Here is a 92,627-nt window from a genome sequence, read left to right as displayed (position 1 = left end):
TTTTATCTCATTAATATTGTGTTGCATAGCATAATTCAGGTAGACAGATGTACTATTGACGAATAATTTCTTCAATAAATCTATATTATAACGTAAAAAGAATGTAAATTTAAAAATAAAACGAAATAAATATTATGATCACTGTAGAAAAAATATCACAATCTTTAAAAAACTCCAAAAACCAAACTCAATTTACAAATAAAGCCGCAGTACTAGTGCCAATTATCGAGATTGAAAACCAATTACACTTACTTTTTCAGGTACGTTCAAAAAAACTAAAATGGCAACCCAATGATACCTGTTTTCCAGGAGGGCGAATTGAATTATCTGATATAAGTCCCGAATATACTGCAAAACGTGAAACTTTCGAAGAATTAGGAATTGCGCTAGATCAAATAATCATATTGGGACAATTACCTAAATTTATTGCATCATTTGGTATGATAATTTATCCCTTTGTCGCAAAAATTAATCATTTAGATAAATTGAATGATTTGATAATTAACTATGATGAAGTTGAATCTGTTTTTACTGTACCAATTAAATGGTTTATTACGCATCCACCCAAACTATCAACTATGTTTGTAGGATTTAAACCCGACGATAATTTTCCATTTGATTTAATACCAAATCGTACTTCCAATTGGCAGAAAAAATCACAACATGATGTCTATTTTTATCAATATAATGATTTTGTTATTTGGGGATTGACTGCACAAATTATTAATAGTTTCATTAGCAGAATTAATATTAATGACGAATTCTAGTATAAATATTTGTTAAAAAATTATTTTTATAATTTCTCAAGTTTTAGCATAAAATGCTTAAAAATATTTTTTTTATAAAAAAGTTTTTCAGTATCTTCACAAATATTTTGATTAATATATACTACGAATGGTTCGTTTTTGTTTTTCAAAATTTTTACAGTATGTCATCTCACTATTTAAATGAGTTATTAAAAAAATAAACTTCACAAGTGTTTCACTTAGTCCATACTTTCTGCTATACCCACATAGATATAAGTTAGATTTTTTAATTTTATAACATAAAATATGAAGGACATTATTATGAAACGTTTTAATAAATCATCTATTGCGTTAGCTTTACTATTATCTCTACCTGTTGCCAATATTTATGCTGCATTACCATTAACAGCTGAGGAAAGTAAAAATTTAATTCCTTTCAAAGAAATCTCAGTAACTGGTAGTTATTTACAAGCACAAAATGCAGCGGATGATATATCCAAAGCTGCGGACGAAGCTGGTGCTAAATATTATCATATAACTGGTATTGAACAACCCTCTACAGGTACCTCAACAGATCGTACTATTGTTTATGCTGATGTTTATAAATCAAATGCACCTATTGCTGTAAACAAAGAAAATGTTACTCATAACGGTGTAGTACTTTATCCACGCTCAAAAGCACTCTATTATTTACCATTTGAGGTAGTTAAATTTAAAGGTGAGTACAATAACACTTCTGAAGTTTTAGATGCAGCAAGTAAAATCGCTAATGAAAAAAATGCTTATGCGTTTTATGTTTATTCAATTATTGCTGATGATATAAAAAATCGTGAGCAAGATATTGAAGTTGCTTTATTCAAAAAAGATGCGCCTGTTCGTGACTTTATCATCTCTAAAGCAATTGAAGGGCAAGATGCTTATGAAATCACTAGCGAAGCATTCAAAATCATGAAACCTTATAAAACTATCGTTTTCCACGGTACATTTAACAATACTAGCGAAATTAGTGCTGCAGCACAAAAATATGCTATTGCTAACGAAGCTCATTTCTACTATGTCAAAGAAGTATCAACAAACCGTCCTGAAACTGCTCAAACTGTTTATGTAAATTTGTATAGATAATCATTTATTTTATAGCTATCCATGCGTAAAAAATTATACTTTTTCGCATGGATAATTATTTTATTTAATTAGGCTTTTAAGTTTAGTATTAAATTAATTTATGTCATTATAGCGACATGAATTGTTTACATAAATTCTAATGGCTGGGGTACAAGGATTCGAACCTTGGAATGGTGGAATCAGAATCCACTGCCTTACCGCTTGGCTATACCCCAACTTATATTGAAATGAGATATCTAGTACGGGTAGTGAGATTTGAACTCGCACACCTTTCGGAACTAGAATCTGAATCTAGCGCGTCTACCAATTCCGCCATACCCGTATAACATTGATTATAAAGATAAAATGAAAAAATAAAAATAGACAAATAATCAGATATCAAAAAGACAGATTGGAATGGCTGGGGTACCAGGATTCGAACCTGGGCGTGGCGGGATCAAAACCCGCTGCCTTACCGCTTGGCTATACCCCAATAAAGGATAGACATTAAGATTAAAATGGTGCGGGTGGAGAGACTTGAACTCACACACCTTGCGGCGCCAGAACCTAAATCTGGTGCGTCTACCAATTTCGCCACACCCGCACTGTATACTTTCGGTAAAAGTACAAACTAATCTTAATGGTGGCTACGACGGGATTCGAACCTGTGACCCCATCATTATGAGTGATGTGCTCTAACCAACTGAGCTACGTAGCCATTTCATTCGCAACGTCATAACCAACACTGCGAGGCGCATTATGCTTGTGTTACGGCAAATCGTCAACCCTTTTTTTTAGATATTTTAAAAAAAAGTGACGATTGATTAAGATGCAATCAAATACCGTTTAATATCACTTCAATTCGCCTTTTTTGTAACTCATTATGAATTAACTTTCCAGTATAACCTTCGGCAATAATATTTTGAACATCGACTGCTTGAGCTAATTTATATGCTTGTTCAAGGTATTGAGCTTGAGGAAATAATTCCGTTTTAGCATAAGATTGGCTAGCAATTATCAATTGATTAAGATGGGCTGGATTGCGCCATACATCTATTTTATTGAACAATTCGATAATTTGTTCTGCAGTTAACTGTGTCACATTAGCAACACTATTGTGAAATTGCTGCACCATAATTGCTAATTTTGTATATTGATTGGGGGCTTTAATTTTTAAACAAAGTTTTTTTAGCTCAGTTTTGGATGCAAACTCACCACATAAGACTGCAAAACGCACGGTCAGATCATCAGTCAATAAAGTCGATTTTTTTAATGCATCAGTAATAGTGCAGGAAAGTTTAAGAGATGGAAATAATAACGCTAAAGCACCACATTGTTCCAGTACTTGAAAATAAACTTGAGGATCCTCAGTCGCTAGCGCCTTTTCAGTCTCTTTCCATACTCTTTCTGCTGTAAGGGTATTTATTTCACCAGCAAAGACCATTTCTTTCATTAAATTATTCGTTTCAGCAACAATTCTGAAACCTAAATGGTGATAACGGGCAGCAAAACGTGCCACACGCAAAATTCGTAGTGGATCTTCTCTGAATGCAGGTGAAACATGGCGTAATAATTTAAGCTTAATATCATTAACACCCTGATAAGGATCGACTATATTGCCTTCTTGATCCATGGCAATCGCATTTATAGTAAGATCTCGTCGAATAAGATCTTGCTCTAAAGTAATATCTTTACTAAAGTCACATATAAAGCCTGTATAGCCTTTACCTGATTTCCGCTCTGTTCGAGCTAGAGCATACTCTTCTTTAGTTTTGGGATGTAGAAAAACAGGAAAATCTTTACCAACCTGTTGATAACCTAATGCTAAAAGTTCATCTGGGGTTGCACCAACCACAACCCAGTCTCGATCAACAACAGGGAGATGTAACAATCTATCTCTAACTGAACCGCCAACAAGATAGATTTTACTCATTTAACGCATCCAACGATCTTTTTTACGACGGCCAGGCATAATAGCCGGCAAAATAAGACCTAGAAGGAAACCACCACCAGCAACTAATCCACCATAAGTAAACCAAGTTACAATCAGATCTCGGCGCTTATCATCAACTTGATTCAACATAGACTCAAGCTTAATCTCTTGCTGTTTATTAAGTTGTTCTAACTCATTATTCTTAGCTTGTAGGTTTTCAATCGATTGTTCGGCTTTTTGTAGTCTTTCGGCATAATCTTGGATGGCATTTTGTTGATTTTTTTCTGCGTTATCAACTTTATCTTTATACTCAGCGAGTTGTGCTTCTAATGTTGGAACAAGTTCTTTAAAACTAGGTTGATCTTTTAATTTATTAGACTCAATCCAAGCTGAACTGCCAGTAGGAAGTTGTATTCGAGTATATTTCCCATCAACACTTTTCTCAAGTTCTATAACCTTTTCCCCCGATTTAACGGCACCCGTATAGGCATATTGAGAACTAGGACCACGACGAAGATAAACATCAACATTTTCAGTTACATATTTATCTACAGCTTCAACACTAAAAACCAATGTGACTAAAGAAAATAAAGTAATAATATTCTGTTTTTTCATAAAAATTTTCAAACTTTACCAATGGTTAGAAACATAATAACACAAAATATTGCCTTTTCGCACAACCATTTATAATAAAAATAGCTTAATTAAATATTTAAAATGAAATGGAATCAATTATATTTGTTCAGATCTTAATCACAAAATTAAACATTAATCATATTAATTAACAAAAATTATTATGATTTTATATCTGGAAAGTGATAAATTTTTGGAAAAATATGAACTGCAATCTTATAACCTGCTATATAGATATCACCTTACGCACTCAACCATATGCTAAACTCTGTTATTTTGGTAAACGATTACAGTATCTAAACACTGATGAGGTTGATATGTTTATATCGGCTGAACCAAATTCACGTATTGATGTTGACGTCCCTGTTACTCTTTGTCCATAAGAAGGCGATGTGAACTTTAGTACACTTAAACATGAAGGTCATTCAACTATAGTTGGGTACATGGGTTTCAAACTCGATCTGGCTAAAAAATCTGTTGAAGAGCAATGAAATCATTTCTAAAATCTATGATAACAGATACTATACCTTCAGGAGATTGGTTAATGAAAGTGACTACAAAATAGCTCAATCAGGTTGAATTTCAAACAATTTAAAGGGCGGTTTAAGCAATCGTTCATTTTCCTTAATTAATAAATTATAACTGAAACGATTCAGGTGTTAATGGTTTATTGGGAAACTATTTTTTTGCTTTATTATCCATTAACTCATAAATTGAGAAGATTATGTGATCTTTAGCAAATGTTTAAATTAAAAAAGAATATAGTAAGCATTAGCTGATATTCCAAGGGTGAACTATTTTTGATTTAATTGTTATTAATTCTCTCAATTATATATATACAAAAAAGAAAAAGTTTAAGAAGTATCAATAATAATTTAAAAGGTTTTTCTATGGTGATTATAAAAGATGTTTCACAATTAGCTAAAGTTTCTGTTGCAATAGTAGAGTTATCAACAATACCGCAAACGTCACTGATAACACGCGTGAAACCGTAAAAAAACAAGGAAAAATTAAATTATTACCCTGATGCTAATGTGCGTGCATTATCACAACAAAATGCTAATACCATTGGCATTGTGGTGGCAGACCTATCCGATCCATTTTATGGCGCGATGATTAGTACTGTTGAAAAAGTTGCAGCGAAAAACGGCCATTTTTTGCTGATTGGTAATGGTTACCACAATAAAAAACAAGAATATAATGCTATAACTAATCTTATAGAACATCGTTGTTCTTCTTTAGTTGTGCATGCAAAAATGCTAGAGGATGATCAATTAATAAAGCTAATGCAACAAATTCCTGGTATGGTTCTAATTAATCGAATATTGGAAGGTTTTGAAAAACGCTGTATTGCTCTTAATAGTCGTTATGGTTCGTACCTAGCCGTTAAACATTTAATTTAGCATGGTCATACTAATATTGGATATTTATGTTCCAATCACAGCATCTCTGACTCAGCAGATAGATTACAAGGCTATAAAGATGCATTAATCGAGCATCACATTGATATTAATGATAATTTTATTGCCTTCGGTTCTCCTAATGAAGAAGGAGGAGAACAAGCAATGATGTCTCTTTTAGAACGAAATCGACAAATTACGGCGATTGCCTGTTACAATGATTCAATGGCTGCTGGTGCTATGTCAGTATTATACGATAATGATATAAAAATTCCGGATGATATTTCGATCATTGGCTTTGATGATCTTTTAATTGCTCGATATTTACATCCAAAGCTAACAACTATTCGTTATCCATTACACACAATGGCCGAACAAGCAGCTGAACTTGCATTACAATTAACAAAAGGAGAACCTCATCCAGCTAACTTAATCAATGTATTTATTCCAACGTTAACTAAACGATACTCAGTTAATAATATTCGCTAATTAATATTAAACTTAAAACGAACAAGGCCCTAAGAAATGTCGAAAACTTTATAATAACAGTTTTCGACATTGACTTATTTACCCAAATAAGACTAGCTAAAACCAAACTTCAGTTTGCACACCAAAACTAATTTGATTTTCTTTGCCATTAAAGTCAAATTTACTGATTTCATTTTGCATTGATTCTATATACGAAACATAAAAACGAATATCAGGTCTTGAAGCTAAAATGCTCTCACCCACTTTAAACGAGTGGAAGAGTGTTGTTTTAAAGCCTTCCTCAGTATAACTTTTGCCTTTAACTTTATTTTTTTGTTTAAAGTAACCTAACTCCACACCACTTTGATTGTAAGTATCCCAAATATAAGCAGGTCTAATTGCCGATTTAAAACTAGTAAAATCAGTATGAGCTAAATTCAAGTCATACGAAAAGACATCTTTACCGCTTGTCAGTGCTAGAGCATGAGCGACTATGACTTTATCAGCTAAATAAGCCTCTCCTTCTGATACCAAACGATAAGCTTTACCATCAGTATGGGTACCAATATAATCGTTATCAGAATTAGCTGCAAACTCAGGGTTATTAGTGTTAATATTGGCTAATTGAGAAGCCACTGAATTAGTTGCAGTTTGTAACGTTAATTGATTAAATCCACCAAAGAAATTATTTTGTCTTAGAACAAAGCTACCTAACCAAGCATTTTTGACACTAATGCTATCTTGGATTTTCGATTTATTTGGTGCCGAGTAACGACCATTAATCGCCAAGGTTGCATCTTGCCATAAAGCAATATCTCGATAGCGAAACTCTACTTCATTTAGATCAACTTCTTCACGCTTAGTAACTTCTTTTCTTTTAACTTTACCGTTCTCAACAACCTCGACTTCTTTAGTTTGTTTGACATTAACATCAGCTCTAACTAAAGCTAAATCAAGTTTACCAACGCCAGCATCTAAACCTTCAATACCGATTCCGCCACCGGCTGGGGTTTTTTGAGTTTTCCAATCCAACATTTGAATTTCATTATATGGAAGTGAATGTTTACCTACCCATAAATTTGCATCAGGAAAACCAGGAATAAATCCTTTAGTCGATAAATAAATATCAGAAAACTGCATAATATTATCATCTTGGGTATTAAACAAACCAGCAGCCTTATTCGTGGCCACATTACCATCAATCATAACAATAGCATCAACCCTATGACCATCTTCATCATACACTTTCTGTTTGAATACCAGGTCATACCAACCACCATACTCGTTACCAAATCTACCTAGGGCCCCTTCAGCATAATTTTTTGGTTTACCATTTTTTGAAGTAGACCAACCACCACGGAAATAACCATTAAATGAAAAACCAATTTCATCTTTGATGAAATCTTTAAACTCAGAAAGGGTATAGGAATTTTTAATTGTTTTAGTTGCTGTTGACTCGTCTTTACTACCATTTGTTTTGGAGTCATTAACTAACACAATTTGATTATCGAATGTCGGCTGCTGTTGCACAACAGTTTTAGAATCAACATTATTTTGGACATTTGCTACAGCAACATTTTGTTTTTTCAATGCTCTCTGCTGATTATTAATTACAACCTGTTGCTGTTGAATATTTTTATTTAGCTGTGCAAGTTGTTTATTCGATTCAATCACTTGTTTTTTTAAATCTATAGATTCTTGAGACAGTGCTAATAATTTTTGCTCTAACATAGATATTCTAGCTTCTAACTCATCTTGATTAGTAGCAAAAGAGTTTGGTATATAGCACAAGCCAAGCAAAGTAATTAAAACAATTCGTTTAGGTTTTACTTTCAATACTGCCTTAGTTAAATATTTCATTTTTTTCTACTCATTATTTAATAGAGATAAAAGAAGTCCCGAACTTAAGACAAAAAAAAACCTAAAGCGTAGATTTATAATCTATGCTTTAGGTTTTGCCCGTTATACTGCTACGGTAGCAATCCAATGCTTATTAAATAAGCTTATTTACTATAACCAATAAATTTGATCATTTAACAAATAAATCTCTGGAATGTGACACGTGTCACATTAGTATTTTACGCCAGCCAAAGTTCATTGTTTTTTATAACATTTTTAAAAAAAATTTAATGTAATCGATTACAAGAATTGGTAAAACTCTTTTGTAGTAAACGATTATTTATGCTTAGCAAGTAAAATCATAATATTAATTAACAATTGTTAAACTACGAACTATTGAAAAGAGAATCTAATAATTTGATTATTGCTGAAATGGTCAACAGACAAAATAAAGATTATTTATCCGTATTTCCATCAAATAATTTATCGAGTTTCTCTATAAACTGTTGCTTTGGTAGATGATAAAAGATCCCTTGTTTAGGAAGTCCCCGTAAAAATAAATAATAAACACCACCAAAATGCGTTTCATATCGATAATCAGCTAAACGGCTGCGTAAAAATCGATGCAGGGCTAAGCAATAAATTTGATACTGCAGCTCATAACGATGCTCACACATAACTTGATTTAATGCTGACTCGGTATAAGCCTCTACCCCATCACCTAACCAATTTGATTTATAATCTACAATATAATATTTACCCTGGTACTCAAAGACTAAATCGATAAATCCTTTTAACATGCCTTGTACAGTTTCAAAATCTAAAGGAGGACATTGTTTGGATAAATCATCATACTCTTTACATAAACTATCTAATTGCTTACTGGTCACAGCACTGCGAATGGGAAAATAAAATTGTAATTCATTAATACATTGGCTATTTAAAACATCGGCTAATAACGGCCCATCTTGATCTTGTCTTTTATTTAGTTTCGTTGCTAAAACCTGTTGTAACCAATCACTTAGCACTGTTAACCAATGCGGTGGTAAACTCAATTTTTTAATCGTACTAGCGCACAAATCCTCGACATTAGTTGACGTTAAATTTTCCATAATGGAATGCAACAATGTACCAACATAAGCACCTTTTGGAAAATGATGGATATCATATTGCGTTTCAAGTGATAAAGAATCTTCAGACGGTGCACTATTCTCACGCCAATCACTAATCATAGCTGAATTAATACCCACTACATTATGGTGTTTTTGTAATTCGGTATAACTAGTCACTCGCCAACTATTAGATAATTTACGTTTAAACACATTAGCGGTAAGTGAAAGATTGGCGGCTACTGCCATATTATACTGATCACCTAAAATCGGTAATTGCAGTTCAACTAAATCAGCAAATTTAGCAATTGAACGTAAGTTACCTTTTAATAAATAATCAATCGCAGACTGACTGTTTTTTAATGATGCTAAACCAACGCTACAATGAAAGATTGAACGGGTCATAGCGACATAAAGTAAACGCAAATCTTCTGCTAAACGTTCATCTTCAATCTGTTGTTTGATTTCATCGGTTAATAGCCAAGCATAGGTAGGTTGATAATCATTATTTTTATCATGATAAAACTGACTATCAGCATTACGAAATTGCGCAGCAAAAGGTAACCAAACAATAGGAAACTCTAAACCTTTCGATTTATGAATCGTAATAATTTTTACTAAATTTTCATCACTTTCTAAGCGTTGCTCATGATTTTCTAAATTAGAGTCAGGACTGACAATTTGTCTTGATAACCAACGAACTAAAGCATGTGGACTATCTAGCTCATCCGCCGCTTCTTGCAGTAGTTCGCCTAAATGCATCAAATTGGTTAACGTCCGCTCACCATTTGGGGTTGCTAAGATATTTTCTGCCAACTGGCGTTTTTTCATCATCCGTCGCAACATGACTAACACACCGTAATATTGCCAGATAATCTGATACTGTTTGAACTCTTCTATCAAGCCTTCCCATTTATCCTGATCATCAGTAATTTGCTCTAAATCGCTCATGGTTTGCCCTAGTAGGCTCGTCATTAACGCTAAACGCAAAGCTGATTCATTTTCAGGCATAAGTACAGCTTGTAATAAACAGAGCACCTCTTGTGCTTCTTTAGCTAAAAATACACTATTACGATTAGATAAATAGACGCTTTTAACGCCAACCGCGGCCAATTTTTGTTGGATAATTTCAGCTTCATGCCCGGTACGAACCAAAATCGCAATATCAGCAGTAGTAATTGGTCGCTGACCATCTTTATCTTGGATTAAAATTGTCGGATCGGTCAACCAAGTCACAATCTGCTTAGCACAACAGTTAGCAATATGCTCTTGATAATCTGTTTTTGTGCTAATCTCATCAGGCAATAAATAGGCCGCTAACGCATTAACTTCTTGTTGATTAACCACTACCCCTTTGTACTGATTACGCTCTGCGCTTTCCATTGGTAAAAAAGGAATATTTTCAAAAACAAAAGGATTTTCATGGTGATTAAATAACGCATTAACCGCATTTACCATTGACGCCGAGGAGCGATGGTTAACCTGCATAGTAAAGTTATTTTCACCGGTTGATAACTTCGCCTTTAGATAAGTAAAAATATCTGCACCACGGAAACTATAAATCGCTTGCTTAGGGTCACCTATGAACAGTAATCCGGTCTCTTTGGGATAATGTCGATAAATACGATCGAAGATCTTATATTGCACCGGGTCGGTATCTTGAAACTCATCGATCAATGCCACGCAATATTTTTGTGCAATACTTTGCGCTAATCTTTTACCATTCGTGGCACGTAAAGCGCGATTTAACTGGCTTAACAAATCATCAAAACTCATTTCGCCACGTTTAATCTTCTGCACATAAATCCGTTTTTGAATGATGCTAACCACATCCATTAAAATTTCGCTACGCAAATCTATAGCGCTATTGCATAACGCATCGATCTGCTGAAACACAGCATGAACAGGTGGCTTTTTATCTTGCTTGGTTTTTTCGATTAAAATTGATTGACTAAATTTAGTTAACTCACTAGGTAATTTAAACGATCGCGTTGGCAACTGAGCCCAAGCCGTAACTTTAGCCAACCAAATTGGTAAATACCGACTACTATAAGATTGTTTATTAATACCAGATTGTGCAATGATGTCTGGAAGATCGCTAGCAACATCTAACCACCGTTTTTTAACCAGATCGATCTGCTCAATATGTTTTTGATGGAAGTGCCGGATTTTTTCAGTGATATCAACACGCTCTTCTGGTTTCTCATCAAATTCGAAATTTAGATAAGGTTTGATATCAGCTAATAATGTTTCTGGATCTTGCCAATAATCGAGAATCAAATAGACTAGCGCTTTATCAAGCGGAACAAAATAATGACGCCAAAAATCTTGGACAACCTGTAACTTGAGCTCTTGCTCATCGGTAATTAACGTTTGCTCAAACAGCACACCAGATTCAAAAGCATGACTCGTTAAAATACGCTGACAAAAACCATGAATCGTATAAATCGCCGCATCATCCATTGATTGTTGCGCTTGGGTTAATCTTTGAATGGCATCATTGCTATCCTCAACTAAGTCGATTAGCTGTTGATAAATTGGATCATCATGGTGACCTTGCAACAGTCCTAAACGCAGCTCTTGAATATTTTGTCTTATCCGCGATCGCAGTTCTTGGGTTGCGGCTTTGGTGAAAGTCACAACTAAAATTTGATTAACATCAAGAGGTTTAGGGTAGTTATTTTCACCAATTCCAAGTAACAACCGCAGATAAATAAAGGCGAGCGAATAGGTTTTACCAGTCCCAGCTGACGCTTCAATAAGCGTTCGACCTGTTAACGGTAAATCAAAAAGATTAAGTTTTTTTATTCCACTATATGAAACCATTCTAGCTTTCCTGCCGCATTGGGTGGTAACTCAACACAAGCAATAGCAGCTGTAGGGAACATTGGAGGTGAAACCTCTGGACACAACTCATTAACTAAATAACCCACTAAAGGAAGATGTGAAACAATAATCACATTTTCAATACCGCGAGCGGGAAGTGTCATTAATAAATCGGCAATATGGGAAGGACTGCCACCTGGCACCAAAAAATTATCAGTTTCAACTTTAGGCACAAGGCAGTATGCAGATAATTCAGATAAAGTCTGCTGTGCCCTTAAATAAGGACTTACTAACCCTAAATCAAATTTATAATCTTGCTGATTGAGCCATAAACCAGCTTGACTTGCTTGTTTTCTGCCAAAATCAGTCAATGATCGACTAGCATCTGATGAAGCAGAAAAACCTGCCTCACCATGTCTTATAATACAAACTTTCATGAAATAAAATTAACGTAATTTTAATTGGAAAATCATGCATTCAGCACCGCAACAAAAAGTGAATTTAGCCATTAATTTAAAACCATTTTCAACTTTATCGATGCTACTATTGATTTCGCAAGGTTCCGTTTCAACATCCTTTGCTGCTTGAGTCAATGATGCTAATTTTTCTTTTGCTTCTGATTCAGTTGCAAAAACATTTTCATATTCTGCACTACAATCTTCATTGTCAATAATAGTGCCAACATCCACACAACAACAAGCAGGGGTTTCGTTAGCTTTACATTTGTTTAAAGAATCTGTCATCCTGTACCTCTCTATTTTACCTATTGAACTGCTATTAGTATACTCTCAATCACCACTAAGGGCAAAATGTTAAAAAGCTTTACCACAACGCAAATTTTTGGCGTATATTAAAAACTTTAATTTTAGATTTATATATTAATTAGACAATATCATGCAACAATATAATCACGTTCGAAAAATGGCGATTTTAGTTGCCGCAACGTTCTTTATGGAGAACTTCGACGCGACGGTGATCACCACCGCCATTCCGGCAATGGCAGAATCATTTCTTACAAGCCCTCAAGATTTATCCATCGGAATTAGTGCTTATATGTTAGCACTTACCATTGGTTTACCCGCAAGTGGTTGGATCGCCAATAGTTTCACCGCTTATCGAGTCTTCTCAATTTCAATTATATTATTTATGTTAGCGTCGATATTGTGTGCCTTATCGACCAATTTAACCATGTTTACTATCGCAAGATTAATTCAAGGTTTAGGCGGATCATTGATGGTTCCCGTAGGCAGAACGGTAGTTTTAAGTCGAACAGAAAAACAGCATCTGGTTAGTACAATTTCAATTCTAGTGTGGCCAGGTTTAATTGCGCCATTAATGGGGCCGCTTATTGGTGGATTCTGCGCACAATATCTCAGTTGGCATTGGATATTCATTCTCAATATTCCTTTAGGTTTTATTGCCCTATTTTTTGCTTATCGACTGTTACCCAAAGAGCTACCAGAAAAGCAATTATTTGATAGTATTGGATTTATCGCTTGCGGTTTAGGACTATTAATGTTCGTTTATGGACTAGAAATGGTCTCGCACTCAAATCACAGCCTATGGTTAGGTCTGGCTGTTTCTTTTGCAGGAATTCTCGTATTAATTTTTGCTTATTATCATCTCACCCATACTAAGCATCCACTAATAAGCTTATACGCGTTTTCTAAACGTACTTTTAGAATGAGCTTCTTGGGTGGTTCATTAATACGAATTGGTTTAAATAGTGCACCATTTATCTTACCACTTATGTTTCAAGTTGGTTTTGGTTGGTCCCCTATAACCGCGGGTTCGCTACTGCTTTCACTATTCGCCGGCAATATCCTACTCAAAACGGTTAATACGTCATTAATTCACAAGTTTGGCTTTCGCAATATACTCATTGTCAATGGTCTATTGTTATCATTGAGTTTCGTCTTATGTGCGCTCTTCACGCCAGACACATCAATCATCTGGATTATATTAGTGCTATTTTTTGCCGGTGGCGCGCGTTCAATTCAATTTACTACTATTACCACCCTCAGTTTTGCAGAAATAGATAAAACGGAAATACAAAGCGCCAATATTTTATCAACCATTTTTCAACAACTAAATAACGTACTAGGTATTGTATTAAGTGCTTTATTTTTATTTATTGCCTCCAGTTATCATGGTCATAAACAATTAATGGTTGCAGACTTTCGCTTAGCACTATTTATGGTGGCTGGAATGACTTTATTGGCGATGATTGACTTTATCACTTTGCCGAAAAATGCAGGAAACAATCTAAATAAAAAATAATAAAAAAACCTCTGTTTTATAACAGAGGTTTGAAAAGTCAAAACTTAAAAGTATTAAAACTTAGGTGCGGCTGGGCGACCACGTTTTTTCGCAAAACCTTTATCATCAGATTCAGGCTGACTACTTTTACGTCCGCGCTTAGCTTCAGATGATTTACCTGCGACTAGGCTCATTTTCATCGGTTTATTAAGTACTCTAACACGCTCAAAATGCTTAAGGATATCTTTAGGCATACCTTTTGGTAATTCTACGGTTGAATAAGTCTCATAAAGTTTGATATTACCAATATAGCGACTACTAATATCAGCTTCATTGGCAATTGCACCGACAATATGGCGCACTTCAACACCGTTTTCTTTACCAATTTCGATACGATACATATCCATCTCACCAACATCTCGACGTTCGCGACGTTTTGGTGATTCACGATTATCACCACGTAAGCGACGCTCACCATTACGACCATCACGATCACGATATTCTCTTGCCGGTTTAAAGACTGGATCAGGTGGAAGAATTAACGGACGATCACGCTGTGCTAAACGTAGCAACGCTGTGGCAATCGTTTCAAGATCTGTGCCACTCTCAGCCTGAATTTGTTCGAGTAATGTTTGATATTGTTCTAAATCGGTACTCTCAAGTTGTTGCTGAACTTGCTGAGTAAATTTAGCTAAACGACGTTTTTCAAGCAACTCTTTAGAAGGTAATGCCACTTCTGGAATTGGTTTCTTGATAGTTTGCTCAATATTTTTAAGCAAACGACGTTCACGGCTATCAACAAATAAAATAGCACGTCCTGCTCGACCAGCACGACCAGTTCGCCCAATACGGTGAACATAAGATTCTGAATCTAGCGTAATATCATAATTAATCACTAAACTGATACGTTCAACATCTAAACCGCGCGCTGCCACATCTGTTGCAATCAAAATATCTAAGCGACCATTACGTAAACGATCAAGTGTTTGCTCACGAAGCTGTTGCGTCATATCACCATTTAAGGCTGCGCAACTATAACCATGTTTTTCTAACACTTCAGCGACTTCTAAGGTAGCGGTTTTGGTGCGCACAAAAATAATTGCCGCATCAAAGTCTTCTGCTTCAAGGAAACGTACAATCGCTTCATTCTTACGCATGCCGCGAACGAGCCAATAACTCTGATCGATATCTGGTGCAGTTTGCTTAGTCCCTTTGATTTGCACTTCTTTTGGATTATGCATAAAACGTTTAGTAATTCGACGAATTGGCGCCGGCATCGTCGCTGAAAATAGCGCAGTTTGATGCTCTTCAGGAATTGTCGCCATAATGCTTTCAACATCATCAATAAAGCCCATTCGTAGCATCTCATCGGCTTCATCTAAAACTAACCCTTTGAGATTAGAAAGATCTAACGTTTTACGATTTAAATGATCTAATAAACGACCAGGCGTTCCTACCACGATTTGTGGACCTTGTTTTAATGCACGCAATTGCACATCATAACGTTGACCACCATAAAGCGCTAATACTTTTACCCCTTTCACATATTTAGAATACTCAGCACACGCATCAGCAACTTGAATAGCTAGTTCACGTGTTGGCGCTAATACTAATAATTGTGGTGCTTTTAAATTAACATCAATATTCATTAAAAAAGGGATTGAAAAAGCGGCAGTTTTGCCACTACCGGTTTGCGCCATACCCAGCACATCATTACCCTCTAAAAGTAAAGGAATACATTCGGCTTGGATTGGTGATGGTTTAGTAAAACCAAGATCATTTAATGCGTTAAGGATTTCCTCAGATAAACCAAGGTCAATAAAAGATATTTCTTTTGTCATGTAAACTCGCTTGTAAATTTAACTATATATGCTCAATATTTGGTTAGCAACCTCAGTTGATCGCTATTAAGTAAAATAATTCATGAGGATTACTGCAGGTATCACAAATTATTACGGTACCAAAATAAAACAGCCTATATACATTTATGCCAGCTCACTAAATTGAAAATTTACAACTCACCCCAATAACTAACTGCCAATACTTACTCAATTAGATAACTTTAATGCAATTAATATTTAAACAATACAATTGATAAAAAGTATGCAAAGAATCGAGAATATTTTACGGGCAAATCAGAACTACGCTATAACAATATTTTCACTTTTAAACTGGCATGACCCTCGTTACTTTTCGTCAAGTAACTTAATTTCGTAGAGTGCCTGTTGATGTTCAACAAAGTTATAAATATTATTAGCTAAAGCATATTTAAATAACATTTTGGCACGCTCATTATTACCTTTACTTTGGTAATATTTACCTAAATAAAAGTAAGCTTCACAAAGGCGCTCAGCTAATTGCCGATCATTTTCTACACCTTGTTGAAGGTTTTGCATTAATTTGGATTCATTCATTTTACCCAAATAAAATGCAATAATATCACTGCTATAACTCGATTTGTCGTTAAGTTTATCATAACGATTTTGTAATTGAGTTAGTGCAGCTTGTTTATCTATTTCTTTTTCAATCAAATAAAGCCACAGAATTCGAATTGGTTCATTGACATCATATTGGTAAAATTTTTGTGCATCAAGCTGTGCTGCTTGATAATGTCCTGTACGATATAATGCTATCGCACGATTTAAATAGGCATAAGCATAAGATGGATCTAGCTCTAAAGTAGTATTAAACGCCATGATCGCATTATCAAAATCACCATCTCTTAGCGCATATGTACCAAGAAAATTATAAACATCTGGGATCTCTGGGTTAAAGCTTAAAAGGTGATTAAAATCACTTTGTGCAAATGCTTTAAAACCTAATGAATCGTAAACAATTCCTCGTTCGAAAATCAGTTGCATTCTAGAAACAGTATCAAGATCTCGTCTTGATAATCGTTGACTAATTTCAGCAATTTTCAATTCATCATCATACGAAACTTGCTCAGGAACAGCAAGTAAAGGTAAAGAATTAGAACAACCTGACAAAATAATGACTGCAAACATACAGCACAGCATTCTCAGGTTGTATAATCTCATAGTAGGCTCCTAATTAATTTTATTTTATTCAGTTACTGGTGTAACTTGAGAGTCTAACTCAACTGCATCTTTCATACTTAAACGAATTCGCCCCTGACGATCAATTTCTAACACTTTAACATTCACTTCTTGACCTACTTTCAAGTAGTCTGCAACTTTTTCCACTCGATGATCAGCGATTTGAGAAACGTGAACAAGTCCCTCTTTTCCGCCAATAATAGAAACAAATGCCCCAAAATCAACAATACGCGTTACTTTACCGGTATAGATTTTACCAATTTCCACATCAGCAACTAAGTTGTTGATACGTGCAATTGCATCTTGCGCTTTATTACCATCAGATGCCGCAATTTTCACTGTACCATCATCAGTAATTTCAATGGTAGTTCCGGTTTCTTCAGTTAATGCACGAATAGTTGCACCACCTTTACCGATGATATCGCGGATTTTATCTGGATTAACATTCATCGTATATATACGAGGTGCAAATTCAGATATCTCTTGACGAGGTTTATTAATCGCTTGTTCCATTACCCCTAAAATATGCAAACGAGCGCCTTTAGCTTGGTTTAAGGCAACTTGCATAATTTCTTTGGTGATACCTTCAATTTTGATATCCATTTGTAGTGCACTTACACCTTCACGGGTACCAGCTACTTTAAAGTCCATATCACCAAGATGGTCTTCATCACCTAAAATATCAGATAATACTACAAAGTTATCACCTTCTTTAACAAGGCCCATTGCAATACCGGCAACAGAAGACTTAATTGGTACACCAGCATCCATTAATGCTAATGATGCGCCACAAACTGAAGCCATTGAAGAAGAACCATTAGATTCAGTAATTTCAGAAACTACACGTACAGTATATGGAAATTCTTCTTTGCTTGGCATTACCGCAGCAACACCACGTTTAGCTAAACGACCATGACCAATTTCACGACGTTTTGGTGAACCAACCATACCTGTTTCACCAACTGAATATGGAGGGAAGTTATAATGTAAAAGGAAACGTTCGGTATATTCACCAGTTAACTCATCAATGATCTGCGCATCACGTTCAGTACCTAAAGTAGCGGTAACTAATGCTTGCGTTTCACCACGAGTAAATAATGCGCTACCATGAGTTCTAGGTAATACATTGGTACGAATATCCAGAGCACGAATCATATCTTTTTCACGACCATCGATACGTGGCTCACCAGCAATAACACGTTGACGAACGATTTGGCTTTCTAAATCAACAATAATGTTGATAACTTCGTTTTCGTCAAGCTCTTCATCTTTTTCTTTAAGTGCTGCTAACACTTCTTCTTTAATTAAATCAATTTGCGCATAACGAGCTTGTTTTTCAGTAATACGATAAGCTTCACCTAAACGATCTTTAGCTAACTCAGAAACCGCATTAAATAGCTCTTCATTTTTAGCGGGTGCAACCCAATCCCATTTTTCACAATTCGCTTTAGCAACAAATTCATTGATATTATCAATTACAACTTGTTGTTGATCATGCCCAAATACCACTGCCGCTAACATTTGGTCTTCAGTTAACAGATCAGCTTCTGATTCAACCATTAATACCGCACTTTTGGTACCGGCAACAACCAAATCTAAACGGCTTGATGCTAATTCTTTTACTGATGGATTTAACACAAATTCATCATTGATAAAACCTACACGAGCAGCACCAATTGGGCCATGGAAAGGCACGCCAGATAAACAAAGTGCAGCTGATGCACCAATCATAGCAACTAAATCAGGGCTCACTTCAGGATTTACTGATACCACTGTTGCAATGATTTGAATTTCATTAACAAAACCTTCAGGAAATAATGGACGAAGTGGACGGTCGATTAAACGGGCAATTAATGTTTCGCCTTCACTTGGGCGACCTTCACGTTTGAAAAAGCCACCAGGAATACGACCTGCAGCATAAGTACGTTCTTGATAGTTAACGGTTAAAGGGAAAAAGTCTTGTCCTTCTTTAACTTTTTTATTAGCAACTACAGTGACAAATACCGCAGTATCGTCCATGTTAACCATAACTGCAGCAGTTGCTTGACGCGCCATAATACCAGTTTCTAAAGTAACAGTATGGCGACCATATTGGAATTTTTGATATGTCGGATTAAACAAAATAATGTCCTCTTGTAATAAATCACGTTGAAGTTTGATATTTCGACAGGAAGCAGCATGACGCTGGAACATATTGATACACACTTCAACTATGTGTGGGATACTAAACAAAAGATTATTTCACTGTCACGACTAATGACAAATCTATAAATTATAGAGCTCTCATTAGTCGCGCGAAACATGAGATACAATCTTTTATTTTATTAATTTCTATCTTCAAAGCATTTATTTAGCTTTTCGGACTCTGCATTATATCAAAGCCTTGAATTTTCACAACGAAAAAAGAGGCCTAAGCCTCTTTTCAAGTAGATAAATAATTAGCGACGTAAACCTAGTCTTTGAATTAATTGGCTATAACGTTCAAAGTCTTTACGACGTAAATAATCTAATAATTTACGACGGCTAGACACCATGCGTAATAAACCACGGCGGCTATGGTGATCTTTTTTATGCTCAGAAAAATGACCTTGTAAGCCATTAATGCGTGCAGTTAAAAGAGCAACTTGAACTTCAGTTGAACCAGTGTCGTTAGTACCACGACCATATTCAGCAACGATTTTCGCTTTAGCTTCTACAGTTAGAGACATAATAAACCTCTTAAATAAATATAAAAAATGGAATGACCGATCTCTAATTCAGACATCCCTCGGCATTCATATAATAAATATATGAATCGTGCGCAATTATACTGGAATTTACTGAAATAGCAATTTGATTTATTAATCGCAAACGTTTATTTGAGCTTAAAACCATACTCTTCTTGAATAAGCTTTTTCAACGCTTCAATATAATTTTGTGCCGATAAACTTAGCTGTGCTTTTTGTGATGTTATCCAGCCAATTAATATCTTTTCTTCGACATCTAAAGGGATAGATAGAATGTCTGACCCATTTAAATCAGTACTGAGCACACCGGTACTAATTGTATAGCCATTTAATCCATGCAATAAATTAAATAAAGTTGCCCTATCACTGACATGAATACTTTTTTTATGATACACAGTACTTAAAATCTCTTCGGAAAAATAAAAAGAGTTATATTCGCCTTGTTCAAATGAAAGATAAGGAAAATCCTCTAAATCATCTAATGTTAAAGACTTCATGGCCGCCAAAGGATGATGGGTACTGATAAATACATGTGGATCAGCCTCAAATAGTGGATTAAAAGTTAAACGATGTTCTTTAAGCAAACGTAAAATAACTTTTTGGTTAAAATCAGTTAGATACAAAATACCTACTTCACTACGTAAATTAGCCACATCAGTTATAATATCGTAAGTACGAGTTTCACGTAGGGTAAACTCATATTCATCAGTATGATTCTTTTTGATTAAATTAACAAAAGCGTTTACCGCAAATGCATAATGTTGGGTAGATATGCTACACAGTTGTTTGGAGGGTACTTTTTTAGCATAGTGCTGTTCTAGCAACTGAGCTTGATCTAAAACCTGTTTTGCATAACCTAAAAATTCAACTCCATCAGTCGATAATGAAACTCCTTTAGATGTCCGTACAAAAATTTCAATACCAAATTCAGCTTCCAACTCCTTGACTGCGGTTGATAAACTTGGTTGAGTAATATACAAATTTTTAGCAGCCTCATTGATTGAGCCTGAACGGGCAATTTCTAAAATGTAACGTAACTGTTGAAGCTTCATAATATCGCTAGTAATCAAAACCAATATTAATTCAGAATATGAACTACTATAAACATTGTCTGGGAGATTGTACAGCAAAAGGCAATTAACCGTTTTTACGCTACCTATATATTGTAAAATTTTTATTTTATAAGATGTTGGGCTTTAAAAAGTAAGCTCCTCAAAATTTTTCAGGCTTATACAGCCTTGAAGATTTGATCGGGTATTAAGTCCGAGTGCTAGAGTTTCTAAACGGCTTATACAGCCTTGAAGCAATAGCTACAAATGAACGCCCTTTTTTTATCTTTCTAAACGGCCTATACGGCGTTAAACTAGAAACCGATATAATATAATCATTGTTCAGATAAAGGTAAATAACAATTTTGACGTAAAAACCCTTTTTCTGCGGTTAATTTCAACTATTTGATTTTTATGAAATTAATTTTTAAGTAAAAAAAAGGGTTTTTTATTGATTTAAAATATAGACTTTGGGAAATGCAAAAAAACCCGTTCCTCAAAAATTTTGAGGAACGGTTTTTTTATAGTTAATTAAAAATGTTTTTTTTATTCTTTAAAAGAAGTTTTCATAGATTAGTTTAACACTCATAATGGTTGAAACGGTGATTAACATTGGTCTTATTAATTTTCGTCCTTTAGCTATAACCATTTTTGCCCCTAATCTTGCGCCGATAAATTGGCCAACTAACATAACTAAACCAATTGACCATACCACTTCTCCACCAGCAATAAAGAAGATTAATCCTGCTAGATTAGAGGTAAAGTTAAGTACTTTGGTATGGGCGGTTGCTTTAGTTAAATTAAATCCAGCCAGAGTAATATATGCGAGCGCATAGAATGATCCGGCACCGGGGCCAAAAAATCCATCATAAAAACCGATAACCAGCGCAGGAATCAAAGCAAACTGTAAAACCGAAAGCCGACTATTACGATCACTATCTCCGATTGTTGGTGATAGTAGAAAATAAAGTCCGACGCTGATGGTTAATATTGGTAATAATAATTTTAAGAAATCCGCTTGTATATGCATGACTGATAATGTGCCAAGAGCGGAACCAATGAATGCACAAACAATCGCCCATTTTTGCTGTTTTAAATCAACCATACGTTGGCGAATAAAATAGAAACTAGCAGAAAAAGAACCGCCACAACTTTGTAATTTATTAGTAGCTAACGCACTCGCTGGTGGTAATCCTACAGCTAGTAGTGCCGGTACCGTTAATAGTCCACCGCCACCAGCAATTGAATCAATAAAGCCTGCTAACGTCGCAATTAAAAAAAGTAAAGCCAGTAATTCGTAACTCATGATTATTTTACATCACTACATTGAGCCCGATAGCGAAGATAATGATCCATTAATACGATAGCGACCATTGCTTCAGCAATAGGTACTGCTCGGATACCGACACAAGGATCATGTCTGCCATGGGTTGAAACTTCGACACTTTCACCATTAATATTAATTGATTGTCCGGCAATTTCAATACTTGGGGTTGGTTTTAATGCTATGCTGCTAATAATAGTTTGTCCCGAACTAATTCCCCCCAAAATACCACCAGCATGATTTGATAAAAATCCTTGCGGGGTTATTTCGTCACGATTTTCACTGCCACGTTTATTAACTACAGCAAAACCATCACCAATTTCAACCCCTTTTACTGCATTAATGCTCATTAATGCATGGGCAAGATCAGCATCTAATTTATCAAAGACTGGCTCACCTAAACCTACCGGAACATTTTCAGCAACAATACAGACTTTAGCGCCAACTGAATCGCCCTCTTTTTTGAGTTGTCTTAATAGTTGATCAAGAGCCTCTAGTTTACTTTCATCTGGACAGAAAAAAGGATTTTGATCAACTTGTTGCCAATCATTTAATTGGCACTGGATATCACCCATTTGTGCCAAATAACCACGAATGGTAATACCTAACTTTTCATGTAAATATTTTTTAGCAATAGCACCTGCCGCAACACGCATGGCTGTTTCGCGTGCCGATGAGCGACCACCACCGCGATAATCCCGAATACCATATTTTTTTTGGTAGGTATAATCGGCGTGACTCGGTCTAAAAATATCTTTTATTTTGCTGTAATCTTGTGAACGTTGGTCGGTGTTTTCAATTAATAATCCGATACTGGTACCGGTAGTCACACCTTCAAATACGCCTGAGAGGATTTTTACTTGATCAGCTTCTCGACGTTGCGTAGTGTAACGAGATGAACCAGGACGACGGCGATCAAGATCGTGTTGCATATCGGATTCGGTTAAATTCATTCCTGGTGGCACACCATCAACAATACAACCTAGTGCAGTACCATGTGATTCACCAAAGGTAGTGACTTTAAATAATTTACCAATCGAATTTCCTGCCATAGTTCTTATTCCAATTTTTTTATTTTATAGTTAATTTATTTAAAATAGTGCTGATAAGTCTTCAAGTCAGCTTGCGTAATTGCAAATACGCCAAATCCACCATGCTCAAAACTGATCCAGTTAAAGGGTACATCTGGATATTGTTCTTGTAAAGACACCCAGCTATTACCAACTTCGCAGACTAATACACCATCAGGTGTTAAATAATCACAAGCATCGTGTAGAATTCTTTTTGCTAAGTCTAATCCATCAAATCCCGCTTCGAGTGCTAGTTTTGGTTCATATAAAAATTCGTCGGGTAGATCATTCATATCTTCATCATCGACATATGGAGGATTAGTCACAATTAGGTCGTATTTTTTGTTCTCTAATTGATTAAATAGATCGGATAAAATTGGCGTAACTTGATATTGCATATCATGCAGTTCAATATTAGTTTGGGCGACATCTAATGCTTCTAATGAAATATCGGTAATATCAACTTGAGCATCAGGAAATGCATAAGCACAAGCAATACCAATACACCCACTACCAGTACAGAGATCTAAAATATTTTTTGGTTCACTACTGATTATATCTTTAAACTGATTATTGATCAGTTCACCAATAGGAGAACGTGGGATTAAGACTCGTTCATCAACGTAAAAACTATGACCACAAAACCAGGCTTGATTAGTTAGATAAGGTGTAGGTAAGCGATCATTAATACGTTTGTTAATGATCTCATTTAATTGTTGTTTTTCATCATTAGTCAGATTTGCAACATAAAACTCAGGAGGAATAAATAGTGATAAGCCTAGGGTAGCTAAGATAAGTTGTTTAGCTTCATCGATAGGATTATCCGTGCCATGGCCTAAAAAGATATCCGATTGACTAAGTTGTGAAGTGGTCCAGCGTATATAATCCTGAACAGTGCGTAAGTTTTCCATAGTAACTCCGAAAGATCGTGGAGAGGAAGAGATTAATCGTCACGTCAGGTCATTAAAGCTGAGGTAAATGCCAAGACCATATTAATAGATTCTATTGGCAATGCTAAAGAATCTAATGGCTCTTTCCTTCGATGACTAAATAAATATTTATGGCGGTGAGGAAGGGATTCGAACCCTTGATACGTTGCCGTATACACACTTTCCAGGCGTGCTCCTTCAACCACTCGGACACCTCACCTTAATTTAGCCCTGCTTTTTGAAAGCAGGGTGCATACTATAATTATCAGCAAATAATTAATCAAGTGTTAATTCATACAAACGATAGCGCCAAACGTTACAAATACACATACAGTTAAGGCTGTTCCAATTAAAGCATATTTTAAGTTAGTACACATAGTCTTTACTCCTTACTATTATTTTTAACTATTCAATTGGGTTATCTAAAGAAAGAAAACTTGTTTTAACTTTACCAGTTTTGATAGTTGGATAAATAGGTATTAAATCAAATAAAATTTCAACAGACTCATCCAAAAACGCATCAGGTAGTTTATAATCTTTAGGTAAATCTTTCAATTTATTGATAGATTTTAAACCTTTTCTATTTAGTCGTTCATTAATTCTTTTTAAATCTAAATCTTCATTAGCTTTCTGTTCGGCTTCTCGTTCATTTTTATTTAAAGAGATAATATATTGATCATCTTTTTTATCATTTAATCGTTTAATATCCTCTTCAATATAATTAAATTCAGGATTATTAGCTATACGAGCTTGATGCTGTGCCTCTAAAGTAGATATCAACGGTTTAATGTTAGCAATAGTCAAATAATCAGCAGAAGGTATTTTATCCCAAGGCATGGCATTATCAAGAAAACGCTCTCCTGTTTCATCGACATATTGATTTTTGGTCATTACGATATCTGGTGTTACACCTTTTAGTTGTGTGCTTCCACCATTAATGCGATAAAATTTTTGTACCGTGTATTGTGCACCACCAAGTTCTGGCCATTTAGGATGCAAACGTGCATCAACAGGATATGAAATATTTCGAGAGGTTTGTACTGTTCCTTTACCATAGGTAGTTTCGCCAACAATAACAGCACGACCATAATCTTGCATAGCTGCTGAAAAAATTTCAGATGCTGAGGCACTGTATCGATTGATCATCACAACAATTGGACCAGTATATTCAATACCCTTATTTTTATCATCATAAATTGTTATTTTTTGTAAATTATCACGTACTTGAACAACAGGACCACTATCTATAAATAGTCCCGTTAACTCAATTACCTCAGCTAATGAACCTCCACCATTATCACGTAAATCAATAATGATTCCTTGCAATTCCTCGCTATTTGCTTCAATAAGCAAAGATTCAACTTTTTTAGTTAATCCAATGTAAAAACTTGGTATTTCAATAATACCAATTTTACCACGGCTATTATTAATAACTTTTAATTTTGCTTCACGGTCTTCAAAATGAATTTTATCACGGATAAGTTCAATAACTTTAGGTTTACTATTATTGTCAGCAGGTAAAATTTCTAATTTTACTGCAGTATTTTTGGGTCCTCGTATTTTGTCAACAATATCATCTAAACGCCAACCGATGACATCTTCAATTGGTGAATTACTTTGCCCTACGCCGATGATTTTGTCACCAACTGATAATAATTTACTTTTTTCAGCAGGACCACCAGTGACAAAAGACATAATCACAGTATAATCATCTTGTTGACTAAGTGTAGCTCCAATTCCTTCAAAAGATAAACTCATTTCTGAATCAAAATCACGTTTTTTGCGTGGTGCTAAATAACTAGTATGAGGATCGATTTCTCTTGCAAACGCATTCATAAATACTTGGAAACAATCTTCGTTATTAGATTGTATGATGGTTTTTAAGACGCGGTTATAACGTTTGGTTAATGTTTCACGAATTTCATTTTCGTTTTTTCCGGTTAACGCTAAATTTAGTTCATCATATTTAACACGTTTATCCCAATAATCATCAAGCTCTTGTTCAGATGTCGGCCATGCCATATCTTCACGTTTAAAATTTATTTGCTCTTTAGTATTAAAGTCCATGGGATGTTGTAGAACTTTAAGTGCATATTGATAACGATTATAGCGTTTTTGTAAAAATAGGTTATAAATATCGTATGCTGTTTTTAAATCGCCATCTGTGAGTTCTTGCCCTAATTGTTCTTGGCGATTACGAAATTTATTTACATCATCTTGAAGGAAAATGGTTTTGTTAGCATCTAATAATTTGAAATAACGATCAAAAATTTTGGCAGAAAAAGCCCCATCTAACGAAAAATCACGATAATGTGACTGTGTAAAAAAGTTTGTGACACGTTTTGCAACCGCTTGATGTACTTCGTCTTGCTTTAAAATTGGAATCTGTTCAGTTGCCGAAGTTTTAGCATGAGCTGTAGTACTAACAATACATAAAACCAGACCGAATTTAATAAAACTCTTCAGTAGCTTCTTCATATAAATTCTCTATTTATTGATAATATGTTCAGGTTTGACCGTTAATTCCATTCCTGCCCCTACTTTAACTTTGATATGTTCTTTTTCAATTGCGGTAATTTGCCCTTTTATTGGTTTTTTCCCGATATTAACTTTAACAAAATCACCAATTTTCAATGATCGAGGTTTTCGAGATGTTTTTGAAACCAATTTTCTTTTTTGCTTCGATCGTTCTTTAGCTTGTTCTTTACTTTCTTTTAATTGCTGTTGCGCATGTTCCATTTGTTCTTTGGTAATCACTTCAGTTGAGTTACCATCTAAATCGATTCGATGTGCACCTTCTTTTATACTATATAAATAGCGCCAACCCATGGTATAAGTTCTAAGTGCAACTCTAAGCTTAGTTTTACTCAATAATTTACCATTTTCTAAACGAGAAAGAATATCTTGAAAAATACCTATTTTTAAAGGTTTTGCTTCTCCATCAATTGTAAAACAATTTGGGAATTGTTGAGCTAAATAAATAATAATTTCTTTACTATTTGTTAATTGAAACTGATTTTCCATTGATTATTCCATAGTAACTAAAATTTTCCGACGACAAAGTATATCTCAGCTTGTACAATAACACTAATTATCTTTTTTTTGTTTACTAATAAAAGTAATAAAATCTTTAATACCGTTACGCATTAACCAAGAGCTTACAACTAACTGTTCTTCAGTAGATAACTGCTCAAATGCGGTCATCCAAAGTTGTAGTGGATCAATAGGTGAAACAATATAAGTTGCACTTTCTTCCTCGAGAAATAAAGCTTTTTTAACATCTATTGATAAACTACTTATATGATATTCAAGTGCTTTACCTCGAACACCTGAACGCTTTCGAGAAGTCCACTTTTCAGTTCTTGCTTTACGGTTTATACCTTGAGTTGTTGAAGGCATCCCTGCAATGCTTAATAGTTCTTTTGGTGTGAACCACTCTTTCATTTTAATTATCCTATTTTAAAGAAACAAGAAAAAATTATAGAAATTAAAGAAATTTTGCTACAATAATAAGAAACCAATAATTGTTCATCTTTACTTTATTGTAAAAATAATAAACTTACTAGTTTTAATAACAAGAAAGCATAACATATATATTTGAGGTAATAAACTTAGAAGGAAGAAAAAATGGAAATAAAATCTAATGACTGGCATAAAGCAGATATAATAGCTGCATTAAAAAAGAAAGGTACTAACCTTGCAGAATTGTCTCGCAATTCAGGCTTAAGCTCATCAACATTGAGCAATGCACTTGTGAGACCGTGGACCAAAGGGGAAACTATTATAGCTAAGGCACTTAATTTGAAACCTTCGCAAATTTGGCCAAGTCGTTATATTAATTCCATGACAAAACAACCAATTAAACGTGTTTTAAGAAAAAAAAGAGACGATACCGTATAAAAGAAAATAGAGAGATATAAAAACTCTCTTCATTTTAAAAACAATTGGAAACATAAAGAAACATTATGTGTTTCCATATGTTCATTTTACCCTTTTATTATTAATTGCAGTGATTAATAATTATTGTTGAAATCTATGATTCCATCAATTAGTAAAGCTATGCTATGATTAGCTAACTTTTATTATAGATCATAAATTAATAGGCAATAATCCATGAAAAATCTCAGTGAAATTTTGATCGTTATGTTTTCAATTTTGGCATTATCAGCATGTTCACAAAAAAATTATTTTGAACAAGGTACTCCACTTAATCACCAGAAAGTAGCCAAAATAGTTGAGGGTTCAACCACTGAAGTTCAACTTTTAAATACTTTTGGTGAACCAACAACTAAAACAACTATTAATAATAATGAAACTAAATGGACTTATAAATATATGAAAAAGAGTTCAACTAGTCATGCTTTGTTGGGAGAAACACAATATGATATTATTGAAGGCACATTAGAAGTAATCGTTAATCAAGGAGTTGTAACTTGGTTTAATTATGATGAAAATAATAAGCAGAAGAAATGGTAATTATCAGTTGAATTTTAAGTACATTGGTTAATTCTGCTTTCTTGATTATTTTTTGTGGCTAAACTTAGTTAAACACTGATTTTAATTTTATAATTTATAATTTTTTATCTAGATTCCTCATATATACCCTATTCTGTTCTAGACAAAAATAACGATTAGGTTATACTCTTCGCCGAAATTAACCAGACAATCGCTGCTTTGTTGTAGTCCTTTGCAAAAGGGAGACAAACAGAGGGGAGGAAAGTCCGGGCTCCATAGGGCAGAGTGCCAGGTAACGCCTGGGGGATTTTGGCGAGAGCTAGAATTCACGACTAGTGCAACAGAGAGTATACCGCCGATGGCTTAGTAATAAGATCAGGTAAGGGTGAAAGGGTGCGGTAAGAGCGCACCGCGCAACTGGTAACAGTTGTGGCACGGTAAACTCCACTCGGAGCAAGGTCAAATAGGGATTCATTGGCGCGGCCCGCGTTGAATCCGGGTAGACTGCTTGAGCTAATGCGTGAGTATTAGCCTAGAGGAATGATTGTCCACGACAGAACCCGGCTTATCGGTTAATTTCGCTCTTTTACTTTTCTGTTGTATCTTGTTTCACTTGCTTTTTATTATTCAACCAACGTTTAATTGCTAGCCAAATTGTGAAGAGCAAACCTAATAGCAATAAAATTACCGGTATTAACATAAGTAACGACATGATTTGCTTTTCATAGGTTTTAAAAATCGGCGATAAGCCGAATAGATAACCTAATGTAACAATTAAGAAAATCCATAATGTCGCACTAATCCAGTTATAGATATGAAACTTGCGACTATGTAAACCCGATAATCCCGCCATCATCGGTAATAAAGTACGTACAAATGCAATAAATCGTCCGATAAATAAGGCTTGTAATCCGTATTTATGAAATAAAACTTCTGATTTACGATGATATTTTTCGGGCAAATGTGCCATCCAATTTTGCACAATTTTGGTATTGCCAAGCCAGCGTCCCTGCGCATAACCAAGCCATGTACCAAATGCGGCACCCGCAATTAGAATTAAGTTTATTAAACCAAAATGAAAAACATTTTGACTAATTAATACACCAGTTAGAAACAATAAACTATCACCCGGTAAAAAGGCTGCTGGTAACACACCATTTTCTAATAAAATGATAACAAAAAGCATGCCATATAATATCCATAACACATTTGGATTTGAGAGTGTTGCAAGATCCATATGAACAAATGCTTGATAGAGTGTAATGATTGTATCCATTTAGCTTAATTTCTCATTAATGTATTATTGTTAGTGGTTAATAGTACCACCTACTGTTAAATTATTCACTTTTAAAGTCGGTTGTCCAACACCAACCGGTACACTTTGTCCTGCTTTACCACAAACGCCAACACCTGAATCTAATTCTAGATCATTCCCTACCATTGAAATCTGTTGCATAGTTTCAATACCTGAGCCAATGAGTGTTGCACCTTTAACCGGTGTAGTAATTTTACCTTTTTCAATTAAATAAGCTTCTGAAGTTGAAAAAACAAATTTACCCGAAGTTATATCAACTTGCCCACCAGCAAAGTTAGGGGCATATAAACCATAATCAACACTTTGAATAATATCATCAAAACTCGATGTCCCTGCAAGCATATAGGTATTTGTCATTCTAGGCATCGGTAAGTATGAGTAACCTTCACGACGACCATTACCAGTAGAAGGACAATTCATTAATTTTGCATTGAGCTTATCAAACATATAACCTTTTAAAATGCCATTTTCAATTAATACCGTTTTTTGGCTAGGTGTACCTTCATCATCAATAGAAAGCGAACCACGACGATTAGCAATAGTACCATCATCAACTATCGTACAAAGTTCTGAGGTAACTTGTTGACCAATTTTACCGGAAAATACCGAACTATTTTTACGATTAAAGTCACCTTCTAATCCATGACCTACTGCCTCATGTAGTAATACGCCGGGCCAACCAGCGCCTAACACCACTGGCATTGTGCCTGCAGGTGCTGGCTTAGCTGAAAGTAATACTAAAGCCTGTCGCACCGCTTCGCGAGTATAACTATCGATATGGCTTTCACCAGTTTTAACGTCAGTTGTTAAAAAATAGTCATAACCAAATCGGCCACCACCACCACTGCTACCTCGTTCACGTTTACCATCTTGTTCCACTAGAACAGATACCGATAAACGTACTAATGGACGAACATCAGCACATAAGGTTCCATCAGTAGCTGCGATTAAGATATCTTCATAACTACCAATTAAGCTTGCCGATACTTCAATTACTCTTGAATCGATCGATCGGGCTAATTTATCCACTTGCTGTAATATGGCAATCTTTTGTTCTTGAGCAAAACTGTTTATTGGATTTATAGAAGGGTATAGCGTAATATTTTCCGCAGTTTTAAATGGTGTAACTGCTATAGGTGTTTGCTGTTTAGTAATTGAATTAGCAGCCAATACACTCTGTTCCAAGCGAGCTAATGACAATTGATCAGTATAAGCAAATCCAGTTTTTTCACCAATAATTGCTCGCACACCAACACCTTGATCACGATGGAAAGAAGCATTTTTGATTATACTATCTTCAAGTGACCAACTTTCATAATAACCGGATAGAAAATATAAATCACCAAAATCAATTTTCCTTGAACTTAACATATCAAGTAAATTCGCTATATCTTGTTGATTTAAGTTATTTGGGTGGAGTAACCTTTCACTCACTTGAGTTACTTTCATAAATTCCTTAATCTACTGATTATAAAAATAAAAAAATTTGTTTCTGACTATCACTTATCAATCAGATTTTACTTAGTTTTATTGTTAATACAATTAAACTAATTACATAAGTACAACATCATACTGTTCTTGTATATAAAGTGGTTCAACTTTTACTTCAACTCGTTTACCCACAAAGACTTCTACTTCTGCTAAAGCATGAGACTCATCATTGGTTAATGCATTAGCTACTGCGGCTGATGCATAAACTAAGAAGTACTCCGAGCGATGAGCTTTATAAACACGAACAATCTCACGCAATATTTCATTACATACTGTCTCGACAGATTTAACAATACCACGACCTTTACAAGATGGACATTCTTCACAAAGAATATGGCCAATACTTTCACGCGTACGCTTACGTGTCATTTCAACTAACCCTAAACCGGAGAAAGTATTAACGGATGTTCGTGCTCTATCTTTAGCTAAAAAATCTTGTAATGATTGTAATACCCGTTCACGGTGAATATCTTCTTGCATATCGATAAAATCGATAATAATAATGCCACCTAAATTACGTAATCTTAATTGTCGAGCAATCGCAATCGTTGCTTCAATATTGGTATTGAAAATGGTTTCTTCTAAATTACGATGACCGACAAATGCACCAGTATTAATATCAATGGTAGTCATGGCTTCGGTTTGATCGATAATCAAATAACCACCCGATTTTAATTTAACTTTACGATCTAAGGCTCGTTGAATTTCGTTTTCAATATCATATAGATCGAATATAGGAATATTGCCGCGATAATGTGTTAATTTGTTGGTAACATCAGGCATAAATTCCTGCGTAAATTCAATCAATAAGTCATAAGTGAGTTTGGAGTCAACTAAAATCCTTTCAATTGGGTCACCAACAAAATCACGTAATACACGTTGCGATAAGGCAAGTTCACCATAAACTAAATATTTGCTAATAGGGCGTGCCATTCGTTCTTGAATTTTCGCCCATAAACGTTTTAGAAAATTAGCATCTTGTTCAAGTTCGTGAGCATTTGCTCCTTCAGCGGCTGTTCTCACAATAAAGCCACTTTCATCAGTAACATATTGCTCAACAATCTGTTTAAGTCTTTCACGCTCATCTTCCGATTCAATTCGTTGAGAGGTTGCAACATGAGCAGAATTAGGACCGGGCATTAATACTAAATAACGTGATGGTAATGTTATGTCTGTAGTAAGTCTTGCACCTTTAGTACCTAAAGGATCCTTAACAACTTGCACCATTAAATCTTGGCCTTGACGTACCAATTCAGAAATATCCTTAACCTGAAACTGTTCTTGTTCACTATCCGATACGCACTCAGTATGCGGCATGATATCCGAGGCGTGCAAAAATGCAGCTTTTTCAAGCCCAATGTCAACAAACGCTGCTTGCATACCGGGTAAAATACGAATGACTTTACCTTTATAGATATTACCGACAATACCTCTACGTGATTCCCGATCAACGTGGATTTCTTGTAATATCCCATCTTCAATATATGCAACACGCGTCTCTGAGGGCGTCACATTCATTAATAATTCAACCGACATAATGATTCCTTAATTGATAGCAAAGCTCCGTCTTATTAGTCGTAAGAATAGATAAATCACTATCCATAATATCCCATCAACAATACTAGATACTAAAATTAAAGGTGAAATCGTTATGGTATGATAAATACTAACCTGAAACAAAAATACTAATGAATTATAACAAAGTGAAACAGCAAAAATGATAATCGATTGTTGCCATAATGCTAAATTGCGAATCAACTGGAATTTAAACATTAGCAAATAAGCTATGCATGAAAGTATAAATGCATGAATACCTAATAGCGATCCCGAAAACAAATCTAAAACAATACCTAATAAAAATGCCATGCCCATACCAATTCGGTGTGGTAGTGCAATTAACCAATAAGCCATGATTAACATTAATAAATGTGGTTTAAATATATTATACTCAGTTGACCAAGGTATGATTTGTATGCATAAACCAATTAGCAATGTTAACCAAATAACCACTATGCTGGTTCGATTATTTCCCATCATGTTTTACTCCTTGATCACCCCATAATAACAATAAATAACGTAATCGCTTTAAATCTGCGGTTGGCGTAGCGGAAATAATAGGAGTAGAATCACTAATATCAAGTTTAACCGAACTTACAACAGCTACTGGATAACCTTCTGGGAAGCGGCCATCAAGTCCAGAAGTGACTAAAACATCACCCACTTTGATATCAACATTGTTAGGTAAAAAATCAAGCGTTAAATCGTTACTGCATCCATTACCAACAGCCACCATGGAAATATCATTTCTTAATACCTGAACTGGAATTGCGTGTTGATAATCACAAATTAAAATAGCTCGGCTAGTTGATTGAGCGGTTTGATAAATTTGTCCAACAATACCTTTTTCATCTACAACTGGTTGGCCAACATATACTCCGTCATTTTTGCCTTTATTAATTACAACTTGGTAAACATATGGGTCGGTATCAGCTAATAAAACTTGAGCAGCCATTTTATGTTCATCGTGTCTTAACGGTGAACCTAATAACCCTCTTAAGCGATCGTTTTCATGCTTTAAATGTTCAAGTAATAGTAGATTACTTTTTTGTTGAATTAATGTTTCTTGCAGCCTAGCATTTTCATTAACTAATGCTTCTTGTTTTTTTGACATTTCATATAGAGAATCAAATGATGATTTTGGTGCATTTGAAACATAATAAAGCGGTGAAATTATAGTATCTAAATAATAACGAACCTCTTTAAAAGGACGATAATTAATATCTAGTACTATCAACGTCAAAGAGAGTGCCAGTGATATAAATAATTGAACACTCAGAGGAGAACGTTTAGAAAAAAGTAATTTCATTGCCAAATATTTACCTGTTATATACCTAGAATTTAACTATTTTAAGATATGACTTCGCCGACTACGTCGGCGGGAAAAATGAAATATTTGTTACTTGTTAGTAATATTATACGTAGTTATTCTTCACTGAAGAGATCACCACCATGCATATCAACCATATCAAGTGCTTTACCACCACCACGAGCCACACAAGTAAGTGGGTCTTCAGCAACGACAACGTGAATACCTGTTTCAGCAGATAAAAGTTTATCAATATTACGTAATAACGCACCACCACCGGTTAATACCATACCATGTTCTGAAATATCAGAAGCAAGTTCTGGAGGACATTGTTCAAGTGCAACTTTAACTGCACTAACAATACCGCTTAATGGTTCTTGTAATGCTTCTAAGATTTCATTTGAATTTAGTGTAAAACTACGAGGTACACCTTCAGCTAAATTACGACCACGTACTTCAATTTCAAGAACTTCATCGCCTGGATAAGCACTACCAATAAAATGTTTAATTTTTTCAGCTGTTGCTTCACCAATTAACGCACCATAATTTCGGCGGACATAATTAATAATTGCTTCATCAAAACGGTCACCACCAATACGTGCCGACGCAGAATAAACCACACCATTTAATGAAATAACTGCAACTTCTGTTGTGCCACCACCGATATCAACTACCATTGAGCCAGTTGGTGCAGAAACTGGCAAATCAGCACCAATAGCAGCAGCCATTGGTTCTTCAATTAAATACACTTCACGTGCACCTGCACCTAACGCTGATTCACGAATAGCTCGACGTTCAACTTGTGTAGCACCTACTGGTACACAAACCAATACGCGAGGGCTTGGCCTTAAAAAACTATGGCTATGAACTTGTCGAATAAAGTACTGTAACATTTTTTCAGTTACGGAAAAGTCTGCAATTACTCCATCTTTCATTGGCCTAATCGCCGCAATATTACCAGGTGTTCGTCCTAGCATTTGTTTCGCAGCATGTCCGACTGCCGCTACACTTTTAGGTGTTCCAGAACGATCTTGACGAATTGCAACAACTGAAGGTTCATTAAGTACAATACCTTGCCCTTTAACATAAATAAGCGTATTGGCTGTACCTAAATCAATCGATAAATCATTTGAAAACAAGCCGCGAACTTTTTTGAACATAATAAAAACTCTTCCTAGAATTAATCTTGTTTGAATATATTTGAGTATTAGAAGCAAACTTAGGCGTCTACAAAATATATATTTAAATATTACCCGACAAATAAATAATAGATTATTTAGCAGATAAAAACCACAGCCAGCCTCAATAATAATTAAGGGTTATTATTGTATCGCAATTTAAAAATAATACCTAGAAAATAGTATAACAAGTGTGTGTAAAGGAGATATATAATGACAAATTATGATTTACAGTGTATTCTTCCGCCTTAATAATGTTGAGTTACTATTTTAGTATCAAACTAAAAGCTTGCTTTTAGGATATTAAAAGTACATTAAAATTATTATTTATATCAATTAAACACGGTGTAATTCATGGATATACGCAAAATTAAAAAGTTAATTGAACTAGTAGAAGAATCAGGCATTTCTGAGCTTGAAATTTCAGAAGGTGAAGAATCAGTTCGAATTAGTCGTTCAATACCTGCATCAAACTACTCCGCTCCAGTACAAAATATTCAAATCCCACAACCAGCTCCTGCTGTAGTAGCGGTTGCGCCTACAGTTGAGGCAGAAGTCATCGCAGACACCAATAGTGGTACAACGATTAAATCACCAATGGTGGGGACGTTTTATCGTACACCAAGCCCTGAATCAAAAGCGTTTGTTGAAGTCGGCCAAATTGTAAATGTTGGTGATGTGCTTTGTATTGTTGAAGCGATGAAAATGATGAACCAAATTGAATCAGAAAAAGCAGGGACTATTAAAGCTATTTTAGTTGAAAATGGTCAACCAGTTGAATTCGATCAACCGCTATTCATTATTGAATAATCAGAATTATTTATTAACTTAAACGATTAAGAGATTGAATATGCTTGATAAAATTCTTATTGCTAACCGCGGAGAGATCGCTCTTCGCATTTTAAGAGCATGTAAAGAACTTGGAATAAAAACTGTCGCTGTTCACTCTTCGGCAGATAAAGATTTGAAACATGTGTTACTTGCAGACGAAACCGTTTGTATAGGTCCAGCAGCTTCTGCCAAAAGTTATCTCAATATCCCTGCATTAATCTCTGCCGCCGAAGTAACTGGCACCGCAGCTATTCATCCTGGATATGGATTTTTATCAGAAAATGCAGATTTTGCTGAACAAGTTGAACGTTCCGGCTTTATATTTATTGGACCAAAACCAGATACTATTCGCTTAATGGGTGACAAAGTATCTGCTATTGAAGCGATGAAAAAAGCAGGTGTACCTTGTGTTCCAGGTTCTGATGGTCCACTGGGTAGCAATATGGAGACCAATAAGCAAATTGCGAAAAAAATTGGTTATCCTGTTATTATTAAAGCATCTGGTGGTGGTGGCGGTCGCGGCATGCGAATTGTTCGAGAAGAAAAAGATCTTGAGCAATCAATCAAAATGACTAAGCTTGAAGCCAAAACTGCATTTAATAATGACATGGTTTACATGGAAAAATTCCTTGAAAACCCTCGTCATATCGAAATTCAGGTTTTGTCTGATGGTCAAGGTCATGCTGTTTATTTGGGTGAACGTGATTGTTCAATGCAACGACGTCACCAAAAAGTCCTTGAAGAAGCGCCAGCAGTTGGTATTACGCCAAAAATGCGTAAATTCATTGGTGAACGTTGTGTTAATGCCTGTATCGAAATCGGGTATCGTGGTGCTGGTACTTTTGAATTTTTATTTGAAAATGGCGAATTTTATTTCATCGAAATGAATACCCGTATTCAAGTAGAACATCCAGTTACTGAAATGGTTACCGGTATTGATCTTATTCGTGAGCAAATTTTGATTGCCGCAGGCCAACCTTTATCAATTGATCAAAATGATATTAAAATTAAAGGTCATGCAATAGAGTGTCGAATTAATGCCGAAGATCCAAAAACATTTATGCCTTCGCCGGGGAAAATTAGTCGCTTCCATGCGCCGGGAGGATTTGGTATTCGTTGGGAATCACATATATATGCTGGTTATACTGTGCCACCATATTATGATTCAATGATCGGTAAATTAATCGCCTATGGTGAAACTCGTGAAGTTGCCATTGCTCGCATGAAAAATGCATTAGCAGAACTGGTTATTGATGGTATAAAAACCAATATTGAACTTCATCTAGAAATTTTGAATGATGAAGGTTTCATAAAAGGTGGTACCAACATTCACTATCTAGAGAAGAAACTAGGTATTTATGAGTAAAAATAAGCCCTCTATAGTTTGAGGGCTTATTGCTGTATAGAAGTAAATAAAGTATAGGTAATACATATGAAAAATTGGAAAAAAAGCGCAGAAGATATTCTAACATTGGGTCCAGTAGTACCGGTTATTGTTATCGAGCGTTTAGAAGATGCAGTTCCTTTAGCTAAAGCGTTAATTGCTGGCGGTGTAAAAGTACTTGAAGTCACTTTAAGAACAGCTTGTGCACTTGACGCAATTAAGAAAATTATTAAAGAAGTACCTGAGGCGGTAGTGGGTGCAGGTACAGTAACCAGCGTTGAGCAACTTAAACAAGCCACTGAAGCAGGCGTGGAATTTATCATCACTCCGGGTATTACTGATTCTATTTTAAAAGCAGCAGTTGAAGGTACTGTGCCGGTTATTCCTGGGATTGCAACTATTTCAGAATTATTAACTGCCCAAGAATATGGCTTAACAGCATTGAAATTCTTCCCAGCTGAAATAAATGGCGGGGTTGCTGCGTTAAAAGCGTTCGCTGGTCCTTGTGGTTATATGAAATTCTGCCCAACTGGTGGTGTGAATCCGAAAAACTATCGTGACTATTTAGCACTTGATAATGTCCTTTGTGTAGGTGGAACTTGGTTTATCCCTACTGATGCGATTGCTAAAGGTGATTTTGCTAAAATTACTGAAATGGCAAAAGAAGCCGTTGCCGGTGCAAAATAGGTTTTACTTTACCGCCGACATTGGTCGGCGGTTTAGCTTTATTCAGATTAATCTAACTCCTAAGCCCTCTTCCACTTTCAATAACTCGCCACGCGATAAAATATAAAGTAGCCACAAAAAGTAACAGCATTGAAAAAGTGATCACTAAAGAGACATCACTAGTGCCTAAAAAACCATAACGAAAGCCATTAATCATATAGACAATTGGATTGAGTTTAGAAACCCATTGCCAAAAAGTGGGTAACATAGTGATTGAATAAAAAACTCCACCTAAATAAGTTAACGGTGTTAATACAAAGGTAGGAATAATACTTATATCATCAAATGATTTTGCAAATACGGCATTTAACAAGCCGGCTAAGGAAAATAAAATTGAGGTTAATAATAAGGTAAAAATAACAAATGGCCATGAATAAACTTGGTATCGAACAAAGAATAACGACACAATTGTGACCAATATACCTGTCAATATGCCACGCATGACACCGCCACCTACATATCCCCAAATAATAATATGAGTTGGAACCGGAGCAACAAGTATTTCCTCAATATTACGTTGGAATTTTGCACTAAAAAAAGAAGAGCAGACATTAGTATATGAATTGGTAATAACCGACATCATAATTAGGCCGGGCACAATAAATGCCATATAATTAAAGCCCCCCATGTCACCAACACGTGAGCCGATTAGATTACCAAAAATAATAAAATAGAGTGACATGGTAATAACAGGAGGAATCAATGTTTGCAGCCAAATTCTTAAAAATCGAGTAACTTCTTTACGCCAAATACTTTTTAAGGCAATCCAATATAAATTATTCATCAATAGCTCCTTTAGTATCATTGCGCACCAAATCTACAAATAATTCTTCTAATCGATTAGCTTTATTACGAACACTAATTACTTTTATGTTTTGTTGATTGAGTTGTTCAAACAACTGATTTAATCCATGTTGTTTATCTACACTGACTTCTAACATGCCCGATTCGACCTCGGTATAATGATAACCTTGAAGAGAGATTGGTGTAGCTGTTGGTACAAAATCAATGATGATTGTTTCAGATTGACTTTTTGCTAGCAGATCACGCATTGATGAGTTAGCGATTAATTCTCCATGTTGAATAATACCGATATGACGGCAGAGCATTTCGGCTTCTTCCAAATAGTGAGTGGTTAATATAATAGTAATACCTTGTTGATTAATTTTGCGGAGAAATTCCCACATAGAACGACGTAATTCTATGTCAACCCCGGCGGTAGGCTCATCTAGAATTAATAATTTTGGTTCATGAACCAGCGCTCTGGCGATCATTAGTCGTCTTTTCATTCCGCCTGATAACATATTAGCTCGACTATGTCTTTTATCCCACAAATCTAAAATACGTAGATACTTTTCAGCTCGTTGTAAGGCTAATTTGCGAGGCAAACCATAATAACCACCTTGATTGGTAACGATCTGGAGTACTTCTTCAAATTGGTTAAAATTAAACTCCTGAGGGACAAGCCCTAATTGCCTTTTGGCATTAACCACATCGGTGTCTAAGTCATATCCAAAGATTTTAACTTCACCTGATGTTTTAGTAACTAATGAACTAATTATACCAATGGTGGTTGATTTTCCTGCACCATTTGGCCCAAGCAAGGCATAAAAATCCCCTGCTTGTACGGTTAAGTTAATTCCTTTTAATGCTTCTACACCATTTTTATATATTTTCTTAAGCTCTATAAGTTCTAGTGCGGGCGTTGATGACATAAAATGAATCCTAATTCCTTAATTTGTTATTTATATAATATGATATCATGTTTAGCCGATCGACAATATTGTTATGATTTTTAGAATAATTCAATTATCAATGCTAACAATATAATTATTAGATAAATATAAGATTAAGGATTAGAGGTTATGATCAAAATTGGTTTGGTTTCAGTATCAGATAGAGCATCACAAGGTATTTATCGAGATGAGGGTATTCCAGCATTGTTATCATGGTTACAAACAGCCTTAAAAACACCATTTATTACTGAACAACGTATTATTCCTGATGAACAACTAATCATTGAAGAAACTTTATGCGAATTGGTAGATAAGTTGCAATGCCACCTTATATTAACCACAGGCGGTACTGGGCCAGCAATTAGAGATGTTACACCAAATGCAACCTTAGCAATTGCTGATCGATTAATGCCAGGTTTTGGTGAACAAATGCGGCAAATTAGTTTGCATTTTGTTCCTACAGCAATTTTATCTAGACAAGTCGGTGTCATTAGAAAAAAATGTTTAATTTTAAACTTACCTGGCAGGCCTAAATCAATTAAAGAAACCCTTGAAGGCGTGAAAGATGATCAAGGAAATACTATTGTTACAGGTATCTTCGCCAGTGTTCCATACTGTATTGATTTATTAGATGGCCCTTATATCGAAACTCATAATCATGTTGTTCAAGCTTTCCGACCGAAAAATGCTAGCAAATCTAATCTTTAATTTTATGCAAACATCATGCATAATTATGTAAATAAATGTTTTAACCGTGCAGGTAAGATTGATAATAGCAATATTACCTTAATGGCCAATAATGACATTATTTAAGATTATAATTAGATAATTTTAGATAACTAGTTAATACGATTAATAAACGCTATTGGCGTAATTGGTCATAAATTTAATTTAAAGGAATAGTATGAAACAAAATGATCTCACTAAAACTTTTAAAGAAATGTTATTACAAGAAAAGTTTAGTTCTCAGATAGGTATCGTACAGGCCTTACAGGAACAAGGATTTGATAATATAAATCAGTCCAAAGTATCCAGAATGTTAACCAAATTTGGGGCAGTAAGAACTCGCAACGCAAAATCTGAAATGGTTTATTGCTTACCAGCCGAAATGAGTGTACCAACCACAAGTAGTCCTTTAAAAAATTTAGTATTGGACATCGATTACAATAGTTCAATGGTGGTTATTCGTACCAGTCCGGGAGCTGCGCAACTGATTGCTAGACTTTTAGATTCAATTGGTAAATCTGAAGGGATTTTAGGATCAATTGCCGGCGATGATACGATTTTTAGCACTCCGACTAAAGATTGTTCGGTTAAGAAACTCTATCAAACTATTATTGAATTATTTGAGCGAAGCTTATAAAAAACAGTTTATTTTAAGCCAGACCAATAATTTTTTTTAATATTTAAACTATTGACACACTTGGTTAAATCGTTAATCCTATATGACACTGATTTTGTAACCAAAATTACAAACAAAAGAAGAGGCGCATTACTCAGGTAGATCATTTTAGGAACTGGAGCCGTAAAGAGATGATTAATGGGGTGTAATGCCGAGGTTTGATTGTCATTCCAGAAAGCAATTGAATCGGCTACAAGGGCTGAATCCCTTGGGTTGTCACCCTAACAGGTGGAGCGCTTCACGGTATGTATTTTTTGCTGTAATAGGACATGCCCGCTCTATCTCTGTTAAAAATAAGAATTTTTAATATGAGGAATCCATGGAAACATCATTTATAATTGCTAAATTCGGTGGTACTAGCGTTGCAGATTACCCAGCAATGGTCAACAGTGCTAATATTGTTCTAGCTAATCCTAATGTCAAAGTAGTCGTATTATCTGCCTCAGCAGGTATAACCAATTTACTGGTAGCATTAGCTGAAGGCCGTGATGCTAATGTCAGAGCAAAACACATCGCCAAAATTCAATCAATTCAATATAATATCTTAGAAAATCTACCTGAAAATCAAGCTTTACGTACTGAAATCGACCAAATTATTGTCAATATTGCTTCATTATCTGAAGCCGCAAGTTTAGCGACTTCACCAGCGTTAACCGATGAATTAGTCAGCCATGGTGAAATAATGTCATCAAAACTGTTTGTTGAAATACTAAAACATCAACAAAAAAATGCCATTTGGTTTGATGTCCGTAAAGTAATGCGAACCGATGATAAATTTGGTAAAGCAGTACCAAAAATTGATGAAATCAAACAACTCTGTTGTGCACATTTAAAATCCCTCAATCCAGAAACTATCGTGGTTACTCAAGGATTTATTGGCAGTGAAAGTTCAGGTAAAACCACAACCTTAGGCCGAGGTGGAAGCGATTATACAGCGGCTTTACTTGGCGAAGCATTAAATGCTACCCAAATTGATATCTGGACCGATGTTGCTGGTATTTATACCACTGATCCTCGGATTACCTCTGGTGCAAAACGTATTGATGAAATATCCTTTGCCGAAGCCGCTGAAATGGCCACTTTTGGAGCTAAAGTTTTACATCCAGCAACACTAGTACCAGCTGTGCGTAGCAATATTCCGGTATTTGTCGGCTCAAGCAAAGCACCACAAGACGGAGGAACTATTGTCTATAATACTCATAGTATTAAGTCATCATTACCTTCGTTCAGAGCATTAGCACTTCGTCGTCAACAGACATTATTAACCTTAACCAGTTTAAATATGCTACATGCTCAAGGCTTTTTAGCGAATGTATTTACTATATTGGCTAAACACAATATCTCGGTCGATTTGGTAACAACCTCTGAAGTCAGCATTGCATTAACCATTGATACCACAGGCACAAATACCAATGGCAATAGCTTATTAACTAAAGCGTTATTTGATGAGTTATCAACGGTTTGTCATGTCGAAGTTGAAGAAGATTTAGCGCTGATTGCTATAATTGGTAATAATCTGACCACAACTAAAGGTATTGCGAAAGAAGTTTTCGGAGCTTTAGATGATTTCATTATTCGTCTATGTTGTTATGGCGCTAGCACGCATAATCTTTGCTTACTAGCAAGAAGTAATGATGCAGAAGATGTGATCAAAGTTTTACACAAAACTATTTTTGAATAACGACTTAACGGGAGCGATTATATTATCGCTCCCAGCAAATGATGATATAAATCTTCACTTAAGCAGTACTAAAAATTTCTAGAATATTTGAAAAAATAATTGTAAACTACACTTAATATGTATGAAAGGTTGTTGGTAATAACTTAGACATACATCTATGGCTACACACAGTTCTAAGTATTAATCATTTTTCTTCTTTCTTTGATAACAATTTTTTTAAAGCTGTAAATTTTACGTTTTATTAATTAGTTATATCTTTCACGACGATTATTTTTATCTTCAATATGTTTTAAGCTATACAAAAAGTAACTTTTAACTTAATTAGACGAAGGAAACTATCATGGGTATTTTAAGCTGGATTATTCTAGGATTAATTGCTGGATGGATTGCTAAGTTTTTTATGCCATTAGGACAAGTTGGTGTGCTTAAAACCATTCTACTTGGTGTGGCGGGTGCATTAGTTGGTGGTTACATTAGTACATTCTTCGGTTGGGGAAGTGTAACTGGTTTTAACTTCCCGAGTTTATTTATTTCTGTTCTTGGCGCTATTTTATTGATTTATATTTATCGATTAATAAAATAAAATTGCTTCATAAAATGACGGGTAGACTTACTCGTCATTTTATATCAAATTAAATCAAATCTTCTCCTGACAATTTTAATCTGCACTGATTAAACCATAAACAATCTTAATACAATCACTATTTGTACTGTTTTTAATCTTTAAGATTAGCAAAAGTCATTCCGCCATACTCTGATTTTTGTTATATTAACAATTAATCATAATCTGACATGAGCAGTAATCAATAATGTTAAAAATCTTTAATACACTAACTCGAGAAAAAGAGATATTTCAGCCTATTACAGCTAATAAAGTTGGACTATATGTCTGTGGCGTTACCATTTATGATCTTTGCCACATTGGCCATGGTCGTACTTTTGTCGCATTTGATGTCGTTACTCGCTATTTACGTTTTTTAGGTTACGATCTGACTTATGTGCGTAATATTACCGATGTCGATGACAAGATCATTAAACGTGCGCTTGAAAATGGCGAAACCTGTGATGAATTAACGGATCGCATGTTAAAAGAGATGTATGCCGATTTTGACGCACTAAATATAAAACGTCCTGATGTAGAGCCTCGTGCTACTCGTCATATGTCACAAATTATCGAGCTTGTAGAAGAGTTAATCAAAAAAGAGCATGCTTATATCGCTGATAATGGTGATGTCATGTTTTCTGTTGATAGTGATCCTAACTACGGTATTTTATCACGTCAAAATTTAGAACAGTTACAAGCAGGCGCTCGAGTTGATGTCGTTGATGTAAAACGTAATCCTATGGATTTTGTGCTTTGGAAAATGTCAAAACCTAACGAACCGAGTTGGGATTCGCCATGGGGTAAAGGCCGTCCAGGTTGGCATATTGAATGCTCGGCCATGAATAGTCATCAATTAGGCAATCATTTTGATATCCATGGTGGCGGTTCTGACTTAATGTTCCCACATCATGAAAATGAAATAGCCCAATCAACCTGTGCTCATAATGGTCAATATGTAAATTACTGGATGCACTCAGGTATGGTGATGATTGACCAAGAGAAGATGTCTAAATCACTTAATAATTTTTTCACCATTCGTGATGTATTAGAGCATTATGATGCCGAGACTGTGCGTTACTTTTTATTATCAGGTCATTATCGTAGCCAACTTAACTATAGTGAGGAAAATTTAAAGCAAGCTAGAACCGCTTTAGAAAGACTTTATACTGCTTTACGAGATACCGATGTTAATTATCCACATAACACACCTGATAGTGATTATTATCGACAATTTTGTCAGGCAATGAATGATGATTTCAATACTCCAGAAGCATATTCAACCTTGTTTGACTTAGCTCGAGAAATAAATAAAGCTAAAGCAGAAAATGATATGCAATTAGCCAATGAACTTGCTGCTGAGTTACGCTATTTATCTTCTGTACTTGGTTTACTTGAACAAGATCCGGTTAAGTTTTTACAAGGTAGTAATCAGGATGATAGTGAAACACAACTAATTGAAGCATTAATTAAACAACGTAATGATGCTCGTGCTACTAAAAATTGGGCTTTAGCTGATGAGGCACGAGATAAACTCAATCAAATGAATATTATTTTAGAAGACGGTGCTAACGGCACAACTTGGCGTAAAAAAAGTTAATGCAATAAACCTAAAATCCCCTAGATTTAATGAAAAATTACTAGGGGATGGACTAACTATTTTTTATCTATTGAGGTTAAAATTCCTCTTAATATATTCAGCTCTTGTTGTTCAATACGGGCACGAGTAAATAATCTTCGTAAACGCCCCATAATTTGCCCCGGATGATTAGGATTAATAAAACCTGTTTGTAATAAGGTCTGCTCTAAATGCTGATAAAATCGTTCAATATCCGCATCGTTAGGATATTGTGTATCATTTATATTTTGATCAGCTAACTGTGACGGGGAGTCCTGGGCAGACAACAACGACATTCTAATTTCGTAACAAAGAACTTGTACTGACATTGCTAAATTTAAAGAGCTATAGTCAGGATTAGCAGGAATACCGACATGGAAGTGGCACTTTTGTAATTCATCGTTAGTTAACCCAACCCGTTCACGACCAAAAACTAAAGCTACTTGAGCATGATGAGATGCTTCAGCAATTATTTTATCACCGCACTCTTTTGGGGTTAAATTTGGCCATTGTAGGCTTCGTGGGCGAGCACTGGTACCAATAACTAAAGAACAATCAGCAACAGCTTCTTCTAAAGAGGAAAAAATTTGTGCCTGTTTGATAATATCACTGGCACCAGCTGCCAGTGAAATAGATTGAGAGTCTGGCTTTATTATCGGATTAACCAAACATAAATTAGTTAATCCCATGGTTTTCATTGCACGAGCTGCAGAGCCCATATTACCTGTATGGGAAGTTTCAACTAAAACAATCTTAACATTATTTAAATAATTCACATATTCCTCATTAAATAACACAACTTATACTTAAAATTAACACAAATAAACCACAGTATATAATAAAAAATAGTTTAAAAGCAGTTTCACAAAGGTTAATCATAACTAGAAATTCACTATTTTAGACAAAGTTCACAAAAAGTTTAATCAAATTGAAATAACCTATTGACGAAATGTAAAAAATTTGTCAATGTAATCAATAGAATAATTATATTAGCTCAATTTGTAAGTAAACATAGTGGAGGTCAATTATGACTTTAAGTATTACCAGTAAACAAATGGATATTACCCCTGCAATTCGTAGCTATCTCGAAGATAAATTTTCGAAATTAGATAAATGGAGAGCACTGTTAATTAACCCTCACTTTATTTTATCTAAAGAACCAGATGGATTTATTATTGATGCAACAATTGCAACCAAAGGTTCACCACTAGTTGCTTCCGCTAAACACTTAGATATGTATGCTGCAATTAATGATTTAGTTGCTAAACTGGAAAAACAACTGAATAAAATCCAACATAAAGGCGAATCTCGTCGCGCATTTGACAGTATTAAAAATACAGTAATCGAAGAAGAATAATAATTTATTGTTATAATTTAATAAAAAGGCACTTTAATAGTGCCTTTATTTTTTAGCTTGCTATAATATTGCCCATCTATTTTTTATTATATTAATGAATATGACTACCAATCCTTTATTGCCTTTACGCGAAAAAATTAACCGACTCGATCAAAAATTAATTGAAATCCTTGCTGAAAGACGTCAAGTTTCAACCGAAGTTATTCAAACAAAAATAGCGGCTAACATACCTTTGCGTGATTTAGCTCGTGAACGCTCACTCATTAAGGCATTAATCGAACAAGGTAAACAATATAATCTTGATGATCTTTTAATTAAACGCCTGTATCAAATCATTATTGAAGATTCAGTGCTATTACAACAGAAACTTTTGCAAGAAAAACTGAATCAAGGGGCTATTTCCTCAGCAAATATTGCTTTTTTAGGACCTAAAGGATCATATTCACATTCGGCAACCCGCCGTTATGCGAGTACTCACTTTGATCAGTTAACAGAATCAAGCTGCAGTACGTTTAAAGATGTATTTGAAAAAGTCGAATCAAAAGTTGTTGATTATGGAATTTTACCGATAGAAAATTCTAGTTCCGGCTCTATCAATGAAGTTTATGATTTGTTACAAAAAACCAATTTACATATTATTGGTGAACTATCATTACCGATTGATCACTGCGTTTTAGCCATTCCTAGCGCTAAACTTGAACAAATAGATACCATTTATAGCCACCCGCAACCTTTTCAACAATGCAGTAACTTCCTAGAAAATTATCCACATTGGAAAATCGTTTATTGTGATAGCACTTCATCGGCCATGGAAACTGTTGCTAAATTAAATCAACCTAATATTGCTGCTATGGGTAACAAAGATGGGGGAGAATTATACGGTTTACAGGTTCTTGAGCACAATTTTGCTAATCAAAAAGAGAATATTACCCGTTTTATTGTTTTAGCGCGTGAGCCAATTGAAGTTTCCGAGCAAATTCCAGCTAAAACCACGATCTTAATGAAAACTGGCCAACAAGCTGGTGCTTTAGTTGATGCCCTATCCGTTTTACGTAATCATAATATTGTTATGACAAAACTTGAATCACGACCTATCCATGGTACACCATGGGAAGAGATGTTTTATATTGATCTACAAGGTAATGTTCATGATTATGAAATGCAAGTCGCGCTTAAAGAATTAGCTGCAATCACTTTATATACCAAAGTACTTGGCTGTTATCCTAGTGATTCAATTACCGCTATTATGTAATAACTAGCATGACAAAAAATTTTGCAAATGCCGTACTTGATTGGTATGAACAGTACGGCAGAAAATCACTACCATGGCAAATTGAAAAAAGCCCCTATCATGTTTGGTTATCCGAAGTCATGTTACAACAGACACAGGTAGCAACGGTTATTCCATACTTTAAGCGTTTTATTGCACAATTCCCTAAAATTACTGATTTAGCTAAAGCGCCAATTGACGACATATTACATCTTTGGACGGGGCTGGGTTATTATGCTAGGGCACGCAATTTACATAAAGCAGCACAGGTTATCGCTAAGAATTTTGATGGTAAATTTCCAACTAAATTTGAAGATGTGATTGCCTTGCCGGGAGTTGGGCGTTCAACCGCTGGGGCCATTTTATCTCTATCACAAAATCAACATTACCCGATACTTGATGGCAATGTAAAGCGAGTTTTAACCCGATCTTTTGCAATTGACGGTTGGCCAGGGAATAAAATTGTTGAGAATCAACTTTGGCAATTAAGTGAACAAGTGACACCTAAACATAACGTTGCAAAATTTAATCAAGCCATGATGGATATTGGCGCGATGGTTTGTACTCGCTTTAAGCCTAAATGTAGGCTATGCCCTTTGCATCAATTATGTATCGCATATAAGACTGATAGTTGGCAACAGTATCCAACCAAAAAACCTAAAAAGACCATTCCTGAAAAAACCGCCTATTTTCTAATGCTTGAACAGGATAATATGATTTGGCTAGAAAAAAGGCCGCCAGCCGGTATTTGGGGTGGATTATATTGCTTACCGCAATTTACCAGCGAGCATGCCTTAACAAACTGGTTAGATAACCATGGTATTAAAACCAGCAAACCTAAACAATTAGTTGCATTTCGACATACCTTTAGCCATTTTCATTTAGATATTGTGCCCATTTACTGTGAGATAACAAACAACACTAAGTGTTTGGATGAGTCAAACGGTTATTGGTATAAGCTCAATTCAGAGAATGCAAAAATCGGCTTAGCTACGCCTGTTTATAATTTATTGAATCAATTAGCTTAAACACTACTATTTAACAGTATCTAATAAACTTTTGATATATAATTAGTCATTATTTATTCTCTTATCTTTTTACTATGAGTAGCAAACAAACCCAAGGACTATCTGCGTGGTTAGTTTTTTTAATGGCTTTTGCCATTGGCATTACAGTTGCCAGTAATTATTATGCACAACCGCTATTACACTCAATAACTGATGATTTACATATTGCAGTTAAACATGCAGGTTTAATCATTATGGCCGCTCAATTTAGTTATGCGGTCGGTTTACTATTTATTACTCCACTCGGTGATAAAATTGAACGTAAACAGCTAATACTCACATTAATGATATTATCAATCTGTGGACTAATAATTAGTGCAATATCAAAGAATTTATGGATGTTGGTATTAGGTACTGCAATGACAGGCCTATTTTCGACTGTTGCCCAAGTACTCATTCCTTTTGCTGCAACGCTATCACGTCCTGAACATCGAGGTAAAATTGTCGGCACACTAATGAGCGGTATGTTGCTAGGCATTCTACTAGGTAGAACATTTGCGGGTTTTGTTTCATCAATAGCCGATTGGCATTATGTTTATTGGATTGCCTCGTCAATTATGACCTTAGTCACTTTCTTACTTTGGTTATCATTACCAACTTATAAAAACAGCATCGACATTAACTATTTCCAACTGTTATTGTCAATTGGTTCATTGTACAAACAAGAAGCAGTTTTACGCATCAGGTCATTGTTAGCGATTATTTCCTTTGCTTTATTTTCATTATTATGGACACCGCTGGCATTTTTATTAACTGATGCACCTTATCATTATTCTGATTTTATTATCGGTTTGTTCGGCTTGGCTGGCGCAGCAGGCGCATTAGGTTCCCCCATCGTTGGTAAATTATCAGATCAAGGAAAAGGCTGGTTAGCCACATCCATTGGTTTGACATTATTACTTGCTGCTTGGCTACCGCTATCTATTGCCGAGTATTCACTCGTGGCCCTAATTTTTGGTGTAATCTTATTAGATTTTGCGGTGCAAGTTACCCATGTATCCAATATGAACGCTATTTATCAAATTCGTCCAGAAGCACGTAGCCGTATGAATACTGGTTACATGGTCAGTTATTTTATCGGTGGTATGTTAGGCTCTATTGCTTCTACTTACTTGTATAGCAATTATGGTTGGATAGCGATAATTATTTCCGGAACCGTTTTAGGATTTTTGGGTATACTCTGTTGGATCTATTATCTTAGAACCGTTCACAATCCTAAACATAAGGCTAAATTAAACTAAAAAATTTGATGAACGGGGTTTTTTAGCGATTATTTCATTTAAATTTCAGATATTAAACACCATATATTATTCATCTGTTAATATAACTTGTTAATATTTGTACCATTATTAAAACAGGAGTTACCTATGGCAAAAATATCTTATCTTAATACTCCATTTAAAGTAAAAAATTTATCACTCAAAAATCGCATCGTTATGCCACCAATGTGTCAATATCAAGCAAAAGATGGTTTAGCTAATGATTGGCACTTTGTTCATTATGTTTCTAGGGCGATTGGTGGTGTCGGCTTAATTATTTTAGAAATGACCAATGTAGCCCCTAATGGGCGAATTACACCTAACTGTTTGGGATTATGGAATGATAAACAACGCGATAAGCTGAAACGTATCGTCGATGCTGTTCATGCACAAAATGGCAAAATTGCTATTCAAATTGCCCATGCTGGTCGTAAAGCTTTAGGTGAGTCTGATGTGGTTTCATGTTCAGCAACCCTATATGATGGCAATGTCGAAGCTAATCCGGAATGGCAATACCAAATGCCAAGAGAATTAACCAAAGATGAAATTATCGATATCATCGAAAAATTTAAACAATCAACAAAACGAGCTGTTGAAGCAGGTTTTGATGCCATTGAATTACATGGTGCTCATGGGTATTTGATTCACCAATTCTGTTCGCCAAAAACGAATTTAAGAACCGATGAATATGGTCAAGATAAATTATTATTTGCTGAACAAGTTATTAAAGCTGCAAAATCAGTTATGCCAAAAGATATGCCACTAATTGTGCGCTTTTCGGCTAAAGAATACGGTACTAACGGTTATGATATTGATTATGGCTGCCAAATTGCCAAACGATTAGCCCAAGCTGGTGCCGATGTTTTAGATGTTAGTGGTGGTGGAGATGGAAAACTAGATCCTAAACATACCCCTGATTTCCATGCTGGTTACCAAGTTTATCTAGCCCGAGCAATTAGACAGGTTACCGATTTACCGATTATCACTGTTGGTATGCTTGAAGATCCTTATGTTGCCGATTATGTGTTAAGCACTGGAGATGCTGATTTAGTTGGAATTGGTCGTGGTTTATTGAAAGATCCTTATTGGCCGTTACGAATTCCATCGTCACCATTTATACCAACGTCTTATCAAATCGCCTTTAAATAAGTTAATTTAATGATTGTCCTGTAGCGAATGCTACAGGATTAAGAAACAGATTAAATCTGCATGGCATATTTGATCAACTGTTTCTTTATTGGAGTAAAGTTATCAATAGCATTCATGCCAACCGTTCTAACCATTTTTTTAAAGGCATTATCACCATTAAACATATCTTGGATCGTTCGCATAGCTGTTAACATAACTAATGCATCTTTACGACGAGTAAATTGGAATGATTTTAAGTTTTCCACTAAACCAATATCTTTTTGCTCATCAATAAGCTTTTTGATAGTAGCCACCAACAATGCAGAATCTTGAAAACCTAAATTAACGCCTTGCCCAGCTAATGGGTGAATAGTATGAGCAGCATCACCAATTAGAGCTAATCGGTGCTTAATAAACTGTTTGGCAAAGCGAGCTTTTAATGGAAAGACCATTCTTGGATTAACCAACTGACATTGCCCTACTTTATCACCTGCTAATTTAAATAGTTCGTGGCAAAAATCAGATTCAGTCAGCGACGTTAAAATTTCCGCTTGGGCAGGTTTAGTCGACCATACCAAACAGCTTTTATTAGCTTGCCAAAGCGGTAAAAACGCAACAATGCCATTCGGATAAAAAATCTGTCTAGCACATGCCTGATGGGGATATTGTGTTTCGACGGTAGTAATCACTGCATGGTGAAGATAATTACGCTCAAATACTGATATTTTCTCATGTCTGCGTAACCATGAATGAGCACCATCAGCACCAATAATCAATTTAGCTTGTAAAGTCGTATTATCCGCTAAAGTCAAAAAAGCATAATCATCAGTATAATTATTATCTATAGCCACCTGATTGAATATAGTAATATTATCTGTGGCTAGAGCAAGTTGATACAAATGGTAAGCGATAAGATTATTTTCAATAATATAGCCAAGATTTTCATAACCATAATCTTTAGCATAAGCCGATAAATGAGCTAAACCATTCTTTTCCCAAACACCAATTTCACTAAAAGAATGAACTCGATTACTAGCACAAAGATTATGCCAAATACCAATTTGAGATAAATATCTCTGACTGGCACCATTTATCGCCGACGCTCTTATGCCTATTTCATCAACGTTAAAATGTTGCCACTCATCAACTTTAGTATCAATAATGGCTACCGTTAAATCGTATCTGCTTAGTGCACAGGCAGTAGCCAAACCAACTAACCCACCACCAACAATGGCGACATCGAATTGCGTTTTCATATCAATATTTTGTTATTACTTATCAAGCTTATTATCATTTTTGGTTTCAACTTCATCATCATTCATTGCTTTTTTGAAACCTTTTAATGCTGAGCCAAGATCAGAACCTAAATTGCGTAATTTTTTGGTTCCAAAAATTAACACAACTACAGCTAGAAAGACCAAAAGATGTGGGATGCTAAATGACATAATTAAAACCTCTTTTAAAGATATATATCTATTTGGACTCTGTTACTCAGCAAATAGATTTTAAATAATGGAATTAATTATACTCTTTTTAAACTAGGATTTCATGACAAGTTAATTTTAAATAAAAAAAGACCTGCATAAAAATTATGCAGGCCAACATGAAATATAAGGAATATAAGGAAAGAAAACAATGAAAAATCCTTACGCTGCTTATTATCCATTTTTTTTCACTCCAGTCAACGTTTTTATTTGGATTTCAGCAAAAATAACTAAATTTACACGAAAAATAAAGAGCATTAATAAAATATTAACATAACAGGTAAAAAATGACAAAAATGTAGTTTAAGCATATTTATTCAGTACTTAACCACTTAAAAAAGCCATTTTTAGTTCATAAACCCAAAAACGACCTCGCAGAAAAACAAAGAAACTCAACAAAAAATCAATGAAATAAATTTATTAAAAAAAATAATAAATGTTGGTTTTTATATGAAAATTCAATAAAATAACAAAATATAAAACGAATTTTAAAGAATATTCATATTTAAAAACTACAATATTGAGAATATTCATTTAATCACTTATATAAAACTCATAAAAAATACAATATAATCAAAAACTGGATGAATAAATAAAAACGAGACAAAAATAAATATGATTAAAAATAAAAATGTCAAAACTTTTAAAGACAGACTCCATACTTCAATGCAAGGTTTATCTGTATCTGCTTTTGCAAAAAAATGTGATATGTCGGAAACTGTTATTCGTGATTATTTGTCAGGAAAAACTTATCCATCATTGACCCGTTTAGAAGTTATTGCCGAGAAATGTAACGTATCATTTAACTGGTTAGCTACAGGTTATAAGCTAGAAATTTTAAATCCGCAAGACGATGATGAAGTCTATAATGAAAATATCTATCGTATTCCGGTTTATAAAAAACAGCTACCAACCAAAAAAGAAGCACAAAATCAACGTTATGTTCGTGAAATACCACCCGTCATGAATTATCCTGTAATTGAGGGCTGGGCATCTCACCGCGGTTTAGATATTAAAAAATTAATTCTTTACTGGGCTAAAGGTGATTTGATGGCACCTGATATCGAAAATAATAATGGTTTAATTATTAACACAGATATAAACGAAATTATTGATGGCGCTATTTATTTAATAGAATATGAAAATTTTACATTATTAAGAAAAATACGCTTAACACTCGGTAACTGGATATTAATCTGTAATAATGACCAATATCCGACAATTGAAGTACCTAAAGCTCATTTTGAAAAATACAATATTGTCGGTCGAGTTGTGCAAGTTATCAAAGATGTCTTTTAACACAACTATTAGTAATCTAAAGTTTTTCAATATATAATTTATTACACGAGGAAAGTATAAAAAACCCCTTTCCTCAAAATGTTACTCTTTTCATAACATCAGTTTAATAGGTATATATTCAAGTGATTTTAGTTTACTAATTTCAGATTTATTTTTGCAACTACAGCAATAAATGTATAGCAAAACAAACCTCACTTTTTTATATCATTGATAAATTATTAATGAATAACCTTTTAACTAATTAGGTCAATTATGTATCGATTTTTTGAAAAATTGGTATCACCTTATCCCAAAGATGAACCACAACCAATGGCTAAAGACTTTTTTAGCTTTATTTGGCAATCCACTAAAGGAACTCGCTGCTTCTTATTACTATTAATAATATTGAGTGCGCTAGCAGGTGCGTTTGAGGCTTTTTTATATGCCGCACTTGGTAAAGTTGTTGATTGGCTCGCTGCTGTATCACCAAATCAATTTTGGCAACAAGAAAAAACAACCTTAATCGTATTTACCATTATTATATTAGCTAGCACGATTATTATTGCCTTACAAACCATCATTAAGCATCAATGCCTAGCTGGAAATTTTCCTATGCGTTTGCGTTGGAATTTGCACAGATTAGTACTAAACCAAAGCATGCGTTTTTTTCAAGATGAATTCGCCGGTAGAATATCAGCAAAAGTCATGCAAACTGCACTTGCTGTAAGAGATACTTGCTTTTTAGTCGCTGATATCTTTATTTATGTTCTGATTTCCTTTATCACCATGGCTACCATCATAGGTCAGTTAGATCTTTGGTTATTAGTTCCATTTATGGTCTGGTGTTTTTTTTATGGTATTGCAATGTATTACTTCATTCCACGATTAAGTAAAGTAGCAAGTATGCAAGCAGATGCCCGTTCAACCATGACTGGTCGTGTAACAGATGCTTATACAAATATCATGACGGTAAAACTGTTTTCTCATGCTGGTAATGAGGCTAAATATGCACAGGAATCGATGGATGAATTTATGGTTACAGTGAACAAGCAAATGCGTTTAGTCAGTAGCTTTGAAATTGTTAATCATTTATTGTCTATTTTCCTAGTATTGGGCACCACCGGCTTGTCATTATGGTTATGGAGCAATGATTTAGTTGGCGTCGGTGCAATTGCAACCACAACCGCAGTAGCGCTAAGGTTAAATGGATTTTCACATTGGATTATGTGGGAAATGGCTTCATTATTTGAAAACATTGGCGTGGTTAAAGATGGTATTAATACATTTTCTGCAGCGAAAACTGTTGTTGATCAACCAAATGCACCAACACTTAAAGTTACTGAAGGTAAAATTGAATTTAAACAGATAGATTTCAGTTACGATGAAAAGTTAAATAATGCCATTATTGATAATTTAAATTTAACCATCAAATCAGGTGAAAAAATTGGTTTAGTTGGCAGATCTGGCGCGGGCAAATCAACGTTAATCAATTTATTATTGCGATTTTATGATTTACAACATGGTGAGATCACTATCGATGGTCAAGATATCACTAAGGTAAATCAAGAAAGTTTACGCGCGCAAATTGGTATGGTGACCCAAGACACATCGCTGTTACATCGTTCAGTAAGAGATAATTTATTATACGGTAACAATCATGCTACTGAACAAGAGATGATAATCGCTGCCAAAAAAGCCCATGCAGACAGTTTTATTGAAGGTTTAGTTGATGCTAATGGTAGAACTGGTTATGATGCTTTTGTTGGTGAACGAGGAATTAAATTATCAGGCGGACAACGTCAACGGATTGCTATTGCTCGTGTTATTTTAAAAAATGCGCCAATATTGTTATTAGACGAAGCGACGAGTGCACTGGATTCTGAAATTGAACAAGCCATCCAAGAAAGTTTATATACCTTAATGGAAGGTAAAACGGTTATTGCTATTGCCCATCGCTTATCAACTATTGCGGCAATGGATCGATTAATCGTGTTAGACCAAGGTAAAATTATTGAACAAGGAACACATCAAGAGTTACTCAGTAAAAATGGTCTTTATGCGCAACTTTGGAAACATCAAAGTGGTGGCTTCTTAGCGGATAATTTCTAACTAAAAATATAAGGGCGATATAACATCGCCCTTATATTAATTCTATATATTAATTAATAAAGTTTCTATAAAATTCAGATTCAAATCGCATAATTGCACCATTTTTAGCCTCACCTTGACTATCGGCTCGATAACCTGATAACAACTGAACAAAGGCGATATAACGACCATCTGATTTTTGAATAAATCCAGCTAAATTATAGCTGCCTTGAATATAGCCAGTTTTAGCCATAACTGCTTCTTTAAATGGAGCTTGATTAAAACTTTTACGATTTTGTAACGTTCCATCCACCCCAGCAATCGGTAATTTTTCAATAAAAGCTAATTGATTATTATGTAAAGAAATATATTGCAAAATCTCCATTAATTTATTCGCACTAACCAAGTTTAGACGTGATAAACCAGAACCATCGGCAATAACTAAATTTTCTAAATCAATTCCGGCTTTCTTGCGTAAAATTTGTTTTACCGCATCACCACCATTACGCCAAGTTCCTGACACATTATAATAATGCGCACCTAAAGTTCTAAAAATAGTATCAGCATATAAATTATTTGATTTTTTGAGCATGACGGTTAATAACTCAGAAAGTGGAGCTGATTGACTTGAAGTCAGTAATGTTAATCCACCTGATGTTTTTTGTTTTCTTTCAACAACTCGACCATTATAAGTAATATTTTGTTGTTTTAGTTCATTTTTTAAGATTGTTGAAAAGTATTCAGTCGGATCCATTACCGCAAACTTTAATGGTGTTTTATCAGCATTCGACGCGATACAACCAGATAAGTGGTAGCGATTTTTATCAGCACTAACATCAAGTTCACAATATTTATCATTTAAATCTTTACTATTGGCAGCAATTGTTCTGACATCACCTGATACCATAACCGGTATATTGGATGATACTGAAATCGAAGCTTTAGAACCAGCTTTACCAGGGGTAATGGTTGCATAAAAGCAGTTATCATCAATTGTTGCAGCCGATGCTGGTGCATTGTAACAAGCAGTTAAATTATTCCATGACCACCCTTCTGCTTTATCATGACTAGCAAAAATAGAAGTATCTAAAATAACATTACCAGAAATCTTTTCTACACCTTTCTGACGTAAGGCAGTAATCATATTCTTTAATCTTGCACGATTAAAAGTTGGATCACCACTCAACTTGATAATAAGATCACCACTAAGCTGTTTATTATTTAGAAAACCATTGGTATACATGCCAGTAATAAACCGAAAATTATCGCCAAGCTCAAGTTGTGCAGCTAATGCCGTTATAACTTTTTGCGTACTAGCAGGTTGTTTAAATTGATCACTTTTATATTTTGCTAAGGTTTTAGGATTACCATCAACAGTTTGCACTAAAATAGATAAATCACTTCCTTTAGGTAAGGATGAGATATATGGTTCTACTGGTTGTGCTGATAATAAACATGAAAAAAAAGTAACAATGAAGAAAAAAGATACCTTTATATTAGTCATGAACGTATGCTCACATGAGTATTGAATAATGCTAGTTAAGTAAAGATGATAAATATATCTTTTTTTGCTTGGCCTATCAATATATACTCAATCACTTTTAAAAATATGCTACAAATATCAATACTCATAATATTTTTCTATTTATTTCAAAAAAATAACTTAATATAGGTAACATAGCTATGATTCAACATTCATTAGGCTTTCCCATTGAAACCGTACTAATGTTTATAGTTTTGGCTTTAGCAGCGATTATAATTGATTTATACGCTCATCATAATGATAAGCCCATTAGCTTAACTAGTGCAGTTATGTGGTCTTTCTTTTGGATTTTCGTGGCTTTAGGATTCGCGCTTTATCTGTATATACATCACGGAAGTGAAATAGCTAGCCTGTTTATCACTGGTTATGTACTTGAAAAAGCACTCTCTGTTGATAATTTATTTGTTATTATGGCACTGTTTTCTTGGTTTGCTATCCCGAACAATTATCGACATCGGTTACTTTATTGGGGAGTGATTGGTGCAATCATCTTCCGAGCTGTTTTTGTCATTATTGGTACTGGTCTATTATCCTTAGGGCCTTGGATGGAGCTGGTTTTCTCTGTCGTGGTTGCCTTAACTGGATTGATGATGCTAAAAAACCAAGGCAAGGATGATGAGATAAAAGATTATTCAGAACATTTTGCTTATCGCATTGCTAAACGTATTTTTCCTTCCTATCCTAAAATAGTCGGGCACCATTTCTTATTAACGCAAAAGCAACTCAATAACGAACTAGCCAAACCAGAGAATAGTGAACTAATCAACAAAATGCCCAAAAGTGCATTATATGCAACACCACTCTTCTTATGTATCGTTGTGATTGAGTTAAGTGATGTTATGTTTGCTTTTGATTCGGTCCCTGCTGTAATTGCTGTTAGCCAAGAGCCATTAATTGTATATAGTGCAATGATATTCGCTATTTTAGGCTTACGAACTATGTATTTTGTTTTAGAGGCAATGCAACAATATCTTGTTCATTTAGGTAAAGCAGTAATTTGCCTATTATTTTTTATTGCCGCAAAACTTGCTTTAAATGCAACTGACCATCTATTTGGTTATGGAATTAGTATTAACGCAACCACCAGTCTTTATGTGGTATTAGGTATATTATTGTTTGGTATTATTGCGAGTGTTATTTGGCCTAACCAAACGAAAAAATAAGATATGAGAAGATAATCGGCAGGCAACCTGCCGATTAATAATTAAAAGTTATACTCGCTTTAATGATCGAATATAGTAACTAATACCTAAAATAACGAACCAAATAGGTGTTGCAATAAGTGCTTGGCAAGTATCTGTTTCAAAAGTTAATAACACAATCACAAAAGCAAAGAAAGCAAGGCAAATAAAACACATTAAAACGCCACCCGGCATCTTAAATTGTGATTCTTGATGTAATTTAGCTTTTTTATGGCGATAGGCAATGTAAGAAATTAAAATCATCGACCAAATAAACATAAATAATATTGCGGAAATAGTTGTTACAATGGTAAATGCATCCATAACATTAGGTACTAAATAAATTAATACTACCCCACCAAACAAGCAAGTACATGAAAATAGCAAGCCATTAGCAGGAACAGAACGTCTTGATAATTTACCAAATGGTTCGGGTGCATCCTGCTTTTTTGCAAGGCCAAATAACATTCGACTGGTTGAATAAATACCACTATTGGCAGAAGAAGCTGCTGATGTAAGTACTACAAAGTTAATAATACTGGCTGCAGCTGGTAAGCCAATTAACGTAAACAACTCAACAAATGGGCTTTTATTTGGTGAAATAAACTGCCAAGGCGTTACGCTCATAATGATAATCAACGCAAAGACATAGAAGAAAATAATACGAGCTGGTACTGAATTGATCGCTCGAGGTAAATTTTTATTCGGATCGAGGGTTTCAGCTGCCGTCGTTCCAACTAACTCAATCCCGACAAAAGCAAAAATTGCGATTTGGAAACCCGCAAAAAAGCCCATAGTACCATGAGGGAAGAAACCACCATATTGCCAAAGATTAGAAAATGCAGCAGTAGTATTGGTTTGTTCTGAATGATAGGCGGTAACAACTAAAACAAGTCCAATAGCAATTAAAGCTAAAATGGCCACAATTTTAATCATCGAGAACCAAAACTCGGTTTCACCAAACATTTTTACCGTCAACAAATTCAAGGTTAATAGAACGATGACAGTAAGCAGCATCGGGATCCATGCTTGTAACTCAGGAAACCAATGCTGTGCATATCCGGCGATAGCCACAACATCAGCAATTCCAGTAATAACCCAACAAAACCAATAAGTCCAACCAGTAAAAAAACCTGCCCACGGACCTAATAAATCGTTAGCAAAATCACTGAAAGATTTATAATTCAAATTGGACAATAAAATTTCGCCCATAGCTCGCATAACAAAAAATAAAACAAACCCAATAATCATGTAGACAAAAATAATAGATGGTCCAGCAAGACTAATCGTCTTTCCTGAGCCCATAAATAAACCCGTACCAATTGCACCACTAATTGCTATTAATTGAATGTGTCGGCTGGAGAGATTTCGCTTAAGATCACTATTTGAAGACGTAACGTTCATCGTTTCGATTACCTGTAGTTTTTAAAATTTTTCGTTTTTTTATAAGGATTACAGGACTATAAAGTCTATGGCCTTAAATCGCAAGCTTAATCACATGAAAACTTTTTATGACAATATAATAATTATTGATAGTTTCTTATAATAGAATTGTGTAGCATAATCGTTCTTGTCACTTAACTAATTACAATAAATTATCAAGATGAAAGAAAACAAACTTCAATTACATATTTATCTATTATTGTTTGCATTTATTCTGTCACTACTTACCGGCTGTCAGAGTAGTTCAAACTCACAAAGTAAACAATTTAAAGATGGCAAATTACCATATAATCTTAATGTCAGTCGACCACATTTAGCTGTACCTGTAAATATTTCTGACTATACTATTCAAGTTGAAAAATTAAAAACTGCATCACCTTCTTTGTATCGTAAAAATGAACATATTTATAAAGCAATTGACGCTTGGATTAATCGCTCATTGGACTCAACTGAATTCGATAAAGTTGGCCTTAAAAGTTATGAAATGTCCGGTAAAGATGGATATGGCAATGTCCATTTAACCGGTTATTTTACCCCAGTCATAAAAGCTAGACGCCAACCAACCGGTGAGTTTAAATACCCAATTTATAAAATGCCGGCTAAATCCAAAGGTCGTCTACCTAGTCGTGAACAAATCTATAATGGAGCATTAGCCGGTAAAGGTCTCGAAATTGCTTACAGTAATTCATTAATGGATAACTTTATAATGGAAGTGCAAGGGAGCGCCTATATTGATTTTGAAGATGGTACACCATTAGTTTTCTTTTGTTATGGTGGTAAAAATGGTCACGGTTACTCAAGTATAGGGCGTTTATTAGTTGAACAAGGTGAAATAGCAAAAGAAGATATGTCCATTCAATCAATTAAAGATTGGGCTAAAAATAAAAGTGAAAAACAACTTAAAGCATTATTGATTCAAAACCGATCATTTGTTTTTTTTAAACCGCAATATAATGCTGAAGTGAAAGGTTCTGCAGCAGTACCTTTAATTGCGAATGCTTCAGTAGCATCGGATAAATTATTAGTTCCAACTGGTTCAGTCATATTAGTAGATGTTCCACTTCTTGATGATGATGATGGTCAATATCGTGGCAGAAGAGAAATACGATTGATGGTAGCACTTGATGTTGGTGGGGCAATTAAAGGCCATCATTTTGATCTTTATCTAGGTATTGGCGACAAAGCAGGTAAACAAGCTGGTTATTACAATCATTTTGGTCGAGCTTGGGTTATAAAACCTTAATCTACCAACATCGACGTCAACAAAAGAAGCTGCTAAAATGAGATAAAAGCAGAATTAAGGAAAAACTTATGAGATTATGTGATCGTGATATAGAAGCATATTTAGATAGTGGTAAATTAAAAATCACGCCACAACCTGAATTAAGTTGTATTAATGGGGCAACTGTTGACGTTCGACTTGGTAATCAATTTCGTACTTTTAAAGAACATACTACTCCCTATATTGATTTGAGTGGTCCCAAAGAAGAAGTTTCTGCTGCTTTAGAACGAGTCATGAGCGAAGAAATGATATTATCTGAAGGTGATGCTTTCTATTTACATCCAGGAGAGCTAGCTTTAGCTGTAACACTAGAATCAGTTACAATTCCTGATGATTTGGTCGGTTGGTTAGATGGACGCTCATCATTAGCTCGCCTAGGACTTATGGTACATGTTACCGCTCATCGTATCGATCCTGGCTGGCACGGACAAATTGTTTTAGAGTTCTACAATTCAGGAAAAATCCCAATAGCACTTAGACCAGGCATGACTATTGGTGCACTGAGTTTTGAAACACTGAGTGGTCCAGCCGCTAGACCGTATAATCGAAGAAAAGATGCAAAGTATAAAGACCAACATGGTGCTGTCGCCAGTCGTATTGATAAAGACTAATACATCTCATAACCTTAATACAGGACTTTAATATGATAAAAAAAATATTGGTTGCTCTATTTATCTTAATTTTGGTCATTGTCATTAGCATTGTTTCACTTATTGTATTTGTTGATCCTAATAATTTTCGCGGCTATATCTCACAAACAATAAAAGAAAAAACGGGGTATGAATTGACTATAGAGGGCGATCTGCGTTGGCATATTTTACCCCAAGTTAGTATATTAACCGATTCAGTTAAATTATATGATCCCGGTGCGACAAAACCTTTATTAACAGCTGACAACATGAGACTTGATGTCGAACTTTTCCCTTTGTTTTCAAAAAGTTTAGCCATTAAAAATGTGTTTATTAAATCAGCAACAATTAATATTACTGATGAAAGCAAGGGTGAAAATGTTAAAAATAATACTTCAACAATAACTAACTTTTCAGAACAAAAATCATCTGAAAACAAAGAAAATTCATCTAATTGGAAATTTAGTTTAAATAAATTCGAAATAGCTGATAGTACCATTGCATTTCAGCATAATCGTGATTTGATAAACTTTAGAAATGTTAATCTGTTATTACAAAAAAATAACGATAAAAATCTTTCTGTTGAATTAAATGGAAATATTGACAAAAACCAACAAGATTTATATTACTCATTAAATGCCAATATAGATTTAATGCATTTTCCTGAAAAAGCGACGATTGATTTAAAAAAATTTAATTATACCTACAACGGCATAGTCAATGCAGAAAAAGAGATAAAAGGTAGTGCAATTGGTGTGTTTAATTACCAAAAAGAACCCATGGAGTTAAATAGCCAAAATTTGGAGTTTTCAATAAACAATAATAATTTTACAAGTAAAATTAATGTCCGCTTTGACAACAAACCTACAATCAATTTGCAATTAAATACGAATCAATTAGATTTAACGCCTTTCCTTCAAAAAGATGAAAAATCAACAAAAAGCACTACTACAAAACAAACTTCGCCGGTTGTTTCTGTTGTTGCAAAAAATGATAATGAATTGAGTATTCTTAATTCATTTGATGGAAAAGCAATAATAAATATAAAAGAAGTGAAAGCCAATAAAATTAAACTTAGTAATCTGAATGTTCGTGTTGATAATCAAGATGGTATTTCGACATTCGAAGATTTAAATTTTAATTTTGCTAATGGACAAATCGCTGCAACAGGTACAGCTAACGGTAAACAAAATATATCTCAAGTTAAGCTAAATACCAAAGTAAGTAATATCAATTTAAATTCATTTTTTACCCAAATGGATATGGCTTATGATCTTGATGGAACATTAAATGCTACTGGGATATTAGAAACCAATACATTATCAATAAATAAATTATTAGAAAGCGTAAAAGGCAATGCGAGTATCAACATTACCAATGCTAAATTAAACAATATTAACATTCTAAGTATTATTGAAAATGCCGCTGCTAAATATGGCAATACTGATACAAGTTCTGAAAAGCATAAAAACTATACTGAATTTCAAAAAATCACAACTAATACTTATTTAAACCTAGGTAATATTCAACTTAACTCACTCAATGCAAATTCTGAAACATTAGATATTATAGATGGTTCAGGTAGAATAGGTATGCTTAACCGTGATTTAGATGTTAATCTAAATGTAAAAATACTGGATGGTTTGAATAGTAAAAATGAAACTATCGCAAAACTACAAAAAGTTATCATTCCATTACGCATATATGGACAATTTTCTAATTTACATTATCAATTAGATATTGCTAAAATTTTCTCTGATGTGTTTGGTGATAAATTACAACAGCGTTTAGATAAACTACGTGATAAATTAGAAAATCACGATTCCAAAGATAAAGATAAACATAAAGCCATTGATATATTAAGTGAATTTCTTAAAAAATAATCTTCAATGAAATAACTAATAAATATTAAAAAGGTGAGTAAAAACTCACCTTTTTATTTAAATAATATATTTGATTATAAAATGAATTTGCTTAAGTCCTCATCTGCAACAAGCTTATCTAGATGATCACTAACATATTTAGCATCAATTGTGATAGTTTGACCACCTAATTCACTGGCCTCGAAAGAGACATCTTCCATTAAACGTTCAAGTACTGTATGCAAACGGCGAGCACCAATATTTTCATTTTGTTCATTAACTTGCCAAGCAGATTCAGCAATTTTACGGATGCCATCTGATGTAAAGTCAATATTAACACCTTCAGTTGCCATTAATGCTTTATATTGGACTGTCAATGATGCATTCGGTTCAGTTAAAATCCGTTCAAAATCCTCGCTAGTTAAAGCTTGTAATTCAACTCGAATTGGTAAACGCCCTTGCAGCTCAGGAATTAAATCTGATGGATTAGCTGTTTGGAACGCACCCGATGCAATAAATAAAATATGATCAGTTTTTACTGAACCATGTTTAGTTGAAACAGTACAACCTTCAACAAGTGGTAGTAAATCGCGTTGTACACCTTCTCTGGAAACATCTGGTCCAGAGGAGTTACCACGTTTACATACCTTGTCTATCTCATCAATAAAAACAATCCCATTTTGCTCTACCGCTTCAATTGCTTCTTGTTTAAGATCATCAGGATTAACTAATTTGGTCGCTTCTTCTTCAATTAACTGCTTGAAAGCATCTTTGATCTTCATTTTACGCGTTTTTGTTTTTTGACCACCTAAATTTTGAAACATCGACTGTAGTTGGTTAGTCATCTCTTCCATACCTGGAGGAGCCATAATTTCAACACCGATATTGACACCAGCAACTTCAATTTCAATTTCTTTATCGTCAAGTGAACCTTCACGTAATTTTTTTCTAAATGCTTGTCTAGCCGTTGAATCATTATTATTTTCAACTTGCCCCCAACCATCTTTAGCTGGTGGAACAAGAACATTTAAAATACGCTCTTCAGCTAATTCTTCAGCTCTATTACGATTTTTTTCAATTGCCTCTTGGCGAATCATCTTAACAGCAGAGTCAGTAAGATCACGAATGATGGAATCAACTTCTTTACCCACATAACCTACTTCGGTAAATTTTGTCGCTTCTACTTTAATAAATGGAGCATGCGCAAGTTTAGCTAATCGTCTTGCAATTTCTGTTTTACCAACCCCGGTTGGTCCGATCATCAAAATATTTTTTGGCGTAACTTCATGACGTAATGTTTCATCAAGCTGCATACGGCGCCAGCGATTACGTAAAGCAATAGCAACAGAACGTTTTGCTTTATCTTGTCCTATAATATGTTGGTCTAATTCGCTTACAATTTCGCGAGGAGTCATTTCAGACATAATAGTATTTCTCTTAAATCAGTTTCAATTAGTAATTTAGCTCTTCAATAGTTTGGAAGTTATTGGTGTAAACACAAATGTCACCAGCTATTGATAGCGATTTTTGTACAATATCATGCGCAGATAATGAAGTATTATCTAATAAAGCTCTTGCTGCAGCCTGAGCATAAGGCCCACCTGAACCAATTGCAATCAAGTCATCTTCGGGTTGAATAACATCACCTGTGCCAGTGATAATCAATGATGCAGTTTCATCAGCAACAGCAAGTAGTGCTTCTAACTTACGAAGCATTCTATCAGTTCGCCAATCTTTGGCTAGCTCAACAGCAGCTTTAGTTAAATGACCTTGATGCATTTCTAATTTTGCTTCAAACAATTCAAACAGAGTAAAAGCATCTGCAGTGCCTCCAGCAAATCCTGCTATCACTTTATTGTTGTATAAACGGCGAACTTTTCGAGCATTACCTTTCATAATAATGCGTTCACCTAATGTAACCTGTCCATCGCCACCTATGACTACTTGACCTTCACGACGGACACTGACAATTGTTGTCATATTCTGCTCCTTCTTTTACTTAAACACTTAATTCGGAATGAATAGATTATATATTGGGATGATTAGTAAATTTTCAACGTTTAATTATAAAGATGAAGAATATTTATTGGTGAATTACATAATAAAATATAAAAATCAAGTGACTTAAATTTTACTTATTTAGGTTGGAATTCAATGCTCATCATTTTTACTTCATTATATAAATTACTAGCTGGTTTTGGGATAACCGCTAATTTAGTAGCTGCAAGTGCTTCCCTACATAAATCAGCATCACCGCCTTTCGAGGTAACATTAAGCAATAATCCATCAGGAGCTATCTGAATTTGTAATTCACAAATTTTTCCTCGATACAAATTAGGTGGATTAATAAATTTATTACTTATTGCGTTTTGTACTAATGATTTATATTTATCTAACTCGCCATCAGAGGCACCTTTACGACTGGCAGCTCCTCCAGAAGCATTTGGAGTCCCAGAAGTAAGTCCACCTAAAAGGTCATTAAGCGCTTTATCTTTTTTTGCTTGTTCAGCTTTTCTCGCAGCAGCTGCCTTTTCCGCTGCTGCTTTCTCTGCAGCTGCCTTTTCCGCTGCTACTTTCTCAGCGGCTGCCTTTTCCGCTGCTGCTTTCTCGGCGGCTGCCTTTTCAACTGCTGCTTTCTCAGCGGCTGCCTTTTCCGCTGCTGCTTTCTCGGCGGCTGCCTTTTCCGCTGCTGCTTTCTCAGCGGCTGCCTTTTCCGCTGCTGCTTTCTCAGCGGCTGCCTTTTCCGCTGCTGCTTTCTCGGCGGCTGCCTTTTCCGCTGCTGCTTTCTCGGCGGCTGCCTTTTCCGCTGCCGCTTTCTCGGCAGCTGCCTTTTCCGCAAGTTCTTCAACTTGTTTATCTAGCTGTTCTTGGCGCTGTTGCTCTACCTTTCTTTGATTAGATTGAACCTGCAATTGTCTTTGATATTGTTCTGTCATAACTGATGGATCAATCATGATAGCATCAATAGAATTGCCATTGATACTTCCGTAGTTTTCACCAGTATCACTCATAAATTTATATCCCAAGGCAATGATTAATATACCATGTAAAATAATGGAAATGATAATTGGTAAATTTAATTTTGAATTTAACTTATTAGACATTGCTGACATTTTTTAATTTAATAATTATTTATTTAAATTGGTTGAGTCATCAATCCAACAGATTTAACTCCTGCTGATTGAAGCAAATTCAAAGCTTTTATAATTTCTTCATAAGGAACTTGTTTCGCACCACCAACTAAAAAAACAGCTTTATCATTGAGTGATATCTGATGTTTGACTTCTGCAACAATTTGTTCTTGGGGTATATTTGATTGCCGATTTTGGTCAATGATAATCGCATAAACACCTATCCCAGAAACTTCAATAATTATTGGTTTATTATCAGAAGGAGAAACAGTTTTCGATTCTGTCGCTTCTGGAAGATCAACTTCAACACTTTGGCTTATTATTGGGGCTGTCGCCATAAAAATCAATACTAATACTAATAATACATCAAGTAACGGTACTATATTGATTTCAGACTTAGTTGAATAACGAGAACGTCTACTCATAATTATTTCCTAACAGCTACTGCTTGGCGTTGTAAAATTGAAGAAAACTCATCAATGAAGTTCAAATAATTTTGCTCCATACGACTTACACTCAATGATAATCGGTTATATGCCAAAACAGCAGGAATCGCAGCAAACAGGCCGATTGCAGTTGCAATTAACGCTTCAGCAATACCTGGTGCGACCATTTGTAAAGTAGCTTGTTTGACTGCTCCAAGTGAAATAAAAGCATGCATAATACCCCAAACAGTGCCAAACAATCCAATATACGGGCTTATTGACCCAACTGTACCTAAAAAAGGAATATGCAATTCTAAATTATCCAATTCGCGATTCATAGCTAAACGCATTGAACGAGATGCACCATCTAAAGCTGCTTCTGGCATATTGGGGTTGATTTGATATAAGCGAGAGAATTCTTTAAAACCCGAATAGAAAATATGTTCTGTACCACAAATCTCCTCTTTATTGAATTTTGCTTTATCAAAGAGTACATTTAAATCATCTGCAGACCAAAAACTATTATCGAATTGCTCGACTTGTTTCTTAGCTTTACTTAAAATTTTACTACGCTGAAAAATAATAGCCCAAGACATTACAGAAAATGCTAGTAACAATAACATAACTCCTTGGACTAAAAATCCTGCATGTAAAAATAGATCAATAATATTCAGATTTTCCACTTAAATAAACTCCAAAACTAATAATTTAGGAAGCGCACACGGCTTCATTTTAGCCATATTGACGCAAGCAATCACCACATCAGCTCTGCTGATAATTTGCTTATTTTGGTTTAAAATTGTCTGTTTAAAAATAATAGACGCCTTACGAATTTGTTCAATTTTAGTGCTTATAGTCAGCATATCATCTAAACGGGCAGGAAAGTCGTAGCTAATATCCATCTTTTTGACAACAAATGCAATACCTTCCTGTAATAACTTTTGTTGACTAATTTCTAGATGCCTTAGCATTTCCGTTCTAGCTCGCTCAAAAAAAGCAAGATACCGAGCATGGTAAACTACCCCGCCAGCATCTGTGTCTTCATAATAGACTCTTGCATTCCAATTGAATTGTTTCATATTTCGTGATCTACAAAAAAATTTTGTGTCATTATATATGATTATGAAATTCGCTGCACTATGATATAAAAATAGTTAAATGAAAACAATTATCATTTATAGATAATTTATCTTATATACGGTTTTATAATTAAAAAGGTGACAATTTGCCACCTTTCAATCTTTTTACGTTGTTATTTTTTAGTTTCTTTTTCGTTACCAAAATTTTCAACCCAAAGTCCAGTAACAACAGCAAGCATACAAGCTGCAATTAATCCGGTTAACCATAAAAAGTAATACATAATTAATTCCTAATAAAGTGAATGTTTATTGTTCTCAATATGATTCTTGTCTAAACGTCCAAACATTTTTATGTAAGACCATATCGTGTAGAAAAGAACGATCGGCAAAAATATTAACACTACACCGAACATTATATTAAGTGTTAGTTGGCTAGAAGTTGCGTCCCAAATTGTTAAACTAGCATTTGGCATAATGCTTGATGGAATAATGAATGGGAAGGTCGCAATACCATACGTAAATAGTACACAGGCAATTGTTAATACTGAAGATAAAAACACTAATCCATTTCTATTTAAACTTGAAAATAAAATAGTTAATAAAGGTAATAACACACCTAAGGCTGGTACAATCCATAATATCGGATAATTCATATAGTTTTTTAACCATGAAACATCAGTCGATACAGTTTTATTTAATGGATTTGAAACGCCATTCGGATCTATACTACTAGTTACTTCATAACCATGAATACCGAATGCAACCCAGACTCCAGCTAATACAAATGCAATTAACATGATTAAACTTGCCACTTGGGTTGCTTTTCTTGCTCTTAGGTAAAGTTCACCAGAAGTTTTCATCTGCAACCAAGCACCACCGTGAGCTACGATTAACATTAAGCTCACAATACCAGCTAATAGAGCAAATGGGTTAAGTAAACCAAAAAATGAACCATCATAAAAAGCACGATAGCCATTATCAAATCTAAATGGAACACCTTCTAACAAATTTCCGAATGCAACACCCAAAACAAGAGCGGGAACAAAACTACCTAAAAAAATTGCAATATCCCACATATTACGCCATTTAGAATTTTCAAGCTTACTACGATAATCAAAGCCAATCGGTCTAAAAAATAGAGCACATAACACTAAAATCATTGCAATATAAAAACCAGAAAAAGATACTGCATAAGCCATTGGCCAAGCAGCGAAAATACCTGCACCACCTGTAATTAACCACACTTGATTACCATCCCAATGTGGCGCTATTGCATTTATCATAATACGACGTTCAGTATCTGTTTTGCCAATAAATGGTAATAAGATACCAACACCCATATCAAAACCATCGGTGATAACAAAGCCGATTAACACAACGCCAATCAGCAACCACCAGATGGCTCGTACAATTTCATAATCAATCATTGTATATACTCCTTATGCCTTATTCTGATATCGATTGTGTTTTTTCATAATGATAGCTGCCAGTACCTAAAGAGCTTGGCCCTAATCGTGCAAATTTAAACATTAGGAACATTTCAGCAACTAAGAACATCGTGTAAAGTCCACAAATAAGAATCATGGTGAATAATACTTCACCTGGAGTTAATGATGAATTAGCTACACCTGTTGGTAATACATCTTGAATCGCCCATGGTTGACGACCATATTCCGCAACAAACCAACCACATTCGCATGCAAGCCAAGGAAATGGTAAAGATAAAAGAAGTAAACGAGATAACCAACGTTTTTCACCAATTTTATTCTTGTATGTTGACCATAATGCAAGTCCAGTACCTAAAATCATTAATAAACCAAGCCCAACCATTCCTCTAAATGCCCAGAATAAAGGCCATACGGTTGGAATTGAATCTTCAGCTGCAGCTTTAATATGTTGTTCAGTAGCTTCAGGAATTGTTAGATTATCTTTATCAGTGAAACGTTTAACCAAATAACCATAGCCTAAATCGACTTTATTATCTTCAAATGCCTTTAATACTGCAGGATCTTTATCACCTTTTTGAATTTTTTCTAAGTTAGAATAAGCTAAAATCCCATTGCGAATTCGAGTCTCATTAGAAACTAAAATATCTTTTAAACCTGTTACCTGAGTATCGAGCGAACGAGTCGTCATAATTCCCATCACATAAGGAATTTCAATTGCAAATAAGTTTTCTTTTTTATCTTGAGAAGGAAATGCAATAACATTAAATGAAGCTGGTGCGGGTTGAGTTTCCCATTCACCTTCAATTGCCGCTAATTTAACGGGTTGCACAGTTGTAATTTCGTGACCAGCTTCATCTCCCATAATAGCGACGACAATTGACATAATAAAACCAAATACTGCAGCTACTGCGAAAGAGCGTTTAGCAAAGGGTAAATCACGTTTTTTGAGTAAATAATATGAACTAATGCTTAACACAAAAATAGAACCAGTAAGATAACCCGCAGCCACAGTGTGAACAAATTTATATTGAGCGACAGTGTTGGTAATTAACTCAAAAAAACTTTGCATTTCCATTCTTGAGTTAATTGGGTTAAAGTCAGAACCGACTGGAAACTGCATCCAACCATTCGCAACTAAAATCCAGAGTGCAGAAAGATTAGAACCAAAAGCCACACACCAAGTAACCATTAAATGCTTACCACGACTTAATCTATCCCATCCAAAAAAGAATAAACCAACCATTGTTGATTCTAAGAAAAAGGCCATTAACCCTTCAATTGCAAGTGGTGCTCCGAAGATATCACCTACATAATGTGAATAATAAGACCAATTGGTACCAAACTGAAATTCCATGGTTAAACCAGTAGCAACGCCAACTGCGAAGTTGATACCAAATAGTTTACCCCAGAATTTAGTCATATCTTTCCAGACTTGCTTACCACTAACAACGTATACAGTTTCCATAATTGCAAGCATAAACGCCATTCCAAGCGTTAATGGTACAAAAATAAAATGATACATAGCTGTGAGTGCAAACTGAAGGCGTGACAGTTCTACAATATCTAACATAAAGCGCTCCCTTATCCCTAAATGCCCACAAATTTTGTAACGTTATTTTTTGTTATTGTACAATATTATTCTAAGAATAAAAATTGATTAATGTCAAAAAAATAAAACTTAAAAATATTTTTTTATTGTTTCACCAATTTCAGCTAAGCTTCTTACCACAGTGATACCTGCGGCTTGTAGTGCTTTGGTTTTTTCTGCAGCAGTGCCTTTGTTCCCAGAAATAATAGCACCTGCATGCCCCATACGTTTACCTGTCGGTGCAGACACACCAGCTATATAAGCTACAACAGGTTTAGTAACATTATCTTTAATATAATTGGCGGCTTCTTCTTCTGCGCTACCACCAATTTCACCAATCATAACAATAGCTTCTGTATTTGGGTCTTGTTGGAATAATTTTAAGATTGAAATAAAATCACTGCCGGGAATAGGGTCACCACCTATTCCAACACAAACGGATTGACCTAATCCAATATCAGTTGTTTGTTTAACTGCTTCATAAGTTAGTGTGCCTGAACGTGAAACAATACCAACTTTACCGGCTAAATGAATATGTCCTGGCATAATTCCAATTTTACACTCATCAGGTACAATAATTCCTGGGCAATTTGGTCCTATCATGACAACATCATGTTGAATTAATTTTTGCTTAACAATAAGCATATCCAAAGTAGGAATGCCTTCTGTAATACAAACGATGAGTTTGATCCCGGCATCAATAGCTTCTAAAATTGAATCTTTACCAAATGCAGCGGGAACATAAATAACAGTTGCCGTTGCACCTGTTGCTTCAACGGCTTCTTTAACAGTATTAAAAACAGGTAAACCTAAATGTGTTGTACCACCTTTACCCGGCGTAACACCACCGACTAATTTTGTACCATAAGCAAGCGCTTGTTCAGAATGGAATGTGCCTTGGCTACCAGTAAAACCCTGACAAATAACTTTTGTATCTTTATTAATCAAAATTGACATAGTAATTATTCTCCATCCACTCTATTATTGTGCAACACTGACGATCTGTTGAGCTGCATCGACCAAACTTTTTGCGGTAATAACATTTAATTTACTTTTAGCCAGAATCTCTCTTGCCAGTTCTGCATTATTACCTTCAAGACGTACAACAACAGGAACAGTCAAACCTATTTCCTTAATTGCATCAATAATACCATTGGCAATAAGATCACAGCGAACAATACCACCAAAAATATTAACTAATATCGCTTTTACATTTTTATCTGAAAGTATCAACTTGAAAGCTTCGGCAACGCGTTCTTTAGTCGTACCACCACCAACATCTAAGAAATTGGCTGGTTCACCACCGTAAAGTTTAATCATATCCATGGTAGCCATAGCAAGGCCTGCACCATTAACCATACAACCAATGTTACCGTCTAAAGAAACATAACTAATACCTTGTTTAGCCGCAATCGATTCGCGTTCATCTTCTTGTGTGGTATCTCTTAATATGACTAAATCAGGATGTCTAAACATAGCATTATCATCTAACACAACTTTAGCATCTAAACAAATTAACTCTTGTGAATCGGTAATAACTAGCGGATTTACTTCTGCTAAAGAAACATCTTTTTCAATAAAAAAATTAGCAAAATTAACAAATAATTTAGCAAATTGATTGATTAATTTACCGCTTAAGCCAAGTTTAAATGCAAGCTCACGACCTTGATAACCGCATGGCCCAGTTAAAGGGTCAAGCGATATTTTATGAATTAAATGTGGTGATTGTTCAGCAACCTTTTCAATTTCAACACCACCTTCTGTTGAAGCCATAACCACAATACGTTTTGTACTACGGTCAACTACTGCCCCCAAATAAAGTTCTTTTTCGATATGGGAAGCTTTTTCAATTAAAATCTTATTAACTGGTTGCCCTTTAGAAGTTGTTTGATAAGTCACTAAATACTGACCTAACCATTTTTCAGCAAACTGTTTTATTTCATTAAAATCTTTAGTACAAATTACACCACCTGATTTACCACGACCTCCGGCATGTACTTGGCACTTTGCTACCCAAGCATTAGTTTGAGAAGAAAGTTCAGCCAATGTATCTTGTATTTCATCGATTGAATTACACACGTAACCTTCAGGCACAGGCAAATTATATTGTTTAAAAAGTTGTTTTGATTGATACTCATGCAGGTTCATAAATAAATTCCGAAACGTCGATTGCCATAAAATAGTGGCTAATTTTAATGCAAGTTAAAAAAATTGTGTAGTAAATAATTACTTATGTTTATAGTAATTGAGAATTATTGCTGATAATCGGTGACAGTGGTATACTCAAAAAATATATTGTAAAAACAGTAAAGGTAAAAATATGGCACAAGTTGGGATTTTTTTTGGTAGTGATACCGGTAATACAGAAAATGTAGCTAAACAAATCCAACAAATTTTAGGTATAGATAAAGCGGATCTCTTCGATATCGCAAAAACCACAAAACAAAATATTGAAAAATATGATTTTTTATTTTTTGGTATTCCAACTTGGTATTATGGTGAATCTCAAGCTGATTGGGATGATTTCTTTCCTAATTTAGAACAAATTAACTTTAATGGCAAAACGGTCGCAATTTTTGGCTGTGGTGACCAAGAAGATTATTCTGAATATTTTTGTGACGCTATGGGAACTATCCGCGATATTATTGAACCAAAAGGTGCTAGAATTGTTGGTTATTGGTCTACAGAAGGTTATAGCTTCGAGGCATCAAAAAGCTTAATTGATGATAGCCATTTTGTAGGTTTAGCTATTGATGAAGATCGTCAGCCAGAATTAACAGAAGAACGCATTAATAATTGGGTTAACCAAGTAAAAAAAGAAATGAATATTTGATCTATCAAAGTGATTTATTTTATTTTCCGTTCATATTTTTATAATATGCTTAATTAATTAACTAATTTGGAATGTAATATGACAAATCATGATAAAGATAATAATGCAGCACTCAAAAGTGCGGGCTTAAAGGTTACCTTACCGCGATTGAAAATTTTAGAATTATTGCGAGACCCTTCATGTCAACACATTACTGTTGAAGATCTTTATAAAAAGTTACTTGATATGGGCGAAGAAATTGGTCTTGCCACTGTATATCGTGTATTAAACCAATTTGATGATGCAGGTATCGTAACGCGTCACAATTTTGAAGGTGGAAGAGCGGTTTTTGAACTTGCATCACAAAAACATCATGATCACCTAATTTGTTTAGATTGCGGTGAAGTTTTTGAATTTCGGGACGAAATCATCAACAAACGACAAAAAGAAATCGCAGAGCAATATGGCGTTACACTAACCTTTCATAGCTTATATCTTTACGGTCATTGTAAATCAGGTAACTGTAAAGTTCACCCAGAACTTCATGCAAAAAAATAAGCCTATATATATGGGCTTTATTTTACTTATCGAGAGCACTTACTTTTATATTTTAGGTTAATAATTAAATGAAGCAGCTTTTAAATTTTATTCCTCTCATTGTTTTTTTTATATTTTTAACAATTTACGATATTTTTATCGGTGTACAAGCCTTAATGGTTTCGGCAACAATTTCTTTTTTAATTATTCTTGTTATGTATAAAAAACTTGATAAAGTTGAGCTCATATCTTATATGATGATAATGATTTTTGGTAGCGTAACACTTTATACCCGAGATCAAAATATAATTAAATGGAAAGTAACCATCATAAACTTCTTATTTGCTGCAGCATTATCTATTAGTCAGTTTGGTTTCCAAAAAAATCTATTACAAAAAATGTTAGGCAAAGAAATACAGCTTGACATAACCGTTTGGAATAAGTTGAATGTGGTATGGATTGTATTTTTTATTGCTTGCGGAACTTTCAGTTTAATAGCAACATATTATGCAGCAGATAATTTTTTTTGGATCTTCAAAGTGTTTATTTTACCGGGAGCATCATTAGTAATGTCTTTGATTTCAGGCATTTATATTTATAGACATATGAATAAAACTGCTAATAACGGATAAAATAATCTAAGAAAGAGTACTTTTAATATGACACAAAAAGAAAACAATCCAAAAGGACAATTAGTTTTACGAACTTTAGCAATGCCAGCAGACACTAACCCTCATGGTCATATTTTTGGTGGATGGATCATGTCACAAATGGATTTAGCGGGCGGAATTTTAGCTAAAGAAATAGCTAAAAGAAGAGTAGTAACTGTTAATGCGAGTAGTATTACTTTCTACAAACCAGCAATGGTTGGGGATGTTGTTTGTTGTTATGCACATTGTATAAAAACAGGTAAAACATCAATTACTATCGGTATTGAAGTCTGGATTAAAAAAATAACTGATGCTGACAATTCCACCCAACGTTTTTGTATTACTGATGCGACATTTACGTATGTATCAGTAGATAAACATAACAACCCGAAACCATTGCCAGAAATATTTCAAAATTTCGACTGTAATAAAGACCCTATTAGTAAATTAAACTTAAGTTATAGCTGATAAATATGCAATTTACATCATTTCATGCTTTAGTAAGTACATTAATATTTCTTATTTATTGGTTATTGATTGTATCAACCACCTTACGTATTGTGTTTAAAAGACGACCAACCACTTACGTCATTGCATGGATGTTAGTCATCTATATATTACCTATAATTGGCGTACTCCTCTATTTTGCGCTAGGCGAAGCGCATCTTGGTCAACAAAGAGCGAAGCGTGCGCAAAAAATGCGTCCTACTATTACCAAATTTATTAATCGACTAAGTGCTTTTCCTGACATATTCACTACTAAAGTAAGTCAAGTTAGCAAACCTATTTTCCAACTCTGCAAGCATCAAACCGGCCTTGACGGAATCAGAGGCAACCACATTGAATTATTAAGTAACACTGATGTTATTTTTGATCGCCTAATTGAAGACATTAATAATGCTCACTCCAATATTGAAATGGTATTTTATATTTGGAATGAAGGCGGTAGAGCAGATGATGTTGAACAAGCACTAATACAAGCCACGCAGAGAGGTGTTACTTGTCGATTAATGATTGACTCGGCCGGTAGTCGACATTTTATTCGTTCAAACGCCTGCCAAAGAATGCGTGATGCAGGTATTGTTATTGTTGAAGCGTTACAAGTGAATCTATTAAGATTTATGTTTAGACGTCTTGATCTTCGACAACATCGTAAAGTCGCTATTATTGATAACTACATTTCATATACAGGTAGTATGAACATTGTCGACCCAAGATTTTTCAAACAGAACAAACATGTTGGTGAATGGGTTGATATTATGATCAGAATGAATGGACCAGTTACCACGTTAATGGGCGCAATATATGCTAGTGATTGGGAACTTGAAACAGGAAAATATTTAGCACTTCCACAAATTACTGATTTTGCTGAACCACCGGAAGAAAAGAAACATATTATGCAACTTATTCCTTCTGGCCCAGGTTATACTGAAAACATGATTCATCAGGTATTGTTAACATCTATCTATTCTGCTCAAGAACAAATTATTTTCACAACACCTTATTTGGTACCTAGTGACGACATTTTACATGCAATATGTACCGCAGCTCAACGAGGGGTTGAAGTTATTATTATCGTGCCTAAAAATAATGATTCGCTAATGGTAAAATGGGCAAGTCGAGCTTTTTTTTCTGAATTATTAAACGGTGGCGTTAAGCTTTATCAATTTAATGATAATTTATTACATACTAAAAGTGTATTAATCGACGATCAACTTAGTTTAGTGGGTACCGTTAACTTAGATATGCGAAGTTTATGGTTAAATTTTGAAATTACGACAGTGATTGATGATGCACAGTTTGCAAAATCATTATCTACATTATTAGGACAATATTTATCAAAATCGGATAAAGTTAATATAGAAAAATGGAAAAAACGACCAATTTGGCAACGGATTGTTGAGCGACTATTTTACTTTTTTGCTCCATTACTATAATTAATTAACACACTAATTAAATAAACAATTTAGATAGATCATTACTTTTGATAAGATTGAATGCTAATAACCTTTTTGTGAAATATCAGGTAGAAATTGATTATCTGCAATACGAAAAACGCTAGTTTCTAACGTTCCATCTTCATTGAGAGAAATTTCTCGCCATCCAGGTGCATCTTCATTAGATAATTGAAAATCATAGCAATTAGGCTTAAATTGAAAACAAGTAGAAGGTGTTGAAAATGCTTGACAGTTATGCCAAACATGATCTTGTTGTTGGTGAATATGTCCCCAACCAAGACCTCTGAAAGTTGAAAACTTTTTAACGATCTTCTCTAGTTCACAGCTATTTTTCAAAATATGCTTATCTAACCAATGACAACCTGAATTAATAGGATGATGATGTAAAAAGACCATTACATTTTTATCAGGATAGGATAACAACGTCTTTTCAAGAAATTGCAGTTCAGATTCAGATAACCAACCATAAGCCTGACCAAAAACTTGACTATTTAAAAGCACAATCAACCAATTATCGCCAAGCATTACTAGCTTATTTTCAGCTAGTTGGTAATTTGAAAACACTTCCTGCATATGACTATAATTATCATGATTACCAGCCAACCAGACACATGGTATTTTAAATTGTTTGATCTGCTCAGCAAAACGCGCATAGGATTTCATCGAACCATCCTGCACAAAATCACCTGTTGCAACAATTAAATCATATTTTTTATTACTATGCTTAATTTCATTAATAACCGATAAAAAACTCGCATTCGATTTAACGCCTAATAAGGCGCCATCCTCACTCTCAAACAGATGTGTATCAGTAATATGCAAAATTTTTGCACAATACTTATTTTGTATTTGAAGCTTCAAAAGTGACTCCAAAATCTACCTCTATCGTTTATTATATGAAATCATGCCAGTAATAGAATTGATATTGTGATCAACATCACAATTTTTATTTTAAATCATGATGTTATATTAAATTGTAAAATAAATTCTATTTTTAGGAAAGTAATAATTGCTTAGTTTAACAAAAAACTGCTTATTTCCACTCATTCTTTAGTTTTAGATGATTAAGTTGTAACCACTGTAGCGCAATAATTGAAGCGGCATTATTTATTACTCCTTCTTCAACCCATTTATACGCTTGCTCACGACTAACTACATGAACCTTGATATCTTCGTTTTCTTCAGCTAAACCATGCACACCTTTTGCTGTAGAAGAATCAACTTGGCCAACCAATATATGTAATTGCTCTGTTAAACCACCTGGTGATGCAAGATAACTGATAATTGGTTTACATTTCCCAATAACAATACCCGCTTCTTCCATCGCTTCTCGTTTTGCAACTTCTTCAGTGGATTCATTTTCATGATCCATCATTCCCGCAATCAACTCTAGCATCCAAGGACTATCTTGAGTATCAATCGCGGCTATCCTAATTTGCTCAATAAGCACCACCTCATCACGTTTATCATCATAAGCTAAAAGCACCACAGCATGACCTCGCTCCAAAATTTCACGAGTCACCATCTCACTAACAGAACCATCGAATTTACGGTATTGAAAACGATATTCTAATAACGAAAAAAAACCTTTATATAAAGTTCGTTTAGTTAAATTAAAAATATCTTTCTTATTAAAAAGCACTGGCGTAGGTTTATATTTCATATTAAGTTCTCGATTTTAGATTAAATTTTAATAAAAAGTGCGAATCAGGAATAAGGATACTTTCTATATGCTAATTATCTGTTAAAATTATGCAATTGGAAATATTATTCTATTTTATTGCTTTTAAAGAGAAAGATTGATGAAAAAAACTTTAACCTTTTTAATTGGCTTAGCATTAAGTCAATCTGTGTTTGCTGAAAACTTAGTTCAAGTTTATGAACAAGCAAAAGAAACCAATCCAGATTTACGCAGTTCATTGGCTGAAAAAGATAAAGCTTATTCAGCAATTTCCGGCTCTCGTGCAAGCCTACTTCCGCAAGTTGGGCTAAGTGCTTCTTATACTATAGATCATGGGCGTCGAGACATCAGTGGTAAGAACTCTAAAAACGCTAACTTATATCAAGTCGCCGTATCACAAAGTATCTTCAATTTTTCTAATTGGAAAGCTTTAGATATCACAAAAAAACAAGCAACTATTGCAGATATTTCTTATCAATATCAAGGCCAAACATTGATTTTGAACACTTCTGTAGCTTACTTTAATGTACTTAAATGTCTTGATGCGTTAAGCTTTATCGATGCACAGAAAAAAGCAATTGGTCGTCAATTAGAACAAACTCGCCAACAACATCAAGTTGGTTTAGTTGCCATTACAGACGTACAAAATGCACAAGCAAATTATGATTTAACAGTAGCCCAACAAGTTAATGCATTAAATGACTTAAATAACGCTATTGAAGCATTACGCCAAGTAAGTGGACGTTTCTATTCTAAACTCGCTAGTGTTGACACTAAAACCTTCAGAACTGAACAACCGACACAAATCAATACATTATTAAAACAATCTGAAACAGCTAATCTCAATTTATTAACAATGAAGTTAAACCAAGAGATTGCTCGTGACCAAATCAAAATGGCGCAATCTGGCTATATGCCTACTGCTAGCTTAGAAGCATCAACGAATTTAAATAAAACAGATAGTTATGGTAACTTCAATTACGAACGTCATACTGCGGGTAAAAATTATTCAGGTGATAACAAAATTGGGGTTAGTGTAAGTTTACCTTTATTTTCTGGAGGCGCGACAGTATCACAAGTGCAACAAGCACAACATAACTTCGTTAGTTTCAGTGAAAAGCTTGAAAGCACTAATCGTAGTGTAATTAATCAAATCCGCTCATCTTATAACAATATTTCGTCATCAATTAGTGCTATCAAAGCTTATCAACAAGCGGTTGTTTCTGCACAAAGTTCCTTAGAAGCCACATCTTCTGGTTATCAAGTGGGAACTCGTACTATTGTTGATGTACTAAATGCCACTACACAACTTTATAGTTCAAAACGAAATCTATCTGATGCTAAATACAATTATTTAACTAGTTTATTACAGTTGAAATATGCTGTTGGTACTTTAACTGCAAATGATTTAGTTTATTTAAACAATATGTTAGGTAAAGAAGTTAGTACCCTAGCAACGATAAAATAATCTACTATAAATAAAGTTAAATTAGACAGAAAAAGCGATTCTTAGATCGCTTTTTCTGTTTTGGATGATTAATTTATCTAATTTAATTCTATTACTAAATGTATTGCAATATTTATCAAGACATAGCATTAACCATAAACTCAATAAAAATATTAAGTTTAGGTAATCTTTGCTTATCTGCTGTATATAAAATATGAGCTTCTCTAGGCGGGGGCAAAAAATCTTGCAGAATAGGAATTAATTTGCTTTGTTTTATCGACTCATTCAGTACTGACTCAGGTAACATCGTGATACCTAATCCTTCAATAGCGGCTGTAGCCAATGCACTGGTATTATTACTTTGAAATGCGCCAGAAATAGCGATATTAGTTAACTTACCATTTATAGTAAATGGCCAAAAATTATCTTTTTTGGTCGGATTGACATATTGATAAATTAAGCATTGATGTTTCTTCAAATCATCTGGTATTGATGGTACGCCATTTTGAGCTAAATAACTTGGTGAAGCAGCAAAAATTAGCTGTAAGTCACTTAGTTTACGAGCAATTAAACTTGAATCATTTAATGAGCCAATTCGAAACACCACATCAAAATCATCTTTAACTAAGTCGACATAACGATCACTTAATTGAATATCAATATTCACTTTCGGATAACATTTCATAAAGCGACTTATCACAGGAATCAAATTAAATTGACCATAACTAATCGGGGCACTAATCCTTAACCTTCCTTTAGGCTCTTGGCTAAATTGTTGTGCTAATGTTTTTGTACTTTTAATTTCATTTAGAATAAACAAACATCGTTCATAATACTGTTTACCAAACTCTGTTAAATTTTGTGATCTTGTCGTTCGATTAAGCAATTTTAGACCTAAATAATTTTCTAAAAAAAGAATATATTTAGCAATCATTTGTGGGGAAGTATTTAATGAAATAGACGTTGCAGCAAAAGAGCCTGTTTTCACGGTTATAACAAATGCTTCCATACATTTAACTAAATCCATATTAGTAATCCTCAGTTGTTAATAAATCAATTTTGATATTATTTATTGTCATTTTATCAATGAATATAATACAGTTCATCAATTAAATACGGAAATTTAGTGAGCATATAATCATCATTAAACAAAGTTTTGCTGATTAAATTTGCATAACTATTTTTATGTCAGCTAATTATCTTGTGATGACAACTCATTAAAATATAGGTATCAATCTAAGTAACAAAAGGATAAAAAATGGAAAATAAAAGATATACTCTTATCACTGGTGCTAGCTCGGGAATAGGTTATGCAACGGCGATCGCATTTGCCAAAAGAAACAAAAATCTGATAGTAATTGCTCGAAGAAAAGAAAATTTAGAATCATTAAAACAACAAATAGCAGAAATAAATCCCAAAGTTGAAGTTATTATAAAAGTTTGTGATTTAACCAATATACAGTCTAATTATAATTTATTTAATGAGTTAGAAAGTTATTTTATAGAAACTTGGGTTAATAATGCCGGTTTTGGTCATTATGGTAGTGTAAACGATCAAGATTTAACAAAGATTGAAGCAATGCTGAATTTAAATATTGAAGCTTTAACCATTCTATCAACGCTTTATGTACGTAAATATAAAGATCAAGCAAATACTCAGTTGATTAATATATCATCTCGAGGTGGCTATACCATTGTACCAAATGCTGTTACCTATTGTGCCACGAAATTTTATGTTAATGCCTTCACTGAAGGGCTTGCCCACGAACTAATACAAGCTAAAGCTCAATTAAGAGCAAAAGTACTTGCTCCGGCGGCAACACAAACGGAATTTGGCAAAAAAGCCAATAATGTTGATAAATATGATTATGATAAAAGTTTTGCCAAATATCATTCTGCTGATCAAGTGGCTGAATTTTTATTAGCCCTTTATGATAGCAACAAAATAATTGGCGAGATAAGCACGAAAGATTTTTCATTCAGTTTAAAAGATAGTATCTTTCCTTATTCTGGTAATCCAGCAGAAAATCAGAAATAAACAATTGAATACAAGTGATTGAAGTGGTTGAAGGGGCAAAGCCTTCTTTTCTCAACTTTTTTTAGTTAAAAATCTAAAGCCCCTTAAATATGCACTGAAAATCACTGCTGTTAGTCAGTGATTTGCCTTAGTATATTATATTATCGATATTTAGATTAAATGTCGAAAAAACTCCATGCGATATCATTTTATCCTCCAACCAACACTTACCAAGTTTTTAATTACTCATCTAACAAAGTACGAATTAATTGCAATTGATTTATTGACGCTTGTTAAGATTTTTTGCAATTCTTGACGTTCGATAACAGAGCAACAGTTAATATTTGATAACATAACAATAGTATCAATTGAAAAAAATAGAGTTAGAACGTTAAAAAATAATTGATTTGAAAAGCCAATGGATCTAAAAAAGTAAGCGATAAAAATTAGTGGTTAGAATAACAATGTTATTACCGATTAACTACAGAAAAACAAAGTTTAATAATCAGTCTGAACCAGTGATAATTTATTCACATTTCGCTAGTATGATAATGTCAATAACACCTAGCTCCTAAACTAGGATTAAGAACGAATAAATAAGCGTTATGGATAGGTACAAATTACGTAGTTAGAAGATCTAAGGTTAGTTACTATACCATTTATTGACGTAACGGTAAACTGGTATTTATCATTCCGCTCACTTGTCCAATAATCACCAGTGCGGAAGTTAGAACCATTGAAATTGTTCATGGAGCCCCACTCGGTAAATAATCCCGCATTAATGTAACGTTGGTAAAAATTATTAGGTGAAGAAGGTGTAGCACCGACAGCACCCTGACAATTACCAGCCCCTCGACAAGTTGCGTTAGTTAAATCTTTTACCTTAGGTAACCTATATCCAATATTAGTACACCAAGATGAAGAACTAGAATAATCAAATTCATTAAGACCACGATTGACGAACCACTGCTTTAACACAAAACCATACTTGACGATGACATCACCTCCGGGACTATCACGACCAACTAACTCAAATACCTGTGGCAAAGATGGACTATCAATATTACCTGGATTATCCATACTCCACTGTGATGGTTTAGCAACGGGACCTGTTAGAGTGACTCGAACACTTGTATTTATTGAATTTGTCATAGTAGCAGTAATACCACCATGAGAAACTGGCGCCCAATATAAAGCTTCATTATTACCACCAATAACCAAATCAAAATACAAATTATTAGCGCCAGTAGTAGGAAAATTTAAATGGTAAGATGAAGGTATAATTGACTGGGGAAGAAATCCACTATTAGAGTCCCAAATAGAAGAAGGACCAGCAAAACCAGCTCTACTAAAACGCATGTCAGGTTTAGCAAAACAAATCACTGGCGTCGCCTTAGGATTAACATAATAGATCGCACTACTTTCACTAAAACGACGTTCATTAGGGACACCATAACGTGTTTTTAATGTACTGTTAGTGTTAGATAATATTAATCTATACGGCGCCTTACAAACAGTAAGCACTTCATTACGTGCAACAGCTTCATTATTTTTATCAACAATGGATAAACTTAAACTACCAATAGCAGTTATACCATTAATACCCAGGCCATCACCATCATCATCACCCCAATAATTATATGGTGAGTCAATAAGTGTACTTAACGAAATTGAATTAACATTAGTCGGTATTAACATACTAATATCAGCAAAACTCTGACCAATTTCAGGTAACTCAATAGGATTGGTTAAACTTGAATTGTTAGTTATTGGTGTAAAGTTCGTACCATCAGAAAGAGATATCCCAAGCATACCATCGGAATTAGTCACACGTGTACGTCCACCATCGAAGGTTAAATAGGGAGCTGAACCATGAATAATATTGGCAGTTTTAGATATAAATGCGTAATTAGAAAAAGAGATAAAAAGTAAAATAACTACGGTTAACGCAGAAAAAATCTGCCGAGATAAAAAGGTTAAATTAAAAAATTTTGAAAAATTTCGCAGAACTTTGTGGAAAAATAAAATGTAACGAAGTAATAAACAGCTTAATCTAAATTTAAACAAAGTTAAGTTATAGGTTGTCCATGCTGCTTGTTTAATATTAGAATACATCTCGACAATCCATTAATTAATATTTTGATTTATTTCCATTTTTACAACACCAATTGGATTTTAACCGTTTACATCAAACAGTTAAAAAAGTATAGTGACTGGAAAAATGAGATGCAACATTTTTTTATTTTTTATTGTTAACTTTCGTAAAGAGTTTACTAAAAGATTGCAATGTTTAACTCATTCATATAACTGAATTTAGGGGGTACAATTTATTCTATGGATTTAGGTTAAATAATCGGGATAGTATCCCTTTACAGCAACTATTTTACATAAAAAGCTATAACAGATTTTTGTTGACTACAGTCATTATTTATTTAATAAAATAGATTATCTTTTTGTAGAAATCATCAGGTAACCTAGACCAGCAATCTGTATTAATTTACAAATAATATAGAGTTAATGAGTTCAAACAACTTCCCCAATACAGTAATTTTTTTTAAATAAGGAGTAATAAAAAGTTGTTATTAATTACATTCATTTTGCAATTTATAAAATAGGTTATTTTTTTATAAAAATAGTCAAAAAGCCTATACCGTCAGCTGATGTTTATTGATTAAAAATTTTCACTGAAAAAACTTTCCCTCAAAAACAAATTGGCCCAATTAGAGCGGATGGTTCCTACTACCACTACAAAATTGTTTTTTATCGTCCACTTCGTCAGCGTCATTGCCTTGGCAAGGCAATTATTTTTTAACATCCTAACTCTATTTTACCTATCCCTAGCTTACGTACCAACTAACCGCTAAGGATAAACGCAAATCCCGCTGTCTTTCTGAGAATGCATGTTAGTCACATAACCATAGCACGAGGAAACGGCAAACGGGCTACCGTCATTTGTATCACCCGTCCAATAGGGGTTGGAGTAGAAGTCGGTACCGCTATAATCGGTGATGCATCCCCACTCAGTGAAGAACCCGGCGCCAATTCGACGCTGATATGTATTATTAGGTGACGATGGAGTAGCACCGACAGCACCTTTACAGTAAGAACTTGACCAAGATCCCTGACAAGTCGCGTTAGTTAAATCCTTTACTATAGGCAACCGATAATCACCAATTTTTGTACACCATAAAGATGTACTTGAATGAGAGTATTCACGAGAACCACGGCTGACGAACCACTGCTTTAACACAAAACCATACTTGACGATGGCATTACCTCCGGGACTATCACGACCAACTAACTCAAATACCTGTGGCAAAGATGGCATATCGATACGAGTTGGATTATCTGAAATCTGTTGCGAAGAGTCCATAACGGCCGGGCCAGTTAGAGTGACATGAACACTAGTTTTTGTTGGAGATGTCATAGTCGCCGTAATACCACCATGCGAAACTGGCTCCCAATATAAGACCTGATTAATACCAGCTATATTTAAATCAAAATATAAATTATGCGCACCAGTAGTCGGAAAGTTTAAATCATAAGACGATGGCATAACAGACTGAGTTAGAAAACCATTATCAATGTCCCATATGTGAGTAGGACCCGCATATACTCCATTACCGTTAAAATAGTTAGGCTTAGCAAAACAAATCTCTGGCTTAGCCTTTGGATTAACATAGTAAGTTGCATCTCTCGCACTAAAACGACTTTCATTAGGTACACCATAACGTGTTTTTAGTGTAGCTTCACTATTAGATAAGGTTAATTTATAAGGGGCATTACAAATTGTTAACACGGTATTGCGTGATACAGCCTGATTATTTTTATCAACAATGGATAAACTTAAACTACCCGTAGCAGTAATACCACTAACGCCTTGACCATCGCCATCATCATCACCCCAATAATTATAGGGTGGGCCAATAAGTGAACTTAATGCAATAGAATCAGTATTTGTTGGTACCGACATACCAATATTCGCAAAACTCTGACCTGCAACAGGTAACTCAATAGGATTGATACTTGAATTAGGGGTTGCGGGGGTGAATTTTCTACCATCAGAAAGGGATATCCCGAGTAACTCCTCGGAATTCGTTACTCGGGTTTGACCACCGTCGAAGATTAAATATGGCGCATTACCACTAATTACATTCAAAGTTTTAGTGGTTAAGGCTAGGCTAGAATAGGAAGTTATTAACAATAAACCAAACAATAACCCTAAAAAGATCTGCTGGGATAAAACGCAACGATCTAACGATCGTGATAAAACTCGTACGATTTCACAAAATTTTAATAAAAAATAAATTGGAGTGAAAAATAAAGATTGTGAACTTAACTTAGCCGAATTTAAATTATATGTTGTCCATGTTGGGGAGTGAAAATTATAATCCATTCTGACGTTCCTGTCATATAACCTCATGTTTAATATAAATTTTACATCCTTGATCGACTAATCCTCAGTCGATCATTTCTTTTAAAAAAGTTAAAATAGTATAAAGATCAAAAAAAATCCCCGCAACCTATTTTCTTCTCTTAACTATTAACTTTCCTAAACAAAAACACCTAAAGATGAGAATGTCTAAACTTTTTAGATCTCAAAATTAAGAGGACTATCAAGTCATAATTATATTTCTACTAAATTCATTAAAGATAATTTTCGTAACTAAGTATTCTGTTTTTTTAAGCGCACGTTGAATAAACATCACCATTAATCAGTTGTTAGATAAGTATTATTTTTTATGTTAGCTATATTGAATTAAGTTGACTTGGATTGTGAATTGTTTGATATTTTTTGGGGGGATTGGGTTAACCATTAAGGAATATTTATTCGATAAAATCGGCAAAGATTTGTCTTTTTTTATTTGCAGATGTAAGTTTTATTCTGTCCTTGTTACAAAATTACTATTTGTTATTAATCTTTGCTATTACTGAGTTTTTTTGAACATTTTCATCTTCTTTTCTTATCGGCATCTTAACATATCAGATTTATTAAGATGCCCTTTTTAAGGATTAAGAAAAGCGCGTTAAGAGATACGCATCCCCGGTTTAGCTCCGCTATCTGGTGATAATAGATAAACACCTTCATTGTCATCTTTACCACTAGCACAAAGAACCATACCCTCTGAAACACCAAAACGCATTTTACGAGGTGCCAAGTTAGCAATCATAATAGTTAAACGACCAATTAATACTTCTGGTTCAGGATAGTATTGTTTGATACCTGAAAATACATTACGGGTTTCATCACCAATATCTAACGTTAATTGCAATAATTTATCTGAACCTTCAACAAAACTAGCGTTTTTGATTAAGGCAACGCGCATATCTACTTTAGCAAAATCGTCAAAATTTATAGTTTCCGCAATTGGTTCGGCTACCTTTTCTTTTGCTGGTGTAGTTGCTGCCACTTGCTGTTTAGTTTCTTCAATCATGTTATTAATTTTATCCATATCAATTCGGTTGAATAAAGCTTTAAAACTGTTAATTTTATGACCGGTTAAGGCTTTATCTATTGTATGCCATTCTAATTGACTATTTAAAAATGCTTCACTACGTTCAGCTAATGAAGGTACGATAGGTTTTAAATAGGTCATTAATATACGGAATAAATGGATCCCCATAGAACAAATATCTTGTAATTGCTGATCTTGATCTTGTTGCTTAGCAACCACCCACGGCGCTTTTTCATCAATGTAGCGGTTTGCTTCGTCAGCTAAAGCCATAATTTCACGTACCGCTTTACCTGATTCTCGTTTTTCAAAAGCATCAGCAATAACTTGCGATTTTTCGACAAATAAGGCGTAAAGTTCTGGTGCAGCAATATTATCAGATAATTTGCCGTCGAATCTTTTACTAATAAATCCAGCCGAACGTGATGCGATGTTAACCACTTTATTTACCAAATCGCTATTAACTCGTTGAACAAAATCTTCAAGATTAAGATCAATATCATCAATATGTGGCGACAATTTAGCGGCATAATAGTAACGTAAACAATCTGGATCCAGATGTTTTAGATAGGTACTTGCTTGAATAAAAGTACCACGAGATTTTGACATTTTAGCGCCATCAACAGTTACATAACCGTGTACAAAAATATTTGATGGTTTGCGATGTTGACTACCATCTAGCATTGCTGGCCAAAACAAACTATGGAAATAAACAATATCTTTACCAATAAAATGATAAAGCTCGGTCGTTGAATCTTTATTCCAGAACTCATCAAAAATCGCTTTATTATTTTTATTACAATAGTTAAGGAAAGATCCCATATAACCAATTGGAGCATCTAACCAAACATAAAAATATTTACCTGGTGCATCAGGAATTTCAAAACCAAAATAAGGGGCATCACGGCTGATATCCCACGGTTGTAGACCTGCTTCAAACCATTCTTGCATCTTATTAGCAACTTGTTCTTGTAATGTACCTGAACGTATCCACGTTTGTAACATTGTGGCAAACTCAGGTAAATCAAAGAAGAAATGCTCAGATTGTTTTAAAATCGGCGTTGCGCCTGAAACGACTGATTTAGGATTAATAAGATCAGTAGGATTATAAGTCGCACTACATACTTCACAATTGTCGCCATATTGGTCTGGAGCTTTACAACGAGGACAAGTACCTTTTACAAAACGATCTGGTAAAAACATCTGTTTTTCAGGGTCAAACAGTTGTGAAATAACCTTAGTTTTAATATAACCATTCGCTTTTAAACGTTTATATATTTGTTCTGATATTTCACGATTTTCAGGACTATGAGTTGAATGATAATTATCAAAACTAATGTTAAATCCGGCAAAATCACGTTGGTGTTCGACTTTTACTTCAGCGATCATCTGCTCAGGAGTGATGCCTAATTGCTGAGCTTTCAACATAATCGGCGTTCCATGCGCATCATCGGCACAAATAAAATAGATTTCATTGCCACGCATGCGCTGGTAGCGAACCCATACATCAGCTTGAATATGTTCAAGCATATGACCTAAGTGAATTGAACCGTTTGCGTATGGAAGCGCACAAGTCACCAATATTTTGCGTTGAGTTGTCATGTTAAATTATTACCTTTAATTTCATAATGGCAGAAATAGTACAACAATCGTGTGATTATCGCTAGATTTATGCCATAATTTGCCTAAATTTCTTTATAAAGCCAATCAATTTTGGACTGGTTGTATTTTTATTGGAATGTAAAAAAAGATAATTTTGTAATTTATTGTCCATTAAAGTTATTGATAATATCTATAACAATTTGAAGTAAAATAACTGAATATATACCAACGAGCTAGATACAAGGTCTATTAACATGGAAGCAAAAAAAATTCTTGAGAATTTTCGTCACCCTACTCTACAGAAAAATCTGATTGAACTTGGGGCTATTTCCCAATGTGAACGGGTTAATCAAGAACTAATGATTAGCTTGACCATGCCTTTTGCTTGGCAAACTGGTTTTGAAGATCTGAAAACAACAGTGACGCCATTATTACTTGAATTAGATGGTGTTGAAAATGTGAATTGGAATATTAAATATAATATTGCCACATTAAAGCGAGCAAATAGTCATCATGCTATTAATAATATCAAAAATATTATTGCGATAAGTTCAGGTAAAGGAGGAGTTGGCAAATCCTCAACTGCAGTTAATTTAGCTTTAGCGTTACAAAAACAAGGGGCTAAAGTGGGTATTTTAGATGCTGATATTTACGGCCCATCAATCCCAACAATGCTTGGCACTGAAAAAGAACAACCATTAACGCCTGACAATAAACATATGTCAGCAATTATGGCTTATGGTCTTGCTAGTAATTCAATTGGCTATTTAGTTGATACTGATGGTGCGATGGTCTGGCGAGGACCAATGGCAAGTAAAGCGCTTTTACAGATTTTACAAGATACACTGTGGCCTGAACTTGATTATTTGGTTATTGATATGCCACCAGGTACTGGTGATATCCAATTAACATTAGCACAAAACATTCCTGTTACAGCAGCGGTCATTGTTACCACACCACAAGATATTGCATTAATTGATGCGCAAAAAGGTATCACGATGTTTAATAAAGTGAATATTCCAACCATTGGTATTATTGAAAATATGAGTTATCACATCTGTGAAAATTGTGGTCACCATGAAGCGATTTTTGGTGAGGATGGTGCTAAGCGTCTAGCTGAAAAATACCAAACAAAATTACTTGGTCAAATGCCGCTTCACCGTTTATTACGCCAAGATCTTGATTCTGGAAAACCAACAGTAGTCAGTCATCCTGATAGTGAATTTACGCAATTATATTGTAATATTGCCGCACAAGTTGCTAGTCAACTGTATTGGCAAGGAGAAACAATTTTGCCAGATATATCATTTAAAGCGCTATAACGGAAATTAATATTGGTTGTTAAAGGATAACAACCAATATAAGTAAATGATTTAGTTACCTATAAACACCCTATAGCTATTTAAATTGATTTAGTTCAGCTTTTGCTTTAGCTAATTGCTCAATAAATGCAGGATTAGTATGTAATTGTGCAACTACTGCCGCCGCCATGACTCTTGCCGCATCAACGTCACTTTGCCAATGATAACCACAAATAACTCGGCTTTCACCAACTTCGTAACCGCGTTTTAAAATTTCATTTTGCCGTTCTGGATGTATTTCAGCTAAAACTAAGGCTATAGCGAATCCCATTGTGGTATGTCCGGAAGGATATGAGCCATTAGTCGATAATGTTTTTTCGTCTTCTGGTCGACAAGTGGCTTCATTAAAGAATGAGAATGGTCTAATGCGGTTGTAATATTGTTTAGCCGATCGAGTAGCAAGATCACCAGCATCTTCTTTCATTGTGGTAATAAGTTTATAAATCTCAGGCGAGGTATCAATTGAAATATCATATCCAAAAGCGGTTGAAAATTGTTTAGTAACATTATTTTTACTCGAATCAGCGTCAAGATAAGCTTGTTTACCTCGCTCAGTTTTTCGCATGGATTTTCCCCAATCATACATTGCTTTATCTCTTAAAAAATCAACGCTATTAAATGCTGGTGGTGGCGGTAATAAATGTAAACTATCTGGTGCTTGTTCTTGGGTAAGATAAAAATCATTCGGATTTGTGGTTACATCTTTAACCTCAATGGCATGGACGTTAAAACAAAATAAAATAGATACTACTAATGAATATAAAAACTTTTTACGCATAGATATCTCCTAAGTACTATTTTAATTAGTGATGAGA

81 protein-coding genes, 6 tRNA genes, 1 other RNA gene, 1 pseudogene and 1 riboswitch are annotated in these 92,627 nt (G+C 34.6%); of the genes and pseudogenes, 35 read left to right on the top strand and 54 right to left on the bottom strand.

Translation table 11 applies throughout. The features are described 5' to 3' along the window. The first annotated feature begins 134 nt into the window (after positions 1–134). Positions 135–767 carry a CoA pyrophosphatase gene (locus B6C99_RS02050; protein ID WP_086358304.1) on the top strand — a complete coding sequence of 211 codons (633 nt, stop codon included), beginning with the start codon at positions 135–137 and terminating at the stop codon, positions 765–767. A gap of 300 nt (positions 768–1,067) precedes the next feature. Then, entirely contained in the window at positions 1,068–1,868 is an 801-nt protein-coding gene (locus tag B6C99_RS02045; RefSeq protein WP_158092422.1) for a YdgH/BhsA/McbA-like domain containing protein, read from the top strand. A 140-nt stretch (positions 1,869–2,008) separates the two neighbouring features. Here B6C99_RS02045 and B6C99_RS02040 read toward each other — a convergent pair. The 7 genes from B6C99_RS02040 to B6C99_RS02010 form a co-directional block, all read right to left on the bottom strand. Further along, positions 2,009–2,083, bottom strand: a tRNA-Gln gene (locus B6C99_RS02040). Positions 2,084–2,108: 25 nt separating this feature from the next. Next, a tRNA-Leu gene (locus B6C99_RS02035) sits at positions 2,109–2,190 on the bottom strand. Positions 2,191–2,265: 75 nt separating this feature from the next. Further along, positions 2,266–2,340: transfer RNA gene (locus B6C99_RS02030), tRNA-Gln, on the bottom strand. Positions 2,341–2,366: 26 nt separating this feature from the next. Then, positions 2,367–2,451: transfer RNA gene (locus B6C99_RS02025), tRNA-Leu, on the bottom strand. 37 nt (positions 2,452–2,488) lie between these two features. Beyond that, positions 2,489–2,565 (bottom strand) — tRNA-Met (locus B6C99_RS02020). A 117-nt stretch (positions 2,566–2,682) separates the two neighbouring features. Continuing rightward, positions 2,683–3,780: a hypothetical protein gene (locus B6C99_RS02015; protein WP_086358302.1), complete on the bottom strand. Its 1,098-nt coding sequence runs from the start codon at positions 3,778–3,780 to the stop codon at positions 2,683–2,685. After that, the gene (locus B6C99_RS02010) at positions 3,781–4,395 is read right to left on the bottom strand and encodes a TIGR04211 family SH3 domain-containing protein (RefSeq protein WP_086358301.1); all 615 of its coding nucleotides are present in this window, start codon (positions 4,393–4,395) and stop codon (positions 3,781–3,783) included. 221 nt (positions 4,396–4,616) lie between these two features. On the opposite strand from B6C99_RS02010, the gene B6C99_RS02005 reads away from it, so the two are divergent. Beyond that, complete coding sequence (locus B6C99_RS02005; RefSeq protein ID WP_086358300.1) at positions 4,617–4,796, top strand: hypothetical protein; 180 nt, start codon at positions 4,617–4,619, stop codon at positions 4,794–4,796. A gap of 507 nt (positions 4,797–5,303) precedes the next feature. Continuing rightward, positions 5,304–6,302: pseudogene (locus tag B6C99_RS13490) on the top strand (substrate-binding domain-containing protein). A 96-nt stretch (positions 6,303–6,398) separates the two neighbouring features. Here B6C99_RS13490 and B6C99_RS01995 read toward each other — a convergent pair. From B6C99_RS01995 to B6C99_RS01980, 4 genes are all read right to left on the bottom strand, one after another. After that, complete coding sequence (locus tag B6C99_RS01995; RefSeq protein ID WP_086358299.1) at positions 6,399–8,141, bottom strand: carbohydrate porin; 1,743 nt, start codon at positions 8,139–8,141, stop codon at positions 6,399–6,401. A 434-nt stretch (positions 8,142–8,575) separates the two neighbouring features. Beyond that, on the bottom strand, positions 8,576–12,055 hold the full coding sequence (recB, locus tag B6C99_RS01990) for an exodeoxyribonuclease V subunit beta (RefSeq protein WP_086358298.1): 3,480 nt from the start codon (positions 12,053–12,055) through the stop codon (positions 8,576–8,578). Further along, on the bottom strand, positions 12,034–12,492 hold the full coding sequence (gene sixA / locus B6C99_RS01985) for a phosphohistidine phosphatase SixA (protein WP_086358297.1): 459 nt from the start codon (positions 12,490–12,492) through the stop codon (positions 12,034–12,036). Before sixA ends, recB begins: the two co-directional genes overlap by 22 nt. A 9-nt stretch (positions 12,493–12,501) precedes the next feature. Further along, complete coding sequence (locus tag B6C99_RS01980) at positions 12,502–12,798, bottom strand: YfcZ/YiiS family protein (RefSeq protein ID WP_086358296.1); 297 nt, start codon at positions 12,796–12,798, stop codon at positions 12,502–12,504. 151 nt (positions 12,799–12,949) lie between these two features. Between B6C99_RS01980 and B6C99_RS01975 the strand changes: the two genes are divergently transcribed. Continuing rightward, positions 12,950–14,335, top strand: coding sequence for an MFS transporter (locus B6C99_RS01975; protein ID WP_086358295.1), 1,386 nt, complete (start codon positions 12,950–12,952; stop codon positions 14,333–14,335). A gap of 53 nt (positions 14,336–14,388) precedes the next feature. Here B6C99_RS01975 and B6C99_RS01970 read toward each other — a convergent pair whose 3' ends face one another. The 12 genes from B6C99_RS01970 to B6C99_RS01915 form a co-directional block, all read right to left on the bottom strand. Then, on the bottom strand, positions 14,389–16,155 hold the full coding sequence (locus B6C99_RS01970; RefSeq protein ID WP_086358294.1) for a DEAD/DEAH family ATP-dependent RNA helicase: 1,767 nt from the start codon (positions 16,153–16,155) through the stop codon (positions 14,389–14,391). A gap of 345 nt (positions 16,156–16,500) precedes the next feature. Further along, complete coding sequence (gene nlpI, locus B6C99_RS01965; RefSeq protein WP_086358293.1) at positions 16,501–17,352, bottom strand: lipoprotein NlpI; 852 nt, start codon at positions 17,350–17,352, stop codon at positions 16,501–16,503. Between the two features lie 24 nt (positions 17,353–17,376). Beyond that, positions 17,377–19,491, bottom strand: a complete 2,115-nt coding sequence (gene pnp / locus B6C99_RS01960) for a polyribonucleotide nucleotidyltransferase (protein ID WP_086358309.1) — start codon at positions 19,489–19,491, stop codon at positions 17,377–17,379. Positions 19,492–19,808: 317 nt separating this feature from the next. Next, on the bottom strand, positions 19,809–20,078 hold the full coding sequence (rpsO, locus tag B6C99_RS01955) for a 30S ribosomal protein S15 (protein ID WP_086358292.1): 270 nt from the start codon (positions 20,076–20,078) through the stop codon (positions 19,809–19,811). Between the two features lie 146 nt (positions 20,079–20,224). Next, complete coding sequence (locus tag B6C99_RS01950) at positions 20,225–21,148, bottom strand: LysR family transcriptional regulator (RefSeq protein WP_065578586.1); 924 nt, start codon at positions 21,146–21,148, stop codon at positions 20,225–20,227. Positions 21,149–21,698: 550 nt separating this feature from the next. Next, entirely contained in the window at positions 21,699–22,451 is a 753-nt protein-coding gene (locus B6C99_RS01945; protein ID WP_086358291.1) for a TSUP family transporter, read from the bottom strand. A gap of 2 nt (positions 22,452–22,453) precedes the next feature. Next, positions 22,454–23,521: a chorismate synthase gene (gene aroC / locus B6C99_RS01940; RefSeq protein ID WP_086358290.1), complete on the bottom strand. Its 1,068-nt coding sequence runs from the start codon at positions 23,519–23,521 to the stop codon at positions 22,454–22,456. Positions 23,522–23,556: 35 nt separating this feature from the next. After that, on the bottom strand, positions 23,557–24,450 hold the full coding sequence (prmB, locus tag B6C99_RS01935; RefSeq protein WP_086358289.1) for a 50S ribosomal protein L3 N(5)-glutamine methyltransferase: 894 nt from the start codon (positions 24,448–24,450) through the stop codon (positions 23,557–23,559). A 150-nt stretch (positions 24,451–24,600) separates the two neighbouring features. Further along, positions 24,601–24,688: transfer RNA gene (locus B6C99_RS01930), tRNA-Ser, on the bottom strand. Positions 24,689–24,873: 185 nt separating this feature from the next. Continuing rightward, complete coding sequence (prc, locus tag B6C99_RS01925; protein WP_086358288.1) at positions 24,874–26,946, bottom strand: carboxy terminal-processing peptidase; 2,073 nt, start codon at positions 26,944–26,946, stop codon at positions 24,874–24,876. A gap of 9 nt (positions 26,947–26,955) precedes the next feature. Further along, positions 26,956–27,492, bottom strand: a complete 537-nt coding sequence (proQ, locus tag B6C99_RS01920) for an RNA chaperone ProQ (protein WP_086358287.1) — start codon at positions 27,490–27,492, stop codon at positions 26,956–26,958. 63 nt (positions 27,493–27,555) lie between these two features. Continuing rightward, positions 27,556–27,912 (bottom strand): DNA-binding protein, encoded by a 357-nt coding sequence (locus B6C99_RS01915; RefSeq protein WP_086358286.1) that lies wholly within the window; start codon positions 27,910–27,912, stop codon positions 27,556–27,558. A 183-nt stretch (positions 27,913–28,095) separates the two neighbouring features. On the opposite strand from B6C99_RS01915, the gene B6C99_RS01910 reads away from it, so the two are divergent. From B6C99_RS01910 to rnpB, 3 genes are all read left to right on the top strand, one after another. Beyond that, positions 28,096–28,368 (top strand): helix-turn-helix transcriptional regulator, encoded by a 273-nt coding sequence (locus B6C99_RS01910; protein ID WP_086358285.1) that lies wholly within the window; start codon positions 28,096–28,098, stop codon positions 28,366–28,368. A 213-nt stretch (positions 28,369–28,581) separates the two neighbouring features. Further along, positions 28,582–28,944 (top strand): outer membrane protein assembly factor BamE, encoded by a 363-nt coding sequence (gene bamE, locus B6C99_RS01905; RefSeq protein WP_086358284.1) that lies wholly within the window; start codon positions 28,582–28,584, stop codon positions 28,942–28,944. A gap of 174 nt (positions 28,945–29,118) precedes the next feature. Beyond that, an RNA gene (rnpB, locus tag B6C99_RS01900) (RNase P RNA component class A) lies at positions 29,119–29,507 on the top strand. Positions 29,508–29,509: 2 nt separating this feature from the next. On the opposite strand, the gene B6C99_RS01895 is transcribed toward rnpB, so the two are convergent. The 6 genes from B6C99_RS01895 to B6C99_RS01870 form a co-directional block, all read right to left on the bottom strand. Beyond that, the gene (locus B6C99_RS01895; protein ID WP_086358283.1) at positions 29,510–30,199 is read right to left on the bottom strand and encodes a DedA family protein; all 690 of its coding nucleotides are present in this window, start codon (positions 30,197–30,199) and stop codon (positions 29,510–29,512) included. A 30-nt stretch (positions 30,200–30,229) separates the two neighbouring features. Then, positions 30,230–31,687: a metalloprotease TldD gene (gene tldD, locus B6C99_RS01890; protein WP_086358282.1), complete on the bottom strand. Its 1,458-nt coding sequence runs from the start codon at positions 31,685–31,687 to the stop codon at positions 30,230–30,232. Positions 31,688–31,789: 102 nt separating this feature from the next. Then, a complete protein-coding gene (gene rng, locus B6C99_RS01885; protein ID WP_086358281.1) occupies positions 31,790–33,265 on the bottom strand; it encodes a ribonuclease G in 1,476 nt (491 codons plus the stop codon). 9 nt (positions 33,266–33,274) lie between these two features. Next, positions 33,275–33,766: a rod shape-determining protein MreD gene (gene mreD / locus B6C99_RS01880; RefSeq protein ID WP_086358280.1), complete on the bottom strand. Its 492-nt coding sequence runs from the start codon at positions 33,764–33,766 to the stop codon at positions 33,275–33,277. After that, positions 33,753–34,595 (bottom strand): rod shape-determining protein MreC, encoded by an 843-nt coding sequence (gene mreC, locus B6C99_RS01875; RefSeq protein WP_086358279.1) that lies wholly within the window; start codon positions 34,593–34,595, stop codon positions 33,753–33,755. Before mreC ends, mreD begins: the two co-directional genes overlap by 14 nt. 116 nt (positions 34,596–34,711) lie before the next feature. Further along, the gene (locus B6C99_RS01870; protein ID WP_065562215.1) at positions 34,712–35,755 is read right to left on the bottom strand and encodes a rod shape-determining protein; all 1,044 of its coding nucleotides are present in this window, start codon (positions 35,753–35,755) and stop codon (positions 34,712–34,714) included. A 372-nt stretch (positions 35,756–36,127) separates the two neighbouring features. Here B6C99_RS01870 and accB point away from each other — a divergent pair, with 372 nt between their 5' ends. The 3 genes from accB to B6C99_RS01855 all read left to right on the top strand — a co-directional run bounded on the left by accB (position 36,128) and on the right by B6C99_RS01855 (position 38,675). Further along, positions 36,128–36,583: an acetyl-CoA carboxylase biotin carboxyl carrier protein gene (gene accB / locus B6C99_RS01865; protein ID WP_086358278.1), complete on the top strand. Its 456-nt coding sequence runs from the start codon at positions 36,128–36,130 to the stop codon at positions 36,581–36,583. 40 nt (positions 36,584–36,623) lie between these two features. Next, entirely contained in the window at positions 36,624–37,970 is a 1,347-nt protein-coding gene (gene accC, locus B6C99_RS01860) for an acetyl-CoA carboxylase biotin carboxylase subunit (RefSeq protein WP_086358277.1), read from the top strand. 66 nt (positions 37,971–38,036) lie between these two features. Continuing rightward, positions 38,037–38,675, top strand: a complete 639-nt coding sequence (locus B6C99_RS01855) for a bifunctional 4-hydroxy-2-oxoglutarate aldolase/2-dehydro-3-deoxy-phosphogluconate aldolase (RefSeq protein WP_086358276.1) — start codon at positions 38,037–38,039, stop codon at positions 38,673–38,675. Between the two features lie 52 nt (positions 38,676–38,727). On the opposite strand, the gene B6C99_RS01850 is transcribed toward B6C99_RS01855, so the two are convergent. Together B6C99_RS01850 and B6C99_RS01845 are read right to left on the bottom strand one after the other, a co-directional pair. Beyond that, positions 38,728–39,498, bottom strand: a complete 771-nt coding sequence (locus B6C99_RS01850) for an ABC transporter permease (protein WP_086358275.1) — start codon at positions 39,496–39,498, stop codon at positions 38,728–38,730. Then, positions 39,491–40,429 carry an ABC transporter ATP-binding protein gene (locus tag B6C99_RS01845; RefSeq protein ID WP_086358274.1) on the bottom strand — a complete coding sequence of 313 codons (939 nt, stop codon included), beginning with the start codon at positions 40,427–40,429 and terminating at the stop codon, positions 39,491–39,493. Before B6C99_RS01845 ends, B6C99_RS01850 begins: the two co-directional genes overlap by 8 nt. 150 nt (positions 40,430–40,579) lie before the next feature. Here B6C99_RS01845 and mog point away from each other — a divergent pair, with 150 nt between their 5' ends. The 5 genes from mog to cysS all read left to right on the top strand — a co-directional run bounded on the left by mog (position 40,580) and on the right by cysS (position 45,734). Next, positions 40,580–41,158: a molybdopterin adenylyltransferase gene (gene mog / locus B6C99_RS01840; RefSeq protein WP_086358273.1), complete on the top strand. Its 579-nt coding sequence runs from the start codon at positions 40,580–40,582 to the stop codon at positions 41,156–41,158. A gap of 196 nt (positions 41,159–41,354) precedes the next feature. Next, positions 41,355–41,813 carry a transcriptional regulator ArgR gene (argR, locus tag B6C99_RS01835; RefSeq protein WP_034905059.1) on the top strand — a complete coding sequence of 153 codons (459 nt, stop codon included), beginning with the start codon at positions 41,355–41,357 and terminating at the stop codon, positions 41,811–41,813. Positions 41,814–41,924: 111 nt separating this feature from the next. Continuing rightward, positions 41,925–42,099, top strand: a riboswitch (Lysine riboswitch). A 72-nt stretch (positions 42,100–42,171) separates the two neighbouring features. Further along, complete coding sequence (gene lysC, locus B6C99_RS01830; protein WP_086358272.1) at positions 42,172–43,533, top strand: lysine-sensitive aspartokinase 3; 1,362 nt, start codon at positions 42,172–42,174, stop codon at positions 43,531–43,533. A gap of 340 nt (positions 43,534–43,873) precedes the next feature. Next, entirely contained in the window at positions 43,874–44,116 is a 243-nt protein-coding gene (locus B6C99_RS01825) for a GlsB/YeaQ/YmgE family stress response membrane protein (RefSeq protein WP_065578554.1), read from the top strand. 226 nt (positions 44,117–44,342) lie between these two features. Then, positions 44,343–45,734: a cysteine--tRNA ligase gene (cysS, locus tag B6C99_RS01820; protein WP_086358271.1), complete on the top strand. Its 1,392-nt coding sequence runs from the start codon at positions 44,343–44,345 to the stop codon at positions 45,732–45,734. Positions 45,735–45,790: 56 nt separating this feature from the next. On the opposite strand, the gene trmJ is transcribed toward cysS, so the two are convergent. Then, positions 45,791–46,528: a tRNA (cytosine(32)/uridine(32)-2'-O)-methyltransferase TrmJ gene (trmJ, locus tag B6C99_RS01815; RefSeq protein ID WP_086354360.1), complete on the bottom strand. Its 738-nt coding sequence runs from the start codon at positions 46,526–46,528 to the stop codon at positions 45,791–45,793. Between the two features lie 251 nt (positions 46,529–46,779). Here trmJ and raiA point away from each other — a divergent pair, with 251 nt between their 5' ends. The 5 genes from raiA to B6C99_RS01790 all read left to right on the top strand — a co-directional run bounded on the left by raiA (position 46,780) and on the right by B6C99_RS01790 (position 51,854). Then, entirely contained in the window at positions 46,780–47,109 is a 330-nt protein-coding gene (gene raiA / locus B6C99_RS01810; protein WP_086358270.1) for a ribosome-associated translation inhibitor RaiA, read from the top strand. Between the two features lie 100 nt (positions 47,110–47,209). After that, the gene (gene pheA / locus B6C99_RS01805) at positions 47,210–48,361 is read left to right on the top strand and encodes a bifunctional chorismate mutase/prephenate dehydratase (protein WP_086358269.1); all 1,152 of its coding nucleotides are present in this window, start codon (positions 47,210–47,212) and stop codon (positions 48,359–48,361) included. A gap of 8 nt (positions 48,362–48,369) precedes the next feature. Further along, positions 48,370–49,407 (top strand): A/G-specific adenine glycosylase, encoded by a 1,038-nt coding sequence (mutY, locus tag B6C99_RS01800; protein ID WP_086358268.1) that lies wholly within the window; start codon positions 48,370–48,372, stop codon positions 49,405–49,407. Positions 49,408–49,481: 74 nt separating this feature from the next. Beyond that, the gene (locus B6C99_RS01795; protein ID WP_065614497.1) at positions 49,482–50,687 is read left to right on the top strand and encodes an MFS transporter; all 1,206 of its coding nucleotides are present in this window, start codon (positions 49,482–49,484) and stop codon (positions 50,685–50,687) included. Positions 50,688–50,813: 126 nt separating this feature from the next. Next, complete coding sequence (locus tag B6C99_RS01790) at positions 50,814–51,854, top strand: NADH:flavin oxidoreductase/NADH oxidase (protein WP_086358267.1); 1,041 nt, start codon at positions 50,814–50,816, stop codon at positions 51,852–51,854. A 50-nt stretch (positions 51,855–51,904) separates the two neighbouring features. On the opposite strand, the gene B6C99_RS01785 is transcribed toward B6C99_RS01790, so the two are convergent. Together B6C99_RS01785 and tatA are read right to left on the bottom strand one after the other, a co-directional pair. Beyond that, positions 51,905–53,089, bottom strand: coding sequence for an FAD-dependent monooxygenase (locus B6C99_RS01785; protein WP_086358266.1), 1,185 nt, complete (start codon positions 53,087–53,089; stop codon positions 51,905–51,907). Between the two features lie 15 nt (positions 53,090–53,104). Continuing rightward, positions 53,105–53,281 carry a Sec-independent protein translocase subunit TatA gene (gene tatA / locus B6C99_RS01780; protein WP_086320111.1) on the bottom strand — a complete coding sequence of 59 codons (177 nt, stop codon included), beginning with the start codon at positions 53,279–53,281 and terminating at the stop codon, positions 53,105–53,107. Positions 53,282–53,932: 651 nt separating this feature from the next. Here tatA and B6C99_RS01775 point away from each other — a divergent pair. Continuing rightward, a complete protein-coding gene (locus B6C99_RS01775) occupies positions 53,933–54,616 on the top strand; it encodes a LexA family transcriptional regulator (protein WP_086358265.1) in 684 nt (227 codons plus the stop codon). A gap of 252 nt (positions 54,617–54,868) precedes the next feature. After that, entirely contained in the window at positions 54,869–56,704 is a 1,836-nt protein-coding gene (locus B6C99_RS01770) for an ABC transporter ATP-binding protein (RefSeq protein WP_086358264.1), read from the top strand. A gap of 49 nt (positions 56,705–56,753) precedes the next feature. On the opposite strand, the gene dacB is transcribed toward B6C99_RS01770, so the two are convergent. After that, the gene (dacB, locus tag B6C99_RS01765; RefSeq protein WP_086358263.1) at positions 56,754–58,187 is read right to left on the bottom strand and encodes a serine-type D-Ala-D-Ala carboxypeptidase; all 1,434 of its coding nucleotides are present in this window, start codon (positions 58,185–58,187) and stop codon (positions 56,754–56,756) included. 179 nt (positions 58,188–58,366) lie between these two features. On the opposite strand from dacB, the gene B6C99_RS01760 reads away from it, so the two are divergent. Next, positions 58,367–59,389 carry a TerC/Alx family metal homeostasis membrane protein gene (locus B6C99_RS01760; RefSeq protein WP_086358262.1) on the top strand — a complete coding sequence of 341 codons (1,023 nt, stop codon included), beginning with the start codon at positions 58,367–58,369 and terminating at the stop codon, positions 59,387–59,389. Between the two features lie 48 nt (positions 59,390–59,437). Here B6C99_RS01760 and cycA read toward each other — a convergent pair whose 3' ends face one another. Continuing rightward, positions 59,438–60,811, bottom strand: coding sequence for a D-serine/D-alanine/glycine transporter (gene cycA, locus B6C99_RS01755; RefSeq protein ID WP_086358261.1), 1,374 nt, complete (start codon positions 60,809–60,811; stop codon positions 59,438–59,440). Between the two features lie 199 nt (positions 60,812–61,010). Between cycA and mltA the strand changes: the two genes are divergently transcribed. The 3 genes from mltA to asmA all read left to right on the top strand — a co-directional run bounded on the left by mltA (position 61,011) and on the right by asmA (position 64,644). After that, positions 61,011–62,093, top strand: coding sequence for a murein transglycosylase A (mltA, locus tag B6C99_RS01750; RefSeq protein ID WP_086358260.1), 1,083 nt, complete (start codon positions 61,011–61,013; stop codon positions 62,091–62,093). 68 nt (positions 62,094–62,161) lie between these two features. Continuing rightward, the gene (gene dcd, locus B6C99_RS01745) at positions 62,162–62,743 is read left to right on the top strand and encodes a dCTP deaminase (RefSeq protein ID WP_086358259.1); all 582 of its coding nucleotides are present in this window, start codon (positions 62,162–62,164) and stop codon (positions 62,741–62,743) included. A 32-nt stretch (positions 62,744–62,775) separates the two neighbouring features. Further along, positions 62,776–64,644 (top strand): outer membrane assembly protein AsmA, encoded by a 1,869-nt coding sequence (gene asmA / locus B6C99_RS01740; RefSeq protein ID WP_086358258.1) that lies wholly within the window; start codon positions 62,776–62,778, stop codon positions 64,642–64,644. Between the two features lie 74 nt (positions 64,645–64,718). Here the strand turns inward: asmA and hslU are convergent, their stop codons facing one another. The 11 genes from hslU to sucC form a co-directional block, all read right to left on the bottom strand. Next, positions 64,719–66,047 carry an HslU--HslV peptidase ATPase subunit gene (gene hslU, locus B6C99_RS01735; protein ID WP_086358257.1) on the bottom strand — a complete coding sequence of 443 codons (1,329 nt, stop codon included), beginning with the start codon at positions 66,045–66,047 and terminating at the stop codon, positions 64,719–64,721. A 28-nt stretch (positions 66,048–66,075) separates the two neighbouring features. Continuing rightward, complete coding sequence (gene hslV, locus B6C99_RS01730; RefSeq protein WP_086358256.1) at positions 66,076–66,603, bottom strand: ATP-dependent protease subunit HslV; 528 nt, start codon at positions 66,601–66,603, stop codon at positions 66,076–66,078. 155 nt (positions 66,604–66,758) lie between these two features. Then, complete coding sequence (gene tolA / locus B6C99_RS01725) at positions 66,759–67,727, bottom strand: cell envelope integrity protein TolA (RefSeq protein ID WP_216819341.1); 969 nt, start codon at positions 67,725–67,727, stop codon at positions 66,759–66,761. Between the two features lie 32 nt (positions 67,728–67,759). Then, complete coding sequence (gene tolR / locus B6C99_RS01720; protein WP_371265801.1) at positions 67,760–68,185, bottom strand: colicin uptake protein TolR; 426 nt, start codon at positions 68,183–68,185, stop codon at positions 67,760–67,762. Beyond that, positions 68,182–68,862: a protein TolQ gene (gene tolQ / locus B6C99_RS01715; protein ID WP_086358253.1), complete on the bottom strand. Its 681-nt coding sequence runs from the start codon at positions 68,860–68,862 to the stop codon at positions 68,182–68,184. Before tolQ ends, tolR begins: the two co-directional genes overlap by 4 nt. Continuing rightward, a complete protein-coding gene (ybgC, locus tag B6C99_RS01710) occupies positions 68,863–69,258 on the bottom strand; it encodes a tol-pal system-associated acyl-CoA thioesterase (protein WP_086358252.1) in 396 nt (131 codons plus the stop codon). Between the two features lie 173 nt (positions 69,259–69,431). Further along, positions 69,432–69,539, bottom strand: a complete 108-nt coding sequence (locus B6C99_RS01705; RefSeq protein WP_086358251.1) for a cytochrome bd oxidase small subunit, CydX/CbdX family — start codon at positions 69,537–69,539, stop codon at positions 69,432–69,434. A 9-nt stretch (positions 69,540–69,548) separates the two neighbouring features. Then, complete coding sequence (gene cydB / locus B6C99_RS01700; protein WP_086358250.1) at positions 69,549–70,685, bottom strand: cytochrome d ubiquinol oxidase subunit II; 1,137 nt, start codon at positions 70,683–70,685, stop codon at positions 69,549–69,551. Between the two features lie 19 nt (positions 70,686–70,704). Then, on the bottom strand, positions 70,705–72,276 hold the full coding sequence (locus B6C99_RS01695) for a cytochrome ubiquinol oxidase subunit I (RefSeq protein WP_086358249.1): 1,572 nt from the start codon (positions 72,274–72,276) through the stop codon (positions 70,705–70,707). Positions 72,277–72,384: 108 nt separating this feature from the next. After that, complete coding sequence (sucD, locus tag B6C99_RS01690) at positions 72,385–73,251, bottom strand: succinate--CoA ligase subunit alpha (RefSeq protein WP_086358248.1); 867 nt, start codon at positions 73,249–73,251, stop codon at positions 72,385–72,387. Positions 73,252–73,275: 24 nt separating this feature from the next. Continuing rightward, complete coding sequence (gene sucC, locus B6C99_RS01685; RefSeq protein WP_086358247.1) at positions 73,276–74,442, bottom strand: ADP-forming succinate--CoA ligase subunit beta; 1,167 nt, start codon at positions 74,440–74,442, stop codon at positions 73,276–73,278. Positions 74,443–74,614: 172 nt separating this feature from the next. Between sucC and fldA the strand changes: the two genes are divergently transcribed. The 5 genes from fldA (at position 74,615) to cls (ending at position 78,230) form a co-directional block, all read left to right on the top strand. Continuing rightward, a complete protein-coding gene (fldA, locus tag B6C99_RS01680) occupies positions 74,615–75,127 on the top strand; it encodes a flavodoxin FldA (protein WP_086358246.1) in 513 nt (170 codons plus the stop codon). A gap of 78 nt (positions 75,128–75,205) precedes the next feature. Further along, on the top strand, positions 75,206–75,664 hold the full coding sequence (fur, locus tag B6C99_RS01675) for a ferric iron uptake transcriptional regulator (protein ID WP_086358245.1): 459 nt from the start codon (positions 75,206–75,208) through the stop codon (positions 75,662–75,664). A gap of 68 nt (positions 75,665–75,732) precedes the next feature. Next, a complete protein-coding gene (locus tag B6C99_RS01670; RefSeq protein ID WP_086358244.1) occupies positions 75,733–76,275 on the top strand; it encodes an inner membrane-spanning protein YciB in 543 nt (180 codons plus the stop codon). Between the two features lie 27 nt (positions 76,276–76,302). Beyond that, positions 76,303–76,761, top strand: a complete 459-nt coding sequence (gene yciA, locus B6C99_RS01665; protein WP_086358243.1) for an acyl-CoA thioester hydrolase YciA — start codon at positions 76,303–76,305, stop codon at positions 76,759–76,761. A 5-nt stretch (positions 76,762–76,766) separates the two neighbouring features. After that, positions 76,767–78,230, top strand: a complete 1,464-nt coding sequence (gene cls / locus B6C99_RS01660) for a cardiolipin synthase (protein WP_086358242.1) — start codon at positions 76,767–76,769, stop codon at positions 78,228–78,230. A 63-nt stretch (positions 78,231–78,293) separates the two neighbouring features. Here cls and cpdA read toward each other — a convergent pair whose 3' ends face one another. Next, complete coding sequence (gene cpdA / locus B6C99_RS01655) at positions 78,294–79,112, bottom strand: 3',5'-cyclic-AMP phosphodiesterase (protein ID WP_158092421.1); 819 nt, start codon at positions 79,110–79,112, stop codon at positions 78,294–78,296. Positions 79,113–79,284: 172 nt separating this feature from the next. Then, a complete protein-coding gene (gene nudF, locus B6C99_RS01650; RefSeq protein WP_086358240.1) occupies positions 79,285–79,914 on the bottom strand; it encodes an ADP-ribose diphosphatase in 630 nt (209 codons plus the stop codon). A gap of 139 nt (positions 79,915–80,053) precedes the next feature. On the opposite strand from nudF, the gene tolC reads away from it, so the two are divergent. Continuing rightward, entirely contained in the window at positions 80,054–81,400 is a 1,347-nt protein-coding gene (gene tolC / locus B6C99_RS01645; RefSeq protein WP_086358239.1) for an outer membrane channel protein TolC, read from the top strand. A gap of 115 nt (positions 81,401–81,515) precedes the next feature. On the opposite strand, the gene B6C99_RS01640 is transcribed toward tolC, so the two are convergent. Next, positions 81,516–82,406, bottom strand: a complete 891-nt coding sequence (locus tag B6C99_RS01640) for a LysR family transcriptional regulator (RefSeq protein WP_086358238.1) — start codon at positions 82,404–82,406, stop codon at positions 81,516–81,518. Positions 82,407–82,637: 231 nt separating this feature from the next. Here B6C99_RS01640 and B6C99_RS01635 point away from each other — a divergent pair, with 231 nt between their 5' ends. After that, positions 82,638–83,417 (top strand): SDR family oxidoreductase, encoded by a 780-nt coding sequence (locus B6C99_RS01635; RefSeq protein ID WP_086358237.1) that lies wholly within the window; start codon positions 82,638–82,640, stop codon positions 83,415–83,417. A 582-nt stretch (positions 83,418–83,999) separates the two neighbouring features. Here the strand turns inward: B6C99_RS01635 and B6C99_RS01630 are convergent. The 3 genes from B6C99_RS01630 to metG all read right to left on the bottom strand — a co-directional run bounded on the left by B6C99_RS01630 (position 84,000) and on the right by metG (position 90,451). Further along, complete coding sequence (locus tag B6C99_RS01630) at positions 84,000–85,511, bottom strand: hypothetical protein (protein WP_086358236.1); 1,512 nt, start codon at positions 85,509–85,511, stop codon at positions 84,000–84,002. A gap of 745 nt (positions 85,512–86,256) precedes the next feature. Next, the gene (locus B6C99_RS01625) at positions 86,257–87,792 is read right to left on the bottom strand and encodes a hypothetical protein (RefSeq protein WP_086358235.1); all 1,536 of its coding nucleotides are present in this window, start codon (positions 87,790–87,792) and stop codon (positions 86,257–86,259) included. Between the two features lie 631 nt (positions 87,793–88,423). Then, positions 88,424–90,451 carry a methionine--tRNA ligase gene (gene metG / locus B6C99_RS01620; RefSeq protein WP_086358234.1) on the bottom strand — a complete coding sequence of 676 codons (2,028 nt, stop codon included), beginning with the start codon at positions 90,449–90,451 and terminating at the stop codon, positions 88,424–88,426. A 254-nt stretch (positions 90,452–90,705) separates the two neighbouring features. Here metG and apbC point away from each other — a divergent pair, with 254 nt between their 5' ends. Continuing rightward, positions 90,706–91,773 carry an iron-sulfur cluster carrier protein ApbC gene (gene apbC / locus B6C99_RS01615; RefSeq protein WP_086358233.1) on the top strand — a complete coding sequence of 356 codons (1,068 nt, stop codon included), beginning with the start codon at positions 90,706–90,708 and terminating at the stop codon, positions 91,771–91,773. A 76-nt stretch (positions 91,774–91,849) separates the two neighbouring features. On the opposite strand, the gene B6C99_RS01610 is transcribed toward apbC, so the two are convergent. After that, entirely contained in the window at positions 91,850–92,590 is a 741-nt protein-coding gene (locus tag B6C99_RS01610) for a phosphatase PAP2 family protein (protein ID WP_086358232.1), read from the bottom strand. Between the last annotated feature and the right edge of the window lie 37 nt (positions 92,591–92,627).

Source organism: Gilliamella sp. N-G2 (assembly GCF_002142215.1).
Lineage (GTDB): Bacteria > Pseudomonadota > Gammaproteobacteria > Enterobacterales > Orbaceae > Gilliamella.
Note: the sequence above shows the minus strand (reverse complement) of the source record. Positions and strands in the feature narration are given on the sequence as shown.

Excerpts from the sequence above, each read along its gene's own strand:
- B6C99_RS02050 (WP_086358304.1), top strand. The coding sequence starts at position 135 with ATGATCACTGTAGAAAAAATATCACAATCTTTAAAAAACTCCAAAAAC.
- B6C99_RS02045 (WP_158092422.1), top strand. The coding sequence starts at position 1,068 with ATGAAACGTTTTAATAAATCATCTATTGCGTTAGCTTTACTATTATCT.
- B6C99_RS02015 (WP_086358302.1), bottom strand. The coding sequence starts at position 3,780 with ATGAGTAAAATCTATCTTGTTGGCGGTTCAGTTAGAGATAGATTGTTA.
- B6C99_RS02010 (WP_086358301.1), bottom strand. The coding sequence starts at position 4,395 with ATGAAAAAACAGAATATTATTACTTTATTTTCTTTAGTCACATTGGTT.
- B6C99_RS02005 (WP_086358300.1), top strand. The coding sequence starts at position 4,617 with ATGAACTGCAATCTTATAACCTGCTATATAGATATCACCTTACGCACT.
- B6C99_RS01995 (WP_086358299.1), bottom strand. The coding sequence starts at position 8,141 with ATGAAATATTTAACTAAGGCAGTATTGAAAGTAAAACCTAAACGAATT.
- recB (WP_086358298.1), bottom strand. The coding sequence starts at position 12,055 with ATGGTTTCATATAGTGGAATAAAAAAACTTAATCTTTTTGATTTACCG.
- sixA (WP_086358297.1), bottom strand. The coding sequence starts at position 12,492 with ATGAAAGTTTGTATTATAAGACATGGTGAGGCAGGTTTTTCTGCTTCA.
- B6C99_RS01980 (WP_086358296.1), bottom strand. The coding sequence starts at position 12,798 with ATGACAGATTCTTTAAACAAATGTAAAGCTAACGAAACCCCTGCTTGT.
- B6C99_RS01975 (WP_086358295.1), top strand. The coding sequence starts at position 12,950 with ATGCAACAATATAATCACGTTCGAAAAATGGCGATTTTAGTTGCCGCA.
- B6C99_RS01970 (WP_086358294.1), bottom strand. The coding sequence starts at position 16,155 with ATGACAAAAGAAATATCTTTTATTGACCTTGGTTTATCTGAGGAAATC.
- nlpI (WP_086358293.1), bottom strand. The coding sequence starts at position 17,352 with ATGAGATTATACAACCTGAGAATGCTGTGCTGTATGTTTGCAGTCATT.
- rpsO (WP_086358292.1), bottom strand. The coding sequence starts at position 20,078 with ATGTCTCTAACTGTAGAAGCTAAAGCGAAAATCGTTGCTGAATATGGT.
- B6C99_RS01950 (WP_065578586.1), bottom strand. The coding sequence starts at position 21,148 with ATGAAGCTTCAACAGTTACGTTACATTTTAGAAATTGCCCGTTCAGGC.
- B6C99_RS01945 (WP_086358291.1), bottom strand. The coding sequence starts at position 22,451 with ATGAGTTACGAATTACTGGCTTTACTTTTTTTAATTGCGACGTTAGCA.
- aroC (WP_086358290.1), bottom strand. The coding sequence starts at position 23,521 with ATGGCAGGAAATTCGATTGGTAAATTATTTAAAGTCACTACCTTTGGT.
- prmB (WP_086358289.1), bottom strand. The coding sequence starts at position 24,450 with ATGGAAAACTTACGCACTGTTCAGGATTATATACGCTGGACCACTTCA.
- prc (WP_086358288.1), bottom strand. The coding sequence starts at position 26,946 with ATGAAGAAGCTACTGAAGAGTTTTATTAAATTCGGTCTGGTTTTATGT.
- proQ (WP_086358287.1), bottom strand. The coding sequence starts at position 27,492 with ATGGAAAATCAGTTTCAATTAACAAATAGTAAAGAAATTATTATTTAT.
- B6C99_RS01915 (WP_086358286.1), bottom strand. The coding sequence starts at position 27,912 with ATGAAAGAGTGGTTCACACCAAAAGAACTATTAAGCATTGCAGGGATG.
- B6C99_RS01910 (WP_086358285.1), top strand. The coding sequence starts at position 28,096 with ATGGAAATAAAATCTAATGACTGGCATAAAGCAGATATAATAGCTGCA.
- bamE (WP_086358284.1), top strand. The coding sequence starts at position 28,582 with ATGAAAAATCTCAGTGAAATTTTGATCGTTATGTTTTCAATTTTGGCA.
- B6C99_RS01895 (WP_086358283.1), bottom strand. The coding sequence starts at position 30,199 with ATGGATACAATCATTACACTCTATCAAGCATTTGTTCATATGGATCTT.
- tldD (WP_086358282.1), bottom strand. The coding sequence starts at position 31,687 with ATGAAAGTAACTCAAGTGAGTGAAAGGTTACTCCACCCAAATAACTTA.
- rng (WP_086358281.1), bottom strand. The coding sequence starts at position 33,265 with ATGTCGGTTGAATTATTAATGAATGTGACGCCCTCAGAGACGCGTGTT.
- mreD (WP_086358280.1), bottom strand. The coding sequence starts at position 33,766 with ATGATGGGAAATAATCGAACCAGCATAGTGGTTATTTGGTTAACATTG.
- mreC (WP_086358279.1), bottom strand. The coding sequence starts at position 34,595 with ATGAAATTACTTTTTTCTAAACGTTCTCCTCTGAGTGTTCAATTATTT.
- B6C99_RS01870 (WP_065562215.1), bottom strand. The coding sequence starts at position 35,755 with ATGTTCAAAAAAGTTCGCGGCTTGTTTTCAAATGATTTATCGATTGAT.
- accB (WP_086358278.1), top strand. The coding sequence starts at position 36,128 with ATGGATATACGCAAAATTAAAAAGTTAATTGAACTAGTAGAAGAATCA.
- accC (WP_086358277.1), top strand. The coding sequence starts at position 36,624 with ATGCTTGATAAAATTCTTATTGCTAACCGCGGAGAGATCGCTCTTCGC.
- B6C99_RS01855 (WP_086358276.1), top strand. The coding sequence starts at position 38,037 with ATGAAAAATTGGAAAAAAAGCGCAGAAGATATTCTAACATTGGGTCCA.
- B6C99_RS01850 (WP_086358275.1), bottom strand. The coding sequence starts at position 39,498 with ATGAATAATTTATATTGGATTGCCTTAAAAAGTATTTGGCGTAAAGAA.
- B6C99_RS01845 (WP_086358274.1), bottom strand. The coding sequence starts at position 40,429 with ATGTCATCAACGCCCGCACTAGAACTTATAGAGCTTAAGAAAATATAT.
- mog (WP_086358273.1), top strand. The coding sequence starts at position 40,580 with ATGATCAAAATTGGTTTGGTTTCAGTATCAGATAGAGCATCACAAGGT.
- argR (WP_034905059.1), top strand. The coding sequence starts at position 41,355 with ATGAAACAAAATGATCTCACTAAAACTTTTAAAGAAATGTTATTACAA.
- lysC (WP_086358272.1), top strand. The coding sequence starts at position 42,172 with ATGGAAACATCATTTATAATTGCTAAATTCGGTGGTACTAGCGTTGCA.
- B6C99_RS01825 (WP_065578554.1), top strand. The coding sequence starts at position 43,874 with ATGGGTATTTTAAGCTGGATTATTCTAGGATTAATTGCTGGATGGATT.
- cysS (WP_086358271.1), top strand. The coding sequence starts at position 44,343 with ATGTTAAAAATCTTTAATACACTAACTCGAGAAAAAGAGATATTTCAG.
- raiA (WP_086358270.1), top strand. The coding sequence starts at position 46,780 with ATGACTTTAAGTATTACCAGTAAACAAATGGATATTACCCCTGCAATT.
- pheA (WP_086358269.1), top strand. The coding sequence starts at position 47,210 with ATGACTACCAATCCTTTATTGCCTTTACGCGAAAAAATTAACCGACTC.
- mutY (WP_086358268.1), top strand. The coding sequence starts at position 48,370 with ATGACAAAAAATTTTGCAAATGCCGTACTTGATTGGTATGAACAGTAC.
- B6C99_RS01795 (WP_065614497.1), top strand. The coding sequence starts at position 49,482 with ATGAGTAGCAAACAAACCCAAGGACTATCTGCGTGGTTAGTTTTTTTA.
- B6C99_RS01790 (WP_086358267.1), top strand. The coding sequence starts at position 50,814 with ATGGCAAAAATATCTTATCTTAATACTCCATTTAAAGTAAAAAATTTA.
- B6C99_RS01785 (WP_086358266.1), bottom strand. The coding sequence starts at position 53,089 with ATGAAAACGCAATTCGATGTCGCCATTGTTGGTGGTGGGTTAGTTGGT.
- B6C99_RS01775 (WP_086358265.1), top strand. The coding sequence starts at position 53,933 with ATGATTAAAAATAAAAATGTCAAAACTTTTAAAGACAGACTCCATACT.
- B6C99_RS01770 (WP_086358264.1), top strand. The coding sequence starts at position 54,869 with ATGTATCGATTTTTTGAAAAATTGGTATCACCTTATCCCAAAGATGAA.
- dacB (WP_086358263.1), bottom strand. The coding sequence starts at position 58,187 with ATGACTAATATAAAGGTATCTTTTTTCTTCATTGTTACTTTTTTTTCA.
- B6C99_RS01760 (WP_086358262.1), top strand. The coding sequence starts at position 58,367 with ATGATTCAACATTCATTAGGCTTTCCCATTGAAACCGTACTAATGTTT.
- cycA (WP_086358261.1), bottom strand. The coding sequence starts at position 60,811 with ATGAACGTTACGTCTTCAAATAGTGATCTTAAGCGAAATCTCTCCAGC.
- mltA (WP_086358260.1), top strand. The coding sequence starts at position 61,011 with ATGAAAGAAAACAAACTTCAATTACATATTTATCTATTATTGTTTGCA.
- dcd (WP_086358259.1), top strand. The coding sequence starts at position 62,162 with ATGAGATTATGTGATCGTGATATAGAAGCATATTTAGATAGTGGTAAA.
- asmA (WP_086358258.1), top strand. The coding sequence starts at position 62,776 with ATGATAAAAAAAATATTGGTTGCTCTATTTATCTTAATTTTGGTCATT.
- hslU (WP_086358257.1), bottom strand. The coding sequence starts at position 66,047 with ATGTCTGAAATGACTCCTCGCGAAATTGTAAGCGAATTAGACCAACAT.
- hslV (WP_086358256.1), bottom strand. The coding sequence starts at position 66,603 with ATGACAACAATTGTCAGTGTCCGTCGTGAAGGTCAAGTAGTCATAGGT.
- tolA (WP_216819341.1), bottom strand. The coding sequence starts at position 67,727 with ATGTCTAATAAGTTAAATTCAAAATTAAATTTACCAATTATCATTTCC.
- ybgC (WP_086358252.1), bottom strand. The coding sequence starts at position 69,258 with ATGAAACAATTCAATTGGAATGCAAGAGTCTATTATGAAGACACAGAT.
- B6C99_RS01705 (WP_086358251.1), bottom strand. The coding sequence starts at position 69,539 with ATGTATTACTTTTTATGGTTAACCGGATTAATTGCAGCTTGTATGCTT.
- cydB (WP_086358250.1), bottom strand. The coding sequence starts at position 70,685 with ATGATTGATTATGAAATTGTACGAGCCATCTGGTGGTTGCTGATTGGC.
- B6C99_RS01695 (WP_086358249.1), bottom strand. The coding sequence starts at position 72,276 with ATGTTAGATATTGTAGAACTGTCACGCCTTCAGTTTGCACTCACAGCT.
- sucD (WP_086358248.1), bottom strand. The coding sequence starts at position 73,251 with ATGTCAATTTTGATTAATAAAGATACAAAAGTTATTTGTCAGGGTTTT.
- sucC (WP_086358247.1), bottom strand. The coding sequence starts at position 74,442 with ATGAACCTGCATGAGTATCAATCAAAACAACTTTTTAAACAATATAAT.
- fldA (WP_086358246.1), top strand. The coding sequence starts at position 74,615 with ATGGCACAAGTTGGGATTTTTTTTGGTAGTGATACCGGTAATACAGAA.
- fur (WP_086358245.1), top strand. The coding sequence starts at position 75,206 with ATGACAAATCATGATAAAGATAATAATGCAGCACTCAAAAGTGCGGGC.
- B6C99_RS01670 (WP_086358244.1), top strand. The coding sequence starts at position 75,733 with ATGAAGCAGCTTTTAAATTTTATTCCTCTCATTGTTTTTTTTATATTT.
- yciA (WP_086358243.1), top strand. The coding sequence starts at position 76,303 with ATGACACAAAAAGAAAACAATCCAAAAGGACAATTAGTTTTACGAACT.
- cls (WP_086358242.1), top strand. The coding sequence starts at position 76,767 with ATGCAATTTACATCATTTCATGCTTTAGTAAGTACATTAATATTTCTT.
- nudF (WP_086358240.1), bottom strand. The coding sequence starts at position 79,914 with ATGAAATATAAACCTACGCCAGTGCTTTTTAATAAGAAAGATATTTTT.
- tolC (WP_086358239.1), top strand. The coding sequence starts at position 80,054 with ATGAAAAAAACTTTAACCTTTTTAATTGGCTTAGCATTAAGTCAATCT.
- B6C99_RS01640 (WP_086358238.1), bottom strand. The coding sequence starts at position 82,406 with ATGGATTTAGTTAAATGTATGGAAGCATTTGTTATAACCGTGAAAACA.
- B6C99_RS01635 (WP_086358237.1), top strand. The coding sequence starts at position 82,638 with ATGGAAAATAAAAGATATACTCTTATCACTGGTGCTAGCTCGGGAATA.
- B6C99_RS01630 (WP_086358236.1), bottom strand. The coding sequence starts at position 85,511 with ATGTATTCTAATATTAAACAAGCAGCATGGACAACCTATAACTTAACT.
- B6C99_RS01625 (WP_086358235.1), bottom strand. The coding sequence starts at position 87,792 with ATGGATTATAATTTTCACTCCCCAACATGGACAACATATAATTTAAAT.
- metG (WP_086358234.1), bottom strand. The coding sequence starts at position 90,451 with ATGACAACTCAACGCAAAATATTGGTGACTTGTGCGCTTCCATACGCA.
- apbC (WP_086358233.1), top strand. The coding sequence starts at position 90,706 with ATGGAAGCAAAAAAAATTCTTGAGAATTTTCGTCACCCTACTCTACAG.
- B6C99_RS01610 (WP_086358232.1), bottom strand. The coding sequence starts at position 92,590 with ATGCGTAAAAAGTTTTTATATTCATTAGTAGTATCTATTTTATTTTGT.